The sequence below is a fragment of the Kosakonia sp. PSU_27 genome (assembly GCF_039409795.1).
Lineage (GTDB): Bacteria > Pseudomonadota > Gammaproteobacteria > Enterobacterales > Enterobacteriaceae > Kosakonia.
This window is the reverse complement of sequence record NZ_JBCIVK010000006.1, coordinates 113,989-229,331: the sequence shown is the minus strand read 5'-3', so window position 1 is coordinate 229,331 and position 115,343 is coordinate 113,989. Positions and strand designations below refer to the sequence as shown.

The following is a 115,343-nucleotide window of genomic DNA, read 5'->3' as shown; positions in this document are numbered from 1 at the left end:
AGTGGCGAGTCATCAGAGATGATGTGTCTGCATAACGCCTGATGAACGAAACTCCTCCTGTGCCAACGTGCGGTTTCGCCACGGCGATGTATAAGCCTGCTTAATGCAGTAATACCTGGCAGAATGCAAAGCGGCAAATTTGCCGAAATCTCCCTTATCCCCATTTCCCGCTGCCAGTTCACTATTTTGTGCGATATTCCATTGTATTTTTTTATATATGTTTGAATCTTTTTTCGCGTTGCTTATGGATAGAGGCAGCATTTTCACCTGTGCGTTTTAACGTTCGCGGCATTAATCGCTCAGATATTCAGCATTTCGCAAGAATTTTTTCATTATCTGCATGAATGTTAATCACTGATTACGGAGAATTAATAAGCGCATTATTCTGGCATCTTGCCGCTAGCACAAATTTCCCTGCTGAAAACAGGCGTCTGAAGTTTTTTTTAACTTTGTTTACCGATTCTCACCGTCGTTGTAAATCCCGGTTACCTGTATTGACGTTTTGACATTCTGTTGACAGATTGTAGGGCGTGAGGGGCATTTCAAGGAGAATCTGCACTGCAACTCAGTCAACCTTGTGAAAGGAATCCCCATCTCTCATAACGCCTTCGGGCACAACCGACCAGACCGGGTAAAAATCTAATAAAGGGCTGTCGGATATACCCACTGCATGGGTAACAACACATATCACATTGGAGCAGAATCAATGAGTATTTCCTTGAAGAAGTCAGGGATGCTGAAGCTCGGTCTTAGCCTGGTGGCAATGACCGTCGCGGCTAGCGTGCAGGCTAAAACCCTGGTTTATTGTTCTGAAGGCTCGCCTGAAGGCTTTAACCCACAGCTTTTCACCTCTGGTACCACTTACGATGCCAGCTCCGTGCCAATCTATAACCGCCTGGTAGAATTCAAAACTGGCACCACGGAAGTGATTCCGGGTCTGGCTGAGAAGTGGGATATCAGCGCCGATGGCAAAACCTACACTTTCCACCTGCGTAAAGGCGTGAAGTGGCAGGACAACAAAGATTTCAAACCGACGCGTGAATTCAACGCCGATGATGTCGTCTTCTCCTTCGATCGTCAGAAAAACGATCAGAACCCGTACCACAAAGTTTCTGGCGGCAGCTACGAATACTTTGAAGGCATGGGTCTGCCGGACCTGATTAGCGAAGTGAAGAAAGTTGACGACAACACCGTTCAGTTCGTGCTGACTCGCCCGGAATCACCGTTCCTGGCTGACCTGGCGATGGACTTCGCGTCCATTCTGTCCAAAGAGTATGCAGACAACATGCTGAAAGCGGGCACCCCGGAGAAAGTTGACCTGGATCCGATCGGTACTGGTCCGTTCCAGCTGCTGCAATACCAAAAAGACTCCCGCATTCTGTACAAAGCGTTTGAAGGTTTCTGGGGCACCAAGCCGAAAATCGATCGCCTGGTCTTCTCCATTACGCCTGACGCGTCAGTACGTTATGCCAAACTGCAGAAAAACGAGTGCCAGGTTATGCCGTACCCGAACCCGGCTGACATCGCGCGTATGAAGCAGGACAAAAACATTAACCTGATGGAACAGGCTGGCCTGAACGTCGGTTACATGTCCTTCAACACCGAGAAGAAACCGTTTGATGACGTGAAAGTGCGTCAGGCGCTGACTTACGCGGTGAACAAAGAAGCGATCATCAAAGCGGTTTACCAGGGCGCGGGTGTTGCGGCGAAAAACCTGATCCCGCCGACCATGTGGGGCTATAACGACGACGTTAAAGATTACACCTACGATCCTGAGAAGGCGAAACAGCTGCTGAAAGAAGCCGGCCAGGATAAAGGCTTTACCGTTGAGCTGTGGGCAATGCCGGTACAGCGTCCGTACAACCCGAACGCTCGCCGTATGGCCGAGATGATTCAGGCTGACTGGGCGAAAGTGGGCGTACAAGCCAAAATCGTTACCTATGAGTGGGGTGAATACCTGAAGCGCGCGAAAGCGGGCGAACACCAGGCGGTAATGATGGGCTGGACCGGCGACAACGGGGATCCGGATAACTTCTTCGCGACCCTGTTCAGCTGCGCAGCGGCTAAAGACGGTTCCAACTACTCTCGCTGGTGCTACAAGCCGTTTGAAGATCTGATTCAACCGGCGCGCGCCACCGACGACCACAACAAGCGTGTTGAACTGTACAAACAGGCTCAGGTTGTGATGCATGACCAGGCTCCGGCGCTGATCGTCGCTCACTCCACCGTTTACGAGCCAGTGCGTAAAGAAGTCAAAGGCTATGTGGTTGATCCGTTAGGTAAACACCACTTCGAAAACGTGTCTGTTGAATAATAAGCACGGTGCCTTTTCCCTCTCCCCTCTGGGGAGGGGGAATTTACATTTGTGAGCAATACAGACGCGCCGTCGCCAGGCGTAGCGTCACTACTGAGAATCCGGGTTATGTTGCAGTTCATTCTCCGACGTTTGGGGCTGGTTATCCCAACGTTTATCGGTATCACCCTTCTCACCTTTGCCTTTGTCCATATGATCCCCGGCGACCCGGTAATGATCATGGCGGGTGAGCGTGGTATCTCTCCTGAGCGTCACGCCCAGTTGCTGGCCGAGCTTGGTCTCGATAAGCCGCTGTGGGAGCAATACGTCAACTATGTGTGGGGCGTGCTGCATGGTGACTTAGGTATTTCGCTGAAAAGCCGTCTTCCGGTGTGGGACGAGTTCGTACCGCGTTTTAAAGCGACGCTGGAACTCGGCATCTGCGCCATGATTTTCGCGGTGGCCGTAGGCATTCCGGTGGGCGTAATGGCCGCTGTGAAGCGCGGCTCCATCTTCGATCACACCGCCGTGAGCCTCGCGCTGACCGGTTACTCCATGCCTATCTTCTGGTGGGGCATGATGCTGATTATGCTGGTTTCGGTACAGCTGAACCTGACCCCGGTTTCCGGGCGCGTCAGTGATATGGTGTTCCTCGACGACAGCAATCCATTGACCGGCTTTATGCTGATTGATACCGCCATCTGGGGCGAGGACGGAAACTTCATCGATGCCGTTGCGCACATGATTCTGCCCGCCATCGTGCTCGGTACTATTCCGCTGGCGGTGATAGTGCGTATGACGCGCTCGTCGATGCTGGAAGTGCTCGGTGAGGACTATATCCGCACCGCGCGCGCGAAGGGGCTGACCCGTATGCGCGTGATCATCGTTCATGCTCTACGCAACGCCATGCTGCCGGTGGTGACGGTGATCGGCTTGCAGGTCGGCACACTGCTGGCGGGCGCGATCCTGACGGAAACCATCTTCTCCTGGCCGGGTCTGGGGCGCTGGTTGATTGATGCACTGCAACGCCGTGACTATCCGGTGGTGCAGGGCGGGGTACTGCTGGTCGCGACGATGATTATCCTCGTCAACCTGCTGGTCGACCTGCTTTACGGCGTGGTGAACCCGCGTATTCGGCATAAGAAGTAAGGGGCCATCATGTCACAAGTCACTGAAAATAAAGTTGTCTCCGCACCGGTGCCGATGACCCCGCTGCAGGAGTTCTGGCACTATTTCAAACGCAACAAAGGCGCGGTCGTCGGGCTGGTTTATGTGGTGATCATGCTGATCATCGCCGTGTTCGCCAACGTCCTCGCCCCGCACAACCCGGCGGATCAGTTCCGCGATGCGCTGCTTGCGCCGCCGGTCTGGCAGGATGGCGGCACCTGGTCGCACATCCTCGGTACCGATGACGTTGGCCGCGATACGCTGTCGCGCCTGATGTTCGGCGCACGTTTGTCGCTGCTGGTCGGCTGTTTAGTGGTGGTGTTGTCGCTGATCGCCGGGATTATCCTCGGTCTGGTCGCTGGTTACTTCGGCGGCGTTATCGACAATATCATTATGCGTATCGTCGATATCATGCTGGCGCTGCCGAGTTTGCTGCTGGCGCTGGTGCTGGTGGCTATTTTTGGCCCGTCGATAGTTAACGCCTCGCTGGCGCTCACCTTCGTGGCCCTGCCGCACTATGTGCGTCTGACGCGCGCCGCGGTGCTGGTGGAAGTGAATCGCGATTACGTCACCGCTTCCCGCGTGGCTGGTGCAGGCGCGATGCGCCAGATGTTCGTCAATATTTTCCCTAACTGCCTTGCGCCGCTGATTGTTCAGGCGTCGCTTGGTTTTTCCAACGCCATTCTCGATATGGCCGCCCTTGGCTTCCTTGGCATGGGTGCGCAGCCGCCAACGCCGGAGTGGGGCACCATGCTCTCCGACGTGTTGCAGTTCGCACAAAGTGCCTGGTGGGTCGTGACCTTCCCGGGTCTTGCGATCCTGCTGACGGTGCTGGCATTTAACCTGATGGGTGACGGCCTGCGTGATGCGCTCGACCCCAAACTGAAGCAGTAAGAGGCTCGAGATGGCGTTATTAAATGTAGATAAGTTATCGGTGCATTTCGGCGACGTTGGCTCCGAATTCCGCGCCGTAGACCGCGTAAGCTATAGCGTAAGCCAGGGCGAAGTGGTCGGCATCGTGGGCGAGTCCGGCTCCGGTAAATCGGTCAGTTCGCTGGCGATTATGGGGCTGATTGATTTCCCGGGCCGCGTGATGGCGGAAAAACTGGAGTTTAACGGCCAGGATCTGAAACGCATTTCGGAAAAAGAGCGCCGCAGCCTGGTGGGCTCCGAAGTGGCGATGATTTTCCAGGATCCGATGACCAGTCTGAACCCGTGCTACACGGTCGGTTTCCAGATTATGGAAGCCATTAAGGTGCATCAGGGCGGGAATAAGAAAACCCGCCGGCAACGGGCGATTGACCTGCTTAACCAGGTGGGCATCCCCGATCCGGCTTCGCGTCTGGACGTTTACCCGCACCAGCTTTCCGGCGGTATGAGCCAGCGCGTGATGATTGCGATGGCGATTGCCTGCCAGCCGAAGCTGCTGATTGCCGACGAACCGACAACCGCGCTGGACGTGACCATCCAGGCGCAGATCATCGAGCTTTTGCTGGAATTGCAGCAAAAGGAAAACATGGCGCTGATCCTGATTACGCACGATCTGGCGCTGGTGGCGGAAGCGGCGCACAAAATCATTGTGATGTATGCAGGCCAGGTGGTGGAAACCGGCGAAGCGAAGGATATCTTCCGCGCGCCGCGTCATCCCTACACGCAGGCGCTGCTGCGTGCGTTGCCGGAGTTTGCGCAGGATAAAGCGCGTCTGGCCTCGTTGCCGGGCGTGGTGCCGGGCAAATATGACCGCCCGACAGGCTGCCTGCTGAACCCACGCTGCCCGTACGCCACGGACAAATGCCGCGAGCAGGAGCCGGAACTGAACACCGTCGATGGCGGCCGTCAGTCCAAATGTCACTACCCACTCGATGACGCCGGGAGGCCGACACTATGAGTACGCACGAGGCCACCTCGCAACAGCCGCTGTTGCAGGCTATCGACCTGAAAAAACACTACCCGGTGAAGAAGGGGCTGTTTGCCCCGGAACGTCTGGTAAAAGCGCTGGACGGCGTGTCGTTTACCCTTGAGCGCGGCAAAACGCTGGCGGTGGTGGGCGAATCCGGTTGTGGTAAATCCACGCTGGGCCGCCTGCTGACGATGATTGAAACCCCGACCGGCGGTGAACTTTACTACCAGGGGCAGGATTTGCTCAAGCACGATCCGCATGCGCAGAAGCTGCGTCGGCAGAAAATCCAGATCGTCTTTCAGAACCCGTACGGTTCGCTGAACCCGCGTAAAAAAGTCGGACAGATCCTCGAAGAGCCGCTGCTTATCAACACGTCGCTCAGTAAAGAGGCGCGTCGGGAAAAAGCGCTGGCGATGATGGCGAAAGTCGGCCTGAAAACCGAACATTACGACCGTTACCCGCATATGTTCTCCGGTGGTCAGCGCCAGCGTATCGCTATCGCCCGTGGTCTGATGTTGGATCCGGATGTGGTGATCGCCGATGAACCGGTTTCCGCGCTGGATGTTTCCGTGCGTGCGCAGGTGCTGAACCTGATGATGGATCTGCAACAGGATTTGGGGCTCTCTTACGTCTTTATTTCGCACGACTTATCGGTGGTTGAGCACATTGCCGATGAAGTGATGGTGATGTATCTCGGCCGCTGCGTGGAGAAAGGCACCAAAGAGCAGATTTTCTCGAACCCGCGACATCCGTACACCCAGGCGCTGCTTTCCGCGACGCCGCGCCTGAACCCGGACGAGCGCCGCGAACGTATCAAACTGACCGGCGAGCTGCCAAGCCCGCTTAATCCGCCGCCGGGCTGCGCGTTTAACGCCCGTTGCAGCCGTCGTTTCGGCCCTTGCACGCAGTTGCAACCGCAGTTGAAAGACTACCGCGGGCAACTGGTGGCTTGCTTCGCCGTCGACCAGGATGAAAACGGCGAAAAACCGCACGTTTAATCCCCACGTTATGCCTGGTGGCCCGGCGTTTACCGGATCTACGCAGTGTTGTAGGTCCGGTGATGGTGGTGCCATCAGGCATTATCGTTGCTGGCCTTTCCTTATAAACATTCCTGTTGTATTTAGAAATTTCCAAAAATAGCCGGCAATGTCGTGGTGAAATAATTTCAACGGGAATAATGAGTTGGGGAAATACTCCGTTTTAATACCACTCTAAATATTTCCAGATATTTCATATAGTAATATAAAATTAACAATAATTTAAAGGGTGATAGTGTATTTGTCTTTTTAACCATTTAAAAAAGATATTATAACTAAGTGATTTATCTTAAGTATGAATGTTGCCGGGTGATTTTTGTTTAATCGCGTCATTTACACTTTAATAGATTTCGCGTGAAAAAAAGATGGCGCATCTATAGCCAATGTTTATATATTTGCTGAAATTAAACAGCGTTTTAGCCCTACTAAACTTTGGCACGTAAAAACCAGGCTGAAAACCATCGCTGAAGTAAGACTTCGTACCCGCGTAAAACCGCACCGCCACAATTAAAACCCATCACTTGATGCTATCAGGACACCAATCCTGACGGTGATGGTCGCAATTTTATTTTGTAAATCATGAGAATAACTATGGGTCATTACGATGATTTGCAGAGGTTTAAGGATAAGACTCGCAATCAGCAGCACGATTTTAAAGATCTCTCTGCACAGAACCTCGCACAAGACCAGAGCAGTTGGGCAATCATTAACCAACTTTCTCCCGCCACGGATGAATCCATGCTGGCGATGGGCGGTCATGTGTCACTGCCTGTCCCGCAATCCGTCGATCCTGAGGTGTTTGCCGCGCAACAACTTGCTGCGACGGTGGATGAGGTTGTGCCTGCACCTGCGCCAACAACCTCTCTGCTAAAAGACGTCGCCAGCCAGCTCGATGCAGTGGCTCCGGCGTTCAACGCCGCCGCCTACGCGCCTGCGCCTGCAAGCGTAGCACCGGTTATGCAGCTGCCATCGCCTGCGAATCCTTCTTCGGCTCCCGTCAGCTATGCCCGGCTTTTCGCGGCGAAAGCGGCGGAGGAGAAGCCCCGCGTGGAAAAAAATCAGCCCTTACACTCGTTGTTAGAAAGGATCGCTTCATGCCGTTGATTTGTGTGTGTTCGCCGAAAGGCGGTGTCGGAAAAACGACCCTGACGGCAAATCTGGCCTACGCCCTTGCCCGCGCAGGCAGCAAAGTGCTGGCGCTTGATTTTGACGTACAAAACGCGCTGCGTTTGCATTTTGGCGTACCGCTGTCGGACGGGCGTGGGTATGTGGCGCGCGCGGCGGATTCCTCCGACTGGAGCCAGTTTGTGCTCACCGCGGGCGGCAATATTTTCGTGCTGCCGTATGGTGATGTCACGGAAGCGCAGCGCGTTGCCTTTGATGAGCGTTTAACCAATGACGAGCATTTTCTGACGCGCGGCCTGAATACGCTGCTCAACTATCCGGGCTTGATTATCGTTGCCGACTTTCCTCCGGGGCCGTCTGCGGCGCTGAAAGCGATGTCGCGACTTGCGGATGTGCATTTGGTCACGCTGCTGGCCGATACCGCCTCGCTCTCACTGCTGCCGTATATCGAAAATAACCGTCTTACCGGCGATGTGCTGAACCGCAAAGCGGGTCACTACTTTGTGGTGAACCAGAGCGACAACCGTCGGCAAATCAGCCGCGATGTTACTGCGTTCATGGAACAACGTCTGGGCAATCAACTGCTTGGCGTGTTGCATCGCGATGAAAGCGTCGCTGAAGCCAATGCTTCTCAGCAGTCGGTATTTGATTTCAGCCCGGCGTCCGCCGCGGCGTTCGATATCGAACTGATTGCTAAACGGGTCGCCGGAATTTTGGGCGTCAAAATCGGTGACGGCACGGTACACAACTCACCACGCATGTCAGGCTTCTAACGCTTCGGGCAACGTATGAAAAAGTTTCTCTCTATTTTGCTGGTTCTGGCAGTGCTGCCTGTTGCCCTGTTGGTGGTGATCACGCCCATGGACAGCCAAAAGCAGTACATTTTTGGCCTGATCAGCATCGGCATTCTCTGTTTAATGGGCTTGAGCAAAAAGCGCAGCATTTCGGTGATCATGGTGGTGATGTCGGTGCTGCTCTCAACGCGCTATATCTATTTTCGCCTGACACAAACCCTGCACTTTAATTCCGAAATTGAAACCATCCTCGGTATGGGGCTGTTTCTCGCGGAACTCTATGTCTGGGTAATGCTGCTGCTCAGCTACCTGCAAACGGTCTGGCCGCTGAAACGCGAACTCGTACAGTTGCCGGATGATATGGAGCTGTGGCCGACGGTCGATGTCTATATCCCGACCTATAACGAACCGCTGGATGTGGTACGCGATACGGTGCTGGCTGCGCAGTGTATGGATTACCCGCGCGATAAGATGAAAATCTATCTGCTCGACGATGGTAAACGCAGTGAATTCGCCGTGTTTGCCGCCGACGCTGGTGTCGGCTACATCACCCGCAACGATAACGCGCACGCCAAAGCCGGTAACCTCAACCATGCGATGAAGCTCACCAACGGCGAGCTGATCTGCGTTTTTGACTGCGACCACGTAGCGACGCGCATCTTCCTGCAGGCCACGGTCGGCGGTTTCCTGAAAGACCCGAAACTGGCGCTGGTGCAGACGCCACACTACTTCTATTCACCCGATCCGTTCGAGCGTAACCTCTCCGTCGGGCGCAATATTCCTAACGAAGGGGCGCTGTTTTACGGCCCGATTCAGCGCGGCAACGACAACTGGAACGCCACCTTCTTCTGCGGTTCGTGCGCGGTGATCCGCCGTAGCGCGCTGGAAGAGATTGGCGGTTTTGCCGTGGAAACGGTCACCGAAGATGCGCATACCGCCCTGAAAATGCAGCGTCTCGGCTGGGGTTCGGCGTTTATTGATATTCCGCTGGCCGCAGGCCTGGCGACCGAGCGTCTGGTGCTGCATGTGATCCAGCGAACCCGCTGGGCGCGCGGTATGACGCAGATTTTCCGTCTCGATAACCCGCTGTTTGGCCGTGGGCTGACCATCCAGCAGCGCCTGTGCTATCTGAGCGCGATGCTCTATTACCAGTTTGCATTGCCGCGCATTGCCTTTGTCACCGCGCCGCTGGCATACCTGCTGTTTAACCTGAATATTATTCACTCTTCGGCCAGTCTGGTATTTGCCTACGCGCTGCCACACCTGTTCCTGGCGGTGTACGTTAACTCACGGCTGAATGGCCGCTTCCGTTACAGCTTCTGGGGCGAGATTTATGACCTGGTGATGGCGTTTCACATTGCGCTGCCGACCGTGGTAACCATGCTGTTTCCCAAACGCGGCAAGTTTAACGTCACCGACAAAGGCGGGCTGCTGGATGTCGGCTATTTCGACTTCAGCGTGGTGCGCCCGCATTTGATCATTGCCTTGCTGCTGGCAGCGGGCGTGGTCGCCGGGATTGTCCGCGCCTGCGCGCATGACTACTTTGGTGTGGATCCGCGCGTTATTGTGCTGAACGTTGGCTGGGGCTTGTATTGCCTGATCTTCCTGCTGGCGGCGATTGCCGTTGCGCGCGAAACCCGCCAGACCCGCAAAACCATCCGTATTGATGTCGATATCCCGGTGCTTATCCACTACGCCAGCGGGATCACGTCGCGCAGCCAGACGGCGGATTTGTCGATGGGCGGCTGCCGTATCGTGGCCCCGGACGATCGCCATCTGAATGATGAAATCGAAGCGATTGAACTGCTGCTGCAATCCGGCGCGATCACGATTCCGGTGCAGACCGTCGCCAGCGACGAGCAGCATATCCGTCTGATGTTCGACGATATTCCGCTGTCGCGCCGCCGTGAACTGGTGCGCGTGGTGCTCTCCCGCGCCGATGCGTGGATCCACCCGCCAAAGCCGCAGGACAACCCGTTCCGCTCCCTGTTGACCATTGTGCGTTGCGTCTTTGACCTCTTCTGGCTGACGTGGAAATCACGCCGCGAAAACCGCCGTTTACGCGCGCAGCATGCGGCAAAAGTTGCGCAGGAGGAGAGCGTATGAAACGGCTAACCGCACTTGCTGCGCTGCTTGGCGCGCTGTTTATCGCGCCGTTACACAGTGAAGAAACGACGGTTGAATCGCTGCTGCCGCTGGATCTGCCGCCGCCAACGATAGCGCAATCCACGCCGACATTTGTGCCCTCGGTGATGAGTAGTGTCAGCATCGCGCAGATGGGCCAGCCGCAAGGGATCACCCTCAGCGGCGGGCAATTCCAGGGCGGCGTTGATTTTACCCTGCCGGTCGACCAGGTAATGACCAGCGCCCGGCTGGCGCTCAACCTGCGCATCTCCCCGGCGCTGGCGGCGCGTAATGCCACCATGCAGTTGATGCTCAACGGCCAACCGCTTGGCACTGTGCCGCTGACGGCGACCGACAGCGATCTGGCCCGTTACCAGCTTGATATTCCCGCTGCACTGATGGTCTCCAGTAACAGCCTCAGCTTTAAGATTAACGATGGCGATGCCATGCAGTGTCAGCGCGACCTGAGTGACAAATACCGTGTCACTATCCTGCCGGATTCGCGTTTTGAACTGGAAGGGCAGCAACTGGATATCGGCGCGGATCTGAGCCATTTTCCGCGCCCCTTCTTTGACAGCATGCAGATGTCACCGGCGGCGATTGCGGTAGCATTCGCGTCAAAGCTGAGCCCGGATACCATTAGCGCCGGGGCGCTGATCGCCTCGTGGCTGGGGATTCAGGCCGATTATCGCGGCGTTTCGTTCGCGGCCTACCATGACCGTCTGCCGGAAAAAAACGGCATTCTGATTGGCCACCCCGGTGAGCAAATTGGTGGTTTAACACTGCCGCAAACCAGCCAGCCGCTGTTGAAAATTATCGATAACCCGGCGAATCCGGTTTACAAACTGCTGCTGGTGGTGGGGAAAGATGAAAGCGAATTACGCGCGGCGGCATGGCGCTTAACGCGCGGCAACTTTGCGCAGCAAACCCCGGCGGTGGATGTCGATGCCCAGACGATCCCGTTGAGCAAACCGTACGATGCGCCGCGCTGGATCCCAACCGATCGTCCGGTGAAGTTATCGGAGCTGATCCGTAAAGATCAAAGCCTGACTGCCACCGGGATCTGGCACCCGCCGTTGCAGGTGGCGTTCCGCGCTGCACCCGATCTGTTCTTGTGGGACGGTGAAACCATCCCGCTGCATATCGGTTACCGATTCCCGACGGAAAACTGGATTGACGAACAACGTTCGTGGCTGAGCATGACTCTGAACGACACGTTCCTGCACAACCTGCCGGTCAATAAGCAGGGGGCGCTGGAGACGCTGTGGCACAAACTCGGTGGCGATGCGCGTCAGGAGCAGTTTGATATGCCGCTGGAGCCGTACATGATTTACGGCGACAACCAGCTTTCGCTCTATTTCAACATCGTGCCGAAAAAGGACGCGCCGTGCAGCACTTTGCTGAATAACAACATTAAAAGTCGCATTGATGACGATTCGTGGATCGATCTCAGCCACACCCGCCACTTTGCGCTGTTGCCGAATCTTTCCTATTTCGTCGGGGCTTCTTTCCCGTTTACCCGCCTGGCGGATTACTCAGAAACGGTACTGATGCTGCCGGTTAACCCCAGCGAAACGCAGATCGCCACGCTGTTTGATATGGCGGCACGCTCAGGCAACGCCACCGGAACCGCGCTCGGTCACAACCGCGTGGTGTTCGGTGTGCCGACTGGCGGCAGTTTTCTGGAACTGCTGCGGGATCGCGATGTGCTGGCGGTAAGCGGTATGGATCAGCATGACTTTAACCGTGCGCTGCTGGCGAATTCGCCGTTTGTCACCCACGACAGCACGCTGGGCGTGCGTGAGCCTTCCAGCTGGCAGAAAGTGCAGCGCTGGATAGCGGGCGACTGGGCGGCAGAAGGGCTGGAAGCCGATCGCTACTTCTCTTCCAATGAAGCGTGGCGCGGCTTTATCAGTTTCCGCTCGCCATGGAACGATGCCCGACTGGTGGTGCTGGCGCTTGGCAGCAACGACGAGCAGTTATCGCATCTGCATGACGATCTGGCGTCGGCAAAAATCAACGCCGGTATTCGCGGTGACGCCGCCATCATCACCAATGAAAATGGTGTGCGCAGCTTCCGCGTCGGCGAACAGTTCCCCAGCGGCGAAATGCCGCCCCATCTGAAAATTGTCTGGTACGCCAACCAGCACTCGGCGCTGCTGGCGATCCTGAGCCTGCTGGTCGGGTCGCTGGTGGGGGGAATGGTGTATCGCATGCTTAAAAAACGCGAGCGTAAACGTCTGGATGTGGGGAACAGCAAGTGAAAAGGGTGACAATAATGCCTAAAAAAACCGCCCGTCGGCTGACAACAATTTGCCTCTCCGGTGCGCTGACGCTGGCGACCTCTGGTATGGCGCAGGCCGCGCCAAATGACGCGGCGCTCAAGGCACTGTTTGATCAGGCGAACTACTGGCACGAAAAGTCCCACGACGACCTGGCGATGGAGTCGCTCAAAAAGGTGTTGATGGTCGATGCCAACAACACCCAGGCGATGTACATGATGGCGCTGTGGGCGCAGCAAAATGGTGATTTACAAACTGCCGCGCAGTGGCGCGCCAGGCTGGCGAAAACCGCGCCGGACGATAGCGGTTTGCAGGCGCTGGATAATGCAAAACAGCTGGCGCAGGTGCCGCAAGGGCAGTTAACGCTTGCCCGTCAGCAGGCGCGCAGCGGCAATGTTCCGGCGGCGCTGGAAACCTGGCGCAGCCTGTTCAATGGCGACACACCGCCGCCGAGCCTCGCGCCGGAATACTATTTAACGATGGCGGGCGATAAAGCGCTCTACCCGCAGGCGCTGGCAGAAATTCAGCGCTTCGTCGCCCAGCATCCGCAGGACAATGCCGCCCGCGTGGCGCTGGGCAAGATGTTGACCTGGCGTGAAGCAACGCGCCGCGACGGGATTTTGCTGCTGGAGCCGATGGCCAGCGGCAATAAAGAGGCGGATGAAGGGCTGCGTCAGGCGCTGCTGTGGCTTGCGCCGCAGGCTGGCGATGAACGCTTTTACGATACCTGGTTGCAGCGCCATCCGCAGGATAGCGAGATCCAGGCGTACTACCGTAAAAATGTCGGTGGCAGCGCGAAAGGCGCGGGCTTTAGCGCGCTGAATAGCGGCGACAGCAATGCCGCAAAACGCCAGTTTGAGCAGGTACTGCAAACCAACCCGGAAGACGCCGATGCGCTGGCGGGCATGGGTTATATTGCCCAGCGCAACGGTGATTACCAGGCGGCGGCACAGTATCTGAACCGGGCGGCGAGCCAGGGCGGCGAGGCTTCAGCAGAACGTAAAGCGCAGGCGGAAGACGCCGCGTTTTATGGTCAACTGGCGCAGGCGCAGCAAGCGTTAAAAACGGGCAATGTCAGCCAGGCGCTGGCACTTTCCGCGCCGCTGGCGCAGCAGAGCGGTGAGCGCGGCACCGCCGCCAAACTGTTCCGCGCCGATGTGCTGCGCCAGAACAAAGATTACCCGCAGGCGGAACAAGCGCTGCGCGAGATCCTCAACGAGCAGCCGCAGAATGCCCCGGCGCGGGAAAACCTCTACTACGTGCTGCGCGATCAAAACAAAGCGGCAGAAGCGCAAAGCCTGCTGCGCACGTTACCGGCGAGTTTGCAGGAAAAACTGCAACCGCGCGTGGTGACGGGGACGCCTGGCGACCCGCTGCGTCGGCAGGCGCAACAACTGGCAGCGAGCGGAAATACGTCGCAGGCCATTGCCGTGCTGCGCCAGGGCGTGGCGCGTCTGCCGGATGATCCGTGGTTGCGCCTTGATTTGGCGCGTTTGCTGCAACAAGCGGGTCAGGAAAATGAAGCCGCGAACGTGATGCTGCCCGCGCAAAATCCACGAGCCGGAGCCAGCTCACTGTATGCAGCCGCGCTGTTCGCCAGTGAAAATGGCGGCTGGCAACAGGCCAGTTCGCTGCTGTCACGTATTTCGCCGGCCAGCCAGAACGGCCAGATGCGCGACCTGGCGCAGCGGGTTAATTACAACCTGCAAATGGCGACCGCTGAGCGCTACCTCGCTCAGGGCAATATGACGGCGGCATCCAATACCCTGAAAGCGCTGGCGGCCACACCGCCGAAAAGCCCGGTCGATGCCGGGAAACTGGCGCGAATGCTGGCGCAGACGGGCGATACCACCACCGCCGTCGCGCTGGTGCGTGAAAGTATGAAACAGGGCGTGCAGGGCAACATCGGCGATTATGCCGATCAGGTTGCGGTGCTGAACCAGGCGGGGCTTAACCAGGAGGCGCAGGCCTTTGTTTCCCGCCCGGACGTGCAGGCGCGCAGCACGCCAGCCCAGCTTGCCGGGGTGCGGAATGGTTATGTAATCAACGAAGCGGATCAACTGCGTGAGCAGGGCAATTATGCCGCCGCGTATGACAAGCTGATCCGCGCGTTGCAAAACGACCCGCAGAACACGGATTTGATGTTCGCGATGGGGCGTTTGTATCAGTCCGGCAAGATGAACAAAGAAGCGGGCGTGCTGTATGACTACCTGATGACGCGCGACAGCGAAGATCAGGCGGCGCGCGTCGGGGCGATTGATGTCGCGCTGGCGGAAAATAACGTCGACAAGGCGCAAACCTTAGCCAGCGGCCTGCGCAGTAATAATTCACCGGATCGCTTGTTGCTGCTGGCGCGGCTGGAAGAGGCGAAAGGCAATCATCAGCAGGCGATGACCTATCTGCGCAGCGCGCGCGGTAAGCTGGTGGGGCTGGAGTCGAACAACAGCGCGGCAACACCGACAATCGGCGGTGTGTTGCTGGCGGATAACCCGTTTACCACCACCAGTAAAAGCGCGGCGCCGCAGTCGCTGTATGGCCAAACGCTGCCGTGGCAAGTTGCGCAGGTGGCACACGAACCGGGCAGTAATTTGCCGGGCACCACGCGTACCGATCTGCCGGTCGAAACGGCGCAAACGCGAACACTGCGCCAGGTCGACGACATGATGCAGCAGATGAACGAGAAAACCGGCATGTGGTTGCAGGGTGGCGTGGAAATTCGTGGCCGCGACGGGGAAAACGGCACCAGCAAGCTGACGGAAGCCAAAGCGCCGCTCACCTGGTCCAGTTCGCCGTTTGGCGATGCACGCTTTGAATTTACCGCGACGCCGGTTTCGCTCAGTTCCGGCAGCGCTTCTGGCGATTCATGGCGGCGTTATGGCGCGAACCCGCTGGCGAATGGCGTGAGTAACATTGCGGCCTCGATTAAAAACGCCAACCAATCCACGGCAACCGACGGCAGCGATAAATTTACCGATCTCGCCGGTTATGCCGATGCCAGCAAATTGTCGCCGTTTACCGAAACGGGTTACGACAATCTCACTTCGCTGCTGTCATCGAGCCGTTTGCAGAGTTTGAGCGCATCAAACTATAAGGCCAACTATAGCGATCCGATTAAGTCTTCCACCGATTCGCAAAACGCCAGCGGCGTGGAGCTGAATATGGCGCTGAGCGGCGACAGCTATAAGCTGGATATCGGCAGCACGCCGCTGGGGCAGGATTTAACCTCGCTGGTCGGCGGCGTGAAATGGTCGCCGAAACTGACCAATTACCTGACGCTTATCCTTACCGGCGAGCGTCGCGCGGTGACCGACAGTTTGCTGTCTTACGTTGGGCTGCGGGACGCTTATTCCGGCGAGCGCTGGGGGCAGGTCACCAAGAACGGCGGCAGCGTGCAACTGAGCTACGACGACGGCGACGCGGGGTTCTACATTGGCGGCGGCGGGTATAGCTATATCGGTAAAGATGTGGCGAGCAACACCAGCGTGAACGCCAATGCCGGGGTTTATCTGCGTCCGTGGCACGACGATTTCCGCCAGTTACAGACGGGGCTGAACGTTGGCTGGATGAACTACTCGAAAAACCTCAGTTACTTCACTTACGGCCAGGGCGGTTACTTCAGCCCGCAGAACTACGTGAGCGTGTCGCTGCCGGTTGATCTGTCGCAGAAAATTGATAACTGGAAACTCAGTATTGGCGGCGCGGTGGGCTACCAGTCCTATACGCAGGACAAGAGCAATTACTTCCCGACAGAACCGGAAGCGCAGAAGATGCTGCAACAGCTCGCCGATATGGGCTTTGTGAAAGAGGCGCAGTACCAGGGCGGTTCACAGAATGGCATTGGCTATAACTTCCATGCCGGGCTCGATTACAACGTGAATAAAAATATGTCGGTAGGTGGGAAAGTCGGTTATGACACCTTCGGCAGTTACAACGAAAGCACTGCCGGGATTTGGCTCCGGTACATGCTGGGGGATAAATAATGACAACCAACACTGCTAACACGCTGCTGCTTGGCTATTTCCAGCAACAGCAAACGCCGCCGGGCTGGTTTGATTTGCTGAGCGTGATGATTGACGGCATGGTGCGAAACGTCGGCGAAGCGGAAAGCCTGCCGTTCCTGCGCCAGATGGGCGAAGCATTAGCGGACCGTGTACCGCTTCCGGCCTCATCGACGGTCGGCGAGCTGGAAGCGAACATTAATGCGCAACTGGCGGTGTTCAACTGGGGGTTTATTGATATCGAAACCACTGAGCACGGCATGGCGTTTCGCCACCAGGCGCTGCCGGTGGCGCGTGAAGAGGCCTACCAGACCCGTTGGTGCTATGCGTTTTGCGCCATTCTTGAAGGGCTTTATTCGCGCTGGCTGCGAAGCCAGGGCGGTGAGGCGAGCCTCGTGTTTACCCGCGAAAGGCTCTATTCTGTGGCGGATGTTCTTTTCCGTTACGCTAACCCACAGTGAGTTTGCCCATGTTAAAGCGCGTTTTCACCGCAATGGTGGTGATGGTGAGTCTGCTATTTGCATCCGTTTCCCAGGCCGCTGGCGCCTGGGAGAGTTATAAAGCGCGGTTTTTGATGCCGGATGGTCGCATTGTCGATACCGGCAACAAAAACGTCTCCCACACCGAAGGCCAGGGGTTCGCCATGCTGATGGCGGTCGCCAACAATGATAAAGCGGCCTTTGACAGCATGTGGAACTGGACCAATAAGACGCTGAAGAACAAAGCCAATGGCCTGTTTTACTGGCGTTATAACCCGGTGGAAGCCGATCCCATCGCCGATAAAAACGACGCTACCGACGGCGATGTGCTGATCGCCTGGGCGCTGCTGAAAGCCGGGGAGCGCTGGAATAACGCCGCGTACCTTGCCGCGTCCGATGCGATAACCCAGGCGGTGCTCAAACATACGGTGGTGAGTTTTGCGGGTTACCGCGTGATGTTGCCGGGTGCTAACGGTTTTAACCTCAACACCTATGTGAACCTGAATCCGTCCTACTTTATTTTCCCGGCGTGGCAGGCTTTCGCTGAGCGCAGCCATCAGGTGGTGTGGCGCGATTTGATCAAAGACGGGCAAACGCTGCTTGGCAACATGACTTTTGGCAAAGCGCGCTTACCGACGGACTGGGTTTCACTTTCGGCGGACGGCAAACTGAATCCGGCGAAAGAGTGGCCGCCGCGCATGAGCTACGATGCGATCCGTATTCCGCTGTATGTGAGCTGGCAGGATCCGCACAGCGCGCTGTTAACACCGTGGCGCAACTGGTGGCAGGGTTTTAGCCGCAGCCAGACTCCCGCATGGGTGGATGTGGCGACCAACGATAACGCGCCGTACAACATGAATGACGGTTTACTGGCGGTGCGGGATTTAACGTTGGGTGTAACGCCTGCACAACCGCAGATCACCGCGCAGGATGATTACTACTCCGCCAGCCTGAAAATGCTGGTCTGGCTGGCGCAGCAGCGCTAAATCGATAACCTCTCCCCGCCAGGGGAGAGGTGTGCAGGATCACTGCGGGTAGGGCACCCAGTCACCGCCGTTCAGGCGAACATACGGCTTATTCTGGTACTGCAACACAATGGCGTTGGCGTTTTCGGACACCGGCGCGGTTTGCGGCAGATTACTGGTCAGTTGCTGCCAGTTGACGTTGTCCTCGGTAAAAATTTTGCCATCCAGCACGCGGGTAACAATCTCGGAGATAGCGAGGAAACTGCTCGGCTGCGTAATGGTTATCGGCGCGCCCTGATGCGGTGATTTCATACCAAAGAATTTAATCGCCGTCGGCACGTTGGTAATCGACGGGCTTGGGATATCGCGCAGGCCGGAAACCTGCATTTTATCGCCCTGTAGCGCCGCGCCGTGTTCCGGCACCAGCACCACCATCACTTTGCGCCCGGATTTATCCAGTTGCGTGAAGAACGCATCCAGCTCATCAAACAACTTTTGCGCGCGCAGTTTGTAATCGGCGGTTTTGCGATCGCCCGGATAGTGGTTGCCATCGTGCAGCGGCAGCAGGTTGTAGAAGGTCGCGGTGCGCTGGCCCTGTTTAAAACTGTCGGACTCCATCCAGCGGTTCAGCACCGCCGTGTCGTCATAAATCGGCGAGCCGTCAAATGAGAGCAGCACCGGCGGCAGACCCGCCTGGTTCATCAACGGCGCCTGCATGCCGCCGTTGTCGCGCACTTCTTTGAGGAAACCGCCGAACTCACCGTTGTGGTCCATCATCAACTGTTGGCTGAAGCCAAGTTTCGACAGGTTATCAAACAGATAGCACTGCGTGTTGGCCTGCTGGTAGAGGTTTTTATGCGACGGCTGGCCGCAGCTGGCGCGCAGCAGGCGAATCGCCGCCGGGCCGCTGTAGGCGGTCGCCGAGTTGAAGTTTTTGAACTCAATATCAAAGTGCGACCACAGCGGGTGCGAGGCCAGACCGGCCGCTTCAATATCAGCCCATGAGAGGGAACAGATGTTAATGAACAGCAGATCGAACGGTTGTGCGTCGGCCGGAAGCTGCGCCGGGAAGGTGCTCTGGCGCTTCTCCTCGGCGGCGTAGAAACTTGCCAGCCACGCATTCAGATTCTCTGAGGTCGGCGGCGCGGTTTGCGCGGGAATATCGCCGACCACCGGCGTATCGCCCGTTGCTGCGACCGTTGCCGCCGCCGAACCGCCAGTGGTGGTGACGGTCGTGGTCGGTTGTCCGGCGGGCCACAGAGTAAACGCCGGCCCGGTCAACGTCAGCACGTTTAACCAGATCATAATCGCGACGACAAACACGGTGACGCGGATCCATTGCGACAAGAACAGCCAGGCAATCAGCATCACGAAAATCGCGCCAATCATCTGCCAGTTGATAAAACGCGTCACCAGATCCCACAGGTAATCGGCGCTGAAGCCCGCGACCTGCGAGCCCTGGCTCATCATACTTTCAAGACCCGGCAGCCAGGTGTCGTGCCAGAACAGACCGAACCCGATGGGAATGGCAATCCAGTGACGTAAACGATGCAGGCGGACGCGCGGCAGCGGCATCAGCAGAAAAGCCATAAACACCAGATTCAGCAGCGGGTGAAAGTTAAGGTAGCCCGCCCACAACAGACCGAATTTCACCAGAAAATAGAAATTCCAGCCGGAAAGGCCGCGCCAGTATTGCCACAATGGCGAAGGCGTTGAAGTGGTCATAGTATGATTAGTCATGTTTTCGGTCTGCCTTGACGAACGATTCCCGGCGCAGCACGCCTGCCGGTTTTACATAGCGTGGTTTGGTAAACAGTATGCGCAACGCGCTGCGGATAGGGCGTATCCAGTGGCGTGTAAGGTAACCCAGCGGGAAAAAGATCAGGGCGCAAAGCACCACCAGCTGAATAATATCGCTGACTGACATCATGATGTGTGCTCCGTGGCTTTACTGAATAACCGCAACGGTTCCGGGATCCGACGCCAGCTTGTGCCGTCGTGCTCAGCGTTAATGATTTTCTTCTCTGTGGCGGTGACAGGCAGCGGTTTCGCCCATTTATCCGGTGACAGCGTGCGCATTTGCACCAGCTCTGCGGCAATCTGGTTATCTTCAAACCACACCACGCGATTAGAAAAAATATCTGCCGTTGGCAACGGGAAAATGTGGTTCAGCGCCGTGTCGAGATCGTTAACCCGGCAGAACGACAAAAACAGCACCAGACGATTATCGCTAAGGCTGACAATATCGCCCACGCGGTTTGGGCGGCACAGCGTTAACGCTTGTTCAACGCGGATGCCTGGCACCGGGCGCAGCGCGACCAGCACCCCTTTGCCATCGGCGGGCAACAGCGGGTTATTAACCATATTCCCGACGGCGTCGCAGAACACGTTCCACGGCTGAAAACCACGCAGTTTTAGTGGCTGAGTCATGGACAGTAATGTGGTGATATCTTCCGGCACCAGACGGTTAAATTGCTGGCCCTGCACGCTTTCAATCAGCGTCAGACAACGGGAAAGAGGGGCATTCCACGGGATCACCATATTGGCGCCACAGCCGAGCAATAAGCGTTCGTCGGTAGCACGCAGGCTGGCCTGGGTTTCACGGACAATAATTTTCAGCCCGCTGCCGCGCTGGCGGCGCAGCGTGTGCACCTGGCGTGCGATGTTGTCGATTTGATTGTTTCGCGCAAGGGTGAAAATCAACGTCGCCGCCTGGCTGGAGCGCGCTTCTTCAAATAACGCTTCGTTGGTATCAAATAAGGTCCAGTGTTCCGACAGCGGCGGTGCGCCTTCCAGCACGGCGACATTACTTAATATGCGTTTCTCATCGCTGCGGGGTTGCACCGACGTTTCTTCTTGCTGCGCGAGCTGCCAGCGACCTTGATGATGATTAAGCACTAATTGCTGGCGCGCGCTAATGCCCTTTTCATTGCACCACCAGGCAACATCATAAAGATACATATCGTTTCGGTAGCGTAAACTCGCCAGTCCAAACAACGAACGGTATTCACTCATTAAAATGGATGATTGTTTGTCGTTATTACTGCCAGGATTAATAACCAGTAAGGAGCATTTATGATATTTCGCCCAGGCATGAGTTCTTTCTAACCATTGTTGTAAATCAGGTGCCGATATATTCTGCCAGGCATTATTTTCCCCCAGCAGAATGAGTAAATAGTTTTCAGGTTCAAATGAACAAAGTAAATCGCGGGTGAAAAAGTATAGACTATTATTGTGATTCGGCATTGTGAAAATTCTGATTTTCTCAGGACCATACTCTTTATCTAATTTAATGATTTTCCGCAGGTCCTGACCCATACCGATTGCCGCCACCTGTGCGTCTTTGTTCTGGGCTGCAAGGGTTTGATTTATTAGACTTATTGCATCTTGTTGACGATCGGTATTTACCCACCAAACGCCGCCCGCGGGCATATGACGCAATTCGTCCCATAATGACTCAATGCCAATAGAAAATATGGGCTCCACGATGTCCCTCTTGATGCAAAATTGTCTGTATCTCAGTTTACTAGCGAAAGCCGAGAAATAAACCTAACATTGAAATTAAAGAACATCAGATTTAGCATGTAAACGAATTTTCTCGGGTGCGATGCCCTGCTACTTCTGTACATGTATTTCTTTTCAAAGGGATCGGGCCAGAATGCATAACAATGAACCTAAAACGCAGTCAGACCCTACTCTGGGCTATACATTCCAAAATGATTTTCTGGCGTTAAGTAAGGCATTTTCATTGCCTGAAATTGATTACGCCGATATTTCCCAGCGAGAACAGTTGGCAGCGGCATTTAAGCGCTGGCCGCTGCTGGCAGAATTAGCCCGTCAACAATAAGGGATAACCAGGATGGCCATCTTGGGATTACAGGGGATTCGCGGTGGTGTGGGTACAACATCGATCACCGCGGCTCTGGCCTGGTCATTACAAATTTTAGGCGAATCGGTGCTGGTGATTGATGCCTGCCCTGATAACCTTTTACGCCTGTCATTTAATGTCGACTTTGAACATCACCACGGCTGGGCGCGCGCGGTACTGGATGGGGAAGACTGGCGCGATGCCGGCATGCGCTATACTTCGCAGCTCGATCTCCTGCCTTTCGGCCATCTGGCGGCAAATGAGTGGGAAAACCTCCATTTATTACACGAACCCCTTAGCCAACTCACCACCATTTTGCAGGCGCTGAAAACTCAGCAAAGTTACCAGTGGGTATTAATCGATATCCCGCACGGCGTTTCACCGCTGACGCGCCAGTTCGTGGCGCAGTGCGACCATCTGTTTACGGTGGTAAAACCCGACACCAACTGCCATATCCGCTTGCACCAGCAGCTTTTACCTGCTGGCGCGCATATTTTGCTTAACGACCTGCGCATCGGCAGCCAGTTGCAGGACGATCTCTGGCAGGTATGGCTGCAAAGCCAGCGGCAGATCCTGCCGACCCTTATCCACCGCGATGAAGCGATGGCGGAATCTCAGGCGTCGAAACAGCCGTTGGGCGAATACCGGGCGGATTCGCTGGCGGCGGAAGAGATATTAACGCTGGCGAACTGGTGCCTGTTGCATTGCGCGCAGCCGCAAGAAGTAAGCGGTGAGCAGGAAGGGAGCCCGCAATGAGCCGCCTTTCCGCCTGGTTGCTGATCCCGCCGGTGAGCGCGCGTTTAAGCGAGCGCTACCAGCGTTACCGTGAACACGGCGCTTCCGGGTTTAGCGCAGCGTCTGGCTGCTTCTGGGCGATCCTCGCATGGGTGTTTATTCCGCTGGAGCACCCGCGCTGGCAGCAACTCCGTGCGCAGCAGCATTTGTGGTTCCCGCATATTGATCCGGATAAACCGCGACCGCTCGATCCGGCGCGTTACCTGTTGCAAACCTTGTGGTTGCTGGTCATGCTGCCCTGGGGTGACAGAAAATCGCCTCGTCGCCAGCGTTTCGCCCGGGCGCGCGTGCTGCGCGGGCGCTGGTATCACTGGCTGGATACGCTGCCGGAGCGCGTAACGCATCGCACCGGTCATCTGGATGATAAAAAAGAGCTGGCGCATATCAGCCCGCGTACGCGCCGCTTTATTCTCGGCGTCATTGTGGTGTTCTCGCTGATCCTCGCCATTCTGTGCATTACGCAGCCGTTTAATCCGCTTTCGCAGTTTGTTTTCCTGATGCTGCTATGGGGCGTGGCGCTGCTGGTACGCCGAATTCCGGGGCGTTTCTCCGCCCTGATGCTGATCGTGCTCTCGCTAACCGTTTCCTGCCGCTATATCTGGTGGCGCTACACTTCGACGCTGAACTGGGACGATCCGGTGAGCCTGGTATGCGGCCTGGTGCTGCTGTTCGCGGAAACCTACGCGTGGATTGTGCTGGTGCTTGGCTATTTCCAGGTGGTGTGGCCGCTTAATCGCCAGCCGGTGCCACTGCCGAAAGATATGTCGCTATGGCCTTCTGTCGATATCTTCGTACCGACCTATAACGAAGATTTGAATGTGGTGAAAAACACCATCTACGCCTCGTTGGGCATCGACTGGCCGAAAGACAAACTGAAGATTTGGATCCTCGATGATGGCGGACGCGAAGAGTTCCGCCAGTTCGCCAAAAGCGTCGGCGTCGAGTACATCGCGCGAACCACTCATGAGCACGCAAAAGCGGGCAACATCAATAACGCGCTGAAACACGCGAAAGGCGAGTTCGTGTCGATTTTCGACTGCGACCATGTGCCGACACGCTCGTTCCTGCAAATGACCATGGGGTGGTTCTTAAAAGAGAAAAAGCTGGCAATGATGCAGACGCCGCACCACTTTTTCTCGCCGGATCCGTTTGAACGTAACCTTGGCCGTTTTCGTAAAACCCCGAACGAAGGCACGCTGTTCTACGGGCTGGTGCAGGATGGCAACGATATGTGGGACGCCACCTTTTTCTGCGGTTCTTGTGCGGTGATCCGCCGTGAACCGCTGGATCAGATTGGCGGTATCGCCGTTGAAACCGTCACCGAAGATGCGCACACCTCGCTGCGGTTACACCGCCTTGGGCATACGTCGGCGTATATGCGCATCCCGCAGGCGGCGGGGCTGGCGACAGAGAGCCTGTCTGCGCATATTGGCCAGCGTATTCGCTGGGCGCGCGGCATGGTGCAGATTTTCCGTCTTGATAACCCACTGACGGGCAAAGGGCTCAAGCTGGCGCAGCGTTTGTGCTACGTCAACGCCATGTTCCATTTCTTATCGGGAGTACCACGGCTTATCTTCCTTACCGCGCCGCTGGCGTTCTTGCTGCTACATGCCTACATCATTTACGCGCCAGCGCTGATGATTGCGCTGTTCGTACTGCCGCACATGATTCACGCCAGCCTGACTAACTCGAAGATTCAGGGCAAATATCGTCACTCTTTCTGGAGCGAGATCTACGAAACCGTGCTGGCATGGTATATCGCGCCGCCCACGCTGGTGGCGCTGTTCAACCCGCACAAAGGGAAGTTTAACGTCACTGCCAAAGGCGGCCTGGTGGAAGAAGAGTATGTGGACTGGGTGATTTCACGTCCTTACATCTACCTTGTGCTGCTCAACCTGTTGGGCGTACTGGTGGGGATTTGGCGTTATTTCTACGGCCCGGAAAACGAAATACTCACCGTCTTCGTCAGTATCGCGTGGGTGTTCTACAACATGGTTATCCTCGGCGGCGCGGTCGCGGTTTCTGTAGAGAGTAAACAGGTTCGTCGCTCGCACCGCGTTGAAATGTCGATGCCTGCGGTGATTGCCCGCGAAGACGGGCATCTTTTCTCCTGTACCGTGCATGATTTCTCCGACGGCGGGCTTGGCGTCAAGATTAACGGCCAGGCGCAGGTGCTTGAAGGGCAAAAAGTGAATTTGCTGCTCAAACGCGGCCAGCAGGAGTATGCGTTCCCCACGACCGTGGCACGTGTTCACGGCAATCAAGTGGGCCTGCAACTGATGCCGTTGACGACCAAACAGCATATCGATTTTGTGCAGTGTACTTTTGCCCGCGCCGACACATGGGCGCTGTGGCAGGACAGCTTCCCGGAAGACAAGCCTCTGGAAAGTCTGATGGATATTTTGAAACTGGGTTTCCGCGGCTATCGCCACCTCGCGGAATTTGCTCCACCGTCTGTCAAAGTGATTTTCCGCTCATTCACCATGCTGGTGTCCTGGGTGGTGTCATTTATTCCGCGCCGTCCGGAGCGGAATGTGGCAGTGCAGCAACCGATGACGTGATTGGCTTAACAATGATGAAAACGCGATGAAAAGAAAACTTTCCTGGATTTGTGCAGTGGCTATGGGGACGAGTGTTTTATCTCCGGTGATGACGTATGCAGCGCCAGCCCCGACGGTTCCGGCTGTTGCGCCCGCCACTGAACCGGTGGCAACGCCTGCGCCGGGACAAACGGAATCATTGACGCCAACCACGCCAACCGATGGTCAGAACGTTGTCGGAAAGGTAATGCCGGGCGTACCGGGGGCGAATGCGCCGGTGGTCGCCGCCAACGCGCCGTCGCGCGATGTGAAACTGACGTTCGCCCAAATTGCGCCGCCGCCTGGCAGTATGGTGCTGCGCGGTATCAATCCGGACGGTGGCGTTGAGTTTGGTATGCGCAGCGATGAGCTGGTTTCGAAAGCGGTGCTCAATCTTGAGTACACGCCATCGCCCTCTCTGCTGCCGGTGCAATCGCAGTTGAAGGTTTATCTGAATGATGAACTGATGGGCGTCTTGCCGGTCACCAAAGAGCAACTCGGCAAGAAAACGCTGGCACAGGTGCCGATCAACCCGCTGTTTATCACCGACTTCAACCGCGTGCGGCTGGAATTTGTCGGCCACTATCGTGATGTGTGCGAAAACCCGGCCAGCAGCACGTTATGGCTGGATATTGGCCGCAGCAGTTCGCTGGATTTGACTTACCAGAAGCTGGCGGTGCAAAACGATCTCTCCCATTTCCCGATCCCCTTCTTCGACCCGCGTGACAACAGGGCGCTGACGCTGCCGATGGTTTTCGCTGGCACACCGGATATTGAACAGCAGCAAGCCGCTGCGGTTATCGCCTCCTGGTTTGGCTCCCGCACCGGCTGGCGCGGGCAGAGTTTCCCGGTCATTTACAACGCGTTGCCGGACCGCAACGCGATCGTCTTCGCCACCAACGACAAACGTCCTGATTTCCTGCGTGATGCGCCGGCGGTGAAAGGGCCGACCATTAGCATGATCAACCACCCGAATAACCCGTACGTGAAGCTGCTGGTAGTGTCTGGTCGGGATGACAAAGATCTGATGCAGGCGGCGAAAGGTATCGCTCAGGGTAACGTGCTGTTCCGTGGCGATAGCGTCACGGTGGATGAGGTGAAACCGCTGCTGGCGCGCCAGCCTTACGATGCGCCGAACTGGATACGTACTGACCGTCCGGTCACCTTTGGCGAGCTGAAAACCTATGAGGAGCAGTTACAGTCGACCGGGCTGGAACCCTCGGCGATTAACGTGTCGCTGAACCTGCCGCCGGATCTCTATTTGCTGCGCAGTACCGGTATCGATATGAACCTGAATTATCGCTATACCGCGCCGCCGACCAAAGACAGCTCGCGCATGGATATCAGCCTCAACAACCAGTTCCTGCAATATTTCAACCTGACCAGCAACCAGGATACGAACCGTCTGCTGCTGCATCTCCCGGTGCTGCAAGGGCTGCTGGACAGCAAAACGGATGTCTCTATTCCGGCGCTGAAACTGGGCGCGGTGAACCAGTTACGCTTTGATTTCCAGTATATGAACCCGATGCCGGGCGGCACTATTGAGAACTGCGTGACCTTCCAGCAGGTGCCAAACCGCGTGGTGATTGGCGACGACTCCACCATCGATTTCTCGAAGTATTACCACTTTATTGCGATGCCGGACTTACGCGCTTTCGCCAATGCGGGCTTCCCGTTTAGCCGCATGGCCGATTTGTCGCAAACAATAGTCGTCACGCCGCCGCAGCCGACACCTGCGCAGATGGGTACGCTGCTGGATTCGCTGGGTGCGGTGGGCGCACAAACTGGTTTCCCGGCAATTAATGTGCAACTCACTAACGATGGTAACCAAATCAAGGATAAAGACGCCGACATCATGATCATCGGCACCATTCCTCCGGCGTTAAAAGACGATAAGAAAATCGATCTGCTGGTGAATGCGGCGCAAAGCTGGGTGAAAACGCCGCTGCGCCAGACGCCGTTCCCGTCGATTGTGCCGGATGCCGCCGACCGTCAGGCCGATGCGCAAACCGGGATCACGTCCGATGGCCCGATGGCGGCGATTGTCGGCTTCCAGTCGCCGTATCACGATCAGCGCAGTGTGGTCGCGCTGCTGGCAGACAGCCCGCGCGGGTATGAATTGCTTAACGGCGCGATGAATGACAGCGGCAAGCGCGCGGCGATTTATGGCTCGGTGACCGTGATTCGTGAATCTGGCGTAAGTGGCCTGCGCGTCGGCGATATTTACTACGTCGGCCACTTGCCGTGGTTTGAGCGCATCTGGTACGCGCTGGCTAACCATCCGGTGCTGCTGGCGGTGCTGGCGGCAATCAGCGTGGTGTTGCTGGCGTGGGTGCTGTGGCGTCTGCTGCGGATCATTAGCCGTCGCCGTCTCGACCCGGATCACGAGTAACGAAAAATGAGAACGCTACGTTGGTGGGTAATAGTGGCGTTGATGCTGGCGGCGGTAAATGTGCGCGCCGCCTGCACCTGGCCTGCCTGGGAACACTTCAAACAAGCCTATATCAGCGATGGCGGCCGGGTGGTTGATCCCAGCGATCAACGCAAGATAACCACCTCGGAAGGGCAGAGTTACGCGCTGTTCTTCGCGCTGGCGGCTAACGATCGCGACACCTTCGCCAGGGTGCTGCAATGGACGCAAAACAACCTGGCGCAGGGCTCGCTCAGCACCCATCTTCCCGCCTGGCTGTGGGGCAAAAAAGAGGACAATAGCTGGACGGTTCTCGACACCAATTCGGCGTCCGACTCCGATCTGTGGATTGCCTGGTCGCTACTGGAAGCGGGGCGTTTATGGAAAAACGACGAGTATAGCCAGACGGGTAAGGCGTTGTTAGCCCTCATCGCCAAAGAAGAAGTGGTGACGGTCCCAGGGCTGGGATCGATGCTGCTGCCCGGTAAAATCGGCTTTGCCGAACCGACCACCTGGCGTTTTAACCCGAGCTATTTGCCGCCGCAACTGGCGAGTTATTTCAGCCGCTTTGGCGCACCGTGGTCGACGCTGCGCGAAACCAATCTTCGCCTGTTGCTGGAAACCGCGCCGAAAGGCTTTGCGCCCGATTGGGTACGTTTTCAGAAAGAGGGCGGCTGGCAGCTTAAACCCGAAAAGACGCTGGTGAGTGGTTACGATGCCATCCGCGTTTATTTGTGGGTCGGCATGATGCATGACCGAGACACGCAGAAAGCGCGCCTGGTGGAAAAATTCAAACCGATGGCCAGCGTGACCACCAAAAACGGCCGCGTGCCGGAAAAAGTGGATGTGGCGAGCGGAAAAATTCTTGGGGATGGGCCGGTGGGGTTTGCCGCCGCGCTGTTGCCCTTTTTACAGGATCGTGATGCGCAAGCCGTACAACGGCAACGGGTCGCCGATCATTTCCCCGGCGACGATGCCTACTATAGCTATGTTCTGACCCTGTTTGGCCAGGGGTGGGACCAGCACCGTTTTCGCTTCACCCCTCGCGGTGAGTTACAACCTGACTGGGGCCAGGAATGCGCAACTTCACAGTAAGTTTACTCTGTTTCTCACTCGCGCTTGCGCTGGCTCCCGCCGCGCTTGCGGCCGATACTGGCGCGCAGCAACAACTGCTGGCGCAGGTGCGTCTTGGTGAAAGCACCAAACGCGAGGATCTGGTGCGCCAGTCACTCTACCGCCTTGAGCTTATCGCGCCGGATGACCCGGAAGTCATCGCCGCGCGCTTACGCTATTTGCTGCGCCAGGGCGATAACGCGGGTGCGCAAAAGCAGCTTGATCGCATGAAACAACTGGCACCCGACTCCAGCACTTATAAATCGGCGGTGACCACCATGGCGCTCTCCACGCCGGAAGGCCGCCAGGCGCTGCAACAAGCGCGTTTGCAGGCCACCACCGGCCATACGCAGGAAGCGCTTGCGGCCTACGACGCCTTATTCAAAGGTAACCCGCCGCAGGGCGATCTGGCGGTGGAGTACTGGATGTTGGTGGCAAAAGTGCCCGCGCGTCATGCGGAAGCGGTTAAACGTTTGCAGGCGTTAAATGCCGCTAACCCTGGCAACGATCAGCTGCAGGGCGGGCTGGCGCAAATGTTGTTTGCCGACGGGCGCAGCGCGGAAGGTTATGCGGTGCTGGAACAGATGGCGAAAACCAGCAACGGCCGCGCAGCAGCAGCGAGCATCTGGTATCAACAAATTCAGGCGATGCCGACCAGCGACGCCAGCGTAAAAGCCCTTCAGCGTTTTCTGACGCTGTTCAGTTCAGGCGACACGGTAGACAGCGCCCGTACGCTGCTTGCCGCGCAGCAAAAACAGCTGGCCGACCCGGCGTTTCGCGCGAAAGCGACAGGGCTTGCGGCGGTGGATGCCGGGCAGGGCGCGAAAGCGGTGAGCGAGTTGCAGCAAGCGGTTAATGCTAACCGCGCGGACAGCGAAGCGGTCGGGGCACTGGGGCAAGCCTATTCACAAAGCGGCGATCGCGCCCGCGCGGTGGCGCAACTGGAAAAAGCCATCGCCATGGATCCGACCAGCGGCAATCGCAGCAAGTGGGACAGCTTGTTGAAAACTAACCGCTACTGGCTATTGATTCAGCAGGGTGATGCGGCGCTGAAAGCCAACAACGTGCAGCAGGCAGAGCGTTATTACCAGCAGGCGCGCAACACGGATAACACTGACAGCTACGCGGTGCTCGGGCTTGGTGATGCTGCTGCGGCGCGCAAAGATAATGCAGCGGCTGAAGGGTTCTATCGCCAGGCGCTGCGCATGGATAGCGGCAACAGCAACGCGGTGCGCGGTCTGGCGAATATTTACCGCGCGCAGTCGCCGGAAAAAGCGGAACAGTTTATTCAGTCGCTCTCTGCCAGCCAGCGGCGCAGCATTGATGATATTGAACGCGGGTTGACTAACGACCGGCTCGCGCAACAGGCAGAAGTGCTGGAAAACAGAGGTGAATGGGCGCAAGCGGCAGAGTTGCAACGTAAGCGGCTGGCGCTCGATCCTGGTAGCGTTTGGATAACCTACCGGCTGGCCAGCGATCTGCGTCAGGCGGGGCAGCGGGGCGAAGCCGATTCGCAGATGAACCGTCTGGTCACGCTCAAACCGCACGACCCGGAACAGGTCTACGCGTATGGCCTCTACCTTTCCGGCAATAACCAGCCACTGGCGGCGCTGAATCACTTAAATGCGCTGCCGAAAAGCCAGTGGAACAGCAATATTCAGGAGCTGGCCGACCGGCTGCAGGCCAACCAGTTGCTGGACAATGCCAACCGTCTGCGCGATGGCGGTCATGAAGATCAGGCGGTAGCGCTACTGGCGCAGCAACCGGCGTCTTCACGCATTGATTTAACCCTCGCCGACTGGGCGCAGCAGCGCGGCGACAACGGCGAAGCACAACGTTATTACCAACGTGTTCTGCAAAGAGAACCCGCCAATGAAGAGGCGTTGCTTGGCCTTGCGGAGCTGTATGCCGCAGACGGCAATCGCATGGCCGCGCGTGCGGCGCTGGCGAAACTGCCGGCAGCGACGCCCGCCCAGCCGCCGTCAATCAACACCCAGCGTCGGCTGGCGCTGGTGCAAACCCAGTTGGGCGATACCGCCAGCGCAAAACGGATCTTCACAGCCATCCTCCCGCAGGCAAAATCTCAGCCGCCATCAATGGAGAGCGCGCTGGTCTTGCGCGATGCGGCACGTTTTGAGGTACAAAATGGCGAGCCACAGCAGGCACTGGATAGTTATAAAGATGCGATGGTGGCGTCTGGCGTCACGACGACGCGCCCGGTGGATAACGACACCTTTACCCGCCTGACACGCAATGATGAAAAAGATGACTGGCTGAAACGCGGCGTGCGCAGCGATGCCGCCGATCTCTACCGTCAGCAGGATCTGAATGTCACATTGCAGCATGAGTTTTCGGATTCCAGCGGCACGGGCGGGTATTCGGATTTGAAAGCGCATAACACCATGTTGCAGGTGGATGCGCCGCTGTCGGACGGGCGGATGTTCTTCCGGACTGACATGATAAATATGGATGTCGGAACTTTCAGTAAACGCGATGATGGTACTTATAACCCCCGTTTTGGTACCTGTGTCGATGTGCCTTGCGTTGGCGGGAATCGCCACCAGTCTGATAGCGGTGCCAGCGTTGCGGTGGGGTGGCGAAACAATACCTGGTCGATGGATATTGGCACCACGCCGATGGGCTTTAACGTTGTGGATATGGTGGGCGGAGTCAGTTACAGCAGCGATCTCGGGCCGTTTGGCTATACCGTGGATTTACATCGCCGCCCCATTTCCAGCTCTTTGCTGGCCTTTGGCGGGCAACAAGATCCGAGCAGCAACACCGGTAAAACCTGGGGTGGTGTGCGGGCGAACGGCGGCACGTTGAGTCTCAGTTATGACAAGGGCGAAGCGAACGGCGTGTGGGCGAGCCTCGGGGCGGATACGCTGGAAGGCAAAAACGTAGACGACAACTGGCGCGTGCGCTGGATGACCGGCTACTACTACAAACTTATCAACGAAAATAACCGGCGCGTTACCGTGGGCCTGAACAATATGATCTGGCACTACGACAAAGATTTGAGTTATTACACCCTGGGCCATGGTGGTTACTACAGCCCGCAGGAATATCTCTCTTTCTCGGTTCCGGTGTTGTGGCGTGAGCGTACCGAGAACTGGTCCTGGGAACTTGGCGGTACGGTGTCGTGGTCGCACTCCCGCACTAAAACGATGCCGCGTTACCCCCTGCTTAGCTTGATTCCTGCGAATTTCCGCACCCTGGCAAGCGAGCAGACCGAATCCGGCGGCAGCAGTAATGGCTATGGTTATACCGCGCGTGCGCTGATTGAGCGCCGGGTGACTTCCCACTGGTTTGTCGGTGCGGGTGTCGATATTCAGCAGGCCAAAGACTACACCCCAAGCCACGCGCTGATTTATGTGCGTTATTCCGGTGCGGGCTGGCAGGGCGATATGGATATGCCGCTCCAGCCTCTGGTGCCGCACGCCGACTGGTAAAAAAGGAGTATTCCTGGCGGGAAATAACGGTATAAAGCGACAAGTCTATCGTTGTTAACCGCCAGCGATTCAATAAGTTATCACCTGCTTTCCCTGCAGTTTTCCGCTGAGTGAGATTCTGCTTAGCGGTTTATCTCAAGCGACGCGCGATAGAGTATACTCTGGCGGCTAAGTGCCCTTTTTTTCAGTTCTGCGCTCATTGTGTCTCTGGAGAGTGATTTTGCGTGTCAGCCGTTCTTTAACCATTAAACAAATGGCCATGGTTGCTGTTGTCTCTATGGTGTTTGTTTTTATTTTCTGCGTCATTTTGCTGTTTCATTTCTTACAGCAGAATCGCTATAACACGGCCACACAACTGGAAAGCATTGCCCGCTCCGTACGCGAACCGCTTTCAGCGGCGATTTTAAAAGCCGACATCCCCGAAGCAGAAGCGATTATCAAACAGATTAAACCGGCGGGCGTTGTCAGCCGCGCGGATGTGGTGCTGCCGAATCAATTTCAGGCCTTGCGCATGAGTTTTATCCCGGAACGTCCGGTTCCGGTGATGATCACACGGATGTTTGAACTGCCTGTGCAGATCTCCTTACCCATCTATTCGCTGGAGCGCCCGGCAAACCCGCAACCGCTGGCCTACCTGGTGCTGCAGGCGGATTCATATCGGGTTTACAAGTTCGTCATCAGCACCTTATCAACGTTAGTGACGGCTTACTTACTGTTGACGTTAATGCTCACGGTGGCGCTCACCTGGTGTATCAACCGGCTGGTGGTTCACCCGCTGCGAAAAATTTCCCGGGAGCTTAACGATCTTCCGGCGTCAGAACTGGCCGGGCATCAATTACCTGTGCCTCGTCTCCATCATGATGATGAAATCGGCATCATGGTGCGCAGTTACAACCGCAACCAGCAGTTGTTGCTGCGTCAGCAAGAAGAGCTGAACACCCAGGCGACGCATTTCCCGGTTTCTGAATTGCCGAATAAAGCCTTCCTGATGGCGCTGCTGGAGCAAACGGTGACCCGGCAAAACCCCACCGCGCTGCTAGTTATCGCCTGCGAAACACTGCGTGATACCGCCGGTGTGCTGCAGGAGTCTCAGCGCGAGATGTTGCTGCTGACGCTGGTGGAGAAACTGAAATCGATACTGACGCCGAACAGGGTGCTGGCGCAGGTGAGCGCTTATGACTTTGCGATTATCGCCCACGGTGTGAGTGAGCCGTGGCACGCCATGACGCTCGGTAAGCAAGTGCTCACTGTAATTAACGAGCGTGTGCCGCTGCACGGCATCCAACTGCGTCCCAATGCCAGTATTGGTGTGGCGATGTTTTACGGCAACCTTTCTGCCGGGCAGCTTTACCACCGGGCCGCTTCTGCTGTCGTCAGCGCGCAGCGCAAAGGGAAAAACCAGATCCAGTTCTTCGATCCAGAGCAGATGGAGCGGGCACAGCAATGGCTGGCGCAGGAGAGCGACATTCTTACCGCGCTCGATGAGGGACGTTTCGCGATCTGGTTGCAGCCGCAGGTGGATGCGGCGAGCGGCGAACTGGTGAGCGCGGAAGCGTTGCTCCGTTTGCGCCAACCAGATGGCAGCTGGGCATTACCGGAAGGGCTTATCGAACGTATTGAGTCCTGCGGATTGATGGTCAACGTCGGCTATTGGGTACTGGAAGAGTCCTGCCGCCTGCTGGCGGGCTGGCAAGCGCGCGGCATTATGCTGCCGCTCTCGGTGAATCTCTCGGCCTGCCAGCTGACGCATCCCACCATGCTGGCCGATATGCTGGATTTGTTGCAGCGTTACCGTATTGCGCCGCAGACGTTGATCCTCGAAGTGACCGAAAGCCGCCACATTGATGATCCCCAGGCCGCAGTGGCGATTTTGCGCCCGCTGCGTGATGCCGGAGTACGTATTGCGCTGGATGATTTCGGCATGGGTTATGCCGGACTGCGCCAGTTGCATCATATGAAGTCGCTGCCGGTCGATGTGCTGAAAATCGACAAAATGTTTGTTGAAGGTTTGCCGGATGAACACAGCATGGTGGCCGCCATTATCCATCTGGCGCGTAGTCTGGATCTGCGCATCGTCGCTGAGGGCGTGGAGAATGAAGCGCAACGGGCATGGCTGGCTGACGCGGGTGTGGATGTGGCGCAGGGCTTTTTATTTGGCCGCGCGGCGTCTGCCGAGGCGTTTGAACAGCAGTTCTTTGCTGGATCGGATAAGCCTGAAAACACGTAATTTGTTACGGGCTTGTGCGAGTCAGTTCAAAGTTTTTAACATTGTTGTTTCAGATTTGATGTAAGTTTATTTCTGTCATGTTTGACGGGTGTTATTTTTAAACCGCAGGCTAACTGAAAACCCTACAAAGCCTGAGGTTTAATCTCAAGGACACCTTATGAAAACCTCCCTGTTTAAAAGTCTCTACTTTCAGGTTCTGACCGCGATTGCCATCGGTATTCTGCTTGGTCATTACTACCCTGAACTCGGGGCACAGATGAAACCGCTTGGTGATGGCTTCGTGAAGCTCATCAAGATGATCATCGCCCCGGTGATTTTCTGTACTGTTGTCACCGGTATCGCCGGCATGGAAAGCATGAAGGCGGTAGGTCGTACCGGTGCGGTTGCACTGCTTTACTTCGAAATTGTCAGTACGCTGGCGCTTATTATCGGGCTGGTGATCGTTAACGTGGTGCAACCGGGCGCCGGAATGAACGTCGACCCTGCAACACTCGATGCCAAAGCCGTGGAGGTGTATGCCGAGCAGGCGCAACAGCAGGGGATTGTCGCCTTCCTGCTTGATGTCATACCGGCGAGCGTGATTGGCGCTTTCGCCAGCGGCAATATTCTGCAAGTGCTGCTGTTCGCGGTGCTGTTTGGCTTCGCGCTGCATCGCTTAGGCCATAAAGGCCAGCTGATTTTTAACGTTATCGAAAGTTTCTCGCAGGTGATCTTCGGCATCATCAATATGATCATGCGCCTTGCGCCGATTGGCGCATTCGGGGCAATGGCGTTTACCATCGGCAAATATGGTGTCGGTACGCTGGTGCAACTCGGCCAGTTGATTATCTGCTTCTATGTCACCTGTATTCTGTTTGTGGTGGTGGTGCTGGGAACGATTGCCCGTGCAACAGGCTTCAGCATCTTCAAATTTATCCGCTATATCCGCGAAGAGCTGTTGATCGTTCTGGGCACCTCTTCATCTGAATCCGCACTGCCGCGCATGCTGGAGAAGATGGAGCGCCTGGGCTGCCGTAAATCGGTGGTCGGGCTGGTTATCCCAACCGGCTACTCCTTCAACCTGGATGGCACCTCCATTTACCTGACGATGGCGGCGGTGTTTATCGCCCAGGCAACCAACAGCCATATGGATATTTTCCATCAGATCACGCTGCTGGTCGTGCTGCTACTGTCCTCAAAAGGTGCCGCCGGGGTGACGGGCAGCGGGTTTATTGTGCTGGCCGCCACGCTTTCCGCCGTCGGGCATTTGCCGGTGGCAGGGCTGGCGCTGATTCTGGGCATTGACCGCTTTATGTCCGAAGCGCGCGCGCTGACCAACCTGGTGGGCAACGGCGTCGCGACTATCGTGGTGGCGAAGTGGGTAAAAGAGCTGGATCAAAAACAGCTGGTCGACACGCTGGATAACCGTTCCAGCGCGGCGAAAACCCCCGGAATTTCTTCATAATTTCGTGACTTATGACCGCAGTCCCTTGTCGGGCTGCGGGTACCTGCGCATAATTACCTCCTGGATCCGTCACAATTTACGATGAAATTTCGTGATAATTCACATCGCGATGTGACGTTTTGCATTTCCCGCGGTCTAAAAGCGAAGTGTTTTAACACGCTTTTAGCCCCTTTGCGCGGGCATACTTTTTAACCAGGAATGTTGATTAGGGGTTCACATGCAGGGCACAAAAATTCGACTGTTAACGGGCGGTTTGCTGATGCTGGCAGCTGTCGGTTATGTGCAGGCAGATGCGCTCCAGCCTGACCCGGCCTGGCAACAAGGGACGCTGGCAAATGGTTTTCAGTGGCAGGTTCTGGCCACACCCCAGCGCCCCAGCGATCGCATTGAGATTCGCCTGTCTATTGATACCGGTTCGCTCACCGAAGGTAGCCAACAGAGCGGTTTCAGCCACTTTATTCCCCGCGTTGCGTTGACCCACAGTGGTCGGCTCGAACCTTCCCAGGTACGCTCGCTGTGGCAACAAGGTATTGACCCGAAGCGCCCGCTGCCGCCGGCGCTGGTCTCCTACGAATACACGCAATATAACCTCAGCATACCGAACAACCGCAGCGACCTGCTGAAAGAGGCGATGGTTTACCTGGCGGATGCCGCCGGAAATCTCACCATCACGCCGGAAACGGTGAATCACGCTCTCGCCAGCAACGATATGGTTGCTACCTGGCCGCCCGACACCAAAGACAGCTGGTGGCGCTACCGCCTGAAAGGTTCGCCGCTGCTGGGGCACGATCCCGCCGGAACGCTGAAAGAGCCGGTCGATGCGGCGCAACTGAAAGGTTTCTACGAAAAATGGTACACGCCGGACGCGATGACGTTGATTGTGGTCGGGAATGTGGATAGCCGCGCTATCGCCGAGCAGATTGGTAAAACCTTCGGCGAGCTGAAAGGGAAACGCCAGACGCCTGCGCCGGTTGCGACGCTGTCGCCGCTGCCGCGCCAGTCGGTTAGCCTGATGAGCGAGGGTGTCACCCAGGATCGTTTGTCGATCATGTGGGACTCCGCCTGGCAACCGATTCGCGAGTCCGCCGCCCTTGAGCGTTACTGGCGTGCGGATTTGGCGCGTGAAGCCCTGTTCTGGCATATCCAGCAGAACCTGAGCAAAAACAACGCCAAAGAGATTGGTCTCGGTTTTGACTGCCGGGTGCTGTTCCAGCGGGCGCAATGCGCCATTAACGTTGATTCACCCAATGACAAGCTCAATACCAATGTCGGCGTGATCGCGCGTGAGCTGGCGAAAGTGCGCGAGAAAGGGCTGCCGGAAGAGGAATTTAAAGCGCTTATCGCGCAGAAAAACCTTGAGCTGCAAAAGCTGTTCGCCACCTATGCGCGCGCCAGTACCGATATTCTGATCAGCCAGCGGATGCGTTCTTTGCAAAACCAGGTGGTGGATATTGCGCCGGAGCAGTATCAAAAGCTGCGCCAGAACTTCCTGAACAACCTGACGCCGCAGATGCTGAACCAGGATCTGCATCAGCAGCTTTCACAGGATATGGCGCTGGTGTTGCTGCAGCCGAAAGGCGAGCCGGAGTTCAACATGAAAGATTTGCAGGCAACGTGGGATGAAGTGATGGCACCGCCAGCGGATAACGCCGCAGCGCCTGCTGCCAGTAGTGACGAAAGCCATTCTGACGTCTCGGACATTCCCCCGCAGCAGTAATGCTTAATTGCCCCTCTCCGGTAAAGGAGAGGGGTGAACAGCGTTATTGCGGCATGGCATCGCGCGGAATAATCGCGCCGCGATACTGAATAACCGTACTGGCGGTTAAATGCCCGCGTTTTGCCGCTTCTGTCGCATCGCCACCGGTCAGACGTACCGACAGGTAACCCGCGCTGAAGGAATCCCCGGCCGCTGTGGTATCAATCACTTTCTCTTTTGGCAGTTTCACCGCCGGAACTTCCACCAGCGCTTCACCCGCAATCGCTACCAGGCAGGACTCTGCGCCGCGCTTGATAACCACTTCTTTTACGCCCGCGCGCTGCGTGCGTTCGATGACTTCTTCCACCGGTTTCTCGCCCCACAGCAGATCTTCGTCATCCAGCGTCAGGAACGCGATATCCGTGCAAGCCAGCATTTGCTGATAAACCTGACGCGTCTCTTCTTTGCTGGCCCACAGGCGTGGACGGTAGTTGTTATCAAAAATCACTTTGCCGCCATTCGCACGGCATGCCTGCAACAGCGACAACAGTTTGTTGCGGCTTGCCGGGCTAAGAATGGCAAGGCTGATGCCGCTCAGGTAGAGGTAATCGAAGGTCGCAAGTTGTTCGCAGATAGCCGCAGACTGCTCGCTCTCCAGCCAGAATTTGGCGGCTGCTTCGTTACGCCAGTAGTAGAAAGTACGCTCGCCGGTGCTGTCGGTTTCGATGTAATAGAGGCCAGGCAGGCGGTTTTCCATACGTTGCGTCAGGCTGGTATCGACGTCCTCGCTTTGCCAGGCATCCAGCATCTGCTGGCTGAAATTGTCGGTGCCAAGCGCGGTAACATAGTGCACGGAAAGCGCCGCAGGATTGACCTGGCGGGCGATATAAACAGACGTGTTAAGCGTATCGCCACCAAAGCCACGGTTCACTTCCGTGCCTTTTTGTGACAGTTCAATCATGCATTCGCCAATGACGGCAATTTTCCTGGACATAGTCATCAACCTGGATCAGATAAATTAACGGTAGTGTGCGTTGTGGGTGATTCGTGGTCAACTATATTAAAACAACGTTCCAGTATTTTTTTGAGCTAAAGCCTGTTCCTGGCAGATTTCCCGTCGGCGGTTTTTAAATTTGCCCGCAGACGGAGCGTAAAGTTATCGACACGCCCGCCGATAACTCATTGACGAATTCCTCCCGGTCATCGCCTTCGACAGGACAGCAGAAATGAAGTTAAAGCAGGTCATCCAGCAGCTAAACATTCCGGAAGCAAGCATTGAAAGCTTGCAGGAGCGTCGTTATTGGCTGCAATGTGAACGTGCTTATACTTATCAGCCCATCTATAAAACCGATGGTCGTCTGATGGCGGTTGAAGTATTAACCATTGTCACCCATCCGTCGCAGCCGGAAACGCGCATTGCGCCGGATCGCTATTTTTCCGAAGTGGCGGTGCGCCAGCGTGTTGATGTGGTGCATGAGCAAGTGGCGCTGCTGGCGGAACAAAAAGCCTTCTTCCTCAGCAATGATGTGCTGGCCTCGGTGAATGTTGACGGCCCAACCCTGCTGGCGATGCGCCAGGATACCGATCTGATGGCGTTGATTAATTCACTGCCGTGGATCCGCTTTGAACTGGTCGAACATATCCGGCTCCCGCAGGATTCGACGTTCGCCTCGATCAGCGAAATTGGCCCGCTGTGGCTGGACGACTTCGGCACCGGCATGGCGAATTTCTCTGCGTTAAGCGAAGTGCGTTACGACTACATCAAAGTGGCACGCGATCTGTTCATCATGTTGCGTAAAACGCCGGAAGGGCAAAACCTGTTCACCATGCTGTTGCAGTTGATGAACCGCTATTGCCAGGGCGTGATTGTCGAAGGTGTGGAAACGCTGGAGGAGTGGCGCGATGTGCAGGATTCACCGGCTTATGCGGCGCAGGGCTATTTTCTCTCCCGTCCGGTTCCTTTAGCCAAACTTGAACACGTGATACTCGAGCTGTAACCGCAGCCCTTTCTGCGAGCCTCTACTATCTTTATGACAGGTAAGGCTTTAAAGGAAAGGCAGAACGATGACAAAAACGAGTAAAGCGATTATCGCCGTCTTCGCGACGTTGCTGTTGCTGATTGTGGTCGCCATTATCATCATCGCCACATTCGACTGGAACCGCCTCAAACCCACCATTAACGAAAAAGTCTCCACGGAACTTAACCGTCCGTTCGCTATTCGCGGCGATTTGGGCGTGGTGTGGGAACGACAAAAAGAGGAAACCGGCTGGCGCAGCTGGGTTCCATGGCCGCATGTTCATGCCGACGATATTATGCTGGGCAACCCGCCGGGTATCGACGAAGTGACGATGGTGCATTTACCCCGCGTTGAAGCCACCCTCGCGCCGCTGGCGCTGTTCACCAAAACCGTTTACCTGCCGTGGATCAAACTGCAACAGCCCGATGCCAGGCTGATTCGTCGCTCGGAAAAGCTCAACAACTGGACCTTCACGCTGGCCAGCGACGCCAACAAAGACGCAAACGCGCAGCCTTCGAGTTGGTCATTCCGGCTGGATAACATTCTTTTTGATCGCGGGCGTATCGCCATTGATGATGCGCTCAACCGCGCTGATATCGAGATTCTGGTAAATCCCTTAGGCAAGCCGCTGCCGTTTAGCGAAGTGACCGGCAAAAGCGACAGCAAAGTCAACGCCGGGGATTACATCTTTGGTCTGACGGCGAAAGGGCGTTACAACGGCCAGCCGGTGTCCGGCAGCGGCAAAATTGGCGGCATGCTGGCGCTGCGCAGCGAAGGCACACCTTTCCCGGTGCAGGCGGATTTCCGCTCCGGTAACACGCGCGTGGCGTTTGTCGGCACCATCAACGACCCGATGAACATGGGCGGTGCTGACTTACAACTCAAGTTCGGCGGCAACTCCCTTGGCGAACTGTATGACTTAACCGGCGTGTTGCTACCGGACACGCCGCCATTTGAAACCGATGGCCATCTCATCGCGAAGCTCAACAACGAAAAAGGGTCGGTGTATGACTATCGCGACTTTAATGGTCATATCGGCGAAAGCGATATTCATGGCACGCTGCGCTACACCACCGCTAAACCGCGTCCAAAACTGGAAGGCGACGTTGAATCGCGCCAGTTACGGCTGGCAGACTTAGGGCCGCTGATTGGTGTCGATTCCGGCAAAGGCGCTGAGCAGTCGAAACGCACCGAGCAGCAAAAGGGCGAGAAAGCAGGGCAACCGGCAGACAAAGTGCTGCCGTATGACCGCTTTGAAACCGACAAATGGGACGTAATGGATGCCGATGTGCGCTTTAAAGGCCGGCGGATTGAGCATGGCTCAACGTTACCCATCAGCGACTTGTCGACCCACATTCTGCTGAAAGATGCCGACCTGCGCCTGCAACCGCTGAAATTTGGTCTGGCGGGCGGCACCATCTCATCGAATATCCATCTCGAAGGGGATAAAAAACCGATGCAAGGTCGGGCGGAGATTCAGGCGCGGCGGCTGAAGCTCAAAGAGTTAATGCCTGATGTCGAGCTGATGCAGAAAACCCTCGGTGAGATGAACGGTGACGCAGAGCTTCGCGGCGTGGGCAACTCCGTAGCGGCGCTGCTGGGCACCAGCAACGGCAACCTGAAATTGTTGATGAACGACGGGGTAGTCAGCCGTAACCTGATGGAAATTCTTGGTCTTAACGTCGGCAACTATATTGTCGGTCAGTTGTTTGGCGATGACGAAGTGCGGGTAAATTGTGCCGCAGCGAACCTCGATTTAGTCAATGGCGTCGCGCGTCCACAAATCTTCGCCTTTGATACGGAAAACGCGCTGATTAACATTACCGGCACCGCCAGCATGGCGTCGGAACAACTCGACTTAACCATCGATCCTGAAAGCAAAGGCGTGCGTATTGTCACGCTGCGTTCACCGCTCTACGTGCGTGGCAGCTTTAAAAACCCGCAGGCGGGGGTGAAACCCGGGCCGTTGATTGCGCGCGGTGCGGTGGCGGCAGCGCTGGCAACCCTGGTCACCCCAGCGGCGGCATTGCTGGCGTTGATCTCGCCATCGGAAGGCGAGCAGAATCAGTGTCGGGCGATTTTGTCACAGATGAAACACTAGGAAGCACAACGGGAAGTGGCCCTCTCTTCAGCGAAGAGAGGGCAAAAAGGTTACAGCGACTGGTGTTTAGTTTCGTGGGTCAGCAGCAGCGCGATAAGCGTTAACGTGGCCATCGCGGCCAGGTAGAACCCGACATACATCAGACCATAATTGGCCTGCAGCCAGGTGGCGATATAAGGTGCCACCGATGCGCCGAGGATCGACGACACGTTGTAAGAGAACGACGCGCCGGTATAACGCACTTCCGTCGGAAACAACTCCGGCAGCAGCGCGCCCATCGGACCGAAGGTCAGCCCCATCAGGCTCAGGCCGATCAGCAGGTAAGCCATCACCAGCACCGGGCTACCGGAACCGAGCAGCGGCGGGAAGACAAACAGCGCGAACAGGATGATAAGCGTGGTGATGATCACCATGCTTTTGCGGCGACCAAAGGCGTCCGCCAGCAGACCCGCCACCGGCACCATCACACCGAAGCCAATCACCGCCATCATCAGCATCCACAGCACTTCGTTACGCGGCAGGCCCAGGCCCTGCGGCGAGGTGCTGAAGGTCATGGAATAGACCGTCATGATGTAGAACAGCGTATAGGTCGCTAGCATGATAAAGGTGCCCAGCACGGTAACGCGCACATGTTTGGTCAACAGCGTGCCCAGCGGCACTTTCACCTGCTTCTTCGCGGCGGCGACTTTGGCAAATACCGGTGTTTCATGCAGCGAAACGCGAACGTACAGGCCAATCAGCACCAGCACGGCGGAGAAGATGAACGGCACGCGCCAGCCCCACGCCATAAACTGCTCATCGGTCAGTAACCAGGAGAGCAGCAGGAAGGTGCCGTTCGCAAAGAAGAAGCCAATCGGCGCGCCCAGTTGCGGGAAAGAGCCGTACAGCGCGCGTTTGCGCGGCGGGGCGTTTTCCGTGGCCAGCAGCGCCGCGCCGCCCCATTCGCCGCCCAGCCCCAGACCCTGGCCGAAACGCGCCAGTGCCAGCAGCAACGGTGCCATCACGCCAATGGTTTCGTACCCCGGCAGCAGACCGATCAGCACGGTTGAGATCCCCATCGTCAGCAGCGAGGCCACCAGTGTCACTTTACGGCCAACGCGGTCGCCGAAGTGACCAAACACGGCGGAACCAATCGGGCGCGCAATAAAAGCAATGGCGAAGGTCGCCAGCGACTGTAGCGTGGCGGCCGTCGGGTCGCCCTGCGGGAAGAAGATATGCGGGAATACAATCACCGCAGCGGTGGCGTAAATATAGAAATCGAAGAACTCGATGGCGGTGCCAATCAGAGACGCAACGACGACTTTATTACGTGAATTTACCGGGGGATTTTCCTGCTCGTTGTCGAAAGTTGTGGCTGTAGCTTGCATAGAATTTTCTTATTTTTGCGCGAACGAACGACCATATTAGCCACAGCAAAAGCGACATTTCAATCTGTAACAAACCGGGCTTTCGCGCAAAAAACCGGCAAAAAGCGAATAATTTTCAGACTCACGATTTACCTTCTATGAAATGCTTCACAGATTTTAATAATCAGAGAATAAAACTGGTTTTTGGTTAAATAAAAGTTACGGACTGGATTTTCATGCTGAAATCGCCAGGCGGGCTGAAATATTCCATTTCCTTCAGCCCGATAGCAGTGTTAGTGGTGGGTTTTGTCCGGCATGCGCGGGTCACCTTTGTACTGCGCAGTGGCGATCCACGCGGCGCAAAACAGCGTCAGGCGAGCAAAGAAGTAGAAGAACGCCATCAGCCCGAGCACCGAGCCAAACGCCGCGCCGGAAGGCGATTTGACCAGCGATGGCAGCGTCCAGGTCATGATGATTTTGATCACTTCAAACCCAATCGCGGCGAGAAATGTGCCGCGAATCAGCGCCTTTTTACGCGGGCGGTGGCGCGGCAAACGCCAGAAGATCCAGAAGAAGAGCAAATAGTTCGCGAAAATCGAAATAGCCAGGCCAATCAGCCGCCAGGCCGGTTTCAGCCATTCAATGTAATCCAGGTGCAGCGCGTTGATGATCAACTGCTGCGCGGAGCCCGCCACCGACGTTATGGAAAGCGTCACGATCAGCGCGACTAACAGACCAATCAGCGAAATGAAGTCGCGGAAATACTTTACCCAGATTTTTTCTTCATCCTGCGCGTTACGCTCCCAGACATCGCGCGACTGAGCGCGGATTGCCTCACGCAGGTTGCCGGTCCAGTTGACGCCGGAATAGAGGGCGATAGCCAGCCCGACAATCCCTACCGTCGTGCGCTGCTGCACGGCAATATTGAGGGTGTTTTGCAGTGTCGAAGCCATCGTCGGATCGTTCACGCTCATCAGGATCTTATTGAAGATGTCCTGCAACAGCGTCGGGTGCGAGGCGAGCACAAAACCGGCGGCGGCAAACGACACCATCATGATGGGGATCATCGACAGAAACGAGAAGTAGGTGATCGCCGCGCCAAACTGGTTGCCCATGCGGTCGTTAAAACGTTCCGTCGCGCGGATCAGGTGCGCCACCACAGGCCAGCGCTGGATCTTTTGCACCATGTCGGTGAGGGATGCCAGCGTGGTACTGGCGGCTGAAGGGGCAGAATGTTTCTTTTCGGTGGGCTGCTCAGCCATCTTCCTGACGGGTTCGTAGTCGAGGTCTTGCGTCGGGCGTTTTTCATGATTTTCCGGCGTCATCAGGTCTGTTTTCCTTCTCCTGAATGTGTTGTAACTGAAATTATAGCTGCTAGTGGTCGACGTAATCCTTCAGTACGGTCGCCAGCCACTCCATAAACAGATGCACGCGGCGCGATAAATTACGGCGGTGCGGGTAAATCAGCGAAACCGGCATCGGCTCCGCACGATATTGCGGCAGGATCTCCACCAGCTTCCCCGCCCGCAGCGCTTCGCGTACGCCAACGCGCGGCACCTGAATAATCCCTAATCCGGCCAGACAGGCAGCCTGGTATGTTTCGGTACTGTTCACCGTCAGTATGCCGCCGGTTTTCACCCAGTGCGTCTGTTTATCCTGCCAGACCTCAAAGCCTGGCGGGCGCGTACCAAGGTTAACGGCGTAATGCACCAGCGCGTGGGAGGATAAATCGTCGAGCGTTTCCGGGTAGCCAAAACGCGCCAGATAATCGGGGCTGGCGCAGTTAATGACCGACAGCCGCCCGAGCTGGCGGGCGATCAGACCGGAATCTTTGAGCGTGCCAACGCGCACGACGCAGTCGAACCCTTCGCGAATAATATCCACCAGCCTGTCGCTGCTGCTGAGCTCCAGTTCAATGCCGGGGTATTGTTGCAGGAAAGCGGGCAGGCGCGGGATCAGCAGATTTTTCGCCACCCCGACCGGCATATCGACGCGCAAACGCCCGCTGATGCTTGATGGATCATGCAGGAACATACCGTCGAGCTCATCCATATTCGCCAGCAGATCTTTCGCCCGCTCGTAGTAAACCATGCCGTCCTGCGTGAGCTGGACGCGGCGTGTGGTGCGGTGCAACAACTGGGTGCCGAGGTGCGTCTCCAGCGCCTGGATCTGGCGCGATACGCTACCCTTAGGAAGCCCCATCGAGTCCGCCGCGCGGGAAAAACTCTCCAGTTCCGCCACGCGGATAAACAGTTGCATTGCGTAAATTTTATCCATCATCACGCTCGATTGTTGCCTGTAATGAAACAGTGAAGCGTAATTTAGCACCTTTATTGTTTATTCGTCAGCTAATAAGCTCTTTTCACGGTCTCACATCAGCGAAAACGAGGTTTCTTATGACACAACATATTGCTTTAGTGACAGGTGGCAGCCGCGGTTTGGGTAAAAACGCGGCGCTGAAGCTGGCAGCGAAAGGAACGGGCATTATCCTGACCTACAACAATAACGCCGAAGAAGCGCAGAATGTGGTGCGTGAAATTGAGCAAAAAGGCGTGAAAGCGGTGGCATTGCAGCTTAACGTCGGTGATATCACCGGATTTGATGCTTTTGCGCGCAACGTGCAGGAACAGTTGAAATCGGTATGGCAGCGCGAAACGTTTGATTATTTATTGAACAATGCTGGCATCGGTATCAGCGCAACTTTCGCCGAAACCAGCGTTGAGCAATTTGATCAGCTGGTGAATATCCATTTCAAAGGCCCGTTCTTCCTGACGCAAAGCCTGCTGCCGCTGCTGAAAAATGGCGGGCGCATCCTGAATGTTTCCAGTGGCCTGGCGCGTTTTTGCCAGCCGGGCTATGCGGCGTATGCGTCAATGAAAGGGGCAATGGAAGTGCTGACCCGTTACCAGGCGAAGGAGCTTGGCGCGCGGGGCATTTCGGTGAATATCATTGCACCGGGGGCGATTGAAACCGATTTTGGCGGCGGGGTAGTGCGTGATAATGAGCAGGTTAATCAACACATTGCTGCGCAAACCGCGTTGGGTCGTGTCGGCCTGCCGGATGATATTGGCGATGCGATTGCCGCACTGCTGAGCGACGAGCTGGCATGGATGAATGCGCAACGCGTGGAAGTGTCGGGTGGGATGTTCCTGTAAGACCGTAAGACCGTAAGACCGTCACGCCCGGCAGGGTTCGCTGCCGGGCGTGCAGCTTTACTGTTTCTGAAAATGCGTTACCCGGATACGCACCGGTTGCTGTTTTTTATCCAGCGAGCCGCTGATGCCGACCAGTTCATCCGGCGACACGGATTTACCATCAAATATCGCCGCTGGAATATAGACCTGAACCTGATCGGTTTTGTCGCGGAACAGGTAAAGATCACCGCTCTCCTTCTCAACCAGGTTACCGCGCAGCGAGACGGACGCGCCATCATGCAGGGCTTTTGCCTGTTTGACGGTCATGGTGCGCGCATCTTCCATGCCGCGATAGCCGTCATCCATTTTATGCGGCGGTGGCGGCGCTTTGTCCGCTTTCAGACCGGGTGCATCTTCTGCGAATGCCGTCATGGAGAACAGCGCCACCAGGCTGGCGGCAAGCACAATTTTCTTCATAACCTCTCCTGAATATTGCCGGAACACGTCCTTAAGCCTGGCAGAGCATAGCGAACTATGCTGACGAATTATCGTTTTTCGTCATATTCGTGGCGCAGTAAGCCAAACAGCCAGTCGTTATGCCAGCGTCCTGCCAGCCAGTAGGACTCGCGCAATTCGCCTTCAAGAATAAAGCCGGTTTTTTCCAGCAAGTGTCGGGACGCGTGGTTTCCCGCCGTTACGGTAGCGGTGAGTTTACGAATGTCGCCTTCGCTGAAGGCGTAATCACACAGCGCTTTTAGCGACTCCTGGCCATAGCCTTTGCCTTGTGCGGCAGACGCGAACAGAAAGCCGACTTCGGCGCAGTCATCCTCGCGGTGAATATAACCGGTGACGCCCAGCGGTTTGTTTGTCGCCGTGTCGCGTACCAGCAGGCAGAGCCAGTGTCGGCTGCCGGGGGACCAGGGGGCCAGCCGGGCGTCGAATGCTTCACGGATCTCATGTTCACTGCGGGCATCGGCAACGTAGCGCATTACCTGCGGATCTTGTTGCAGTGAAAGAAAGAATGGCCATGCTGCTTCTGTTATTGGCGAACAGGTCAGTCTTGGGGTAAAAAGCATTAACACAGTGAATATCTCCTGCTGTTTTTTTTTCGGCTTGAAACCACTATCACTGATAATAATCGTCAACTGAGCTATCTTTTACTTATTCATAAATAAAGAAAAAATTAAGCGCTCAGGTTGGCCAGTTAATTGTTTCTTCAGTTGTACTTAAAGGAAAATAATGACTCTTTCTGCCCCATTGAATACGGGTGAACAGTTTGAAAAATGCATTGCTATTATTCGCGAGGCGTCTGTTGAAATCTTATTGCTGCTGAATGTGCATTTTGATGAAGGTAAAGACCCTCGCTGGTTTTTGGAACAACTGGATGTTGCGCGCCTGAGTTTGGGTGGCTGGGGCGCGGTGGCTAAACGACTAAAACTCAACGATGCGGAATTAACACAGTTCACTTTACAGCTTCGTCACTTGCAGCAGCTCGTTCCGCGTTATGAGAACGGGCAGAATGTGACGGAAAATCAGCTTATTGCGGCGCTGCGATTTATCAGCGCGCTGGAAAACCTGCGTAATAAGCAGAAGTTGCTGAGCTACAACACCGCCTTGCCGTCGGATGATGCGCAGCAGCGGCAAGGGCTACAGCAGCTACGCGCCATGGAAACGATGATTAAATCGCTGGTGATGCAGGTGTGGCCGGATAGCGAAAAGCTGCGTAATCACCTGAAAACACAGTTTGGTGCCGATCGTGTGCGGCGCTGGCTACGGCTTGGCGATCACAACGATGTCCTGAGCGGCATGCGGTTTAGCGAGCTGGCGCTGTTGCTGATAGATAAAAAAGAGTTTAGCCAGCGTTATGCCCGGCTGTTTAATGACGCCTCGGAACTGAACCTGCTAGTGGAACCGCGCAAAACGTTGCAAACCTTTCTGGATGACATTCGCCAGATGCGTGCAAGCGTGGTGTCAGGACAGCCGCTCACCTCTAATCAGCTGCTCTTATTGAACAGCTATTATCCGCAAATTACCGGACCGGTTCAGCGCGCGTTCGACGAGGGGCGCACGCAAACCAATCCCGCTGAAATACTGCGTGAGGCCGGCGGGGATTTAGACGCTTACTGGGAGCAGACGCGGAAAAAAGACCGCGCTGCCGGAGGTGATGCGATGCCGATGCGTGACAGTATTGATAAACCTGCAAAACGATCGGTGCGCAGCCGCGAAGAGCGCGACCAGATGCTCTCCGGCGTGCTGTGGAGCGCGGTCGGTGTGATGGTGTTGCTGATGGCGATTGGCGCCTTCTGGATGTTTACCAGCGGGATGTCTGGACCGGTGGCGCGTCAGACCCGGGTTACCGTGCCGATTGCCGAGGATCGCGAACGGCCCTCACCGAAAGAGGAACTCAGCCGCCTGGGACTGCCGCGCGACGAAAATAACTTCCGCGCGGCGATTGATCGCAACGATACGCGCGTGGTGTCGCTGTTTTTACGCACCGGGATGAACTGGAAACTCTCCTGGACGGAAAACGCGGTGATAGCGGATTACAACGATGTGCTGGATCTGCTGCTGCGATATCGCCTGCAAATGGATGAAAACCGCCCTTGTCGCCGTTTTATCGCGACGCTGACCCATGAAATGGCGGTGAACAATAAAAAGCTGACCTCGATTACGCGCGACTATCTACGCGCGTTTTGTACCGTCAAGCCGGTGGTAGATCGCCAGCGGTATGAGATGGAGCAAGCGCAGTTACGTTTCGAAGCCGATCCGTCGGATGAAAACCGCAAGTGGTCGGATATTCAGACCTCGATTTATGAGGTAATTGATTAATTTTCGCAGGTGCATACTTTCGTGTTACGCACAGCAACCTGGCACATCCTGGCGCTTACAAGCGTAAGCGACCAGGATGCACCAGCATAGCCAATGACGTGATAGCGCGCCGCTGAAGCGGCAGCTTACGGTTCGCCGTACAAACCGATAAGGCGGCGCACTACGCCGTTCGTCCAGCCGAAACCATCCTGCAACGGGTATTCACCCCCACCACCTTCACGCGGCGTACTGCTGGCGATATGGTACTTCTCAATCAGCTTGTGGTGCTGCTGATAGTAGTGATTCACCGTCTGCAACCAGCTATGGGCGATCTCATTGCCCAGCGAGTCGTTACCGTACATTTTGAAGCCCTGAATCGCCATCCATTGCAGCGGTGCCCAGCCGTTGGGTTTATCCCACTGTTCGCTGGTTTCGTACTCTGTTGCCAGAATACCGCCAGGCGTCAGCAGGCGTGCTTTTACGGCGTCCGCCAGCCGCTCTGCCTGCTCATGGGTTGCCATGCCAACATACAGCGGGACAATACTGGCCGCGGAAAACAGCGCCATCTGCTCACGACGCCAGTCGTAGTCGCGATAACAGCCATTCTCGTCATCCCACAGATAGCGGTTCACCGCCGCGCGGCGATCGCTCGCTTTCTGGCGGAACAGCGCTTCGCGTTCTCTGTCGCCTTTCAGCCCGGAAATATTGGCGATAGCGCTTTCCAGTTTGAACAGAAACGCGTTCAAATCAATCGGGATGAACTGCGTGGTGCGAATGCTCGCCAGCCGTTGCGCATCGCGCAGCCAGCGCGAGGAGTAGTCCCAGCCGGACGCCGCACCCGCGCGCAAATCGCGATAGACTTCACTTGCCGGTCGCCCGGAATGACGCGCCGTTTCAACGTCCTCAAGCCAGGATTCATCACGCGGCGTGTCGCGGTCGTCCCAGTAACGGTTGAGCAACGAACCGTCCGGCATACGCACCGCGTGGCGGTACGCCTGGTTCAGCGCCAGCGATTCCGCGCCATCCATCCAGAACGCGTACTCCATTAACAGATGATCAAGGTAGCGTCGCGCACCGCGTACGCCGTCCTCTTCAAACAGCTCAACCATCAGCGCGAAAACCGGTGGCTGCGAGCGGCTCAGGTAATAGGTGCGGTTGCCGTTCGGAATATGACCGTAACGCTCAATCATCCACGCGAAGTTATCCGCCATACAGCGCAGCAAATCATCGCGCCCGCTCTCTGCAAGGCCAAGCATGGTGAAGTAGGAATCCCAGTAGTAGGTCTCGCGGAATCGCCCGCCGGGCACAATGTACGCCTGCGGCAGCGGCAGCAGGGAAGACCACGGAATGTGATCCTGTGGCTCTCGGGTGAGGATCGGCCACAACTGGTCGATATGCTCTTTTAACGAGTTCTCCGGATTGGAGACGTACGTTTTGGAGTAGTCCTCCGGCATCCAGAAATGCGCTTTCACGAATTGGCGCAGATCGAACTCCGGTTTGCGTTTGATTTTGCGATAGCGAATCAGAATATCGAGCGGATCCATTTTCGGCGCGCAGTCGGGAAAGGTTTTGCTGTCGGCAAAAATACGCGACGACTGCACGTGTTCAAACAGTTCAAGATAACGATCGGCAGGGGTTAGCGCGTCGGACGCCGGTAACCCTTCGATCATTTCCGGCTCCGGCTCCGCCTCGATCATTTCATCCAGTTTTAACTCGCACGGATCGGTTTCGTAGACGATCTCTTCCTCAATCACGAACTCGACGGATTCTGCGCTTTGTAGTTTCTGGTTGAACATAAGGATTATGGCCTCCGGATGTCGTCGTAAAAAATTACGGGTGTTGCCCGGCTATCTATTAAGCGTAGACATTCGCTTCGATCCGTGAAGGACGAAGTGTGCGGTTGATCACATTTTAGCGTGGTAAGGAATAAACGCAAAAACCCACAACCTACTGATTAATAGTGTATAAAACGTACTGAAGCTCATTTAACGCCGCGGCGAAATTAGGAGCATTCGTTTTGCAACGATTTGTGAACAATCGCCCGCAGAACCTAATCATGGGGTGTAGCCGGTCCGTACCCCCGCAATGACTGAGGAAAAGCCTTTGCAGCTCGTCTCTATTACGTTAGAGCAATGTCTCGATATCCGCCATACGGTACTGTGGCCGCATCTTGCCCGCAATGCTTCACGCGTAGAAGGCGATGAAGACGCCTGGCATTTTGGTGTGGCTGAAGACGGGAAAATTGTCAGTTGCTTATCGGTTTTTATGCTTGATGAACGGCGGTGTCAAATCCGTAAATTCGCCACCTTACAAGCGCATCAGCAGCAAGGTTATGGCCGTTTTCTGTTGCAGAGCGTGCTGGAAAAGTTAGTCCGGGCGGGCGTTGATTTTGTGCAACTGGATGCCAGAACGTCGGCGGCGGCATTTTACGCGCGCTTTGGCTTTATGGCGCAAGGCGAGCCGTTTTATAAACAAGAAGTGCAGTACATTCGTATGTCACGCACATTGTAAAACCCGGCGACGAACGCCGCCGGGGTAATGATTAACGCGGGATTTGCTGCGTAATGCAGTGGATGTTGCCACCGCCGAGCAAAATCTCACGCGCCGGAACGCCGGTGATGACGAAATCCGGGAACATCTCTTCGAACAGCGCCTGCGCTGCGCCATCGGTGGCCGCGTCCAGCAGCGGGTAAATAATCTGCTGGTTACTGACCAGATAGTTAACGTAAGAACCCGCCAGGCGGTTGCCTTCGTGGCGCTCAATCGCCGTGCCTTTTTCGACATCACGGGTCTCTTCGGCGCTGGCGAACAGCGGCAGCGGAGACGGCACTTTCCACACTTTCAGCGTGCGCCCTTGCGCATCTTTGGTGTTTTCCAGCACCTCAAGTGCGGCAACGGAGCGCGCGTACTGCGGGTCGTTCTGGTCATCTGTCCAGTGCAGGGCCACTTCGCCAGGACGGACGAAACAGCACATGTTGTCGATATGACCGTCGGTTTCGTCATTGAATACGCCTTCCGGCAACCAGATAATCTGCGTCACGCCCAAATAATCGCGCAGTTGCTGTTCGATCTGCACTTTGCTCAGATGCGGGTTGCGGTTCGGGTTCAGCAAACACTCTGCGGTGGTCAACAATGTGCCTTCGCCATCGACATGAATGGAGCCGCCCTCCAGCACCAAATCGGTGTGATAGCACGGCATCTGGTGATAAGCCGCAACCTGCCCGGCCACCAACTGATCGCGATCCCAGCTTGCATACAAACCGCCATTCAGCCCGCCCCAGGCGTTAAATGTCCAGCTAATACCACGTTTTTCACCCGCGTTATTTATTACCACTGTCGGGCCGGTGTCGCGCATCCAGGCGTCATCGCTTTCCATCTCCACCAGCGTCACGTCCGCAGGCATGGTGGCGCGCGCTTTGGCCATTTCGGCGGCAGGCACGCCCATGATCACCGGCGTGTTGCGTGAAATCGCTTTGGCGACAGCGGCAAACGCCTGCTGCGCCGGCGCGGCGTCAGCACGCCAGTTATCGGTGCGGTAAGGCCAAATCATCCATACCGCCTGATGCGGCGCCCACTCCGCCGGCATGGCGAATCCATCTTTTGTCGGCGTGGTTAGCTGTGACATCGCTTAGCTCCTTACGCTGCCATCGGAGGTGGCAATCGCGCTGTACATATTCGGGCGGCGATCGCGGAACAGCCCCCATGCGGCGCGCTGCGCGGCAATGGCGTCGAGATCGAAGGTATGCACCAGCACCGCTTCGTCGGTTTTGTTTGCCTGTTCAACCAGCGCACCGGTTTGATCGGCGATAAAGGAAGAGCCGTAGAAGGTCATTTCCAGGCCTTCGATGTATTTGCTGGTTTCGGTGCCAATACGGTTAGACGCAATCACCGGAATGACGTTCGCGGCGGCGTGGCCCTGCTGCACGCGCGTCCAGTGCGGCTGGCTGTCGATATCCGGGTAAGCGGGTTCAGAGCCGATCGCGGTCGGATAGAAAATAATTTCCGCGCCCTGCAAGGCGAGAACGCGCGCGGTTTCCGGGAACCACTGATCCCAGCAGATGCCGACGCCGATTTTCGCATAGCGGGTGTTCCACACTTTGAAACCGGTATCGCCAGGGATAAAGAACTGTTTTTCCTGGTACGCCGGGCCATTCGGAATATGGGTTTTACGGTAGGTGTCGAGCACGCTGCCGTCGGCGTCAATCATCACCAGCGAGTTGTAATAGGCGTTGTTGCACTTTTCAAACAGGCTCAGCGGCAGCACCACTTCCAGCTCTTTAGCCAATGCGGAGAAGTGCTTGATCAGGGGGCTATTCGCTACTTCCTGCGCCAGCGCGTAGTGTTCCGGGCTTTGATCGATACAGAAGTAAGGCGCGGCGAACAGTTCCTGAATCAGGATCACCTGCGCGCCTTTGCTGTGCGCTTCACGCACCAGACGTTCAGCGTTTTGAATGTTCTTATCCAGATCCCAGCTACACGCCATTTGCGTTGCGGCGACGGTTACATTTCTCATAAAAAACTCTCCCGTTGTTCTCGGTTCAGGCAGTGCAAATCGACAGCACTTATTTTGCTGCAAACTATAGCAACGAAATACGTTATGCATAAAATGTATTGTTATCATGAAAACATGAACAGGATGCATAGTGGTGATCGACCTGAATTTGCTGCGGCTGGTACCGATTCTGGCGAAAGAGAAGAGCGTGACTCGCGCGGCGCTGAAAGCGAATCTGTCACAATCTGCCTTTAGCCATGCCCTGAATCGCCTGCGTGAACAGCTCAACGATGAGATGTTTATCCGCACGCGCAACGGCATGGAGCCAACGCCGTACGCCGCGATGATGATCCCGGTGATTGAGAGCGCGCTCAGCAAGCTGGATACCGCCACGCGCGGGCCAAGCCATTTCGACCCGCTGCGCGACGCACACACGTTTTATATTGGCGCGGTGGACTATTTCGAGTTCATGTTTATGCCGGTGCTGACCGCGCGCTTTAAAACCATTGCGCCGAATGTGCGGCTTTCGGTGGATATTCTTTCAGAAACCATCAAGGTTGAGCGGGTGGAGCAGGGGCAACTGGATGCGTTTATCGGCGTCGATAACGTACAACACATTCCCCATTATTTTAATAAACATAAACTTATATCCGACCACTTTGTCGCTATCGCCTCGGTCGAACGTACCGATTTGCCGGAACAGCTCACCATGAGACATCTGGTCAGTGAAGCGCAAATCCATTTACCGGCGGTCAGCTCCGGCGCGGATCATATTGACAGTTGGCTGCTCGAACAGCACCTCTACCGGCCGCTGGCGACGGTGGTGCAAAGTTACGCCGTTGGCGGGCGCGTGGCGGTGGCGACCGGCTATTTAATGTGTGTGCCGTTTCGCATTGCCAGGGAGCTGGCAACCATGTTGCCGCTGCGCATTATGCAGTTGCCGGAAGGCGCGCCATCGTATGATTTGCTGCTGCTGACACACCGGTTGTTCGACTACCAGCCCGCAGTGCAGTGGCTGATTAACGAACTGAAGGCGGCGAGGATTTAGATGAAAGTGATTTTAATACGCCATCCGCAAACCGAGTGGAACCTGGCGGGTATCATTCAAGGCCGGCTAGATAGCCCGCTAACACCGCGCGGTCGCGAAGAGGGCCACGCTTTGCTTCGCGGGCTGCGGGAGGCGGGGATTCACCCTGGCGCTGTTTTCTCATCGCCGCTCGGCAGGGCGCAGCAGATGGCTTTGCTGATTGCTGAGCAATATCACTGTGGTATCTGCCTCGACGAGGCGTTACAGGAGCAGGATTTCGGTGAGTTTGATGGTCGGCTGCTGAGCGATATTCGCCGGGAATATCCCCGTTTCGGTGATGATGAGGCTTTTCAACCGCCACAGGGTGAATCGCTGGGGCAGGCCGCTCAGCGGTTGCTCGACTTTTTACACCGCTTGCCGGATCTCTGCCCGCATGACACGGTAGCGCTGGTGTCGCACGGGCAAATTATGCAGGCGGCGATAGCGCAATTGCTGGAAAATTCCCTCGAAAATGTGGCGCGTTACCACCATCCCAATGCCAGTTATTCGTTGCTGGAGATCGACCACGACACCTGCCAGGTGGTGCGCTGGGGAGTGGCCAGCCATTTGCTGCGGCGAAAAAGTTTTTAACTTCAGCGCGCCATGCTCACTTCTTAAAAAAACGGATGATCTTTTGCCACAATGACGTTTTGGTTGCAGAGCGTGCCCACGAAGGGTTGAGCAAATCCCCCGGCAGCAGATAAGGGCGATCATCATCATCGCGCAGGTGCGCATTCAGGGCTGTGGCAATCTCCAGCATTTTCTCGTAGAGCGGCTGCGTGGGCGATTTGCTGTAGATTTCGCCATCACGCCACTCCAGCCAGCAGGTTTCTTGCCCTTTCCAGATGGCGTAAAATTCGCCATTTCGCCGATCAAAGGCGAGTTCGTTATCGCGGCTAATCAGCGCTACCCACTCTTCGCTGCCGATCGGCTGCGTTTCGCTTTCCGCCCAACATTCCGCCCGGGTGATATGCATTTCCCAGCCCATTGAAGGTTCCTTTTTTGCTGCTGAATAATGTTGCTATTTTTTCAGAAAATCGCGCCGGTAAGACGGTAAAAAAGAGAAGCCCGCCGGGGGCTTCTCTTCGTGCTTAACACACCGTAAAAACGTGCAGCCGCTGCTTAACGCATGGTGACGAATTCTTCTGCGGCTGTCGGGTGGATTGCCACCGTATTGTCGAAGTCTTTTTTGGTTGCGCCCATTTTCAGCGCCACCGCGAAGCCTTGCAGCATTTCGTCCATGCCGGATCCGATACCGTGAATGCCGACAATTTTCTCCTCCGGACCAACGCACACCAGCTTCATACGGCACGGCTGGCGGTGAGTGGTGACGGCGGTATACATCGCGGTGAAGGATGATTTGTAGATTTTCACCTGGTCATCGCCGTACTGCTCGCGCGCCTGCGGTTCGGTCAGGCCAACGGTGCCAATCGGCGGATGGCTGAACACCACGGTCGGAATGTTGCTGTAGTCCAGATGCTCATCCGGCTTGTTGTTAAACAGGCGTTCAGAGAGACGACGACCGGCAGCCACGGCAACCGGTGTCAGTTCCACCGCGCCGGTGTTATCGCCGACCGCGTAAATGCCAGGTACGCTGGTGTTCTGGAATTTATCGACTTCGATATACCCTTTGTCGTTGGTTTTCACGCCAGTGACCGCCAGGTTGAAATTATCGGTTGCCGGTTCGCGGCCAATCGCCCAAATCAGGCTGTCCACGGTTTGTGAACGACCATCTTCCAGTGTCAGCGTCAGGCTGCCGTCAGCGTTTTTCACCACCTCTTTCGGCACCGCGTGGGTGTGCAGCGTCGGGCCTTCTGCCGCCATCACTTCCACCAGCGTTTCGGTGATGAGCGGATCAAAGCTGCGCAGCGGCGCATGTTTACGCACAAACAGGTGCGTTTCGGCACCCAGGCCGTTGATCACACCCGCCAGTTCCACGGCGATATAACCTGCGCCAACGACCGCGACGCGTTTTGGCAGCGCGGGCAGGGCGAAGAAACCGTCAGAATCAATGCCATATTCCACGCCCGGAATGTTCGGGTGGCTTGGACGACCACCGGTGGCGATCAGGATATGATCGGCAGTGATCGTTTCGCCGTTCACTTCCACGGTTTTGGCATCGACAAAGCGCGCGAAACCGCGGATCACATCGACATTGTTTTTACCGAGCACGTTATCGTACGAAGTATGAATGCGGTCGATGTAGGCGCTACGGCTGGCGACCAGTTTGCTCCAGTCGAAATGATTCACGGTGGTGTCGAAACCGTAATCCGGGCCGTACAGATGAATCGCTTCAGAAATCTGCGCCGCGTGCCACATCACTTTTTTCGGCACACAACCGACGTTCACGCAGGTGCCGCCAAGTTCTTTTGCTTCGATCAGCGCGCATTTTTGACCGTACATAGCCGCACGGTTAATCGATGCGATACCGCCGCTGCCGCCGCCAATAGCGATGTAGTCGTAATGTTTGCTCATGGTTGTTTCCTTAATCCTGAACGAAGTCGAAAATATTCGCGATTGTAGCGCGCAGCCGAAAAGGTTCCACCAATGGCTGCGATTACTCCGGCACCACCTGGTGAATCAGCGTATGCCCGGTGCCGGCTGGCACCAGTTTGCTGTGCAGCCACGGCAGCACATTGTTCATCTGCGCTTCGAGTTTCCACGGCGGGTTAATCACAATCATACCGGAAGCGGTCATACCACGCTGGTCGCTGTCCGGGCGCACGGCCAGTTCGATTTGCAGAATGTTACGAATGCCGGTGGCTTCCAGATCGCGCAGCATGCGTTTGATTTGCTGGCGCATCACCACCGGATACCACAGCGCGTAAACACCGGTCGCAAAGCGTTTGTGACCTTCGCTGATGCCGCTGACTACCGCCTGGTAGTCGGTTTTCATTTCGTAGGGCGGGTCGATAAGGACCAGACCGCGACGCGAAACCGGCGGCAGTTTGGCTTTTAACTGCAGAAAACCGTCGGCGCGATCAACGCGGGTACGGCTATCTTTCTGGAACTCCTGGCGCAGCAGCGGGTAGTCGCTCGGGTGCAGTTCAGTCAGTTGCAGGCTGTCCTGCTCACGCAGCAGTTCACGGGCGATCAGCGGTGAACCGGGGTAATAACGTAACTGCCCGCTCCGGTTGAAATGGCGCACCACGTTCATATACGGCTCCAGCTCAGCCGGTAAATCATCCTGCTGCCAGATACGGGCAATGCCTTCCAGATATTCGCCAGTGCGTTCTGCATGTTCACCGGAAAGCTGATAGCGCCCGGCACCCGCGTGGGTGTCGAGATAGAGAAACGGTTTCTCTTTTTCTTTCAGCGCTTCGATGATCAGGCTCTGAACGGTGTGTTTAAGGACGTCGGCATGATTGCCTGCGTGAAAGCTGTGGCGATAACTGAGCATGGGTACTGAGATTCCGGAAAATAAACGAGATTTCGCACAGTTTACCGCAGATTAGCGCAGATTACCGTAACACCCGCCCGCTTGTTTCAACGCGGCGCAAAAGGTTTCAAAACATAACCACGTCATAAAACTGTCAAACAACGGCGCTAGCGTCATTTTCAGGCAAGGTAATTGTTTGAATAAAAGGATAAAACATGAAGACTCGTCTCACGCTTTTAACCGTCGCGCTGCTGTTGACTCACCAGGCGCTGGCAAAAGATGTGACTCTCATGCAGGCGCGCGATATCGCGAACACCACGACGCCCGCCTCGGAAAGCCCGGCCTATGTCGCGCTGGAAGCTCAGTCGCTGGCGGGGCTGCGCCAGGCGTTGCAGGGAAACGCTTCCTCGCTCACGCGCGACCAGCTTGAGCATTCTGCCCAGCATCAACAAGCGGACAGCGCATGGTTAAAAGCCCGAGGTTATGACTTCCAGGTGAAAGCCAATCAGCAAGCTGGCATCGCGCTGCTCTCCTCATTTATCGCGTTGCCGAAAACGACGCTGGATGCCAACCTGCAAACGGTCGAAGCGATTAACCTCGACGCAACCAAAGGCCTGCGTCGTCAGGCGCTGGCGGATGCCGAAGGGATCAGTTATCTCTACTTTGTAGCCGATGCACTGGGGCCAAAGCTTGGCAAGGCGTTTCTCACTGCTTATGACAAAGGCGAACTGGGGAAAGCGGCGGCGCTGATCAAAGCCACGGAAATCAGTACCGGCGCGGCGAAAAAGCACTTTGATTACAAACGCCCGTTCCTCATTCCCGGTAACACCATCCACTTGGTGCCGGACGATGTGGTGATAAAAGATAACAAAGCCTACACCGCAGACGGCGGTTCATTTCCCAGCGGGCATACCAATACCGGTTATACCGATTCGCTGTTGATGGCAGAAATGCTCCCGGAACGCTTTGAGGCGCTGATGACGCGCGGTGCGCGCTACGGCTATTCGCGCGTGGTGTTGGGCGTGCATTACCCGCTGGATGTGATGGGTTCACGTATGGTGGCGCAGCGCAATGTGGCGCATTTCCTGAACGACGCGGCTTACCGCGCAATGTTTAATGAAGCCCGCGACCAGTTACGGGCCGCGCTGGAAAAAGAGTGCGGCATGTCCCTTGCGCAATGTGCGCAAAGCGGCGGTAAAGATGACCCTTATCGTGACCCGGCAATGCGTGATTTCTACCGTTTTACGATGACCTACAATTTGCCGCAGCAGAAGGGAGCGGCGAAAGCACTGAAGGTACCGCAAGGCGCTGAGGTACTGCTGGAAGCGGCGCTGCCGAATCTCTCCGCCAGCCAACGGCGCGCCTTAATGGTGAAAACGGCGATCCCGGCGGGTTATCCATTATCTGGTGAGACTGACGAGCAGAATTTCTGGCAGCGTGTGGACCTGTCTGCCGCCTTTCAAATGGGGCATAAAACGCGCTGAATTTCACCCTACTCACGCCCGGTGAGCGCAATGCCGCCGGGCTTTTTCTTCGTTGCTGCTTATTGCAGCGATACCCACGCTAAGCGCATCGCGCGGGATTGAAATCTCCTACACTTAACCCCATGCTAGAAAACATTGCCAAGCGCCTAAGCGCTTTATTCACCTCATTCCAAGGACTGCGCATATGACCAACCCTTTATTGACGCCTTTCGTGCTACCGCCGTTTTCTCAAATCCTTCCTGAGCATGTTGTTCCCGCCGTGACCAAAGCGCTGGAAGATTGCCGGAACGCGGTGGAAAGCGTTGTCGCGCAGGGCGGCCCGTATACCTGGGCGAATCTTTGCCAGCCGCTGGCGGAAGTGGATGACCGTCTTGGTCGCCTGTTTTCGCCGGTCAGCCATCTCAACTCGGTGAAAAACAGCCCGGAACTTCGCGAGGCTTACGAACAAACGCTGCCGCTGCTCTCTGAATACAGCACCTGGGTAGGGCAGAACGAAGGGTTATACAACGCCTACCGCGATCTGCGCGATGGGGAGCATTACGCTTCGCTGAGTGTGGCTGAGAAGAAATCGGTAGATAACGCACTGCGTGATTTCAAATTGTCGGGCATCGGCTTGCCGAAAGAGAAACAGAAACGTTACGGCGAAATCGCCGCGCGTCTCTCTGAGCTCGGCAACATCTACAGCAACAACGTGCTGGACGCCACCATGGGCTGGAGCAAGCTCATCACCGATGAAGCGGAGCTGACCGGTATGCCGGAAAGCGCGCTGGCGGCGGCGAAAGCACAGGCGGAAGCCAAAGAGCAAGAAGGCTGGCTGCTGACGCTGGATATCCCGAGCTATCTGCCGGTGATGACTTACTGCGATAACCAGGCGCTGCGTGAAGAGATGTATCGCGCTTACAGCACCCGCGCCTCCGATCAGGGGCCGAACGCCGGGAAATGGGACAACAGTCCGGTGATGGCGGAAATCCTCGCGCTGCGTCACGAGCTGGCGCAACTGCTGGGCTTTGAAAGCTACGCCTTTAAATCACTGGCTACCAAAATGGCGGAAAACCCGTCGCAGGTGCTGGAGTTTTTAACCGATCTCGCCAAACGTGCGCGTCCGCAGGGCGAAAAAGAGCTGGCGCAGCTGCGCGTTTTCGCCAAAGCCGAGTTCGGCGTGGATGAGCTGCAACCGTGGGATATTGGCTACTACAGCGAAAAACAGAAACAGCATCTTTACAGCATCAGTGATGAACAGCTGCGCCCGTACTTCCCGGAAGAGCGCGCGGTAAACGGCCTGTTTGAAGTGGTAAAACGCATTTATGGCATCACCGCGAAAGAGCGTAAAGATATCGACGTCTGGCATCCGGATGTGCGCTTCTTCGAGCTGTATGACGAGAGCAACGAGCTGCGCGGCAGCTTCTACCTTGATCTCTATGCGCGTGTGAACAAACGCGGCGGCGCCTGGATGGACGACTGCGTGGGGCAGTTGCGCAGAGCCGATGGTTCGCTGCAAAAACCGGTGGCTTATCTCACCTGTAACTTTAACCGCCCGGTCAACGGCAAACCGGCGCTGTTTACCCATGATGAAGTGATTACCCTGTTCCATGAATTTGGGCATGGCTTGCACCATATGCTGACGCGTATTGAAACCGCCGGCGTGGCGGGTATCAGCGGTGTGCCGTGGGATGCGGTCGAGCTGCCGAGCCAGTTTATGGAAAACTGGTGCTGGGAGCCGGAAGCGCTGGCGTTTATCTCCGGTCATTATGAAACCGGCGAACCGCTGCCGCAGGAGCTGCTGGATAAAATGCTGGCAGCGAAGAACTACCAGGCGGCGATGTTTATTCTGCGTCAGCTGGAATTCGGCCTGTTCGACTTCCGCCTGCATGCCGAGTTCAGTCCGGAGCAAGGGGCGAAAATCCTCGAAACGCTGGCAGAAATCAAACGCCAGGTTGCGGTAGTGCCGGGACCGTCGTGGGGGCGCTTCCCGCATGCGTTCAGCCATATTTTCGCTGGCGGTTACGCGGCAGGTTACTACAGCTACCTGTGGGCCGATGTGCTGGCGGCGGATGCGTTCTCCCGCTTCGAAGAAGAGGGGATTTTCAACCGCGAGACCGGGCAGTCGTTCCTCGATAACATCCTCACCCGTGGCGGTTCGGAAGAACCGATGGAGCTGTTCAAACGCTTCCGTGGCCGCGAGCCGCAGATTGACGCGATGCTTGAGCATTACGGTATCGAAGGCTAACGCATTGAAAATTTGTTTGCTGGATGAAACAGGCGCCGGAGACGGCGCCTTATCTGTTCTTGCGGCCCGCTTTGGGCTGGAGCAGGACAATGACAACCTGATGGCGCTGGTGCTCACGCCGACGCATCTGGAGCTACGTAAGCGCGACGAACCGAAGCTCGGCGGGATTTTTGTCGACTTCGTGGCAGGCGGCATGGCGCACCGACGCAAGTTTGGCGGCGGGCGCGGTGAAGCGGTGGCGAAAGCGGTCGGCATCAAAGGCAGCTATCTGCCGGAAGTAGTGGATGCGACCGCCGGGCTGGGGCGCGATGCGTTTGTGCTGGCGTCGGTGGGCTGTCGGGTGCGGATGCTGGAGCGCAATCCGGTTGTCGCCGCGTTGCTGGAGGATGGTCTCAATCGCGGCTATGCCGATGCGGAGATTGGCCCGTGGTTGCGTGAACGGTTGCAGTTGATTCACGCCTCCAGTCTGACGGGGTTGGCGGATATTACGCCGCGCCCGCAAGTGGTTTACCTCGACCCGATGTTCCCGCATAAGCAAAAAAGCGCGCTGGTGAAAAAGGAGATGCGGGTGTTTCAGTCGTTGGTTGGCCCGGATCTGGATGCCGATGGTTTACTGGAGCCCGCGCGCCAGCTCGCCATCAAACGCGTGGTGGTTAAACGTCCGGATTACGCGCCGCCGCTGGCGGGGATCGCGACCCAATCGGCGGTTGTCACGAAGAGCCATCGCTTCGATATCTACCCCGGTTTGGGAGAGTAAGCAGACGGCGGCATGGATTGCGCTCTGTAAGGGTGTACCAAAAACCTGCCATATCTGTGGGCTTAACCCGACAACGCGGCGCCAACGCTTGTTGATAGGCACGTGGAGTTTGCCGTGAGCAATAAAAAGCCCGGCCGCATTGCGCGGGCCGGGCGGTATTTAGCCTAACGTTAAGCCGTTAGTGAAATATCAGTCTTCTTCTTCATCCCGCAGCGGGACAATCAGCATATCAACGTGCACGGTGTTAATAAGCTGGCGTGCGGAAGACATCAGTTTGCTCCAGAAGTCCTGATGGTGGCCGCATACCACCAGATCCATATCGTATTTTTTAATCGCATCCACCAGCACTTGCCCCAGATCGCCGCTGCCGCTCAGGGTTTCAGTGATCGGGTAACCCGCGTTGGTGGAAAGCTCTGTCAGCGCCTGATGCGTTTCGTCGGAGATACGTTTTTGCATATCGCCGAGGTTAACGTCGATAAGGCCTGTATAAAGATCGGAGTAGTTTACATCGACATGAATCAGGGAAATTTTCGCGTTGTACGGTCGCGCCATGGATACCGCTTTCTCAACCAGCAATTTGCTTTCGGGGGAGAGATCGACTGCGATAAGGATATGTTTGTAAGCCATAGTGTTACTCCTTCCATAAGTTGTCGATGACCATCGGGGTTAAACCCCCTGATGCTGTTGCACTGCGCCCGCATCCTGCGTTTCACGTGAGCGTAGCGCCCGGCCTTAAAGATCTCATTGTGAAGATATTTCTACCTTATAACGCTCTTTTAGCACCGTCAATCAACCTGGATCACGATTCACTTAAGCCAGATTTACAGCCAGATGCATTGATGATGGTGATGCTGGTGGCAAAAAAATAAACTGATCTCCTACACTATAAATAAACCGTACGGAAAACAGACGGTGTCCCTCAGTTGTCTGGCGCATGGAAGCGAAGTCAATTGCGGGACACCGCCTGTGTTGTCATCCCGTACGGCGATTAATACTCTTCGTTGTTTGGCTTGGTTGGGTATCCGGGAGCGAGGGTCCAGGAGCGAATCTCTGTGGGCGGTCGCCGGGGAGGGGATATGGTAATCAGCACTGTTGCGCTGTTTTGGGCTTTGTGTGTCGTATGTGTGATTAACATGGCGCGTTATTACTCATCGCTGCGCGCGCTGTTAGTAGTACTTCGCGGATGCGACCCTCTACTTTATCAATACGTGGACGGTGGCGGTTTTTTCACTTCCCACGGTCAACCGAGCAAACAGATGCGGCTGGTGTGGTACATCTACGCCCAGCGCTATCGCGATCATCATGACGATGAATTTATTCGCCGCTGCGAACGTGTGCGCCGTCTGTTCATTTTAACCAGTTCACTCTGCGGTCTGGTGGTGGTGAGCCTGATTGCGTTGCTGATTTGGCACTAAATTGAAACCATAAAAAAACGGGCCAGCAAGCGGGCCCGTTTTTGTCGTGCGTGAAGCGCGTTAAATCAGATGCAGCGCCAGCCAGTACAGTACGCCGGACAGAATAATCGAGGCTGGCAGGGTGAAGACCCACGCCATCAGAATATTGGTCACGGTTTTACGCTGCAGGCCACCGCCGTCAACGATCATCGTCCCGGCAACGGAAGACGACAGCACGTGCGTAGTGGAAACCGGCATCCCGGTGTAACTCGCCAGACCGATAGAAACAGCGGCTGTCATCTGCGCGGACATGCCCTGCGCATACGTCATGCCTTTCTTACCGATCTTCTCACCGATGGTTGTCGCCACGCGACGCCAGCCGATCATCGTACCCAGGCCTAACGCCAGCGCGACGGCCATGATTATCCAGATTGGCGCGTACTCGATGGTGCTCAGCATATCGCCTTTCAGCTTTTTCAGCAGACGCTGGTCGTCAGCGCTAACTTCCGGCTGCTTCGCCACCTGGTCGGTGATATCAGACAGGCAGAGCATAATGCGACGCAGCTGGCTGCGTTGTTCCACCGGCAGTTTGTCGTAGCTTTCAACATTGGTCAGCATCGTTTTCGCGCGATCCAGCGCCATAATGGCGCGGCCCGGATGGCAGTGGAACTCACCCGGTTGGGTGGCCACTTCTTCCGGCGTTGGGATAAGCGGATCGACACCGGTCACTTTTTGCAGCAGCGCCGGATGTTGCTGGAAGTACGTTTCCACGTTGTTGACGGCATCACGCGTACGGGTGATGTCGTAACCAGAGGCATTCATATTGACCACGAAGCCCGCAGGCGCAACGCCAATCAGCACCAGCATAATCAAGCCGATACCTTTCTGACCGTCGTTCGCACCATGCGAGAAACTCACGCCAATCGCGGAGAGGATCAGCGCGATACGCGTCCAGAACGGCGGCTTTTTCTTGCCGTCGATTTTCTCGCGTTCAGCAGGGGTCATATGGATGCGCGCACGTTTTTTCGTGTTGCTCCAGTAACGACGCAGGATAAACACCAAACCGCCAGCGAAGACCAGGCCCACGATCGGTGAAACGATCAGCGAAGCGAAGATATTCAGCACTTTCGGGATGTTTAACGCGTCCACCACCGAGGTGCCGGTCATCAACGCATTAGTTAAACCAATACCGATAATCGCGCCAATCAGGGTGTGGGAGCTGGAAGCAGGCAGGCCCAGATACCAGGTGCCAAGGTTCCAGATAATAGCGGCCAGCAGCATGGAAAAGACCATCGCCAGACCATGCGCAGAGCTGACATTCAGCAGCAGATCGGTGGGCAACATATGCACGATCGCATACGCGACGCTCAACCCACCCAGCAAGACGCCGAAGAAGTTAAACACCGCTGCCATCACGACCGCCAGCTGAGAACGCATAGCGCGTGTATAAATGACGGTTGCTACGGCGTTGGCTGTGTCATGGAAGCCGTTGATGGCTTCATAGAACAGAACAAAAACCAGAGCAAGCAAGAGTAACAGCCCGGTATGAAGATCCAGGCCGGCAAACAAATGTACCATAGGTCGTTAAGCCATTTTGAGGACATGAACGCGGCGCATTATCAGGGACATTGGCAGCCTCGGCAAAGTGAATTATGTATTTTTTTTGACATTATTTCTTAAATTAAACTGACATTTTAAAATTAATTTATATTTTTCAATGCCCTGTTACCATTCGCGCGTATTCACGCTGGTGCGACCAGCGTGAACTCTTTACAATCCGCCACGATTTATCAATGAGGGTGAAGTTGTGGAAAAGTTTGATGCTATTATTATCGGCGCCGGTGCGGCGGGCATGTTCTGCGCGGCGCTGGCCGGGCAGGCGGGTCGTCGGGTGTTATTGCTGGATAATGGCAAAAAACCCGGCCGCAAAATTTTGATGTCCGGCGGCGGACGCTGCAACTTTACTAACCTTTATGTCGAGCCTGCGGCATATTTGAGCCAAAACCCGCATTTTTGCAAATCTGCGCTGGCGCGCTACACCCAGTGGGACTTTATCGATCTGGTTGGTAAATACGGTATCGCCTGGCATGAAAAGACGCTGGGGCAGCTTTTTTGCGATGATTCAGCGCAACAAATTGTCGATCTGCTGGTGGCCGAGTGCGAAAAAGGGAACGTCATCCTGCGTCTGCGCACGGAAGTGCTGAGCGTTGAGCGTAACGACGATGGCTACACCTTGCAACTCAACGGCGAAAGCGTGCAGGCGAAAAATCTGGTCATTGCGTCCGGCGGTTTGTCGATGCCGGGGCTGGGCGCTTCGCCGTTTGGTTATAAAATCGCCGAGCAGTTCGGTTTAAAGGTGCTGCCAACGCGTGCCGGATTAGTGCCGTTTACCCTGCATAAACCGCTACTGGAGCAGATGCAGACGCTTTCCGGCGTCTCGGTGCCATCGGTAGTTACCGCCGAGGATGGCACGGTTTTTCGCGAAAACTTGCTGTTTACCCATCGGGGATTATCCGGCCCGGCTATTTTGCAAATTTCCAGCTACTGGCAGCCGGGTGAATTTGTCAGCATCAATTTGCTCCCCGATGTCGATCTGGACGGCTTCCTCACTCAGCAGCGCGATGCGCACCCGAATCAGAGCCTGAAAAATACGCTGGCGATGCAGTTGCCAAAACGGCTGGTGGAGTGTCTGCAACAGCTTGAGCAGATCCCGGATGTCACATTGAAGCAGCTCAATAGCCGCGAGCAGGAGAATCTGGTTGCGCTGCTGACGAACTGGCGTGTGCAGCCGAATGGCACCGAAGGTTATCGCACCGCAGAAGTGACGCTCGGCGGCGTCGATACCCATGAATTGTCGTCGCGCACCATGGAAGCCCGCAATGTGCCGGGTCTGTATTTTATTGGTGAAGTGATGGATGTCACCGGCTGGCTTGGCGGTTACAACTTCCAGTGGGCGTGGTCGAGCGCCTGGGCCTGCGCACAGGCCTTAGCGGCGGAACCCTCGGCCTGAGCCCGCGTAACGCAGAAGAAAAAAGCCCAGCCCGGGCTTTTTTATCGCCGGTGAATCGCTAACGTTTCTTTTGTTACAGCGGCACGCCTGAGCCGGTGGAGACAAGTGCGCTGTCGGGGAGCGTGTGGCGCTGACTGAGATTGTATTGGTCCACTATCCCGAACATTTCGGCGAAAAGCGCATCGTCTTTTTTCGCCCAGAATGTATCTAAATCATCCCCGCTCCATATCTCATGGGTATGGCATACAAATTCAAGCAAACCGCTTTCATGCGGCGTGAAGTCGATACGTTTGGCGCTATTTGCCGCAATAATGTGTTGATAGAAAAGCACGATCTTACAGTCGCAACCTTGCGCGTTATACAACGACAGGAATTCATTGAGATGTTCCCGTAAAAGGCAGAGATCGGAATGCTCGGTGATACGGTGATGATAAAGAAACACAAAATCTTTTTTGCCCCGGTATTGTAGCTGGCGGGAAATACGGCGTTGAAAGGCGCGGCTGTCTTCTTTAATTCTTAGCGGGTCATGATGGGTGAATTCAAAACCCAGCATATGCCTTTCGCTGTATTGCCCTGTACATTTTTCGTAAAACGTTGAACGCACAACGGCATGCTCGCCATCCGGGAAATGTTGTAAATGCTCTTTTTCCAGCAAATGGCGATAGTCGTCTTTTTCCATTTGCAGAATATATTCAATATTCGAGCGCCCCGATGAAAAAACGGAACTGAAGGATTTTCGGTTATGTCGGCGAAGAATATCATCGGGAAGACAATTCTCACCCAATGAAACCCAAAGTACTTGCGAAGTGAAATTATTGCGATATTTCCATTTCTTATGCAGGTTACGCATCGTTCTTTTCAGCGATTTGAGGTTATCTCTTACGCGTTGTTTAATGGCTTCGCCTTTCATCAGGGGCACCTCATGTTGTTATTACACCATTCCAGATAAAGCGATGAGTGACCTTATCGCTGCTGATTTTATCTATTGTGCTGCCTCTGAATGTTTGTGCAGCGTTAAGGTAAGTTATTGTTATATTTATTTTTGTCTGACGCAGGGTTGCTATTCTGCGTAGGCGTTGTGAAATAAAGAAATTCGCTTTACTGACCGTGGTCAGTAAATAGCGGGCGAATGCGTGACATCCGCTATTACTTCTCTTTGCGGATTTTAAAATAGGAAATTTTTGTTGATGGCCTGGTGGTGATTATTTCTTTGGCAGAAGAAATAAATTATGCCAGCCATAATAATAAAGTTAGGTCATATACATGATATATCCTGAGTTATGCGCTTCATTAAGAAATTCCTCACGGCACGTTTCATTAGCACCATGAACAGGAGATAAATTTGATATAAAGACTCACACGCCGTTACATATTTTACACTTTGTCTTGTCTTTACCCCTCATCAGGAAAATCTCAAAATAGTCCGCCGGGCTTGATGCAGGTCGCGGAATGAAAATAAAGCCGCGTCAATTTTTTGTGGAGCCGATTGTTTTTACGCCTTTAATGTTTGCCGCCATCTGCCGATAACGTCAGTACGCCCTCCGTTGCGCAATTAGTGAAAATACCTCTGACAAGGAATGAAAATGAAAACCGGCACGTTACTCCTGCCTGCACTGCTGGCTGTCGCTATTAGCGCACAAGCCACTGATTACCCTGAAATCCAGGGCAAAAAAATCGTCAGCAACACCGTAAACCCCTTACTGATGATGCGCGTGAATGACCGTATTTCCGCCCTGAACCAGCTGGTTTTCAGCGACGGGCAGCACATTAACCGCTGGGATGGTTTTGATTGCACCACCAACAAAGCGGTGAAGCTGTACTGGGAAATGCTTGACGATCAAGAGGCGGTGATTCGTCGCTTCTACGGCGACAGCTACGAGCGTTACGCGGAACCAAAACCCCAGAGCGCGCTGGATGATATTGCTAAAAATCTTTGCCAGGCTTCCCGGCTGAAAAACCCAAGCTGGGTTTATATCGAGAAAATGTCGAAATATGAGACGCCAATTCTGCTGGATACGGCTTCAGTGTTGCGGGTTAATGAGTTGGTGATCGCTAAAATTGGCTTTGAATACAGCGAGATCACTTTCGATCCGCCGTATGACGCGCCCTACGATTTGAAACTTGAAATCCATGGCTATAACTGTGAAACCCAGCATGACAATGTGATTGCCGGGCTGGATATCACGCCCGAAGGTTATGTCTCGGACAGCCTGACCGGTAAAGCGGCACAGCGTCGCGCGGACACGTTTGTCAACACACCGGCCACCACCGCTGCGTTCAAACAGCTTTGCGCCATGAGCACGCCTGCTGCGTTTAAAGGGGAAGGGGTGTATGTTCCGTCAACGAAGAAAAAAAGCGTCTCCACCCTCCTTGGCCCAAGTCTGCCAGACTTCACCAACAATTCACCGCAATGGATGACCCAGTTCCCGCTGCGCGCAGATATCGAAAAGCAGGCTCTGCAAATCGTTAATCCGTGGGCCACACCGCGCTTTAAAAAGCTGACATGGAACATGCAGTGGAGCGATAACGATGTCGTACCGATGCAACTCGATGTGCAACCCAACGGGCTCATGCTGCTGCTGGAAAACTACAAAATGTTCAAGGCGCAGCGCCTGACGATGGGCAACCTTGGACAGTTAAAAGGCGCCATCAGTCTGAGTTATTCACCAACGGTAACCAGTGAACTTCACACCAATCTGCGTTTTCCGCTGTACCAGGGGCAGAAATTTACCTTTGATACGGTTGCACCGAAAATGGGTAAAGGTGAGAAGAACACGGTGATTAATCGCCGGTGCGAAGTGAACGGCAGTGATGATGCGCGTCAGATCAACAGTGCGTTCAGCGGGCGTTACTGGAAAGTGGTCTGCGAGATTGAAAGCGATGGCGAAACGCATAAAGAGACGCTGGCCTGGCTGTCTGATTTGAATGTCTTTATGCCGTTAACCCAGTGGGAAAAAGGCAAAGAGACACCGGTGAAAGTGACCGATGTTGAGGTAACACGCTAGTTAAACGTAGACCTGAGCCGACCGGCTCAGGTTCCACCGTTAACCAGGCCACCTGGGCAGGTTTCACCTGCCGGTGCAGGCAATGCAGAGCGTGTAAACGCGTTATTCGCAAGTGCCATGCGTTGAGGTATGAATCAACGCATGGCGCTATCAGTAGCGGCGGAATGAAGAGAGTTTATGCAACTGGCGACCACGACCGTCAAAGTTATCCTCGTTCAGCCAGCCATTCATCATTGAGGAGAGACCCGACCATTCGCGCACGGTAATTGAAAACACCGTAATATCGCTCAGCCGTCCTTTACGGATTTTCTTTTCGCGCAAAATCCCTTCTTTCACAAAACCAATGCGTTCCGCCGAATGAATCGCATCCGCGTTATAACTGCCGGTGCGCCATTCACATCTGCGATACTTCAATTGATCGAAAAAGTAAGACAAAACAAGATAAAGACTTTCAGTACTCATACGGGTTCTTTTCATTAACGGCGTCCAGTTAACGTCGCCAATATCGAAAGAACCATTTTCCTGATCGAATTTCCCGGTATAGAAAATGCCTTTTATTTGCTTATCGGCTTTATCTTGTACCGCGAAATAGATTCTGTCAGGACGTGACGCGAGATTTCTGAGATAGGCATAACATGCGGTCATATCTTTCGGCCGGGGATCTTCAAGATAAGTCCAGTCCCGGTCATCATCAATGCTTTGCCATTCCGGGAAGAGATCTTCCGCGTGATCCACGACAAGCGGTACAACGTCGCAGTAACGGCCTTTAAGCGAAATTTTTTCTGGCAGCGGGCGTTTTGTCCAGTCCTGGATTTCCTGACCAATGCGCTGTCCATACTGATTAAAAAATTCCATTATCCCCTCCTGATTATTACGAATTTAATCCTGCTTAACTTTTATTTAATGGGTGTTAAATGGTAATGATGTATAGAGCTATATTTTATCGGCATATAATTATGAGACTTTATATAATCACGGAAATAATATAACGGCGGGTGTTTTAAAAACTTATACTGCTTTTCATCTGGCGTGTCTGCGCTTTCGCGTGAAAGTGGGATAATAATCGCGAAACAGGTATTGCATAATTTAACTTAGCATTTTTGAATAACACGGCTGCAACAGCGCAATAGCAATTTAGCGGCATGAGATTTGGCCTAAGCGTCATTTTTTAGCGATTATTCAGCGCCTGCTTGTAAAAAAATGACTCTTTTTTTTAGTAGGTTAATCGCGGATTAGGATAATTCCTGGCATTTCTTGCCGCGAAAAACCAGACAATATTGATCTTTTTGTTTACAGCAATCGTGCGGTAGCTTTTTCTCAAACCCGTAACGTTAAACTTCTGGACAGCACCCGGAATCGTGCATGTCCCTATGTCAGGATCCGATTTATGAGCAATCGAATTACTGTTCAGTTACCCGTCGATGGACTGCTTTTCTGGAAAATCTCCGGACGGGAAGCGCTGTCCGAAGCCTTCACCTTTAACCTGCAGTTGCTGGGCACCGACGCGCGAATGGACCGCAGCACGCTGCTGGGTAAATCGGTGACTGTCGCAATACCAACACAAACGCTGACCGGCGCGCCGCGCTACCTTAACGGCAAAATCACCCGCGTGGGGGTGAGCGCCGTTGAGCTTTCCGGCACCCGTTATGCGGTGTATCAACTCACCGTCGAGCCGGATTTGTGGCCGATGAAACGCGACCGCAACCTGCGTATCTTCCAGGGCCAGACAGTACCGCAAATCGTCAAAACCCTGCTCGGCGAATACCAGGTCAACATTGAAGACAAACTGACCGGCAGCTATCGCACCTGGGACTACTGCGTGCAGTACCAGGAGAGCAGCTTTGATTTCATCAGCCGCCTGATGGAGCTGGAAGGCATCGCCTACCACTTCCGCCACGAAGCGGACAAACACACGCTGGTGCTGACGGATGCGGCGACTCAGCATGATCCCTTCAGCGGTTACGAAACCATCCCTTATCACCAGACCCCTTCCGGTGGCAGCACCGATGAAGAAGGCATCAGCCAGTGGGCGCTGGAAGATAGCGTAACGCCGGGGCTTTACAGCCTTGATGACTACGATTTCCGCAAACCCAACGCGTGGTTGTTTCAGGCGCGGCAAAACCCGAGTTCACCCACGCCGGGCACCATCGATGTTTATGACTGGCCAGGGCGCTTTGTCGAACACGGTCACGGCGAGTTTTATGCCCGCATCCGCCAGGAACGCTGGCAGGTGGAGCATCAGCAAATTGAAGGCACGGCGACAGCGATTGGTATTGTGCCGGGCAGTACGTTCCAGTTGACCAATGCGGCGTTCTTTAACGATAACGGCGAGTATCTGGTGACGGCGGCGAACTACTTTTTTGAAGAGAACCGCTACGCCAGCGGCGCTGACAGCGAAACCATTCACCGCATTGATTTCAGCGTTATCCCCTCATCGGTGGTGTTCCGCCCGGCGCAGCAAACCGCGTGGCCGCGCACGTACGGCCCGCAAACTGCGCGTGTTGTTGGCCCGCAGGGGGAAAGCATCTGGACGGATAAATATGGCCGCGTGAAGGTGAAATTCCACTGGGATCGGCTGGCGAAAGGCGATGACACCAGTTCCTGCTGGGTGCGTGTCTCCAGCGCATGGGCCGGGCAGGGCTTCGGCGGCGTACAGATCCCGCGCGTGGGCGACGAAGTGGTGATCGACTTTATTAACGGCGACCCGGACCGACCGATTATCACCGGACGTGTCTATAACGAAGCGAGTATGCCGCCGTGGGCGCTGCCCGCTGCCGCCACGCAAATGGGCTTCCTTAGCCGCTCAAAAGACGGTTCGGTAGACAACGCCAACGCCCTGCGCTTTGAAGATAAAGCAGGCGAAGAACAGGTGTGGATCCAGGCGGAACGTAACATGGATACGCACGTCAAAAACGACGAGACGCATACCGTCGGCGGTTCACAAAGCGTGAGCGTCACGCGGGATTACACCGGTTCGGTAGCGGGCAAACACACCCAGGCAACGCAGCTTTCGCACGAACAACTGGTTGGCGGCGGCTTTACACAGATGGTGCAAGGGCCGCTGGTGCAGGCTTCTGACAACAGCATTCAGCTGGTGGCGGGGCAATCGGTGCTGACGCTGGGCGCGAACGGCACCGTCACGCTGAAATGCGTGGATTTTCAGATCGATGCTATCGGTTCGGGGGCTATCAACACCGCAGGCCTGCTGGATTTAAACCTGACAAAACCGACAAAAGGTGAAGATGCGCAGCCCACCATTGCGCAGATCCAGGCGGCGGTAAAAGCGGCATTTAATCAAGGGACGGATAAATAATGGCGACGGCGCAATTTGTACTTTCCGAAGGCGAACTCACGCTGCCGGATGCTTACCAGGATCGCAGCATTAACGTGCTGAAATTCAAAGAGAACAATGCCACGCTGGTGATCACCCGTGCCTGGGATATCAAACCCGGCGACGAAGAGAGTTTCCTGAACCAGCAACTGGCGAAAGTGAAACGCAGCATGCGCAAAGTGGTGACGGGTGAAACGCAGGACAGCACGGTTGCCGGGCAGCCGGCCCGCGAAGTGTCGCTGCGTTTCGAAAACCAGGGCGCGGTGATATATGAAAAACTCGCCGTGACCCGCATTGACGATCACCTGCTGGTGCTGACGCTCAGCCGTACCATGCCCTTTGATACGGACGCAGATGCGTTCTGGACATCAATCCGTAAAGGTTTACAGCTGAGGGCGTAAGGATGACGGATTACATCGCGGCCCGCATTGAAGATCCGCTGGTTCATAGCTCTGCGCTGGCGGATATGGTCAGTGGGCTGGTAGAAGGGGCGATTGTCCTGGGGATCATGTTCGTCGCCGGAACGGGCATTGGCGCCGTGGTGGGCGCGGTGGCGATTGGCGCACTGATGGTCAGCGGCACGCTGGGCAAAATTGGAGATGCGGCCGGGAAAATGGTGGATGCGCTCATCGACCCCGGACCGCCGGATGCGCATATCGTATCCGGCTCGGACGATGTCTTTATCATGAAGAAAAATGCCGCGCGCGCCGCCGCGACGGTAGACAGGGACTATTTACAAAACCTTGCCGCCGCGCCTGCCGATGAGAGCATCGACTGGGCAGCCATCGGCATGTTAGCCCTCGCTGGCGCCGCGGCGGTGATGAAAACCGCCCTGAACCCGAGTGCGGCGCTGCTGGCGGTTGCCGAACGCGCCAGCCACCTTACGCTCGACGACATGAAAAAGTGGGGCTCCAACCTGTGGGAAGATTTGACGCAGCCGATGGTGGAGAGCGCCGATCCGCATGCCACCCCGATGCCGAAAGATAATGTCGACTGCAAAAAAGGGCACATGGTTACCAGCAGTAACTTTGTCGCCCAGGGCTCCAGAACCGTTTTAATCAATAACCAGCCTGCCGCGCGCAACGGCGAGAAAAGTACCTGCGAAGCCGAAATCAAAGTCAAAGAAGATCCGCGCGTGCGCATCGGCGGTGAAACCATTACCGTGCGCGATATCCGCAGCGGCAAAAACCAGCTGGCTTACCTGATTGGTAACCTGCTGGGGAGCCTGGGTATTGGCGCGCTGTCGCGCCTGATCAAAATGGCCTGTGAGCGCCAGCTTATTCGCGGCCTGCTCAAAGAGATCATCTGCCCGCTCGGCGGAATGGCCATTTCACAGGTTCTTACCGCCGCAGCCATCAGCGCGGTGAATACTGCCTTCCCGGTGAACATTCCTACCGGCGCAAAAGTCCTCGCCAAAGAAGAGGATCTCGATTTTGTGCTGCCAGACCGTATGCCGCTTTACTGGCAGCGTATCTATCACAGCCGCAACCGCGCCACCGGCATGCTCGGCACCGGCTGGATGCTGCCGTTTGAAACACGATTGCTGCGCCTGGCCGATAACCAGTTGATCTTCCGCGATATGAGCGGGCGCGAGCTGGGGCTGGGCGAAGTGCTCAGCGGCGATATGATCTCCTACCCGGAAGACGGCCTGAAGCTGTTTTGCAGCCCGAACGGCGCAATGGTTATTCAAACCGGCGACGGCGAGCAGCAGATTTATGAGCCGGATCCAACACGGCCCGGCGAGTGGCGTATGCACCGTCTGTATGACCGCCACGAAAACGCCCACTATTTTAGCTGGAACGAACAAGGCCAACTGGTGCGTATCTCCAGCGATAACGAAGCGCTGGACGTGGAGCTGGAGTACGAAGCAACGTTCGGACGACTGCGTGCGGTTTACCAGGTTTATGGCGGCGCGCGCCATCTGCTGGTGTCCTATCGCTATAACGAACAAGGACAACTGATTGCCGTTACCGACGCTGATGATATCGTTACCCGCCAGTTTGGCTGGGATCGCGCCAGCGATATGCTGGCCTGGCACGGCTTTTCGACCGGCTTAACCGTCCATTACCAGTGGCGACCCGCAGCCGATTCCAGCCACTGGCGCGTGAGCGCCTATCAGGTGCATGACGAGCAAGGCGCGGTGCTGGAAAACTGGCGTATCGACGCCGATGAAACCAAACGCTATGCCCGCGTCAGCAACGATGAAGGCGTGGTGAGTGAGCACCACTGGGATGCGCTGTACCGCATCACGGAGTACACCGATGTGCACGGCGGCAACTGGCAATTTAGCTGGTCGGGGAAATCCGAGCAGCCGCTTGCGGTGATTCAGCCGGACGGCGGTCGCTGGGAATATGCGTGGGACGATCGCGGCAACATGACGCTGGAGCGCGATCCGCTCGATCGCGCGACGCTGAAAACCTGGCACCCGCTGTACGACTTCCCGCTGACCGAGGTGTTACCGGACGGCGCAAGCTGGCGCTATGAGTACAACCTGGCGGGCGATGTGGTGTCGTTGACCGACCCGGAAGGCGGCGTGACCCGCTTTGAGTGGAACGACCAGGGCGATTTGCTCCGCCGTATCGATGCGCTGGAAAACAGCCACCGCTTCTGGTGGGATGCGCTGGGGCAGTTGATCCGCGAAGAGGATTGCTCCGGCAACCTGAGCCGCCGCCAGTATGACGATGCTGGTCGGCTTGTGCTGACCACCGATCCGATGGGCAACACCGAACGCTATATCTGGAGCCCGGCAGGTCGCCTCAAAACGTTCATCCGCGCCGATGGCCGCGAAACCCTGTTCAGGTACAACAAAGCCGGTCTGTTATGCGGCCAGAGCGTAGATGGCGTCAGCGAGCGGAAAGTGACGCTTAATGCGCGCGGGCAAGTGACAGAAGCTGTCGATCCCGCCGGGCATGTTACCCGTTTCCGCTTTAACCGCGCGGGTCGCCTGGTGACGCTAACCAACGCCAACAACCAGCAATGGCGCTTTGATTACACCGCCACCGGTTTGCTGACGCGCCAGTATGATTACGCCGGGCGGCAAACCGAGTATCAGTACAACGCTCTGCAACAAGTGGCCACGCTGGTGCGCCACCCGGTTAGCGGCAGCAACCTGCCGCCGCAGGTGATGAACTACGAATATGACGCGCTTGGGCGCATGATTGCGCGGGAAACCGAGCAGCACCGCACCGAGTACCGCTATAGCGAACTGGCAACGGAAGTGCGCCGCTATGTTTACAGCGAGTGGCGTCAGGCGGCGATTGATATGCGCGAACCGGAAAATGCAGAAGTGATTGTTTTCCGGCGCAATAAACTTGGCGACCTGGTGAGCGAGGAGAACCACGCTGGCAAATTCGAACACCAGTACGACGCATTAAGTAACCTCAGCGCCACCACGTTCCCGGACGGGCGGCAGATGCAGTACCTGCGCTACGGCACCGGGCATCTGCTGGAGATGCAGCTCGTCTTTGGCGGCAAAACGCTGCCCATCACCGGCTACCAGCGCGACAAACTGCACCGCGAAACCCATCGCACGCTGGGCGCGCTGGAACTGGAGACGCAGTACGATATCGCCGGGCGCATCACGCAGCGCCGCTGCATGGACAATGTGCGCGACCGGCTGGTCTTCGAACGCCGCTACCAGTGGGATCGCGCCGACCAGATTATCCGCCAGATGTATACCGACGGCACGCCGCCAACCCCTGCGGAGAAATACCGTCAGTCGCTGTGGGGCTACGACGCGGCTGGTCGCATGACGCAGAGTATTCAGCCAACCGGCGAGGAGCGTTTCTGGTATGACGCGGCGGACAACCGCACCACGCCGGATTTACCGCCGGTGTGGGACAACCTGCTGAAACGGCTGGAGGGCGTGCGTTGGGAATATGACGGTTTCGGACGCATGACTGAACGCCACGACAGCCATCGCGGCACGGTGCAGCGCTTCAGCTATGACGATGAACATCGCATCAGCCAGGTGATAATTGAGGGCGACGCGGAGTTCACCCGGGCCGAATACCGCTATGACGCGCTCGGTCGCCGCACGGAAAAACAGGTGTGGCGACGCCACACCCGCAACGCGGAACGCACGCAGTACGCATGGTCGGGCTTGCAGATGGTTGGCGAGTGCAGCGACAGCTATCCGGACGCGGCCGTGCAGTATATCTACACGGAAAACAGCTACGAACCGCTGGCCCGCGTCGACAGCCGCGGCGAGCATGCGGATGTTTACTGGTATCACACGGAGCTGAACGGTCTGCCGGAAAAAGTGACCGACAGCAGCGGCGACGTTGTCTGGCAGGGCGTTTCCACCACCTGGGGACGCAGCGAGCGGGAAAACAGCAACGTGGACTGGGATGTGCCGCAGAACCTGCGCTTCCAGGGGCAGTACCTCGACCGCGAAACCGGACTGCACTACAACACCTTCCGCTACTACGACCCCTGCGGCGGACGTTACACCCAGATGGACCCGATAGGGCTACTGGGTGGGCTGAATACTTATGACTATGTGCCGAACACATTAAGGTTTATCGATCCGCTTGGGTTGGCAGCATGTGGTGTGGGTTCCGGTGGTAAAGGGTTAGGAGGTCACCAGGCAGTCGATCGTGCCGCTGCTGAATTAGATGCAGCTGCGCAACGTGCGTCACGATTACTCGACCGAGGGGGCCATATGAATACAGCATGGGGAAAAATTTATCAGCGATGGGCTAATAATCAATATGTACCTCAATGGCTTAAAAATGTTTCCCGAGGCAATGCTATTCAACAAATTACTGACAGACTGACATTAAACAATAGATATTTAACTGATATAGACATAAAGCGGAATGTAACGGGTTCATGGTGGGGTAATCTCCGTCCTGACTATCATGCAACTTTACCTAATGGAAAAGTTGCTGTGTTTGATATAACAACGCCTGGTCAGGCTCCCAAAATTATGAAATATAATGTTGACGGCGTAACAGATTTTTTGATCAACATTCTTTATTGAGGCGTTTTATGAGTAAGAAATTAAAAAAAGAATTAGTTGAAAGATGGAACCATGAATTGGATTTTGGTATCAATCATAGTCTTAAAAAAGAAAACTGGAAGGATAAGAATACGCCTAATTCTCGCTGGGTTGAGCATCCTTTTGGCATAACCGAAGAAGGTAAACTCGATTTTAGAGGTTTTCCATTTAGAGAGCCTCTAAAATTTCATTATCTAAAAAATATAGATTTTTCTTACTCATTAACACTTAATGAGATGACTAAAGGGTATGGTATGTCTCGCGGTGGGAGCATTATTTCATCTATAGTTGAATATTGCTCTTTTGTTGAGTCTTTAATGCCTGCGAATTTATCTGAAAAATTCGTTGGATGTAATTTTGATAAGGCTGTTTTTGACTCGACAAGAATAAATGCATTATTTGAATCATGTACTTTCATTAAATGCAAAATAAAAAATGTTCTTGGCGAGATGAGGTTCATTAATTGTAACTTTGTGGGGGCTAATCTGACAAAATCTAATTTTTACTCCTGTTATTTTGAAAATTGTCAGTTTGATAAAGCGAATTTCTCTGGATGCAATATTTCAGGATCAACGTTCGTTGGTACAAAACCATCAGAGTCTCAGATAGCAAGCTGTGCCGTGGCAGATAAATTGAAATTTATGTGAATATAAATTCCTCAGGAGATATTTTTGGGCTGATTTAATCATTTGAGTTCGATCACGCCCAAACTTTTTGTTTGGAATTATCGGGGGCTAAATATTGGCGTTTATGCGGTGTGCGGATTTTTTTATAGCTAAATAAATTCAATTGAAAGCTATTGCGAAAGGGGGCGCTGCTTCTTTTTCAGAATCAGGTTATGTTACCACTGCTGGTAAAGTATCTTTCTTAAATTATATGATCTGGCGATAGTATGTATATTCGTAATCACTGATACGTCAGAAATTCTCTTTAGATTCTTTTGGAATAAAATGAATAATGATTTCTCGATTTCAGATGAATTAATTATGGATGTGGTCGTAAAATCAGACTTGCAGATACGCCTGGCGAGGGAGAGATAAATGCTTTGTATCGGGTGTTAGACGTTTTTTGTGATACGTATAAAGATAAACATCTTGTTCCCAAAAAAATAATTCATGCGCTTTTTATCCTTCACGATAACCTGGAAGGTATGCTTCAATATTCATCAAAGGGAAACTCTACTTATTTTTTCGAATTTAATTCCATGGTCAATGAATATATTGAGAGGTTATTTTTAGGTTAAGGATAATTTCCATATGGTTAAAGCTGTTCTGGTGATAAATAATGACATAAAAAAGACTATTATGAACATCCCGATAATACATCCAGCCTTAATGGCTGATTGTATTGTTTCGAATGTTACACCATATTTCAATATATCCCACTTTAATTAAATATCATAAACCCGCTCTTCCGGTAACAACGCAAGTGCTTCATTAATGCGCTCACTCTCTACCAATTCATGAATTTTCGCGGCAAGTTCTGTAACATCGGTAATGTTCACAATCCATTTCTGGCAGTAATCGGCGACCGCCTGATTGCGTAATCCTATCTGTATTGTGCGGTGATCCAGTTTGTTCAAACGGATATCACGCTCCGGATCCCACTGGATCACCACATCTGACGCCTTTATTTGGCTTTGCCACTCAGCTTCTTCTGCGCCTGAGTGCCGGTGATGGCTCAAAATTCCCTGATTAAGGATTTGCTTAAACCCGTCATGGGTAAGATCAATCGCCAGAATCCGGTGCTGATTTGGATCTTTCTTTCCCCAGCCGGAGCGGTACATCATCCACAGAAAAGAGGGCTTAATCCACGTCATGCGGGTCGTACTGAAAGGCGGCGAGACGAAGGTGCCATGCGCAAGCGCGCTGTCTGCAATGGTGTCGGAATAAGCCTGGTAAACGCGGATAAAATCGTTGTTGTAGAATGCTCTTAATTGCTTTTCGGCAGTTAATTCATCTGCCTGGTTTTTTTTCATTATTCGTGTACTCATCCTAAGTGAACATATTGCCTGGTCATTCTAGCACAGCGCTTAACGTCGAGGATAAGCACCATACCGAAGCATAAGAATTATTAGTGTTCGAATAATCTCAGTCATAAGCCAGCCGCATTTCCAATCTACTGATGTAACAAATTACATTCACCATAAAAAATATTAATCGACAATCTCTGGCAACGGAAAATGTTGTCGCTCTTAATTATGCCGCTAACTGTTTTTCATTCGATGTGATTGATAGCATAAGCAATGCATACGCCTTTCGGAAATTCCTTATCAGACTTGAAACGCATACCAGTGATAAAATGTGTTCGAAACGTGACGGGTAGACCTACCAATAACCGTAGTTTTTATAATGAAAATATAACGTATACGATTTGTCGTACATTATTTTATGGACATAACAGCCGTTATTCGATGAAAAAATATTTATAAAAGAAAAGCTAATGCATGCGCTACACTGCATAGAAAAGCGCATCCTTTCAAGGAAATGATAAAAGAAATTACTCGCATCTAGTATTGGTTTATCTTGGGTTTACTTAATTTTATATATCGTGCATCAGAGATGGTTTAATGGTTACGGAAGGATGTTTATGGTTGACTTTAACGCAGATATTGTGAGCTTTATATCATTAGGTAATGTTCTTCTTGGCGATTCCATTGACCTTTACCTGGAAGACATTTTTAATAATTATACTGTGGAAATTAAAGAGTATTCTCTGCCTGCACCGTCCAGTGAAATCCGGTATGCTTATTCGGTACAAAATGGCACGCTAATAATAGTAACCACCACGGATGATATTATTGTTTCAGTCGGCTGCAACGAAAAATATGCCGGAAAATATAAAAATAGATTGTATGCCGGTATAACCATGCAAGAACTTTCTCAGCGTAGTAAAGACCTGCGAATCCTGAATGGTGCGCTGATTGTTGACCAGGACTACGGTCTCTCATTTACGTTGCCGCCACCATATGATGAGATTGCCGATTCCCTTGGGCAAATCCCACAGGATTTATCGCTTAATGAAATTTATGTATGCGATCATTCTGGCTGGATAAACAAATAATAAGTCTCCTTTTGAAAACTCTGTTGATAATGATGTCTGAGGCAATATTTTTGTGCTAAAGGCAAACTCAACAGAGTTTTTATATCGATATTAACAACGCCATCGTACCCAGCTAATACACAATACTATCGACCATTAATCGCAGCTGCTTGACCAGGCGACAATCCCCTGCAGGCGCATGGAGGCAGCAGGCGTTAACGCCAGTGCTGTGAGCCGACATGCTTTTTTCAGCTAAAACCTCAAAGCTGGCGTCAGGCACGCTGACGGCGGTGATACCTTCCCCTATACTGCGGAAAACAAAAGAAAATAACCGCTCGCTACATTTACAGGGTAAAGAATGGATACGGCTGAATTCTTCGCGCAGCTCGCGCAACAACTGCTGCTCTCTGCACCGCTTTTTTTATTGATTGCGCTGGGATATTGCCTCGGGCGCTTCGCCGGTTGGCCTGAATCGGTTAACGAAGGGCTCAACCGCTTCTGTTTTAACGTAGCCATTCCATGCATGCTGTTCAAAGTGATGAGCAAGTTCTTCGAAAGCCCGCCGGTGGATATGCGGCTGCTGATTGCCTACTTCGGCACCTGTTTTGTCATCTATGTGATTGGGCGCATCGCTGCGAAAAGCCTGTTCCGTATGGACGCGGTATCGGCCTCGGTGTTCGGTCTGGCGGGCATTTTTTCCAATAACGTGATGCTGGGCATTCCCGTTGCCATTATTTTACTTGGCGCATCGAGCCTCTCGTCGGTGGCGCTGGTGCTGGTGTTTAACAGCCTGATTTTATGGACCCTGGTGACCGTGTCGGTGGAGTGGGCGCAAAACGGCAGCTTCTCGGTGCGGGGGATTGGCAAAACGCTGGTGAGCGTGCTGCGCAACCCGATTATCATCGGTATCTTCAGCGGGTTCGCCTGGAGTTTTTTGATTCATCGCCCGCTGCCGCCGTTCCTCGATAGCCCGGTGAGCATGGTGGCGCAGGTCGCCGCGCCATTAACGCTCATCACCCTCGGCATGAGCTTGTCGCGCTACCAGATCCGCAAAGGGTTAGCGGAAAGTTTGACCATCTGCTTGCTGAAACTGATGTTGATGCCTGCTTTGATTTGGTTGATTGCCTGGTTGCTGCATTTGCCGCGCGAAGAGAGCCAGGTGGTGGTGTTGCTGGGGTCGATGGCGGTGGGGATTAACGTCTATCTGATGGCGCAAAAATTCCAGGTACTACAGGGCGCGACGGCGACCAGCATGCTGCTTTCCACTCTGCTGTCGACCGTGACCACGCCGCTGTTTATGATCCTGATGACGCATTTCTATCCGAACTGGCCCTGAGGCCAGCCGGAAAGCCGTCAAACAATATCATCCACCACGCCGCCGTCCACGCGCAGCGCTGCGCCGGAGGTGGCGGAAGCCTGTTTCGAACAGACATAGACCACCATATTCGCCACCTCTTCCACGGTGGCGGCGCGCTGGATAACTGAACTCGGGCGATTGGCCATCACAAACTCTTTCGCCAGCGTTTCCAGCGATTTCCCGGTCTTTTCCATCTCTTCTTTCATCATGCCGGCAAAACCGTCTGACATGGTTGGTCCGGGCAGTACGCTGTTAACGGTGACGCCGCTGCCGGCGACAAATTTCGCCAGCCCGCGTGCCAGCGAAAGCTGCGCGGTTTTCGTCACGCCGTAATGGATCATATCCGCCGGGATATTCAGCGCCGATTCAGAAGAGATAAACACCACGCGCCCCCAGCCTTTTTTCACCATTGCGGGCAGCAGCGCACGCGAGAGGCGCACGCCAGACATCACATTGGTTTGCCAGTAATTTTCCCAGGTCGCATCGTCGGTGGCGTAAAAATCCTGCGGGCCGTAAATCCCGGCGTTATTCACCAGAATATCGACCTCGCCGCTCGCTTTCAGCAGCGTTTCCACGCCCTGCGCTGTGCCGAGATCGGCAACGGCGGTACGCAGCTTCGCACCCGGCACCTGTTTTTCCAGCGCCGCTTTTGCCTCATTCACCGAACCTTCGCTGCGCCCGTTAAGGATCACTTCCGCGCCGCTTTCTGCCAGCCCTTTAGCAATCGCAAAACCAATACCGCCCGTTGAAGCGCTGACCAGCGCGACTTTACCGTCGAGTGAGATTTTCATTGTCTGCCCCTTATCCAGTGGATTTCACAAATGTATTAAGGCTAGCAGTTGGGGCACAGCGCGCGTTGCCAATTGTTGCTCATAAAATGTGTGCGTCGGGTTAATACCCGCCACGGTATGACGGCGGCAACGTTACTCTTCGGCGGCGAGACACTGTAAATGGCCATGACGCACGCCGCGCTGGGCGATAACGTCATCGGCGAAGTGCTGCACATCGCCCATTTTGCCTTTCAGCACGGCGATTTCGAGGCAGTCGTCGTGGCTGATATGCACGTGCAGCGTGGCGACAGATAAGTCGTGATGATGGTGTTGCGTGGCGACAATGCGGCTCGCCAGGTCGCGCTTCTCATGTTCATACACATACGACAGCACCGCGTAACCCTGCTGTTCATTGTTTTGCTCGGACTCCTGTGCCAGCGCGCCGCGCAAAATATCCCGCAGCGCTTCCGAACGGTTGTTGTAACCGCGTCGTGCGCTAAGGTTGTCCAGCGTATCGAGCAGGTCATCATCCAGTGTTATGGTCACGCGTTGCATGGTTGTGTCCTTTGTAATGAGAGGGGGAAGGCGGGCAGCACCGCCTGTTGCAGCGCCTGGCCTGCCGGTGAACGCAAGCGCAGCGGTGAAGTGACGTCGAGCGTTTCCACCAGCGCGCCGCTCTCCATCACCAACACGCGCTGGCAAAAACGCTCCACCAGCCGCAAATCATGGGTGATGAACAGACAAGCTACGCCGGAACGCTGTTGTAACCGCTGTAAGAGTCGGATAACGCCCGCTTGCAGCACTAAATCCAGGCTGGAAACCGCTTCATCCAGAATCAATAGCGTGGGTTCCACCGCCAGCGCGCGCGCCAGGCAAACGCGCTGCAACTGCCCACCGCTCAATTGCGGAGGGCGTTTATCGAGCAGAGAAGTATCCAGCTCGACATCTTCCAGCAATTGTTGGATACGTGCCTGCTGCTCGCTGTTGGACAGTGATAACAGATGGCGCAGCGGTTCACGCAGTATATCGCGCACGGTTTTACGCGGGTTCACCGCGCTGACCGGATCCTGAAACACCATCTGGATATCGCGGCGAAACGCCTGGCGGGCGCGGGCGTTAAGCTGCTTCAACGGCGTACCCTGCCAGCGCACTTCGCCTTCGTCTGGCGATTCCAGCCCTACCAGCAGCCGCGCCAGCGTGCTTTTCCCGCAGCCGCTGCGCCCGAGCAGCGCCACGGTTTCCCCGCTTTTTAACTGAAAAGAGATATTGTCCAGCACCGGTCGCTGGTGGTAGGTGTGCGACACACCGCTCACATCAAGAAGGTTCATTGCGCCAGCTCCAGTCCATACAGCGCCAGGTGGGCCGCGACTAATTCGCGGGTCACTGCCTGTTGTGGGGCACTGAACAGGGTTTCCACCGCGCCCTGTTCAATAATGCGCCCGTTGTCCATTACCGCGACATCATCCGCCAGCCGCGCTACCACGCCCATATCGTGCGTAACCAGCAGCATGCCGGGCTGACGTTCGCGCATAATCTGCGCCAGCAAATCGAGAATGCGCGCCTGCGCCACCACGTCGAGATCGGTCGTCGGTTCATCGGCGACGATAAACGGCGCATCGCTCAGCAGCGCCATGGCGATCATCATGCGTTGCAACATGCCGCCGCTCATCTCGAACGGGTAAAGCGTGAGCACACGTTCGGCGTCCTCCAGCCCGACATCCTGCAATGCCGCGATCAGTGTGGCGTTATCGGCGGGTTTACCGAGAGCCAGGCAGGTTTCGCGTGCATGAGCGGCCATGGTGCGCAGCGGGTTAAACGCGCTGCGCGGGTTTTGCATAATGGTGGCAACCGTCGAACCACGCAGTGCTTGTGGTGTGACGGGCTGATTATCGGCCAGCAGCCGACCGGCCGTTTGCCGTACGCCAGCAGGCAGCACGCCGAGCGCCGCCGCACAGGTTAATGATTTGCCACTGCCGCTACCGCCTACCAGCGCCAGCACGCGCCCGCGTTGCAGGGTTAACGACACTTCCTGCACCAGCGGGCGTTCCGCGTGCAGGGTGATATTTTGCAGGCTCAGTTGTGCAGGCATCAGTGGGCGTGCTCCGTTTCAAGGTGGGGATCGAGATGGTCGCGCAGCGCGTCGCCCACCAGATTAAACGCCATCACGCTAATGAACAGCGCCAGCCCCGGCCAGACCATCTGCAGCGGCTGCGTCCAGATATATTGCCGGGCGTCGTTAATCATCACGCCCCATTCCGGTGTTGGCGCGGTGACGCCAAGCCCGAGGAACGACATCCCGGCGACGTGCAGCATCATATGGCCGATATCCAGCGTCGCCAGCACCAGAAGCGAAGGCACTACCGCTCCCGCCAGATGATCGCGAAACACATGCAGATAACTCGCGCCACTTAAACGCGCTGCCAGCACGTACTCGCGGTTACGCAAGGAGATCACCAGGCTGCGCACCATGCGCGCATACCAGGCCCAGTGTGAAAGCGCGATGGCGATAATCACGTTGGTCAGCCCTGTCCCAAGCACGCCGACCATAAAAAACGACAGGATCGAGGTGGGAAAGGTCATAAAGATATCCGCCACGCGCATGATGGCCTGATCGACGCGCCCGCCGAGCAGCCCGGCGCAGCCGCCTGCGCTTAAACCAAGCGCCAGCACCAACAGCAGACACATCATCACCGACCCCAGCGATACCCGTGTGGCGGCCATTAAACGTGAGAAAATATCCCGTCCCAGGTGATCGGTGCCGAGCCAGTGCTGGCTGCCCGGCGGCAACAGGCGCGCGGGTAAATCGATGGCTTGCGGATCGTACGGCGTCCACCACTGGCAGGTCAGGGCAATCACCAGCAGTAACAGCAGGATCAGCAGCGCGAAACGCACCGGCCAGCGGGCCGTTTTTATAAAGTGCATCAGTGCGCTCCTTCATGGTGGCGAATGCGCGGATCGAGCGCTGCGCTCAGCAGATCGACTGCCAGATTGCACAGCACAAAAACCAGCACCATCACCAGCGTAAAGCACTGGATCACCGGGTAGTCGCGATTGAAGATTGCCGATACGGCATAGCGGCCAATTCCGGGCCAGGCGAAGATGCTTTCGATGATCATCGTACCGCCAATCAGTTCGCCGATATGCATCCCCAGCGCGGTGATCACCGGCAGGGACGCGTTACGCAGAATATGCCGCCGCTCGGTCTGCTTGTCGCTTAACCCGCGTAGCCGCGCCCACGTCACGTGGCGTTGCCCGGTGGCTTCCAGCATGCTGGCGCGCAGCAGACGGGCGTTGATGGCCAGCGACATAAAGGCAATCGACACCGCAGGCAGGATCAGGTGCTGCCAGCCGCCGTAGCCCATTGCGGGCAGCCACTGCAAATGCACAGAAAAAAACATCACCAGCAGGAAAGCCAGCCAGAAGTTCGGCATTGACACGCCAAGAAACGCCACCGCGCGTACCAGAAAATCCGGCAGACCATCGCGGTGACGCGCCGCCCAGATACCAAGCGGTACGGAAGTGAGCAGGATCAGCGCCAGCGCCGCGCCTGCGAGTTGCAATGTCGCGGGCAGAAAATGCAACACATCGTCGAGCACCGGGCGCTGCGTGGCATACGAAATGCCGAAATCAAGATGCAGTGCGCGCCACAGCCAGTGCAGATATTGGCTGGCGAGCGGCTGATCCAGCCCCAGTTGAATGCGGGTGGCGGCAATCATTTCCGGTGTTGGCGGCAGGTTCGACAGGCGCAGATAATCCATCGCCGGATCCCCGGCGCCAAGGCGCAGCAGCAGGAAAATCACCACCGAGGCGGCTACGATCATCGGGATCAACAGCAGCAGACGGTGCAGTAAAAAGCGGCTCATGGCGCGGTGTCCGGGGTTATCTGATCAAACGGGATCTCCGAGGCGATCGGGGCAAACGGAATCGTGCCGAGCTGCGGTTTTGCCACCACCATCATCGAGATGTAACTGATGGGCAGATAAACCGCGTCGTTGTGCAAACGGGTGAGAATATCCCGGTACAGCGCCTGACGCGCGCTGTCATCGCTGGTAGTGAGCACCTCGCCAATCTCTTTGTCGATAATCGCTTTGTCCGGCAGGCCTAACTGTGCCTGGTAATCGGCATGCGACGGCACGCGCATTGAACTCATAAACGCATGCGGATCGTACGGTGCGCCCCAGGTGCGGTTGAAAATCATGCCGAAACGGCCATCGCGCTGACGGGCATAAATACTGCTCTCTTCCTCGCCGATCAGGGCGACATCTACGCCAATCTGGCGCAAGTTGGCCTGAATGATTTCGGCCATCGACTTACTCAGCGCATCGGTGCCGATATAGGCCAGCTCAATATGCAGTGGCTGGCCTGCTTTTTCGCGGATGGTTTTTCCGGCGGGCAGCAGCCAGCCCGCTTTATCCAGCAGCGCGTGCGCCTGCGCCGGATCGTACTGGCGCGGTTTCAGGCCGATATTGGCATACGGCACGGAAGGGGCGAACAGCGTGTCGGCAACCTGCTGCGTGCCATACAGCGCGCCATCGACCAGCGTTTTCTTATCTACCGCGTAGTTCAGCGCTTCGCGAACGGCTAACTCATTGGTGGGCGCATGCGTGGAGTTCAGCGCCAGCATCACTGTCTCCATTGGTGCAGAGAGCTGGGTGCGCCAGGCGGGGTTCTGGCTGAAACGGGCAAACGTATCCAGCGGCAGTAAACCTTCGTTGCCGTAAAGCAGATCGATATCGCCGGTTTCAAATGCCACCGCGCGGCTGGTCGGGTCTGGGATCACTTTGACGATAATTTTGCCAGCTGCCGGTTTCGCACCCCAGTAGTGTTCATTCCGTACCAGCACGTCGTACTGGTTCAGCTTTGATTCCTGTAACACCCACGGGCCGGTGCCGATGGGCACTTTAATCCCGTTCAGTGTTTCATGGTCTTTAAACTGCGACGGGGCGATAAAGCGGAACGGGCGGGGCAGGGCGAGTTCTTGCAGGAAAGGGTAGTAGGCGCTTTTCAGAGTGATTTGTAACTGCTTGGGGCTTAGGGCTTTGACGTCGGTGATTTGGTTGGCAAGCTCAAGCCAGGCGTGGCGTTGACGGTTATCCAGCACGGCGCGGAAGTTCTCTGCGGCGGCGGCGGCGTCAAACGGTTCGCCGTTGGAGAACGTCACCCCGTCGCGCAGGGTGAAGATCCAGGTTTTGCCATCCTCCGAGTGCGTCCAGCTTGTCGCCAGCCAGGGTTTCACGCTGCCGTCGGCCTGGTATTTCACCAGCGGTTCATACACCATGCTTTGCGCGAACATCTGGTTTGGCGTGTAAAGATGCGGGTTGAGTGGGCCAACATTCACCGGCCAGGCGGTGGTTAGGGTGTTTTGTGCCGCGAAAACGGCAAAGGATGCGCAGAGCAGAAGCAGAGCGCCAGCCTGACGATAGAAAGACACGTTCGGTTTCCTGATGAAAAGTCGGTGGCGAGAAAAGTATGACGATTTTAGTAATTCATCATACGAATAGTATGTTCTGGATCAAAAGCCCTGTTTTTAACAGGGATTTATCGCATTTAGCGTGAGATGTATTGCTTACTGGCGAGCCGAACACCCGGAATGCGCAAGGTGACTTATTCGTCGGGGTTATCGCTTTGGCTGGCGTAAGCATTGAGCGAGACGCATAAAGTGACGTTGATAAGCCGCTTGCAGACATTCAGGATGAGAGCGCTATCCCTTAAACAGTTGCAGCAGCATTTCTACCTGCTCATCGAGCGGCGCGAGGTCTTTTTTCACAATCAGGTGCAGTGGTGTGGCGCGGCGCGTACCGTGGCTGAGCGGCAGCGTTTTGAGTACGCCGCTATCGAGCAGTGGCTGGATGCGCTCCTCCGGCAGCCAGCCGTAACCCACCTGATACAGCACAGCTTCTACCGCCGCATCGATGGTCGAAAATGTCCACGACTCCTGCGCCACCGGGCTTTGGCGATGGTCGCTTTCGGCAATGCGGATCAGCGGCCAGCTGGCGAGCATCTCTTCGCTTACCTGTTCCGCCGCGCACAGCGGGTGATCGCGGTGCGCCACGGCGACAAAATCAATGTTCATCAGCCATTCGCCGCGCCCGGTCATATCCTGGCGGCGAGTCAGTATCATCACATCCGCTTGCGCATGCACCGGCAACTCGCTGGAGGCGGTCTCCAGCACTTCAGTCAGCCGCACCTGCGTTTGCGGATAACGCTGCTGAAACTGGCGCAAAATGGCAAACAGCCGCGCGCGGGGGAAAATGCTGTCGACCACTAAATCAAGCCGCGTGCGCATGCCATTGCGCAGCGTGGCGGCGCGGGTTTCTACCCAATCGAATGCCTTGAGCAACGGTTTTACCTGGTTGAGCAGCAACTCACCCGCCGGGGTAAGCACCGCGCGCCGCCCTTCCTGTACCAGCAGGGCAACGCCGAGCCGCTCCTGCAACAGCGCCAGGTTGTAACTGACCGATGACTGGCTGCGATGGGTTTCTTCCGCCGCTTTCGCAAAGCTCCCCAGCTCCACCACCTTTTGCAGCAGCGTCCATTGTTCCAGCGTCGTCTTGTGCATAACTCATCTAAAAAATGAATGAATTTGATGCAAATATAGCGTTATTCATTCGTTTTTTGCAGGCGTAGGATCATTTCAAACACCAGAGGAGAGTAAAAATGAGCACCTTTGATAAACATGATCTGAGCGGTTTCGTCGGCAAACATCTGGTTTATACCTACGATAATGGCTGGAACTACGAGATTTATGTGAAAAACGCCACGACGCTCGATTACCGGATTCACAGCGGTATCGTGGCGAACCGTTGGGTGAAAAATCAGCAGGCCTACATTGTTCGCGTTGGCGAAAGTATCTATAAAATTTCCTGGACCGAACCGACCGGCACCGATGTCAGCCTGATTGTGAACCTTGGGGATCGCTTGTTCCACGGCACCATTTTCTTCCCGCGCTGGATTATCAATAATCCGGAAAAAACCGTCTGCTTCCAGAACGACCACATTTCGTTGATGGAGTCTTATCGTGCGGCTGGTCCGGCTTACCCTACTGAAGTGATCGATGAGTTCGCGACCATTACGTTTGTGCGTGATTGCGGCGCAAATAATGACAGCGTGATTAACTGCGCTGCCAGTGAATTACCGGCCAACTTCCCGCAGAATTTGTCATAAAAATTTCACGCTATTTAATATATTTTGCTGATAACGAATGAAATAATTCATTGCATAATGATATTAATTTTCGTGCATTCGTTGATGCGCCGTTTAAATAACTACGCTAACGCCCTTGTATGCATTACAAGGGCGTTAAATATTTCAGTTTTTTGACATTCATCACGTTAGGATTTTGCTGTTTTCATTTGTAACCTGTTGTTTTAGAAAAATTATTTTATATTTGTTAAGTTTATCATTTCCCCCTTTTCTTAATCTTGTCCTAATATTCAATTGGTAGCATTCTCCGACTAACCGTAACGAATAATAAATGCAGGAAACGCGCATTCATTATATTTTGGTTTAACTTTCATCCGCCATTTTACTCACTAGCCGCAACGTGTCTTTGTGGCGGTTCGTTAACGCGTCAGTGACGCCAAGGAAAAACGATGAGTGATTTTTTACCGTTCTCACGCCCGTCAATGGGGGATGAAGAGTTCGCAGCCATTCAGCAAGTGCTGGCATCCGGCTGGATCACGACCGGCCCCAAAAATCAGGCGCTTGAAGAGGCTTTTTGTACACTGACGGGCAACCGTCACGCCATTGCCGTTAGCTCGGCGACGGGTGGCATGCACGTCACCCTGATGGCACTCGGTATTGGCGCCGGGGATGAAGTGATTACCCCGTCGCTGACCTGGGTTTCCACCCTCAATATGATTGTGCTGCTCGGTGCGACGCCGGTGATGATCGATGTCGATAAAGAGACATTGATGGTCACGCCGGAAGCTATCGAAGCGGCTATCACGCCGCGTACCAGAGCGATTATCCCGGTGCATTACGCCGGTGCACCGGTGGATATCGACGCCATTCGCGCGCTTGGCGAGAAGCACGGCATTCCGGTGATTGAAGATGCTGCTCACGCCGCCGGAACGTACTACAAAGGCCAGCATGTTGGCTCACGCGGCACCGCAATTTTCTCATTCCACGCCATTAAAAATATGACCTGCGCGGAAGGTGGGCTGGTGGTGACGGATGACGAACAACTGGCGAACCGCATTCGCAGCCTGAAGTTCCACGGACTGGGCGTTGATGCTTACGACCGTCAGACTCACGGCCGCGCCCCGCAGGCCGAAGTGATCTCCCCAGGGTTTAAATACAATCTTGCGGATATCAACGCGGCGATTGCGCTGGTGCAACTAGGCAAACTGCCCGCCGCTAATGCCCGCCGCCAGGAGATCGCCCAGCGTTATTTGCAGGAACTGGCGGATACGCCGTTTCAGCCGCTGGCCTTGCCGTCATGGCCGCACCAGCACGCCTGGCACCTGTTTATTATTCGCGTCGATGAGCAACGTTGCGGTATCTCCCGCGACGCATTGATGGAAACCCTGAAAGCGCAAGGCATTGGCACCGGCTTGCATTTTCGCGCGGCCCATACGCAGAAGTACTACCGCGAACGCTTCCCCCTCTCTTTACCCAATACGGAGTGGAACAGTGCGCGTATCTGTTCGCTACCGCTTTTCCCGGATATGACCCATGACGACACAACCCGCGTCATTCACGCGCTCCGCAACATTGCAGGGCGCTGATATGTTTAATTTACCGCCTGTAGAAAAAGTTTCTGTGGTGATCCCGGTCTACAACGAGCAAGAGAGCTTGCCGGAGTTGATTCGCCGCACCACGGAAAGCTGCGATGTACTGGGCATCGATTACGAAATTTTGCTGGTGGATGACGGCAGTAGCGATAACTCTGCGCTGATGTTAAGTGAAGCGGCAGAACAACCCGGCAGCCACGTTGTCGCGGTGCTGCTGAACCGCAACTACGGTCAGCACTCGGCGATTATGGCCGGATTCAGCCATGTCACCGGTGATTTGATCATCACGCTGGATGCCGATTTGCAAAACCCGCCGGAGGAGATCCCGCGTCTGGTGGCGAAAGCCAATGAGGGGTATGACGTGGTGGGCACGGTGCGGCAAAACCGCCAGGACAGCCTGTTTCGTAAAATGGCCTCGCGCACCATTAACCGCCTGATCCAGCGCACCACCGGTAAAGCGATGGGCGATTACGGCTGCATGTTGCGTGCGTACCGCCGCCATATTGTTGATGCCATGCTGCACTGCCATGAGCGCAGCACTTTCATCCCGATCCTCGCCAATACCTTTGCCCGTCGCGCGGTGGAGATCCCCGTGCAACACGCGGAACGCGAATTTGGCGATTCCAAATACAGCTTTATGCGCCTGATTAACCTGATGTACGACCTGGTGACCTGCCTGACCACCACGCCGCTGCGCTTGCTGAGCGTGTTTGGCAGCGTGATCGCCGTGTTGGGCTTTTCGCTCGCCGTGCTGCTGGTGGTGCTGCGTCTGGCGTTTGGCCCGCAGTGGGCGGGAGAAGGGGTGTTTATGCTCTTCGCCATTCTCTTCACCTTTATCGGCGCGCAGTTTATCGGCATGGGGCTACTTGGGGAGTATATCGGGCGCATCTATAACGATGTTCGCGCGCGTCCCCGCTACTTTATTCAACGTGTTGTTCGTCAGGAAAATGACGTTTCGCAAGAGGAAAAAAATCAATGAAAGCCGTTGTCTTTGCTTACCACGATATGGGATGTGTCGGTACACAAGCGTTACTGGATGCAGGTTTCGAGATTGCGGCGATTTTTACCCATCCCGACAGTGCCAATGAAAACCACTTTTTCGGTTCGGTGGCGCGTATTGCCGCTGAACGTGGCATCCCGGTTTATGCCCCGGACGATGTCAACCACCCGCTGTGGGTCGATCGTATTCGCGATCTGAACCCGGATGTGATTTTCTCTTTCTATTACCGCAATTTACTGTGCGACAACATTCTCAATACCGCGCGGATCGGCGCATTTAACCTCCACGGCTCACTGCTGCCTGCGTACCGTGGTCGCGCACCGCTGAACTGGGTGCTGGTCAATGGCGAAAGCGAAACCGGCGTCACGCTGCACCGCATGGTTTCCCGCGCGGATGCGGGCTCGATTATCGCGCAACAGCGCGTAGCCATTGCCGAGAACGATGAAGCGCTGTCGCTGCACCGCAAATTAGCGGAAGCCGCAAAAGGTATGCTGGCCAGCGTGCTGCCGACGATTAAAACGCAAACCTTCAGCGAAACGGCGCAGGACGACAGCAAAGCCAGCTACTATGGCCGCCGTACGCCGGAAGATGGCCGTCTGGACTGGGAAAAACCCGCCCAAACGCTGCAAAACCTGGTGCGCGCGGTTTCTGACCCGTGGCCGGGCGCGTACAGCTATGCCGGTACGCATAAATTTATCGTCTGGAAATCCCGCGTACGCACCGACGTAGCTCCGGCTCGCGCGGGCACTGTGCTCTCTGTTTCGCCGCTGCTGGTCGCCTGTGGCGATGGCGCGCTGGAGATCCTCACCGGCCAGATGGACAACGGCGTGTATATGCAGGGCGCCCAGCTGGCGCAGTCGCTCGGCCTGGTGGCTGGCGCGCTGCTGACCAGCAAACCGGTTGTGGCGGTAAAACGCCGCACCCGCGTGTTGATCCTGGGCGTGAACGGTTTTATCGGTAACCATTTGACCGAACGTCTGTTGCGTGACGATAACTACGAGATTTTCGGTCTTGATATTGGATCGGATGCGATCAGCCGTTTCCTCGACAATCCGCGTTTCCACTTTGTGGAAGGCGATATCAGCATTCACTCCGAATGGATCGAATACCACATTAAAAAATGCGACGTGGTGCTGCCGCTGGTGGCTATCGCGACGCCTATCGAATACACCCGTAACCCGCTGCGCGTGTTCGAGCTGGATTTCGAAGAGAACCTGAAAATCATTCGTGACTGCGTGAAGTACAACAAACGCATCATTTTCCCGTCGACGTCGGAAGTGTACGGCATGTGCACCGACAATAACTTCGATGAAGACAACTCGAATCTGGTTGTTGGGCCTATCAACAAACAGCGCTGGATTTACTCGGTGTCGAAACAGTTGCTCGACCGCGTGATCTGGGCATATGGCGACAAGCACGGTCTGAAATTCACCCTGTTCCGTCCGTTTAACTGGATGGGGCCGCGCCTGGATAACCTGAACGCTGCACGTATCGGTAGCTCGCGTGCCATCACCCAGTTGATCCTCAACCTGGTAGAGGGTTCGCCGATCAAGCTGATCGAAGGTGGTAAACAGAAACGCTGCTTTACCGATATCAGCGATGGTATCGAAGCCCTGTTCCGCATTATCGAAAACAAAGATGGGCGCTGCGACGGGCAGATCATCAACATTGGTAACCCGGACAACGAAGCGAGCATTAAAGAGCTGGCCGAGATGCTGCTGGCAAGTTTTGAAAAACACCCGCTGCGCGACCGCTTCCCGCCGTTCGCCGGTTTCCGCGAAGTGGAGAGCAGCAGCTACTACGGCAAAGGCTACCAGGATGTGGAACACCGCAAACCGAGTATCCGTAACGCCAAACGTTGCCTGCACTGGGAACCGACTGTGGATATGCGCCAGACCATTGACGAAACGCTGGATTTCTTCCTGCGTACCGTTGAACTGACGGATGAGAAATAAGCATGAAATACGTCGGCTTACGTATTGATGTCGATACCTTTCGCGGCACGCGTGACGGCGTTCCGCGCCTGCTGGAGCTACTGAAAAAGCACAACATCCAGGCGAGCTTTTTCTTTAGCGTCGGGCCGGACAACATGGGGCGCCACATCTGGCGCCTGCTTAAGCCGAAATTTCTGTGGAAGATGCTGCGCTCGCGCGCGGCATCGCTCTACGGCTGGGATATTTTACTGGCGGGCACCGCGTGGCCCGGCAGACTTATCGGTGAAGGCAACGCGGACGTTATCCGCAAAACCGCGCAGGCGCACGAAGTGGGGCTGCATGCGTGGGATCACCATGGCTGGCAGCGCTGGAGCGGTGTGTGGGATCAGGCCCATCTCGAAGCGGAAATTGAGCGCGGATTACTGGCGCTGGAGCTGATAATTGGCCGGTCTGTGAGCTGTTCCGCCGTGGCGGGTTGGCGCGCCGATCAGCGAGTGGTGAAAGCCAAATCGAATTTTAATTTCCGCTATAACAGCGACTGTCGTGGCACGCAGCCGTTTCGCCCGCTCATCGCCGAGAATACCTATGCAGCTCCGCAAATCCCGGTCACGCTACCCACCTGGGATGAGGCCGTTGGCATTTCGGTGGCGGCGGAGCACTACAACCGCTTCATTCTCGACGCGATGAAGCAGGATAACGGCACGCCGGTTTATACCATCCACGCCGAGGTGGAAGGCATTATCGGCGCGGAAGGTTTCGATGAACTGCTGAGCATGGCGGCGCGCGAAGGCATCGCTTTTTGCCCGTTAAGCCAGCTGTTGCCGGAATCGTTAGAAACGCTACCAGCAGGCAAAGTGGTACGCGGAGAAGTGGCTGGCCGGGAAGGCTGGCTGGGTTGCCAACAACTGTTGAGTCCTGGGTTATGAAATCCATTCACTATGGTCTGGCGCTGGTTGCGCTGATCGCTCTCTACTATGTTGTTCCCCTGGAATATCGTCTGCTCTGGCAGCCGGATGAGACCCGCTATGCGGAGATCAGCCGTGAAATGCTCACCAGCGGCGACTGGATTGTGCCGCATTTCCTTGGCCTGCGTTATTTTGAAAAACCCATCGCCGGTTACTGGATCAATAGCATTGCGCAGTGGCTGTTTGGTCATAATAACGTCTCCGTGCGCCTTGGCTCCGTTTTCTCCATCATCGTATCGGCGCTGCTCGTGGGCGCGCTGGCGTGGAAAATGTGGCGCGACAAACGCACTGCCGTGCTCTCGGCAGTGATCTTCCTGACCGCGTTTCTGGTGTATGGCATTGGCACTTATGCGGTGCTCGACCCGATGATCACGCTGTGGATGACGCTGGCGATGCTCAGCTTCTGGCTGGCTGCGCAGGCGAACACGTTACGCGGTAAGTTTGGCGGCTATGTTCTGCTTGGCGTGGCGTGCGGCATGGGCGTGATGACCAAAGGTTTTCTTGCGCTGGCAGTGCCGGTGATTGGCGTGCTGCCATGGGTGATTGTGCACAAACGCTGGAAAGAGGTGCTGCTCTGGGGCTGGCTGGCCGTGATCTGCTGCGTGCTGACGGTGCTGCCATGGGGGCTGGCGATTGCCTCGCGCGAGCCTGATTTCTGGCGCTACTTCTTCTGGGTGGAACATATCCAACGTTTTGCGCAGCAGGACGCACAACACAAAGCGCCGTTCTGGTATTACATACCGTTCCTGATTTTAGGTTCGTTGCCGTGGCTGGCGCTGCTGCCCGGTGCGCTGAAAACGGGCTGGCTGGCGCGTAAAGAGGGCGTGCGGGAAGCGTTTTATCTGCTGGGCTGGGTGGTGATGCCGCTGCTGTTTTTCAGCATCGCTAAAGGGAAGCTGCCGACTTATATTCTGCCCTGTTTCGCGCCGCTGGCAATACTGATGGCGCGTTATGCCATGCAGATGGCGCAAACCAACGGGCGCGCGCTGCGCGTCAATGCGTGGATTAATATCGGTTTTGGCCTGGTTGGCGTGATTGCCGCGCTGGTGGTGTCGCCTTTGGGCTTCCTGAAACATCCGGTATGGACGCAAATTGAGGTCTACAAAGCGGCGCTGGCGGCGTTTGCTTTCCTGGCGTGGGCGCTGGTTGGGCTGTTTACCTTGCGAGCCAGCGCAGAGCGTTGGTCATACGCGGCGCTGTGCCCGCTGGCGATTGCGCTGTTGGTGGGGATCGTTATCCCGGATAAGGTGATGGATTCCAAGCAGCCGCAATTTTTGATCAACTTTGTTAACGAGCCGCTGACGCCGAGCCGCTATGTGCTGGCCGATAACGTCGGGGTTGCCGCAGGTCTGGCCTGGGAGCTGAAACGCTCAGACATCATGCTGTTTGGCACGCGCGGTGAGTTAACGTACGGTATGTCGTACCCTGATGGCGAAGGGCGGTTTGTACGCGAAGACGATTTCACCGACTGGCTGTCACAACATCGTCAGGAAGGGGTTATTTCACTGGTGCTGCACCAGTCGAAAAAGGATGACTTTACCCGCATGCCGATACCGAAACCGGACAACGTTTATGTACAGGGGCGTATGGTCTTTATTCAGTACTTTCCGCAATGATGAGTAAGCCGCAATGACCAGTTGGCTCTGGCTCGCGCTGGCAAGCCTGCTCAGTTGCGCAGGCCAACTGTGCCAGAAGCAGGCGACACGCCCGGTGCCGATGGATAAGCGTAATAAGCATCTTGGCCTGTGGCTGGGGCTCGCACTGATGGCACTTGGCGCGGGCATGGCGCTGTGGCTGCTGGTTTTGCAGCGCATTCCTGTTGGCGTGGCATACCCGATGTTGAGCCTTAATTTTGTCTGGGTGACGCTGGCGGCGCGTTTTCTCTGGCGTGAGCCGGTAAGCGTTCGCCATGCGTTCGGCGTGGCGCTGATTATCACTGGCATTGTGTTGCTGGGGAGCTCGCTATGAAGGGGCTGCATTGGGCGTTACTCAGTGTGTTGCTGGTAAGCGGCGCACAACTGATGTTGCGCTATGCCATGGTGTCGCTGCCACCGGTGACATTTTCCTGGTCTTTTGTCTCGGCGCTGCTGCAACCGCAAAAAGGGACGCTGGCGCTGATGTTTGGGCTGTTTGGGTATCTGGCATCAATGGGCTGCTGGTACTTTGCTCTGCACCGTTTGCCGCTCAGTAAGGCTTATGCTTTGCTGAGCCTGAGCTACATCCTGGTGTGGGCGGCGGCCATCTGGCTTCCCGGATGGCACGAACCGTTTTCCCTGCGCGGCGCGTTGGGTGTGCTGGTGATTGTGGCGGGCGTACTGGTTATCTTTTTGCCCGACCGCCCCAAAAAATAACGATTACCCGGGCAGGCGGCTTTTCGGTCTGCCTGGACCCAGTAAAATCGCCAGCTTGCTGCCGCCGGTGGTGGTTTCCATCCAGATTTTACACACGCTGGTTAGCGGTACTGACAACAGCATTCCCACCGGGCCAAGCAGCCATCCCCAAATCAATAACGATAAAAACACCACCAGCGTCGACATCCCGAGGCGGTGGCCCATCATGCGGGGTTCCAGGATGTTGCCAAGCAACATATGCACCACAAGGAACAAGCCGCCCACCAGCAAACATTCGTACGTGCCGTTAAACAGCAGCGCCTGGATCATTGGCGGGATAGCGGAGATCACCGAGCCGATATTGGGTACGTAATTGAGCAGGAACGCCAGCACCCCCCACATCAGCGCAAATTGCACATCCAGAAACACCAGCCCGACCCAGACAATCAGGCCTGTCCACACGCTCAGCAGCGTTTTCAGTGCCAGATAGTGGGAAACGCCTTTCAACGCGCGGTGCAGTCCGGCGATATGAATTTGCGGGTTATGCAGCGCAAAGCGCAGCTTATAAGGTACGTGGCGCACTTCAAACAGCATAAACACCACGGTCATCACCAGCAGGACAATGCTGGCCATCGCGTTCGAGAGCTGAGTCGCCATGGTGGTGGCAAAGCCCATCACTCGCTCCGAGTCCATCCGTTGCAGCATACGTTCTGGTGACATGTGCAAGCGAAGAAACGGCATCGCATCCTGCAACTGCATAAATTTCTTAGTGAATTCGCGGTTGTACTTTGGCAGCAGCGTCATGAAGTCGTTGACCGACGCGGCAAGCACGCCGAACAGCGCGGTGAGAAAAACCAGCATCACCAGCACCACAATACCGATCGCCACCGGGCGCGAAATGCCGCGCCGGAGAAACCAGGTAACCAGCGGATTGAGAACAATCGCGAAAAACAGCGCCAGAAGAAGCTGTACAATAATGTCGGCCGCAGCATGAATGCCGGCCAAAATGATCACCAGCGAAGCCAGCTTTAACAGAATATGTAAACCCGCCCGATCGGGTTGAGGATGTGTCATGGTTAATTCCTTTTGTCATCGGCCCGTTAAGTGTAGTGCCCCGCCACACCTTCGCCCGCCAGAGATATTCTTAAAGTGAATGCTGCTTTCTGTTTCATCACGTGGTAATAGTGAAACACTGTTGTGAAAAGCTGAGTAAAACTCCATGCCTGAAAACGCCGCCGAACCGGCGCTAAGCGGATTGCGCCTCAATCTGCGGATTTTGTCCGTCGTTATGTTTAACTTCGCCAGTTACCTCACTATTGGCCTGCCGCTGGCGGTGCTCCCAGGCTATGTTCATGATGCGATGGGCTATAGCGCGTTTTGGGCCGGTCTGGTGATCAGCCTGCAATACTTCGCAACGCTACTGAGCCGACCGCATGCCGGGCGCTATGCCGACCTGCTGGGGCCGAAAAAAGTGGTGATCTTTGGTTTATGCGGCGCGTTTCTGAGCGGCCTGAGCTATTTGCTGGCGGGCGTTGGCGGCAGTGTTGGCGTGTTAGGCCTGATATTGCTTTGTCTGGGGCGCGTCATTTTAGGCATTGGCCAGAGTTTCGCCGGAACCGGCGCGACGCTCTGGGGCGTGGGTGTGGTCGGGTCGATACATATCGGGCGGGTGATTTCGTGGAACGGTATTGCCACCTATGGCGCGATGGCCATCGGCGCACCGCTCGGAGTGGTCTGTTATCAGTACGGCGGGCTGCATGGACTCTCGCTGACCATTATGGGCGTGGCGCTGCTGGCAATATTACTGGCGCTACCGCGTGCGGCGGTGAAAGCCAGCAAAGGCAAGCCGCTGCCGTTTCGCGCCGTGCTGGGACGCGTCTGGCTGTACGGGATGGCGCTGGCGCTGGGTACAACCGGTTTTGGCGTCATCGCCACCTTTATTACCCTCTATTACGATGCGAAAGGCTGGGAAGATGCGGCGTTTGCCCTCACTCTTTTTAGCTGTGCCTTTGTTGGCGCGCGTCTGCTGTTTCCGAATGGGATTAATCGCTTCGGCGGTTTAAATGTGGCGATGCTCTGTTTTGTGGTCGAAACTCTTGGGCTGGTGCTGGTTGGCCTGGCGGTGGATCCGTGGATGGCGAAACTCGGTGTGTTCCTTGCCGGGGCCGGTTTCTCGCTGGTTTTCCCGGCGCTGGGCGTCGTGGCAGTCAACGCGGTTCCGCAGCATAACCAGGGCTCAGCACTGGCGACATATACCGTGTTTATGGATTTATCGTTGGGGATAACCGGGCCGCTGGCGGGGTTGCTGATGGCGCAGGCGGGTGTCTCGGCTATCTATTTCGCCGCCGCAGGACTGGTGGCAATAGCCTTACTGCTGGCCTGGCGGCTGCGGCATAAGCCGGTGGCGGTTGCCGGGTAGAAAAAAGGGAACCGTCAGGTTCCCTTTTTCATGTTCAGAGCGGCTTATTTCACTACGATGGTGTTAATAATGTTTTCCGCCGTGGTTTGCGCCTGCTGCTGGTTATCCGCCGGCAGCGTCACCTGGATGGTCAGCAGTTTGTCATCAACTTTACCCAGCACCACTGAAGACCATGCCGTCTGGCCTTTCGCGGAGATAATGCTGTCGAGCTGTTGCAGTTTCTGGCCTTTCAGTTCGATAGATTTGTTGGTGACCACCTGCAACTGCGGGTCGCGGCTACGCTGCTGCTCTTCCAGACGTTTTGTCAGCGCGCTTAACTCTTCTGTCGTGTTGTCGCCAACAATTACAATTACCGCTTTCTGACCGGTGGCATCGGAATATACATGCATATTATTGGACTGCGTGCCCAGTTTACCGCTCTGATCGGTCATATCCGCAGGCAGCGAGAAGCTGAGTTTGCCGTCGAGCAGAGTTACCGGTTGACCGTTGGCGTTGCTTTCGGCGGCAGCACCCTGAACAGGTTTTTTGCTGTCGCTGTTATCACAGGCAGCCAGCCCAACAACCAGCAGGCCGATACCGATATATTTCACCAGATTGCGCATTGACTTCTTCCTTTCAATAAACAGCCATAACGGCTCATCGGCGCATCTTATCACATCTGATAAGCCGTACCTTTAACTCGCCTGCAACGCGCTAATTTCAGATTTGTCTGCCAGTCTTTTCAGCAACATATTCAACAACACACCATACATCGGCAGGAAGAACGCGATGCTGATAAGCACTTTGAAGCTGTAATCCACCAGCGCGATTTCCGTCCAGTGCTGCGCCATAAACGCATCCGGGCTGCGCCAGAAAGCGATAAAGAAAAAGGCGATGGTGTCGCTGGCGTTACCAAAAACCGTCGACGCGGTTGGCGCAAGCCACCAATGGCGGCTCTGGCGCAGGCGGTTAAAGACATGCACATCGAGAATTTGCCCCAGCGCGTAAGCCATAAAGCTGGCGGTGGCGATACGGGCGACAAACAAATTGAAATGCGCCAGCGCGCCGAAACCCTGCCAGCTGCCCATGTAGAACAGCGAGGAGATAACGTAAGAGGCAAGCAGCGCGGGCACCATCACCGCGAAGATAATTCGCCGGGCTAACGGCGCGCCGAAAATGCGCACGGTTAAATCTGTCGCCAGGAAGATAAACGGGAAGCTAAATGCGCCCCAGGTGGTATGGAAACCAAAGATAGAAACCGGCAACTGCACCAGGTAGTTACTGGAGATGATCACCAGCAGGTGAAAAAGCGAAAGCCAGACCAGCGCCTTCATGCGCTGTGCGTTTGAAAAGTGCGTCATATTGTGACCTTTTTGGTAAATGGGGTGAGGGAACCCAGTACTTTTTATGCTCTGACGAGCAGAGCCGCCGCATGATACTGCAAACGCAGTGGGATGCAATGGTTAATTTTAGCGCAATCGTTAACCTCGCTTGCGTCACAAAAAAGGCGGCGTAAACTAATGCGGTTTTTTCCCTTGCGAGATGAAGATGACCGATCCGTTTTCCACCGCCGACCATACGCTGGATGCTCAGGGCTTACGCTGCCCGGAGCCGGTGATGATGGTGCGCAAAACCGTGCGCAATATGCAAATCGGCGAAACGTTGCTGATTATCGCCGACGATCCGGCAACCACCCGCGATATTCCCGGCTTTTGCCGTTTTATGGAACACGAGCTGGTCGCCGGGCAAACCGAGTCTTTGCCGTACCGCTATGTAGTGCGTAAAAACCACTAATCTTTAGTGCGCAACAGGCGCAGCGCGTTGGCGGTTACCAGCACCGTGGCGCCTGTATCGGCCAGCACCGCCAGCCACAGACCGGTCACGCCGAGCAACGTTGTCACCAGAAAAATCGCTTTTAAGCCGAGCGCCATGGCGATGTTCTGACGAATGTTGCTGTGCGTGGCGCGCGCCAGGCGGATCATCTGCCCCAGGCCAGTCAGCCGGTTATGCGTGAGCGCGGCGTCGGCGGTTTCCAGCGCGACATCCGTTCCGCTTCCCATCGCGATACCGATGGTTGCAGCTTTCATCGCGGGCGCATCGTTAATGCCATCGCCAACCATCGCCAGCGGCGCTTGCTGGTTGAGCTTGTGTACCGCATCGACTTTATCTTCCGGCAGCAAGCCAGCGCTGAAATCCAGCCCCAACTGACCAGCAATGGCCGCAGCGGCGCGCGGGTTGTCGCCGGTGAGGATCACGCCCTGTACACCGAGCGCATGCAGGGCGGCAATGGCTTCTCTGGCGTCATCGCGCAGCGTATCTTGCAAGCCGATCGTACCGATAACCTCGCCGCCGCGCTGTACCACCACCACGGTTTGCCCATGGCTTTCCTGCTGCGCAATCTGCGCCAGTACGGTGTCATGAAGCGCGCCTTGCGGCAGTTTGTCCGGCGCGCTGATCAGCACCTGCTGCCCGTTAATCGTCGCCTCGATGCCTTTGCCCGCCAGCGCGCGCTGCGCCAGAGCCTCCGGAATCGCCAGCGCACGTCGCTGCGCTTCCTGCACAATGGCCAGCGCCAGCGGGTGGGTGGAACCCTGTTCAACCGCGGCGCTCAGCGCCAGTAATTCGGCCTCTTCAGTACCGGAAAACGGCGTGATACTGGCGACTTGTGGTTTGCCGATGGTCAGCGTGCCGGTTTTATCAAACGCCACCTGACGAATGCTGCCGAGCTGTTCCAGTGCCGCACCGCCTTTAATCAGCGCACCGCGACGTGCCGCCGCCGCAAGGCCCGAGGTGATCGCCGCTGGTGTGGAGATCACCAGCGCGCACGGACAGCCAATCAGCAGCAAAGCCAGCCCTTTGTAGATCCACGCAAGCCAGGGCTGCGCAAACAAAAGCGGTGGAACGATGGCGACCAGTAGCGCCACGGCCATGATAGCCGGGGTGTAAATGCGGCTGAAACGGTCGATAAAACGCTCAATCGGCGCGCGGCGCTCTTCTGCTTCTTCAATCAGTTTCAGAATGCGGTCAATCGCGCTTTCACCCGGTTTAGAAACCACTTCAAGCTGTACCAGACGGTCAACGCTGGTGGCACCTGCCGGAACGCTTTCACCTTCTGCGCGCTCGACCGGCACCGATTCGCCCGTTAACGCACTTTCGTCAAAGCTGGCAAACGGCGAGACCAGCCGACCATCCGCAGGCAAACGCCCGCCCGCCGGGACTTCAATCACATCGCCCGGTTGCAGATCGCTTGCCGCGACACGCTGGCGCTCACCGTTGCGCAGACGTGTTGCGGTATCCGGTTTTAACGCCATTAACGCGCTGACACCGCGCCGCGCACGGCTGGCGGCCCAGCCTTCAAGCCGCTCGCCAATCAAAAACAGCAGCAACACCATCGCCGCTTCCGCCGTCGCGCCAATAAACAGCGCGCCGATGGCCGCCACGCTCATTAACGTTTCGATGGCGAACCAACTGCCGCTTTTCATTAAGCGCAGCGCCTGGCGGGCAATCGGCCACAGCCCGACCAGTGTGGTGGCGATAAACGCCATCTGGCCGAAAGGATGGTTGACCTGTTCCAGCCCCCAACTGAGCGCCATCATCACAATTAAAAGGAGAAGCGGCAGGTTTTCGCGCAGCCGTGAAGTTTCTGGCGCCGGTGCGTTTTCGCTGCGCAGTTGATATCCGGCCTGTTGTACGGCGAGTTCTACGCGTTCACGCACATCATCTTGCGCAACGACGATAAGTTTTTCGGTGGCAAAGGCGACCTGAACCTGGCCGACGCCTTCGATCTGGCGCACCGCGTTTTCCACTTTGCGGGCGCAGGCGGCGCAATCCATACCGTCAACCTGCCAGCTATAACGTTCGCCTTCGGCGGTCATTTCTGGCGTTTCGCGTTCTTCGCAGTGGCCGTCGGTGCAGCAGGATGTCGTTTTTTCTTCTATCGGCCGCAGCTTAACCGCCGCGAATTGCGGCGCTTTTTTCAATTCAGGCGATGAGGTGGGGGCAGGCATGGCATCCTCCGGTGAATGATAATTTTCTCATTAACCGGAGTATGCACTCTGGAGTCGACTCCAGAGTCAAGCCTTTTAAATATACAGCGAGCGAACAATCAAAAAGTGCCCGGCAAAATAGCAGGCGGAAGCGATGGCGTTATCGGCGCTAAAGCGTTTGCGATAGTGGCTGCCAAGCCAGACCACGTTGCTGATCAGCAGTAGCGATGCGCCAACGAAAGCCGACAGTGCCGGGCTGGTCGGGCGGAAAAACCACAGCTCGCCTGCCAGCCACACCATCACCAGCGTCATGGCGATAAAGGTACAGACCGCCATGCGCAGTTCTTCGAGGCGCGACCAGATCACCGCTACCAGCAGCGCGCCGATAATTAGCAGCACCACCGGCAGCGGCCAGAAGAACGAAAGCGTCATCTGGCTGGCGAAATAGATGGTATAGAGCAAATGCGCGAGGAAAAACGCGCCGATGGCATAGAGCAGTTTTTGCCGCGGCAACAGCGTGAGCGCATCACCGATCAGCGAGGCACACAGACCCGCCAGCACCAGGTAGCTAATGGCATCGAACATGGGCGCTTGCCAGGCCAGTAACAGCAGGAGTAAGAGCGTAACGGGTTTGAAAACCCAGCGCTGCCAGACCGGGCCACGATACGAAGCGTCGACATATAGCCAGGCGGAAAGGCAGACAGCAATAAATGACCACAGCATAATTAAGTCCCTGTATCTGTTATTGTTGCGTAAATCTCTCTTACTCAGTGTAGTGGCGGGAAAAGGAGGATGACAACGCTATTTCCGCCGCGATAAGCTCAATTCCGCTTTTTCCGACAGGTATTCGCCATGAGTAAACCACCGCTTTTTTTCATTATCGCCATTGGATTGATTGTGGTTTTTGCCTCTTTCCGCTTTGTACAGCAACGGCGCGAAAAAGCCGAAAACGATAGTGCGCCGCAGCAGCAAAAAAGTGTGGTGGTGAGCAACAAACGGGAAAAACCGCTTAACCCGCGCCGTTCTCGCCAGCAACAGGTTACGCCCGCGGGAACCGCCATACGTTATGAAGTGAGTTTTAAACCGCAAGCCGGCGGGCCGGAGATGCGTTTTCGTCTGGATGAGCAGCAATATAATGCGCTGACGGTGGGCGACAGAGGCGTGCTGCGGTACCAGGGCTCGCGCTTTGTGGACTTTACGCCGGAAGCAGCCCGGTAAGCAGAATGCCACCGGGCGATGGGACTACTTCTTCTCTTTTAATTTCTTCTGCCAGATAAGCAGCTCAAACACGCCGAAGAGAAAAACACGAATTTGCTCCGCTTTGCTCATTTGCGGACCGTCTTTTGGCAGCGCCGTTTTCAGCATGGTGGCTTGCAGCGCATGCATAAAGACGGTGAAGACAAGCGCGACGTTGACGAAAATGTTCAGCGGACGCGGAAAGGGCTTAATCAGGTTCAGAATCAGAAATGCCCAGATGCAGAGCATCAACAGACGCCCGAGGTTAATCAACAGCGGCATGCTTCTCTCCTTGTGCTTCGCGGTGGTACAAACGATACGCTACCTGCCCGGCGACTTTTTCCCGATGCAGTTGCCAGTGAGCGGGTACGGGCGGTATTCCATTTTCGACTTCGCTTTCGATATAAATCAGCGCGTCGTCGGCGAGCCAGCCGTTGTTTTCCAGCAGGCGCACGGTCTCTTCCAGCATCCCTTTACGAAACGGTGGATCGATAAACGCAATATTGTGCGGCGTGCCGGGATTGGCTAAAAACGTCAGCGTGTTGGTGTTGACCACTTTCGCATTGGCGGCTTTTAACGTGGCCAGGTTTTGCTGCAACTGCTGGGCGACACTGCGCTCCATTTCCAGCAAGGTTGCGCTGGCGGCGTAGCGAGAGAGCGCCTCAATTCCCAGCGCGCCGCTGCCGGCGAAGCAATCGAGACAGTGGGCGTCTACCATTGACGGCGCCAGCCAGTTGAATAAAGTTTCACGCACGCGATCGGTGGTCGGGCGCAGGCCGGGGCTATCCGGAACCGGTAATTTACGGCCCCGCCACTGGCCGCCAATAATGCGGATCTGGCCGGTGGCGGCGCGGGTAGGTTTCTTCATGGTTATCGCTTTGCTCATCATTTCGACCTGCTATTCTAGCGGTCTGTCGAATGACGTTAAACCCTAATCCTCAGGCCGTGATGCAAGTTGAGGAAAGTGGTAGACTATCCGACTAATTAACAAATGTTTTCAGTCCCGGCCGTGCAGACGGGCTGCGCCATGAAACAATAGCGAGGAGTGTGGTCGCCAATGGCAAATGAGAAGAAACGTGGCTTTTTTTCCTGGCTTGGCCTTGGGCAGAAAGAGAAGGCTGAAGAGGCGCAAACCGAACAGCAACCGGTAGCTGAGCAGCCGGTTGAAGAAACCCCGGTTGCCGGGCCTGCTGCCGACAGCGAAAAATTCGCCGAAGAGGTTGTTGAGGTTAGCGAGCAACTGGTGCACGAAGAGGCGCCGGCGGAAGCTGAGAGAGACGAAAGCCCGGCGGTTATCGAACATGAAGAACTGCCGCTGCCGGAAGAGGTGGCTGAGCAGGAGATCGGTGCTGAAGAGTGGCAGGCGGAAGCTGAACCGCTGGAAGAAGACGATGTTCCGCTAAGCGATGAAGAGCTGGACGCGCAAGCGCTGGCCGCTGAAGCGGCGGAAGAAGCGGTGGTTGTCGTGCCGGTTGAAGAATCCGTGCAGGAGCAGGAAAAACCGACCAAAGAAGGGTTCTTCGCGCGCCTGAAACGCAGCCTGCTTAAAACCAAAGAAAACCTCGGTTCCGGATTTATCAGTCTGTTCCGCGGGAAAAAGATCGACGATGATCTGTTCGAAGAGCTGGAAGAGCAGTTGCTGATTGCCGATGTCGGGGTGGAAACCACGCGCAAAATCATCACCAATTTGACGGAAGGCGCGAGCCGCAAGCAGTTGCGCGATGCGGAAGCACTTTACGGGTTGCTGAAAGATGAGATGAGCGAGATCCTCGCCAAAGTGGATGAGCCGCTTAACATTGAAGGCAAAACCCCGTTTGTGATTTTGATGGTTGGTGTCAACGGTGTAGGTAAAACGACCACCATCGGTAAGCTGGCGCGCCAGTTTGAGCAGCAGGGTAAATCGGTGATGCTGGCGGCGGGGGATACTTTCCGTGCCGCCGCAGTTGAGCAGCTTCAGGTGTGGGGCCAGCGTAACGATATCCCGGTGATTGCCCAGCATACCGGAGCGGATTCCGCTTCGGTGATTTTCGATGCTATCCAGGCGGCGAAAGCGCGCCATATCGATGTGCTGATTGCCGATACTGCAGGCCGCTTGCAGAACAAAGCGCACCTGATGGAAGAGTTGAAGAAAATTGTCCGCGTGATGAAGAAGCTGGACGAAGACGCGCCGCATGAAGTGATGCTGACGATTGATGCCAGCACCGGGCAAAATGCTATTAGCCAGGCCAAACTGTTCCACGAGGCTGTCGGTTTAACCGGTATTACGCTTACCAAACTTGATGGCACCGCCAAGGGCGGCGTTATTTTCTCGGTGGCGGATCAGTTTGGCATTCCTATCCGCTACATCGGCGTCGGCGAACGTATTGAAGATTTACGTCCGTTTAATGCGGGCGATTTTATAGAGGCACTTTTTGCCCGAGAGGATTAACAATGATTCGCTTTGAACACGTCAGCAAAGCCTATCTCGGTGGGAGACAAGCGCTGCAGGGGGTGACATTTCACCTGCAGCAGGGCGAGATGGCCTTTCTGACCGGGCATTCCGGTGCAGGGAAAAGTACCCTGCTGAAGCTGATTTGTGGGATTGAGCGGCCAAGCGCCGGGAAAATCCTCTTTGGCGGCCACGATATTACCCGTTTGAAAAACCGGGAAGTGCCGTTTTTGCGTCGTCAAATCGGGATGATTTTCCAGGATCACCACCTGCTGATGGACAGAACCGTGTTCGATAACGTGGCGATCCCGCTGATTATCGCGGGTGCCAGCGGCGATGATATTCGCCGTCGCGTCTCGGCGGCGCTGGATAAAGTCGGGCTGCTCGACAAAGCGAAAAGCTTCCCGATCCAGCTCTCCGGCGGTGAACAACAGCGCGTGGGTATTGCCCGCGCGGTGGTGAATAAACCCGCCGTGCTGCTGGCGGATGAACCGACCGGTAACCTGGATGAAGCGCTGTCTGAAGGGATTTTACGTCTGTTTGAAGAATTTAACCGCGTAGGGGTAACAGTGCTGATGGCAACGCACGATATTGGGCTGATTTCCCGTCGTTCGTACCGCATGCTGAGCCTGAGCGACGGTCATTTGCATGGAGGCCTGGCGGGTGAATAAGCGCGATGCACTAAACCACATTCGGCAGTTTGGCAGCAAATTAGACCGTTTTCGTAAATCGTCCACGTCCTCCAGCGAGGGCAACCGTAATGCGCCGCGTCGCGGCAAAGCGCCAGTTAAAGCGCCTTCGCGTAAGAGTAACGTCTTTAACGAGCAGGTACGCTACGCCTGGCACGGTGCGTTGCAGGATCTGAAAAGCAAACCGCTGGCGACGTTCCTGACGGTGATGGTCATTGCCATCTCTCTGACACTGCCCAGCGTCTGTTACATGGTCTACAAAAACGTTAATCAGGCCGCATCGCAGTACTATCCGTCGCCGCAGATCACCGTCTATTTCGATAAAGCGCTGGATGACAACGCGGCGCAGCAGGTGGTGGGGCAACTCCAGTCCGAACAGGGCGTGGAAAAGGTCAATTACCTGTCACGCGAAGATGCGCTGGGCGAGTTCCGTAACTGGTCCGGGTTTGGCGGCGCGCTGGATATGCTCGAAGAGAACCCGCTGCCCGCCGTGGCGGTAGTGGTACCGAAACTGGATTTTCAGAGTACGGATTCGCTGAACACGTTGCGTGACCGCATTTCCCGCATTCAGGGTATTGATGAAGTGCGCATGGACGACAGCTGGTTTGCACGGCTGGCGTCGCTGACTGGCCTGGTCGGGCGCGTGGCAGCCATGATTGGTGTACTGATGGTTGCGGCCGTGTTCCTGGTGATCGGCAATAGCGTGCGGCTGAGCATTTTCGCCCGCCGCGATACCATCAACGTGCAGAAACTGATTGGTGCGACAGACGGTTTTATCCTGCGCCCGTTCCTGTATGGCGGCGCGTTGCTCGGTTTCTCCGGCGCGTTTTTATCGCTGATCCTGTCGGAAATCCTGGTGATGCGCTTGTCGTCGGCGGTCACGGAAGTGGCGAAAGTGTTCGGCACGCAGTTTGAGCTGAGTGGGCTGTCGTTTGACGAGTGCTTGCTGCTGTTGCTGGTGTGTTCAATGATTGGCTGGATTGCCGCCTGGCTGGCAACGGTGCAACATTTACGTCACTTTACTCCGGACTAAAGAATCTCTGGTATACTCCTTCCCTGCACGTGAAGTATTCCCGTAGCAGGGAAGCGTAATATCCCTTCTGAGGTTCCTTGCTCCGGTTTATCATCCTGATGTCACATTTTGTGCGTAATTTATTCACAGACCTACAAGGAACTTGTGGATAAAATCACTGTCTGATAAAAATGTGAATGCTATTCTCGTTGCTCAAAAGCGCTGGCATGTTTGTTGCCTGATGGGGACAGACCGCCGCCAGCTGATAAGTGAATTGAGAGGATTTGAATGACCAAAGAAATGCAAACTTTAGCTTTAGCCCCTGTTGGTAACCTGGAATCTTATGTCCGGGCTGCGAACGCATGGCCGATGTTGACGGCTGATGAAGAGCGGGCACTGGCTGAAAAGCTGCATTACCAGGGCGATCTGGAAGCAGCGAAAAAGCTGATTCTGTCTCACCTGCGCTTTGTTGTTCATATTGCTCGTAACTATTCGGGCTATGGTCTGCCGCAGGCGGATCTCATCCAGGAAGGTAACATTGGCCTGATGAAAGCCGTGCGTCGCTTTAACCCGGAAGTGGGTGTGCGCCTGGTCTCTTTCGCCGTGCACTGGATCAAAGCTGAGATCCACGAGTATGTGCTGCGCAACTGGCGTATCGTGAAAGTCGCGACCACCAAAGCTCAGCGTAAGCTGTTCTTTAATCTGCGCAAAGCCAAACAGCGTCTTGGCTGGTTTAACCAGGATGAAGTGGACATGGTAGCCCGTGAACTGGGCGTGACCAGCAAAGACGTGCGTGAAATGGAGTCGCGTATGGCGGCGCAGGATATGACGTTTGATATGTCCTCCGATGACGATGCGCACGATAGCCAGCCGATGGCACCGGTGCTCTATCTGCAGGATAAATCATCTAACTTTGCCGACGGCATTGAAGATGACAACTGGGAAGAGCAGGCGGCCAACAAGCTGACCGATGCGATGCAGGGGCTCGATGAACGTAGCCAGCAGATCATCCGTGCCCGTTGGCTGGACGAAGATAACAAGACCACTTTGCAGGAGCTGGCCGATCGCTACGGCGTATCCGCTGAGCGTGTGCGTCAGCTTGAAAAGAACGCAATGAAAAAACTGCGCGCCGCGATCGAAGCGTAAGCGTATTGCAGTGAATAAGCCGGGTCGGCGCAAGCCTCACCCGGCTTTTTATTATCTGAATTATCCCGCCACCACTATCTTCACATCATCACGCGTTCATTCGTCTTCTGTCACAACGCGGCAGGAAAGCTGTCCTGTCGGTGTCCCTGCGCTTGCGCGAGACTGAGTAAAACATCGCTTTATCAAAGGCGCTATATACTTGGTAAGCGGGCATACACAGACAGGGGGCAATCAAGGTGAATAACAATGAATTGAATCAGCGCCGTTTACAGGCGACGCCGCGTGGCATCGGGGTCATGTGCGGTTTTTACGCCGCAAAAGCGGAAAACGCGACGCTGTGGGATGTGGAAGGGAACGAAGTGATCGACTTTGCCGCCGGGATTGCGGTGCTTAACACCGGGCATCGCCATCCAAAAGTGATGGCGGCGGTGGAAAAACAGTTACAGGCATTTACGCATACCGCTTACCAGATTGTTCCTTACGAAAGCTATGTCTCGCTGGCGGAACGTATTAACGAACGCGTGCCGGTTGCTGGCCCGGCGAAAACGGCGTTTTTCTCGACTGGCGCCGAAGCGGTGGAAAACGCGGTTAAAATTGCCCGCGCCTATACCAAACGCCCCGGTATTATTACCTTTGGCGGTGGTTTCCACGGTCGCACTTTCATGACCATGGCGCTCACCGGCAAAGTCGCGCCGTATAAAATTGGCTTCGGCCCATTCCCCGGTTCGATTTACCACGCCCAGTATCCCAACGCGCTGCACGGTGTGAGCACTGACGAGGCGCTGAAAAGCCTGGAACGTATTTTTAAAGCGGATATCGCGCCGGATCAGGTGGCCGCCATTCTGCTGGAACCCGTACAAGGCGAGGGCGGTTTTAACGTCGCACCGAACGATTTTATGCAGGCGCTGCGCAAGTTGTGCGATAGCCACGGTATTCTGCTGATCGTTGACGAAGTGCAGAGCGGTTTTGCCCGCACTGGCAAGCTCTTTGCCAGCGAGTATTACGATGTGAAACCCGATTTAATCACCATGGCGAAAAGTCTGGCCGGTGGTTTGCCGCTTTCGGCGGTGGCCGGGCGTGCTGAGGTGATGGATGCACCTGCGCCGGGTGGTTTGGGCGGCACTTATGCGGGCAATCCGCTCGCTATCGCGGCGGCACATGCGGTGCTGGACGTGATTGAAGAAGAAAATCTTTGCGAACGGGCGAACCATCTGGGCCAGCATCTGGTGGAAGTACTGAACCGCGCAAAAGCTCAATGCCCCTATATCGCTGATATCCGTGCACAGGGCTCCATGGTCGCGGTGGAATTTAACGATCCGCAAACCAGCGCGCCATCGGCTGAATTTACTAAACAGGTGCAGGAAAAAGCGCTGGCGGACGGGCTGTTGCTACTGAGCTGCGGGGTTTACGGTAACGTTATTCGCTTCCTCTACCCGTTAACCATTCCGGAAGTTCAGTTCCGCAAGGCGCTGGATATTCTCTCCCAGTCGCTGACGGATTAATTATTCAGCCGCCTGATGGGCGGCTTTCTCATTTTCTGTCATCAGTCTGTCGTACAACCTTCAAAATTGTTATTCCATATTCCGAAAAATGGGGTATGTTTTAGCAGAGTATGCTGCTCAGGCACGGGCAGAACGGCTAAAAACTACTATCATATTCTTTGCTTATGATAATAAGCGAAATAATGTGCCACACAACAACATCACAACAAATGCAATAACCATAACAATGGGGAAACTCAGGATGAAAATGAAGGGTAAAGCGTTACTGGCAGGATGTATTGCGTTAGCAATGAGCAACGTGGCATTCGCCAAAGATATCAAAGTTGCCGTTGTCGGGGCGATGTCCGGTCCGGTTGCGCAGTACGGTGACCAGGAATTTACCGGCGCTGAACAAGCGATCGCCGACATTAATGCCAAAGGTGGGATCAAAGGCGACAAACTGGTTGCAGTAAAATATGACGATGCCTGTGACCCGAAACAAGCGGTGGCGGTCGCCAACAAAGTGGTCAATGACGGCATTAAATACGTTATCGGCCACCTCTGCTCCTCTTCTACCCAGCCGGCGTCTGATATCTACGAGGACGAAGGCATTCTGATGATCACGCCTGCGGCGACAGCGCCTGAGCTGACCGCGCGTGGTTACAAACTGACGCTGCGCACCACCGGCCTGGATTCTGACCAGGGCCCGACCGCGGCGAAATACATTCTGGAGAAAGTGAAGCCGCAGCGCATCGCCGTTATCCATGACAAACAGCAGTATGGTGAAGGTCTGGCGCGTGCAGTTCAGGACGGGCTGAAAAAAGGCGGCGCTAATGTGGTGTTCTTCGACGGTATCACTGCCGGTGAGAAAGACTTCTCTACGCTGGTTGCGCGCCTGAAAAAAGAGAACATCGACTTTGTTTACTACGGCGGTTACCACCCGGAAATGGGGCAGATCCTGCGTCAGTCTCGTGCCGCTGGCCTGAAAACCCAGTTTATGGGACCGGAAGGCGTGGCGAACGTTTCCCTGTCTAACATCGCCGGTGAATCCGCAGAAGGTATGCTGGTCACCAAACCGAAAAACTATGATCAGGTTCCGGCGAACAAACCGATTGTGGATGCGATCAAAGCGAAGAAACAGGATCCAAGTGGTGCGTTTGTATGGACCACTTACGCTGCGCTGCAATCACTGGCTGCAGGCTTGGGGCAGTCTGCCGATCCGGCGGCTATCGCAACCTGGCTGAAAGGCCATTCAGTGGATACCGTCATGGGGCCGCTCTCCTGGGATGAGAAGGGCGATCTGAAAGGCTTTGAATTCGGGGTCTTCACCTGGCATGCGAACGGTACAGCAACTGACGCTAAGTGATTTCCTGGGCTGACCGTCGCCTTTCGCGCCGCACTGGCGTTGGCTGCACGCACTCACCCCGGTCACTGACTTCAGTAAACTTCCGGGGATGAGCGAACTTGCTGTCTTCCTGCGATGAGAAAGTCCAGGTCAGAACTAATTGAAAAAGCCGGGAAAATCCCGGCTTTTTTTCTTTTTTTGAAGGCAGGTCTGTTAAGCATCGCGCCACCAGGCACATCCACAGCGCGGGCTTTATCGTTTTTCCCAGCCATTTTCCTGTGCGGTAAATCCCAGTCTCTGGGTGAAAGCAGCCATTACGGCCCGGTCTTCGACGCCGATATCGGCTATCCACCAACTGGTGATCGACGGGTTATCACGCATCACTTCTTCCACCAGATATTGTCCCACGCCGCGACGACGAGTGATATCGCGCACGCGCAGGGAATCCAGCGCCCCCTCGACGCCGAGTAGCGTCACGCGAACGGCAGCCAGCAGACGGTCATTAAAACGCGCCGCGTAGATACGGTGAGTGTCATCTACTTCAAGAGATGCAGAGGAGTATTCCGGCCAGACTTTCGCTAAATCAATATGATCCTGTTCGGTGAAGGTCACCAGTCGGACGATAGTCAATTTCATGTACAACTTGTCCAAAACGCAAAACATTGTGTGAGTGTAATCAATTTCGCATGGCAGGGTTTGATCGTTTTTTATTTTTCATTCGACAGGCGAATAATTTTACCGCAGCGGTTGGCGTAGTGTTAAACATTGGAGATCGAAAAACAGGCAGGATTTTAACCTAATTGGTAGCGTTTTATTCCGCTTTATGTGCCGTTATTTTATGCTGATGTCGGGGCTTTTTTTGTTTATCTCGGAAGAAATACAGAATATTATCTCTGCTTAATAGCCTGAAAAATAGAGGATTTAGTCTGGTTTTTGCTAAAAAACTGCGCTAAACCATTAAAGGCACTGGTAAAAATAGCGTTGTGCATTAAAAGTACAGAATGCTTTTTAACCATAATAAAACAAAATTATTACACGAATAATTCAGGCAACAGCAAGCCAACGTTCCGGCTGCCTGAGGCAGGAAGTGTAAACACGACATCACGAATGGGGATTTACAACAATGAAAAGGAACGCGAAGACATTAATCGCGGGGATAGTAGCACTTGCGATGTCTCACGCGGCCT

General features: G+C 55.3%; 95 protein-coding genes and 1 other RNA gene (2 of these 96 only partly in view). 60 read left to right on the top strand and 36 right to left on the bottom strand.

The window, feature by feature from the left end:
- The 13 genes from AAIG26_RS16775 to AAIG26_RS16715 form a co-directional block, all read left to right on the top strand.
- A non-coding RNA gene (locus AAIG26_RS16775) (RtT sRNA) lies at positions 1-14 on the top strand (it extends 84 nt beyond the left edge of the window).
- A 692-nt stretch (positions 15-706) separates the two neighbouring features.
- The gene (gene dppA, locus AAIG26_RS16770; RefSeq protein WP_044489521.1) at positions 707-2,314 is read left to right on the top strand and encodes a dipeptide ABC transporter periplasmic-binding protein DppA; all 1,608 of its coding nucleotides are present in this window, start codon (positions 707-709) and stop codon (positions 2,312-2,314) included.
- A 108-nt stretch (positions 2,315-2,422) separates the two neighbouring features.
- Complete coding sequence (dppB, locus tag AAIG26_RS16765; protein WP_045507596.1) at positions 2,423-3,442, top strand: dipeptide ABC transporter permease DppB; 1,020 nt, start codon at positions 2,423-2,425, stop codon at positions 3,440-3,442.
- Between the two features lie 9 nt (positions 3,443-3,451).
- Entirely contained in the window at positions 3,452-4,354 is a 903-nt protein-coding gene (gene dppC / locus AAIG26_RS16760) for a dipeptide ABC transporter permease DppC (RefSeq protein ID WP_020455682.1), read from the top strand.
- Between the two features lie 10 nt (positions 4,355-4,364).
- Complete coding sequence (gene dppD / locus AAIG26_RS16755) at positions 4,365-5,348, top strand: dipeptide ABC transporter ATP-binding protein (protein ID WP_020455681.1); 984 nt, start codon at positions 4,365-4,367, stop codon at positions 5,346-5,348.
- On the top strand, positions 5,345-6,358 hold the full coding sequence (dppF, locus tag AAIG26_RS16750) for a dipeptide ABC transporter ATP-binding subunit DppF (protein WP_020455680.1): 1,014 nt from the start codon (positions 5,345-5,347) through the stop codon (positions 6,356-6,358). The genes dppD and dppF overlap by 4 nt, the downstream gene beginning before the upstream one ends.
- 630 nt (positions 6,359-6,988) lie before the next feature.
- Positions 6,989-7,501: a cellulose biosynthesis protein BcsO gene (gene bcsO, locus AAIG26_RS16745; RefSeq protein ID WP_343181024.1), complete on the top strand. Its 513-nt coding sequence runs from the start codon at positions 6,989-6,991 to the stop codon at positions 7,499-7,501.
- The gene (gene bcsQ / locus AAIG26_RS16740; protein ID WP_020455678.1) at positions 7,492-8,295 is read left to right on the top strand and encodes a cellulose biosynthesis protein BcsQ; all 804 of its coding nucleotides are present in this window, start codon (positions 7,492-7,494) and stop codon (positions 8,293-8,295) included. Before bcsO ends, bcsQ (AAIG26_RS16740) begins: the two co-directional genes overlap by 10 nt.
- Before the next feature lie 15 nt (positions 8,296-8,310).
- Positions 8,311-10,422, top strand: coding sequence for a UDP-forming cellulose synthase catalytic subunit (gene bcsA / locus AAIG26_RS16735; RefSeq protein ID WP_020455677.1), 2,112 nt, complete (start codon positions 8,311-8,313; stop codon positions 10,420-10,422).
- On the top strand, positions 10,419-12,704 hold the full coding sequence (gene bcsB, locus AAIG26_RS16730) for a cellulose biosynthesis cyclic di-GMP-binding regulatory protein BcsB (protein ID WP_343181023.1): 2,286 nt from the start codon (positions 10,419-10,421) through the stop codon (positions 12,702-12,704). The genes bcsA (AAIG26_RS16735) and bcsB (AAIG26_RS16730) overlap by 4 nt, the downstream gene beginning before the upstream one ends.
- 14 nt (positions 12,705-12,718) lie before the next feature.
- On the top strand, positions 12,719-16,702 hold the full coding sequence (locus AAIG26_RS16725) for a cellulose synthase subunit BcsC-related outer membrane protein (RefSeq protein WP_343181022.1): 3,984 nt from the start codon (positions 12,719-12,721) through the stop codon (positions 16,700-16,702).
- Positions 16,702-17,181, top strand: a complete 480-nt coding sequence (gene bcsD / locus AAIG26_RS16720) for a cellulose biosynthesis protein BcsD (protein ID WP_045507607.1) — start codon at positions 16,702-16,704, stop codon at positions 17,179-17,181. The genes AAIG26_RS16725 and bcsD overlap by 1 nt, the downstream gene beginning before the upstream one ends.
- A gap of 8 nt (positions 17,182-17,189) precedes the next feature.
- Entirely contained in the window at positions 17,190-18,185 is a 996-nt protein-coding gene (locus tag AAIG26_RS16715; protein WP_269232095.1) for a glycosyl hydrolase family 8, read from the top strand.
- Between the two features lie 39 nt (positions 18,186-18,224).
- Here the strand turns inward: AAIG26_RS16715 and bcsG are convergent, their stop codons facing one another.
- From bcsG to bcsE, 3 genes are read right to left on the bottom strand one after another with little or no spacing between them, the layout of a single operon-like run.
- Positions 18,225-19,904 (bottom strand): cellulose biosynthesis protein BcsG, encoded by a 1,680-nt coding sequence (gene bcsG / locus AAIG26_RS16710; RefSeq protein ID WP_044489520.1) that lies wholly within the window; start codon positions 19,902-19,904, stop codon positions 18,225-18,227.
- The gene (gene bcsF, locus AAIG26_RS16705; RefSeq protein WP_017458256.1) at positions 19,897-20,094 is read right to left on the bottom strand and encodes a cellulose biosynthesis protein BcsF; all 198 of its coding nucleotides are present in this window, start codon (positions 20,092-20,094) and stop codon (positions 19,897-19,899) included. The genes bcsG and bcsF overlap by 8 nt, the downstream gene beginning before the upstream one ends.
- The gene (gene bcsE / locus AAIG26_RS16700) at positions 20,091-21,650 is read right to left on the bottom strand and encodes a cellulose biosynthesis c-di-GMP-binding protein BcsE (protein ID WP_343181021.1); all 1,560 of its coding nucleotides are present in this window, start codon (positions 21,648-21,650) and stop codon (positions 20,091-20,093) included. Before bcsE ends, bcsF begins: the two co-directional genes overlap by 4 nt.
- A 172-nt stretch (positions 21,651-21,822) precedes the next feature.
- On the opposite strand from bcsE, the gene bcsR reads away from it, so the two are divergent.
- The 9 genes from bcsR (at position 21,823) to AAIG26_RS16655 (ending at position 37,769) form a co-directional block, all read left to right on the top strand.
- Positions 21,823-22,011, top strand: a complete 189-nt coding sequence (gene bcsR / locus AAIG26_RS16695) for a cellulose biosynthesis protein BcsR (protein WP_017458258.1) — start codon at positions 21,823-21,825, stop codon at positions 22,009-22,011.
- Positions 22,012-22,023: 12 nt separating this feature from the next.
- Complete coding sequence (gene bcsQ / locus AAIG26_RS16690; RefSeq protein ID WP_020455670.1) at positions 22,024-22,788, top strand: cellulose biosynthesis protein BcsQ; 765 nt, start codon at positions 22,024-22,026, stop codon at positions 22,786-22,788.
- A complete protein-coding gene (gene bcsA, locus AAIG26_RS16685; protein WP_343181020.1) occupies positions 22,785-25,388 on the top strand; it encodes a UDP-forming cellulose synthase catalytic subunit in 2,604 nt (867 codons plus the stop codon). The genes bcsQ (AAIG26_RS16690) and bcsA (AAIG26_RS16685) overlap by 4 nt, the downstream gene beginning before the upstream one ends.
- Before the next feature lie 25 nt (positions 25,389-25,413).
- Entirely contained in the window at positions 25,414-27,798 is a 2,385-nt protein-coding gene (gene bcsB, locus AAIG26_RS16680; RefSeq protein ID WP_343181019.1) for a cellulose biosynthesis cyclic di-GMP-binding regulatory protein BcsB, read from the top strand.
- A 6-nt stretch (positions 27,799-27,804) separates the two neighbouring features.
- Positions 27,805-28,911, top strand: a complete 1,107-nt coding sequence (gene bcsZ / locus AAIG26_RS16675) for a cellulose synthase complex periplasmic endoglucanase BcsZ (protein ID WP_343181018.1) — start codon at positions 27,805-27,807, stop codon at positions 28,909-28,911.
- Positions 28,893-32,381 (top strand): cellulose synthase complex outer membrane protein BcsC, encoded by a 3,489-nt coding sequence (gene bcsC / locus AAIG26_RS16670; RefSeq protein ID WP_343181017.1) that lies wholly within the window; start codon positions 28,893-28,895, stop codon positions 32,379-32,381. The genes bcsZ and bcsC overlap by 19 nt, the downstream gene beginning before the upstream one ends.
- Positions 32,382-32,601: 220 nt before the next feature.
- Complete coding sequence (gene hmsP, locus AAIG26_RS16665) at positions 32,602-34,608, top strand: biofilm formation regulator HmsP (RefSeq protein WP_343181015.1); 2,007 nt, start codon at positions 32,602-32,604, stop codon at positions 34,606-34,608.
- Between the two features lie 157 nt (positions 34,609-34,765).
- A complete protein-coding gene (locus AAIG26_RS16660; protein WP_020455664.1) occupies positions 34,766-36,052 on the top strand; it encodes a dicarboxylate/amino acid:cation symporter in 1,287 nt (428 codons plus the stop codon).
- A gap of 217 nt (positions 36,053-36,269) precedes the next feature.
- Positions 36,270-37,769 carry a pitrilysin family protein gene (locus AAIG26_RS16655; RefSeq protein WP_160268412.1) on the top strand — a complete coding sequence of 500 codons (1,500 nt, stop codon included), beginning with the start codon at positions 36,270-36,272 and terminating at the stop codon, positions 37,767-37,769.
- 43 nt (positions 37,770-37,812) lie between these two features.
- Here the strand turns inward: AAIG26_RS16655 and AAIG26_RS16650 are convergent, their stop codons facing one another.
- The gene (locus tag AAIG26_RS16650) at positions 37,813-38,742 is read right to left on the bottom strand and encodes a sugar kinase (protein WP_097406438.1); all 930 of its coding nucleotides are present in this window, start codon (positions 38,740-38,742) and stop codon (positions 37,813-37,815) included.
- Between the two features lie 232 nt (positions 38,743-38,974).
- Here AAIG26_RS16650 and pdeH point away from each other — a divergent pair, with 232 nt between their 5' ends.
- Both pdeH and AAIG26_RS16640 read left to right on the top strand, forming a co-directional pair.
- Positions 38,975-39,745, top strand: a complete 771-nt coding sequence (pdeH, locus tag AAIG26_RS16645) for a cyclic-guanylate-specific phosphodiesterase (protein ID WP_020455661.1) — start codon at positions 38,975-38,977, stop codon at positions 39,743-39,745.
- A 67-nt stretch (positions 39,746-39,812) separates the two neighbouring features.
- The gene (locus AAIG26_RS16640; RefSeq protein WP_160268413.1) at positions 39,813-41,867 is read left to right on the top strand and encodes an AsmA family protein; all 2,055 of its coding nucleotides are present in this window, start codon (positions 39,813-39,815) and stop codon (positions 41,865-41,867) included.
- 50 nt (positions 41,868-41,917) lie between these two features.
- On the opposite strand, the gene AAIG26_RS16635 is transcribed toward AAIG26_RS16640, so the two are convergent.
- From AAIG26_RS16635 to AAIG26_RS16625, 3 genes are all read right to left on the bottom strand, one after another.
- Positions 41,918-43,234, bottom strand: coding sequence for an MFS transporter (locus tag AAIG26_RS16635; RefSeq protein ID WP_020455659.1), 1,317 nt, complete (start codon positions 43,232-43,234; stop codon positions 41,918-41,920).
- A gap of 272 nt (positions 43,235-43,506) precedes the next feature.
- Positions 43,507-44,538, bottom strand: a complete 1,032-nt coding sequence (yhjD, locus tag AAIG26_RS16630; protein ID WP_343181013.1) for an inner membrane protein YhjD — start codon at positions 44,536-44,538, stop codon at positions 43,507-43,509.
- 49 nt (positions 44,539-44,587) lie between these two features.
- Complete coding sequence (locus tag AAIG26_RS16625) at positions 44,588-45,490, bottom strand: LysR family transcriptional regulator (RefSeq protein WP_044489752.1); 903 nt, start codon at positions 45,488-45,490, stop codon at positions 44,588-44,590.
- 119 nt (positions 45,491-45,609) lie between these two features.
- On the opposite strand from AAIG26_RS16625, the gene AAIG26_RS16620 reads away from it, so the two are divergent.
- Complete coding sequence (locus tag AAIG26_RS16620) at positions 45,610-46,368, top strand: SDR family oxidoreductase (protein WP_045507652.1); 759 nt, start codon at positions 45,610-45,612, stop codon at positions 46,366-46,368.
- A 57-nt stretch (positions 46,369-46,425) separates the two neighbouring features.
- Here AAIG26_RS16620 and AAIG26_RS16615 read toward each other — a convergent pair whose 3' ends face one another.
- The gene (locus AAIG26_RS16615; protein ID WP_020455655.1) at positions 46,426-46,824 is read right to left on the bottom strand and encodes a YdeI family stress tolerance OB fold protein; all 399 of its coding nucleotides are present in this window, start codon (positions 46,822-46,824) and stop codon (positions 46,426-46,428) included.
- A gap of 68 nt (positions 46,825-46,892) precedes the next feature.
- Positions 46,893-47,429 (bottom strand): GNAT family protein, encoded by a 537-nt coding sequence (locus AAIG26_RS16610; RefSeq protein WP_343181011.1) that lies wholly within the window; start codon positions 47,427-47,429, stop codon positions 46,893-46,895.
- 157 nt (positions 47,430-47,586) lie between these two features.
- Between AAIG26_RS16610 and AAIG26_RS16605 the strand changes: the two genes are divergently transcribed.
- A complete protein-coding gene (locus tag AAIG26_RS16605) occupies positions 47,587-49,176 on the top strand; it encodes an STY4199 family HEPN domain-containing protein (protein WP_313626894.1) in 1,590 nt (529 codons plus the stop codon).
- 125 nt (positions 49,177-49,301) lie between these two features.
- Here AAIG26_RS16605 and AAIG26_RS16600 read toward each other — a convergent pair whose 3' ends face one another.
- Positions 49,302-50,951, bottom strand: coding sequence for an alpha,alpha-trehalase (locus AAIG26_RS16600; RefSeq protein WP_343181010.1), 1,650 nt, complete (start codon positions 50,949-50,951; stop codon positions 49,302-49,304).
- A 307-nt stretch (positions 50,952-51,258) separates the two neighbouring features.
- On the opposite strand from AAIG26_RS16600, the gene AAIG26_RS16595 reads away from it, so the two are divergent.
- On the top strand, positions 51,259-51,666 hold the full coding sequence (locus AAIG26_RS16595) for a GNAT family N-acetyltransferase (protein WP_343181008.1): 408 nt from the start codon (positions 51,259-51,261) through the stop codon (positions 51,664-51,666).
- Between the two features lie 31 nt (positions 51,667-51,697).
- On the opposite strand, the gene aguA is transcribed toward AAIG26_RS16595, so the two are convergent.
- Both aguA and aguB read right to left on the bottom strand, forming a co-directional pair.
- Positions 51,698-52,780 (bottom strand): agmatine deiminase, encoded by a 1,083-nt coding sequence (gene aguA / locus AAIG26_RS16590; protein WP_343181007.1) that lies wholly within the window; start codon positions 52,778-52,780, stop codon positions 51,698-51,700.
- Between the two features lie 3 nt (positions 52,781-52,783).
- A complete protein-coding gene (gene aguB / locus AAIG26_RS16585) occupies positions 52,784-53,668 on the bottom strand; it encodes an N-carbamoylputrescine amidase (protein WP_020455649.1) in 885 nt (294 codons plus the stop codon).
- Positions 53,669-53,801: 133 nt separating this feature from the next.
- Here aguB and AAIG26_RS16580 point away from each other — a divergent pair, with 133 nt between their 5' ends.
- Both AAIG26_RS16580 and AAIG26_RS16575 read left to right on the top strand, forming a co-directional pair.
- Positions 53,802-54,695: a LysR family transcriptional regulator gene (locus tag AAIG26_RS16580; protein ID WP_110093685.1), complete on the top strand. Its 894-nt coding sequence runs from the start codon at positions 53,802-53,804 to the stop codon at positions 54,693-54,695.
- Positions 54,696-55,304, top strand: a complete 609-nt coding sequence (locus tag AAIG26_RS16575) for a histidine phosphatase family protein (RefSeq protein WP_343181005.1) — start codon at positions 54,696-54,698, stop codon at positions 55,302-55,304. It abuts the gene before it with no gap.
- A gap of 16 nt (positions 55,305-55,320) precedes the next feature.
- Here the strand turns inward: AAIG26_RS16575 and AAIG26_RS16570 are convergent, their stop codons facing one another.
- The 3 genes from AAIG26_RS16570 to AAIG26_RS16560 all read right to left on the bottom strand — a co-directional run bounded on the left by AAIG26_RS16570 (position 55,321) and on the right by AAIG26_RS16560 (position 58,113).
- On the bottom strand, positions 55,321-55,701 hold the full coding sequence (locus AAIG26_RS16570; protein WP_343181003.1) for a hypothetical protein: 381 nt from the start codon (positions 55,699-55,701) through the stop codon (positions 55,321-55,323).
- A 134-nt stretch (positions 55,702-55,835) separates the two neighbouring features.
- Complete coding sequence (gene gorA / locus AAIG26_RS16565) at positions 55,836-57,188, bottom strand: glutathione-disulfide reductase (protein ID WP_020455643.1); 1,353 nt, start codon at positions 57,186-57,188, stop codon at positions 55,836-55,838.
- Between the two features lie 82 nt (positions 57,189-57,270).
- Positions 57,271-58,113 (bottom strand): 23S rRNA (adenine(2030)-N(6))-methyltransferase RlmJ, encoded by an 843-nt coding sequence (locus tag AAIG26_RS16560; protein ID WP_343181001.1) that lies wholly within the window; start codon positions 58,111-58,113, stop codon positions 57,271-57,273.
- A gap of 194 nt (positions 58,114-58,307) precedes the next feature.
- On the opposite strand from AAIG26_RS16560, the gene AAIG26_RS16555 reads away from it, so the two are divergent.
- From AAIG26_RS16555 to rsmJ, 3 genes are all read left to right on the top strand, one after another.
- Positions 58,308-59,576 carry a phosphatase PAP2 family protein gene (locus AAIG26_RS16555; protein WP_343180999.1) on the top strand — a complete coding sequence of 423 codons (1,269 nt, stop codon included), beginning with the start codon at positions 58,308-58,310 and terminating at the stop codon, positions 59,574-59,576.
- A 184-nt stretch (positions 59,577-59,760) separates the two neighbouring features.
- Positions 59,761-61,803, top strand: coding sequence for an oligopeptidase A (gene prlC / locus AAIG26_RS16550; protein ID WP_343180997.1), 2,043 nt, complete (start codon positions 59,761-59,763; stop codon positions 61,801-61,803).
- Between the two features lie 4 nt (positions 61,804-61,807).
- The gene (rsmJ, locus tag AAIG26_RS16545) at positions 61,808-62,560 is read left to right on the top strand and encodes a 16S rRNA (guanine(1516)-N(2))-methyltransferase RsmJ (protein ID WP_343180996.1); all 753 of its coding nucleotides are present in this window, start codon (positions 61,808-61,810) and stop codon (positions 62,558-62,560) included.
- A 189-nt stretch (positions 62,561-62,749) separates the two neighbouring features.
- Here the strand turns inward: rsmJ and uspA are convergent, their stop codons facing one another.
- Positions 62,750-63,187, bottom strand: a complete 438-nt coding sequence (gene uspA, locus AAIG26_RS16540) for a universal stress protein UspA (protein ID WP_007369617.1) — start codon at positions 63,185-63,187, stop codon at positions 62,750-62,752.
- Between the two features lie 26 nt (positions 63,188-63,213).
- Between uspA and AAIG26_RS16535 the strand changes: the two genes are divergently transcribed.
- Positions 63,214-63,429 carry a hypothetical protein gene (locus AAIG26_RS16535; RefSeq protein WP_097406451.1) on the top strand — a complete coding sequence of 72 codons (216 nt, stop codon included), beginning with the start codon at positions 63,214-63,216 and terminating at the stop codon, positions 63,427-63,429.
- Between the two features lie 207 nt (positions 63,430-63,636).
- Positions 63,637-63,975 carry a universal stress protein UspB gene (gene uspB, locus AAIG26_RS16530; RefSeq protein ID WP_020455637.1) on the top strand — a complete coding sequence of 113 codons (339 nt, stop codon included), beginning with the start codon at positions 63,637-63,639 and terminating at the stop codon, positions 63,973-63,975.
- Between the two features lie 60 nt (positions 63,976-64,035).
- Here the strand turns inward: uspB and pitA are convergent, their stop codons facing one another.
- A complete protein-coding gene (gene pitA, locus AAIG26_RS16525; protein ID WP_045507687.1) occupies positions 64,036-65,532 on the bottom strand; it encodes an inorganic phosphate transporter PitA in 1,497 nt (498 codons plus the stop codon).
- Positions 65,533-65,761: 229 nt separating this feature from the next.
- Here pitA and AAIG26_RS16520 point away from each other — a divergent pair, with 229 nt between their 5' ends.
- Complete coding sequence (locus AAIG26_RS16520) at positions 65,762-66,964, top strand: NAD(P)/FAD-dependent oxidoreductase (protein WP_269232115.1); 1,203 nt, start codon at positions 65,762-65,764, stop codon at positions 66,962-66,964.
- A gap of 73 nt (positions 66,965-67,037) precedes the next feature.
- Here the strand turns inward: AAIG26_RS16520 and AAIG26_RS16515 are convergent, their stop codons facing one another.
- On the bottom strand, positions 67,038-67,874 hold the full coding sequence (locus tag AAIG26_RS16515) for a DUF1796 family putative cysteine peptidase (protein ID WP_343180995.1): 837 nt from the start codon (positions 67,872-67,874) through the stop codon (positions 67,038-67,040).
- Positions 67,875-68,547: 673 nt separating this feature from the next.
- Between AAIG26_RS16515 and AAIG26_RS16510 the strand changes: the two genes are divergently transcribed.
- Positions 68,548-69,969 (top strand): hypothetical protein, encoded by a 1,422-nt coding sequence (locus AAIG26_RS16510; RefSeq protein ID WP_343180994.1) that lies wholly within the window; start codon positions 68,548-68,550, stop codon positions 69,967-69,969.
- A gap of 150 nt (positions 69,970-70,119) precedes the next feature.
- On the opposite strand, the gene AAIG26_RS16505 is transcribed toward AAIG26_RS16510, so the two are convergent.
- Positions 70,120-70,824, bottom strand: a complete 705-nt coding sequence (locus AAIG26_RS16505; protein WP_020455632.1) for a GNAT family protein — start codon at positions 70,822-70,824, stop codon at positions 70,120-70,122.
- 532 nt (positions 70,825-71,356) lie between these two features.
- Between AAIG26_RS16505 and tssI the strand changes: the two genes are divergently transcribed.
- Genes tssI through AAIG26_RS16485 form a run of 4 tightly spaced genes read left to right on the top strand, consistent with a single transcriptional unit; the run spans position 71,357 to position 78,949 of the window.
- The gene (tssI, locus tag AAIG26_RS16500; RefSeq protein WP_343180993.1) at positions 71,357-73,282 is read left to right on the top strand and encodes a type VI secretion system tip protein TssI/VgrG; all 1,926 of its coding nucleotides are present in this window, start codon (positions 71,357-71,359) and stop codon (positions 73,280-73,282) included.
- On the top strand, positions 73,282-73,701 hold the full coding sequence (locus tag AAIG26_RS16495) for a DcrB-related protein (RefSeq protein WP_343180992.1): 420 nt from the start codon (positions 73,282-73,284) through the stop codon (positions 73,699-73,701). The genes tssI and AAIG26_RS16495 overlap by 1 nt, the downstream gene beginning before the upstream one ends.
- A 2-nt stretch (positions 73,702-73,703) precedes the next feature.
- Positions 73,704-78,284 carry an RHS repeat-associated core domain-containing protein gene (locus AAIG26_RS16490; protein WP_343180991.1) on the top strand — a complete coding sequence of 1,527 codons (4,581 nt, stop codon included), beginning with the start codon at positions 73,704-73,706 and terminating at the stop codon, positions 78,282-78,284.
- Between the two features lie 8 nt (positions 78,285-78,292).
- Positions 78,293-78,949: a pentapeptide repeat-containing protein gene (locus tag AAIG26_RS16485; protein ID WP_343180990.1), complete on the top strand. Its 657-nt coding sequence runs from the start codon at positions 78,293-78,295 to the stop codon at positions 78,947-78,949.
- A gap of 743 nt (positions 78,950-79,692) precedes the next feature.
- On the opposite strand, the gene AAIG26_RS16480 is transcribed toward AAIG26_RS16485, so the two are convergent.
- Positions 79,693-80,280, bottom strand: a complete 588-nt coding sequence (locus AAIG26_RS16480) for a DUF4291 domain-containing protein (protein ID WP_343180989.1) — start codon at positions 80,278-80,280, stop codon at positions 79,693-79,695.
- 611 nt (positions 80,281-80,891) lie between these two features.
- Here AAIG26_RS16480 and AAIG26_RS16475 point away from each other — a divergent pair.
- The gene (locus AAIG26_RS16475) at positions 80,892-81,365 is read left to right on the top strand and encodes a hypothetical protein (protein ID WP_343180988.1); all 474 of its coding nucleotides are present in this window, start codon (positions 80,892-80,894) and stop codon (positions 81,363-81,365) included.
- A 337-nt stretch (positions 81,366-81,702) separates the two neighbouring features.
- Positions 81,703-82,680: an AEC family transporter gene (locus AAIG26_RS16470; protein WP_020455622.1), complete on the top strand. Its 978-nt coding sequence runs from the start codon at positions 81,703-81,705 to the stop codon at positions 82,678-82,680.
- Between the two features lie 17 nt (positions 82,681-82,697).
- Here AAIG26_RS16470 and AAIG26_RS16465 read toward each other — a convergent pair whose 3' ends face one another.
- The 8 genes from AAIG26_RS16465 to AAIG26_RS16430 form a co-directional block, all read right to left on the bottom strand.
- Positions 82,698-83,492 carry an SDR family oxidoreductase gene (locus AAIG26_RS16465; protein ID WP_045507701.1) on the bottom strand — a complete coding sequence of 265 codons (795 nt, stop codon included), beginning with the start codon at positions 83,490-83,492 and terminating at the stop codon, positions 82,698-82,700.
- Between the two features lie 132 nt (positions 83,493-83,624).
- A complete protein-coding gene (gene nikR, locus AAIG26_RS16460; RefSeq protein ID WP_020455620.1) occupies positions 83,625-84,026 on the bottom strand; it encodes a nickel-responsive transcriptional regulator NikR in 402 nt (133 codons plus the stop codon).
- On the bottom strand, positions 84,014-84,799 hold the full coding sequence (gene nikE / locus AAIG26_RS16455; protein ID WP_343180987.1) for a nickel import ATP-binding protein NikE: 786 nt from the start codon (positions 84,797-84,799) through the stop codon (positions 84,014-84,016). The genes nikR and nikE overlap by 13 nt, the downstream gene beginning before the upstream one ends.
- Positions 84,796-85,560 (bottom strand): nickel import ATP-binding protein NikD, encoded by a 765-nt coding sequence (nikD, locus tag AAIG26_RS16450; protein ID WP_343180986.1) that lies wholly within the window; start codon positions 85,558-85,560, stop codon positions 84,796-84,798. The genes nikE and nikD overlap by 4 nt, the downstream gene beginning before the upstream one ends.
- Positions 85,560-86,393, bottom strand: a complete 834-nt coding sequence (nikC, locus tag AAIG26_RS16445; RefSeq protein ID WP_343180985.1) for a nickel ABC transporter permease subunit NikC — start codon at positions 86,391-86,393, stop codon at positions 85,560-85,562. Before nikC ends, nikD begins: the two co-directional genes overlap by 1 nt.
- The gene (gene nikB, locus AAIG26_RS16440) at positions 86,393-87,334 is read right to left on the bottom strand and encodes a nickel ABC transporter permease subunit NikB (protein ID WP_343180984.1); all 942 of its coding nucleotides are present in this window, start codon (positions 87,332-87,334) and stop codon (positions 86,393-86,395) included. The genes nikC and nikB overlap by 1 nt, the downstream gene beginning before the upstream one ends.
- Positions 87,331-88,902, bottom strand: coding sequence for a nickel ABC transporter substrate-binding protein (nikA, locus tag AAIG26_RS16435; protein ID WP_343180983.1), 1,572 nt, complete (start codon positions 88,900-88,902; stop codon positions 87,331-87,333). The genes nikB and nikA overlap by 4 nt, the downstream gene beginning before the upstream one ends.
- Before the next feature lie 270 nt (positions 88,903-89,172).
- Positions 89,173-90,030, bottom strand: coding sequence for a LysR family transcriptional regulator (locus tag AAIG26_RS16430; RefSeq protein WP_020455614.1), 858 nt, complete (start codon positions 90,028-90,030; stop codon positions 89,173-89,175).
- A gap of 98 nt (positions 90,031-90,128) precedes the next feature.
- Here AAIG26_RS16430 and AAIG26_RS16425 point away from each other — a divergent pair, with 98 nt between their 5' ends.
- The 8 genes from AAIG26_RS16425 to arnF all read left to right on the top strand — a co-directional run bounded on the left by AAIG26_RS16425 (position 90,129) and on the right by arnF (position 98,456).
- The gene (locus tag AAIG26_RS16425; RefSeq protein ID WP_343180982.1) at positions 90,129-90,635 is read left to right on the top strand and encodes a phenolic acid decarboxylase; all 507 of its coding nucleotides are present in this window, start codon (positions 90,129-90,131) and stop codon (positions 90,633-90,635) included.
- A 428-nt stretch (positions 90,636-91,063) separates the two neighbouring features.
- The gene (arnB, locus tag AAIG26_RS16420; RefSeq protein ID WP_343180981.1) at positions 91,064-92,200 is read left to right on the top strand and encodes a UDP-4-amino-4-deoxy-L-arabinose aminotransferase; all 1,137 of its coding nucleotides are present in this window, start codon (positions 91,064-91,066) and stop codon (positions 92,198-92,200) included.
- Between the two features lies 1 nt (position 92,201).
- Positions 92,202-93,185: an undecaprenyl-phosphate 4-deoxy-4-formamido-L-arabinose transferase gene (gene arnC / locus AAIG26_RS16415; RefSeq protein ID WP_020455611.1), complete on the top strand. Its 984-nt coding sequence runs from the start codon at positions 92,202-92,204 to the stop codon at positions 93,183-93,185.
- Positions 93,182-95,161 carry a bifunctional UDP-4-amino-4-deoxy-L-arabinose formyltransferase/UDP-glucuronic acid oxidase ArnA gene (gene arnA / locus AAIG26_RS16410; RefSeq protein WP_343180980.1) on the top strand — a complete coding sequence of 660 codons (1,980 nt, stop codon included), beginning with the start codon at positions 93,182-93,184 and terminating at the stop codon, positions 95,159-95,161. The genes arnC and arnA overlap by 4 nt, the downstream gene beginning before the upstream one ends.
- Before the next feature lie 2 nt (positions 95,162-95,163).
- Complete coding sequence (gene arnD / locus AAIG26_RS16405; RefSeq protein ID WP_249880134.1) at positions 95,164-96,066, top strand: 4-deoxy-4-formamido-L-arabinose-phosphoundecaprenol deformylase; 903 nt, start codon at positions 95,164-95,166, stop codon at positions 96,064-96,066.
- On the top strand, positions 96,063-97,721 hold the full coding sequence (arnT, locus tag AAIG26_RS16400; protein ID WP_045507728.1) for a lipid IV(A) 4-amino-4-deoxy-L-arabinosyltransferase: 1,659 nt from the start codon (positions 96,063-96,065) through the stop codon (positions 97,719-97,721). Before arnD ends, arnT begins: the two co-directional genes overlap by 4 nt.
- Positions 97,722-97,734: 13 nt before the next feature.
- Entirely contained in the window at positions 97,735-98,073 is a 339-nt protein-coding gene (gene arnE / locus AAIG26_RS16395) for a 4-amino-4-deoxy-L-arabinose-phosphoundecaprenol flippase subunit ArnE (protein WP_020455607.1), read from the top strand.
- Positions 98,070-98,456 (top strand): 4-amino-4-deoxy-L-arabinose-phosphoundecaprenol flippase subunit ArnF, encoded by a 387-nt coding sequence (gene arnF / locus AAIG26_RS16390; RefSeq protein ID WP_020455606.1) that lies wholly within the window; start codon positions 98,070-98,072, stop codon positions 98,454-98,456. Before arnE ends, arnF begins: the two co-directional genes overlap by 4 nt.
- A 3-nt stretch (positions 98,457-98,459) precedes the next feature.
- On the opposite strand, the gene AAIG26_RS16385 is transcribed toward arnF, so the two are convergent.
- Positions 98,460-99,509 carry an AI-2E family transporter gene (locus AAIG26_RS16385; protein WP_020455605.1) on the bottom strand — a complete coding sequence of 350 codons (1,050 nt, stop codon included), beginning with the start codon at positions 99,507-99,509 and terminating at the stop codon, positions 98,460-98,462.
- A gap of 145 nt (positions 99,510-99,654) precedes the next feature.
- Here AAIG26_RS16385 and AAIG26_RS16380 point away from each other — a divergent pair, with 145 nt between their 5' ends.
- Entirely contained in the window at positions 99,655-100,854 is a 1,200-nt protein-coding gene (locus AAIG26_RS16380) for an MFS transporter (protein WP_343180979.1), read from the top strand.
- A 44-nt stretch (positions 100,855-100,898) separates the two neighbouring features.
- On the opposite strand, the gene AAIG26_RS16375 is transcribed toward AAIG26_RS16380, so the two are convergent.
- Positions 100,899-101,456, bottom strand: coding sequence for a DcrB family lipoprotein (locus tag AAIG26_RS16375; RefSeq protein ID WP_343180978.1), 558 nt, complete (start codon positions 101,454-101,456; stop codon positions 100,899-100,901).
- 72 nt (positions 101,457-101,528) lie between these two features.
- Positions 101,529-102,194, bottom strand: a complete 666-nt coding sequence (locus AAIG26_RS16370; protein WP_020455602.1) for a 7-cyano-7-deazaguanine/7-aminomethyl-7-deazaguanine transporter — start codon at positions 102,192-102,194, stop codon at positions 101,529-101,531.
- Between the two features lie 187 nt (positions 102,195-102,381).
- Here AAIG26_RS16370 and tusA point away from each other — a divergent pair, with 187 nt between their 5' ends.
- Entirely contained in the window at positions 102,382-102,627 is a 246-nt protein-coding gene (tusA, locus tag AAIG26_RS16365) for a sulfurtransferase TusA (RefSeq protein WP_025263810.1), read from the top strand.
- Here the strand turns inward: tusA and zntA are convergent.
- Together zntA and AAIG26_RS16355 are read right to left on the bottom strand one after the other, a co-directional pair.
- Positions 102,624-104,840: a Zn(II)/Cd(II)/Pb(II) translocating P-type ATPase ZntA gene (gene zntA, locus AAIG26_RS16360; protein ID WP_343180977.1), complete on the bottom strand. Its 2,217-nt coding sequence runs from the start codon at positions 104,838-104,840 to the stop codon at positions 102,624-102,626. The two genes, tusA and zntA, sit on opposite strands and share 4 nt — an antisense overlap.
- A gap of 75 nt (positions 104,841-104,915) precedes the next feature.
- Positions 104,916-105,542 (bottom strand): lysoplasmalogenase, encoded by a 627-nt coding sequence (locus AAIG26_RS16355; protein ID WP_343180976.1) that lies wholly within the window; start codon positions 105,540-105,542, stop codon positions 104,916-104,918.
- A 129-nt stretch (positions 105,543-105,671) separates the two neighbouring features.
- Here AAIG26_RS16355 and AAIG26_RS16350 point away from each other — a divergent pair, with 129 nt between their 5' ends.
- Positions 105,672-106,037 (top strand): DUF2500 domain-containing protein, encoded by a 366-nt coding sequence (locus AAIG26_RS16350; protein WP_045507749.1) that lies wholly within the window; start codon positions 105,672-105,674, stop codon positions 106,035-106,037.
- A 24-nt stretch (positions 106,038-106,061) separates the two neighbouring features.
- Here AAIG26_RS16350 and AAIG26_RS16345 read toward each other — a convergent pair whose 3' ends face one another.
- Complete coding sequence (locus AAIG26_RS16345; RefSeq protein WP_025263811.1) at positions 106,062-106,331, bottom strand: DUF1145 family protein; 270 nt, start codon at positions 106,329-106,331, stop codon at positions 106,062-106,064.
- Entirely contained in the window at positions 106,321-106,923 is a 603-nt protein-coding gene (gene rsmD, locus AAIG26_RS16340; protein WP_343180975.1) for a 16S rRNA (guanine(966)-N(2))-methyltransferase, read from the bottom strand. The genes AAIG26_RS16345 and rsmD overlap by 11 nt, the downstream gene beginning before the upstream one ends.
- Before the next feature lie 189 nt (positions 106,924-107,112).
- Here rsmD and ftsY point away from each other — a divergent pair, with 189 nt between their 5' ends.
- The 6 genes from ftsY to AAIG26_RS16310 all read left to right on the top strand — a co-directional run bounded on the left by ftsY (position 107,113) and on the right by AAIG26_RS16310 (position 114,177).
- Positions 107,113-108,483 (top strand): signal recognition particle-docking protein FtsY, encoded by a 1,371-nt coding sequence (gene ftsY, locus AAIG26_RS16335; RefSeq protein ID WP_020455597.1) that lies wholly within the window; start codon positions 107,113-107,115, stop codon positions 108,481-108,483.
- Between the two features lie 2 nt (positions 108,484-108,485).
- Positions 108,486-109,154, top strand: a complete 669-nt coding sequence (gene ftsE / locus AAIG26_RS16330) for a cell division ATP-binding protein FtsE (protein WP_017459577.1) — start codon at positions 108,486-108,488, stop codon at positions 109,152-109,154.
- Positions 109,147-110,205 (top strand): permease-like cell division protein FtsX, encoded by a 1,059-nt coding sequence (gene ftsX / locus AAIG26_RS16325; protein WP_343180974.1) that lies wholly within the window; start codon positions 109,147-109,149, stop codon positions 110,203-110,205. The genes ftsE and ftsX overlap by 8 nt, the downstream gene beginning before the upstream one ends.
- Positions 110,206-110,472: 267 nt before the next feature.
- On the top strand, positions 110,473-111,330 hold the full coding sequence (gene rpoH / locus AAIG26_RS16320; RefSeq protein ID WP_045507756.1) for an RNA polymerase sigma factor RpoH: 858 nt from the start codon (positions 110,473-110,475) through the stop codon (positions 111,328-111,330).
- 236 nt (positions 111,331-111,566) lie between these two features.
- A complete protein-coding gene (locus AAIG26_RS16315; RefSeq protein WP_343180973.1) occupies positions 111,567-112,832 on the top strand; it encodes a 4-aminobutyrate--2-oxoglutarate transaminase in 1,266 nt (421 codons plus the stop codon).
- A gap of 241 nt (positions 112,833-113,073) precedes the next feature.
- Positions 113,074-114,177 (top strand): branched-chain amino acid ABC transporter substrate-binding protein, encoded by a 1,104-nt coding sequence (locus tag AAIG26_RS16310; RefSeq protein WP_141402823.1) that lies wholly within the window; start codon positions 113,074-113,076, stop codon positions 114,175-114,177.
- 231 nt (positions 114,178-114,408) lie between these two features.
- On the opposite strand, the gene panM is transcribed toward AAIG26_RS16310, so the two are convergent.
- Positions 114,409-114,792 (bottom strand): aspartate 1-decarboxylase autocleavage activator PanM, encoded by a 384-nt coding sequence (gene panM, locus AAIG26_RS16305; protein WP_044489748.1) that lies wholly within the window; start codon positions 114,790-114,792, stop codon positions 114,409-114,411.
- Positions 114,793-115,279: 487 nt separating this feature from the next.
- Between panM and livK the strand changes: the two genes are divergently transcribed.
- Positions 115,280-115,343: the 5' end (the start) of a high-affinity branched-chain amino acid ABC transporter substrate-binding protein LivK gene (gene livK, locus AAIG26_RS16300; RefSeq protein WP_343180971.1), read on the top strand. It continues 1,046 nt past the right edge of the window; the window shows 64 of its 1,110 coding nt (coding positions 1-64); its start codon is at positions 115,280-115,282; the stop codon falls past the right edge of the window.

Bases quoted from the DNA above. Each gene is read 5' to 3' on its own strand.
- AAIG26_RS16625 (WP_044489752.1), bottom strand. From the start codon at position 45,490: ATGGATAAAATTTACGCAATGCAACTGTTTATCCGCGTGGCGGAACTG.
- AAIG26_RS16485 (WP_343180990.1), top strand. From the start codon at position 78,293: ATGAGTAAGAAATTAAAAAAAGAATTAGTTGAAAGATGGAACCATGAA.
- dppD (WP_020455681.1), top strand. From the start codon at position 4,365: ATGGCGTTATTAAATGTAGATAAGTTATCGGTGCATTTCGGCGACGTT.
- AAIG26_RS16385 (WP_020455605.1), bottom strand. From the start codon at position 99,509: ATGACACATCCTCAACCCGATCGGGCGGGTTTACATATTCTGTTAAAG.
- AAIG26_RS16495 (WP_343180992.1), top strand. From the start codon at position 73,282: ATGGCGACGGCGCAATTTGTACTTTCCGAAGGCGAACTCACGCTGCCG.
- AAIG26_RS16635 (WP_020455659.1), bottom strand. From the start codon at position 43,234: ATGCAAGCTACAGCCACAACTTTCGACAACGAGCAGGAAAATCCCCCG.
- arnC (WP_020455611.1), top strand. From the start codon at position 92,202: ATGTTTAATTTACCGCCTGTAGAAAAAGTTTCTGTGGTGATCCCGGTC.
- AAIG26_RS16655 (WP_160268412.1), top strand. From the start codon at position 36,270: ATGCAGGGCACAAAAATTCGACTGTTAACGGGCGGTTTGCTGATGCTG.
- AAIG26_RS16425 (WP_343180982.1), top strand. From the start codon at position 90,129: ATGAGCACCTTTGATAAACATGATCTGAGCGGTTTCGTCGGCAAACAT.
- ftsE (WP_017459577.1), top strand. From the start codon at position 108,486: ATGATTCGCTTTGAACACGTCAGCAAAGCCTATCTCGGTGGGAGACAA.
- AAIG26_RS16510 (WP_343180994.1), top strand. From the start codon at position 68,548: ATGAAAACCGGCACGTTACTCCTGCCTGCACTGCTGGCTGTCGCTATT.
- bcsQ (WP_020455670.1), top strand. From the start codon at position 22,024: ATGGCCATCTTGGGATTACAGGGGATTCGCGGTGGTGTGGGTACAACA.
- AAIG26_RS16600 (WP_343181010.1), bottom strand. From the start codon at position 50,951: ATGTTCAACCAGAAACTACAAAGCGCAGAATCCGTCGAGTTCGTGATT.
- gorA (WP_020455643.1), bottom strand. From the start codon at position 57,188: ATGAGCAAACATTACGACTACATCGCTATTGGCGGCGGCAGCGGCGGT.
- uspB (WP_020455637.1), top strand. From the start codon at position 63,637: ATGGTAATCAGCACTGTTGCGCTGTTTTGGGCTTTGTGTGTCGTATGT.
- arnD (WP_249880134.1), top strand. From the start codon at position 95,164: ATGAAATACGTCGGCTTACGTATTGATGTCGATACCTTTCGCGGCACG.
- AAIG26_RS16535 (WP_097406451.1), top strand. From the start codon at position 63,214: ATGACCATCGGGGTTAAACCCCCTGATGCTGTTGCACTGCGCCCGCAT.
- tssI (WP_343180993.1), top strand. From the start codon at position 71,357: ATGAGCAATCGAATTACTGTTCAGTTACCCGTCGATGGACTGCTTTTC.
- arnA (WP_343180980.1), top strand. From the start codon at position 93,182: ATGAAAGCCGTTGTCTTTGCTTACCACGATATGGGATGTGTCGGTACA.
- pitA (WP_045507687.1), bottom strand. From the start codon at position 65,532: ATGGTACATTTGTTTGCCGGCCTGGATCTTCATACCGGGCTGTTACTC.
- AAIG26_RS16490 (WP_343180991.1), top strand. From the start codon at position 73,704: ATGACGGATTACATCGCGGCCCGCATTGAAGATCCGCTGGTTCATAGC.
- dppF (WP_020455680.1), top strand. From the start codon at position 5,345: ATGAGTACGCACGAGGCCACCTCGCAACAGCCGCTGTTGCAGGCTATC.
- AAIG26_RS16430 (WP_020455614.1), bottom strand. From the start codon at position 90,030: ATGCACAAGACGACGCTGGAACAATGGACGCTGCTGCAAAAGGTGGTG.
- nikB (WP_343180984.1), bottom strand. From the start codon at position 87,334: ATGAGCCGCTTTTTACTGCACCGTCTGCTGCTGTTGATCCCGATGATC.
- ftsY (WP_020455597.1), top strand. From the start codon at position 107,113: ATGGCAAATGAGAAGAAACGTGGCTTTTTTTCCTGGCTTGGCCTTGGG.
- AAIG26_RS16370 (WP_020455602.1), bottom strand. From the start codon at position 102,194: ATGACGCACTTTTCAAACGCACAGCGCATGAAGGCGCTGGTCTGGCTT.
- nikE (WP_343180987.1), bottom strand. From the start codon at position 84,799: ATGAACCTTCTTGATGTGAGCGGTGTGTCGCACACCTACCACCAGCGA.
- yhjD (WP_343181013.1), bottom strand. From the start codon at position 44,538: ATGACGCCGGAAAATCATGAAAAACGCCCGACGCAAGACCTCGACTAC.
- bcsC (WP_343181017.1), top strand. From the start codon at position 28,893: ATGCGCAACTTCACAGTAAGTTTACTCTGTTTCTCACTCGCGCTTGCG.
- AAIG26_RS16640 (WP_160268413.1), top strand. From the start codon at position 39,813: ATGACAAAAACGAGTAAAGCGATTATCGCCGTCTTCGCGACGTTGCTG.
- bcsR (WP_017458258.1), top strand. From the start codon at position 21,823: ATGCATAACAATGAACCTAAAACGCAGTCAGACCCTACTCTGGGCTAT.
- AAIG26_RS16715 (WP_269232095.1), top strand. From the start codon at position 17,190: ATGTTAAAGCGCGTTTTCACCGCAATGGTGGTGATGGTGAGTCTGCTA.
- AAIG26_RS16515 (WP_343180995.1), bottom strand. From the start codon at position 67,874: ATGAAAGGCGAAGCCATTAAACAACGCGTAAGAGATAACCTCAAATCG.
- aguB (WP_020455649.1), bottom strand. From the start codon at position 53,668: ATGAGAAATGTAACCGTCGCCGCAACGCAAATGGCGTGTAGCTGGGAT.
- AAIG26_RS16310 (WP_141402823.1), top strand. From the start codon at position 113,074: ATGAAAATGAAGGGTAAAGCGTTACTGGCAGGATGTATTGCGTTAGCA.
- AAIG26_RS16375 (WP_343180978.1), bottom strand. From the start codon at position 101,456: ATGCGCAATCTGGTGAAATATATCGGTATCGGCCTGCTGGTTGTTGGG.
- rsmD (WP_343180975.1), bottom strand. From the start codon at position 106,923: ATGAAGAAACCTACCCGCGCCGCCACCGGCCAGATCCGCATTATTGGC.
- AAIG26_RS16465 (WP_045507701.1), bottom strand. From the start codon at position 83,492: ATGAAAATCTCACTCGACGGTAAAGTCGCGCTGGTCAGCGCTTCAACG.
- AAIG26_RS16615 (WP_020455655.1), bottom strand. From the start codon at position 46,824: ATGAAGAAAATTGTGCTTGCCGCCAGCCTGGTGGCGCTGTTCTCCATG.
- AAIG26_RS16480 (WP_343180989.1), bottom strand. From the start codon at position 80,280: ATGAAAAAAAACCAGGCAGATGAATTAACTGCCGAAAAGCAATTAAGA.
- AAIG26_RS16620 (WP_045507652.1), top strand. From the start codon at position 45,610: ATGACACAACATATTGCTTTAGTGACAGGTGGCAGCCGCGGTTTGGGT.
- bcsO (WP_343181024.1), top strand. From the start codon at position 6,989: ATGGGTCATTACGATGATTTGCAGAGGTTTAAGGATAAGACTCGCAAT.
- AAIG26_RS16355 (WP_343180976.1), bottom strand. From the start codon at position 105,542: ATGCTGTGGTCATTTATTGCTGTCTGCCTTTCCGCCTGGCTATATGTC.
- tusA (WP_025263810.1), top strand. From the start codon at position 102,382: ATGACCGATCCGTTTTCCACCGCCGACCATACGCTGGATGCTCAGGGC.
- AAIG26_RS16650 (WP_097406438.1), bottom strand. From the start codon at position 38,742: ATGTCCAGGAAAATTGCCGTCATTGGCGAATGCATGATTGAACTGTCA.
- bcsA (WP_343181020.1), top strand. From the start codon at position 22,785: ATGAGCCGCCTTTCCGCCTGGTTGCTGATCCCGCCGGTGAGCGCGCGT.
- panM (WP_044489748.1), bottom strand. From the start codon at position 114,792: ATGAAATTGACTATCGTCCGACTGGTGACCTTCACCGAACAGGATCAT.
- arnB (WP_343180981.1), top strand. From the start codon at position 91,064: ATGAGTGATTTTTTACCGTTCTCACGCCCGTCAATGGGGGATGAAGAG.
- bcsB (WP_343181023.1), top strand. From the start codon at position 10,419: ATGAAACGGCTAACCGCACTTGCTGCGCTGCTTGGCGCGCTGTTTATC.
- arnE (WP_020455607.1), top strand. From the start codon at position 97,735: ATGACCAGTTGGCTCTGGCTCGCGCTGGCAAGCCTGCTCAGTTGCGCA.
- AAIG26_RS16470 (WP_020455622.1), top strand. From the start codon at position 81,703: ATGGATACGGCTGAATTCTTCGCGCAGCTCGCGCAACAACTGCTGCTC.
- AAIG26_RS16475 (WP_343180988.1), top strand. From the start codon at position 80,892: ATGGTTGACTTTAACGCAGATATTGTGAGCTTTATATCATTAGGTAAT.
- aguA (WP_343181007.1), bottom strand. From the start codon at position 52,780: ATGTCACAGCTAACCACGCCGACAAAAGATGGATTCGCCATGCCGGCG.
- bcsA (WP_020455677.1), top strand. From the start codon at position 8,311: ATGAAAAAGTTTCTCTCTATTTTGCTGGTTCTGGCAGTGCTGCCTGTT.
- rpoH (WP_045507756.1), top strand. From the start codon at position 110,473: ATGACCAAAGAAATGCAAACTTTAGCTTTAGCCCCTGTTGGTAACCTG.
- zntA (WP_343180977.1), bottom strand. From the start codon at position 104,840: ATGCCTGCCCCCACCTCATCGCCTGAATTGAAAAAAGCGCCGCAATTC.
- AAIG26_RS16555 (WP_343180999.1), top strand. From the start codon at position 58,308: ATGAAGACTCGTCTCACGCTTTTAACCGTCGCGCTGCTGTTGACTCAC.
- arnF (WP_020455606.1), top strand. From the start codon at position 98,070: ATGAAGGGGCTGCATTGGGCGTTACTCAGTGTGTTGCTGGTAAGCGGC.
- dppA (WP_044489521.1), top strand. From the start codon at position 707: ATGAGTATTTCCTTGAAGAAGTCAGGGATGCTGAAGCTCGGTCTTAGC.
- uspA (WP_007369617.1), bottom strand. From the start codon at position 63,187: ATGGCTTACAAACATATCCTTATCGCAGTCGATCTCTCCCCCGAAAGC.
- AAIG26_RS16575 (WP_343181005.1), top strand. From the start codon at position 54,696: ATGAAAGTGATTTTAATACGCCATCCGCAAACCGAGTGGAACCTGGCG.
- nikR (WP_020455620.1), bottom strand. From the start codon at position 84,026: ATGCAACGCGTGACCATAACACTGGATGATGACCTGCTCGATACGCTG.
- bcsB (WP_343181019.1), top strand. From the start codon at position 25,414: ATGAAAAGAAAACTTTCCTGGATTTGTGCAGTGGCTATGGGGACGAGT.
- pdeH (WP_020455661.1), top strand. From the start codon at position 38,975: ATGAAGTTAAAGCAGGTCATCCAGCAGCTAAACATTCCGGAAGCAAGC.
- AAIG26_RS16560 (WP_343181001.1), bottom strand. From the start codon at position 58,113: ATGCTCAGTTATCGCCACAGCTTTCACGCAGGCAATCATGCCGACGTC.
- AAIG26_RS16380 (WP_343180979.1), top strand. From the start codon at position 99,655: ATGCCTGAAAACGCCGCCGAACCGGCGCTAAGCGGATTGCGCCTCAAT.
- bcsG (WP_044489520.1), bottom strand. From the start codon at position 19,904: ATGACTAATCATACTATGACCACTTCAACGCCTTCGCCATTGTGGCAA.
- AAIG26_RS16350 (WP_045507749.1), top strand. From the start codon at position 105,672: ATGAGTAAACCACCGCTTTTTTTCATTATCGCCATTGGATTGATTGTG.
- bcsF (WP_017458256.1), bottom strand. From the start codon at position 20,094: ATGATGTCAGTCAGCGATATTATTCAGCTGGTGGTGCTTTGCGCCCTG.
- bcsQ (WP_020455678.1), top strand. From the start codon at position 7,492: ATGCCGTTGATTTGTGTGTGTTCGCCGAAAGGCGGTGTCGGAAAAACG.
- AAIG26_RS16570 (WP_343181003.1), bottom strand. From the start codon at position 55,701: ATGGGCTGGGAAATGCATATCACCCGGGCGGAATGTTGGGCGGAAAGC.
- AAIG26_RS16505 (WP_020455632.1), bottom strand. From the start codon at position 70,824: ATGGAATTTTTTAATCAGTATGGACAGCGCATTGGTCAGGAAATCCAG.
- dppB (WP_045507596.1), top strand. From the start codon at position 2,423: ATGTTGCAGTTCATTCTCCGACGTTTGGGGCTGGTTATCCCAACGTTT.
- nikC (WP_343180985.1), bottom strand. From the start codon at position 86,393: ATGCACTTTATAAAAACGGCCCGCTGGCCGGTGCGTTTCGCGCTGCTG.
- AAIG26_RS16660 (WP_020455664.1), top strand. From the start codon at position 34,766: ATGAAAACCTCCCTGTTTAAAAGTCTCTACTTTCAGGTTCTGACCGCG.
- bcsZ (WP_343181018.1), top strand. From the start codon at position 27,805: ATGAGAACGCTACGTTGGTGGGTAATAGTGGCGTTGATGCTGGCGGCG.
- prlC (WP_343180997.1), top strand. From the start codon at position 59,761: ATGACCAACCCTTTATTGACGCCTTTCGTGCTACCGCCGTTTTCTCAA.
- dppC (WP_020455682.1), top strand. From the start codon at position 3,452: ATGTCACAAGTCACTGAAAATAAAGTTGTCTCCGCACCGGTGCCGATG.
- AAIG26_RS16605 (WP_313626894.1), top strand. From the start codon at position 47,587: ATGACTCTTTCTGCCCCATTGAATACGGGTGAACAGTTTGAAAAATGC.
- nikD (WP_343180986.1), bottom strand. From the start codon at position 85,560: ATGCCTGCACAACTGAGCCTGCAAAATATCACCCTGCACGCGGAACGC.
- AAIG26_RS16725 (WP_343181022.1), top strand. From the start codon at position 12,719: ATGCCTAAAAAAACCGCCCGTCGGCTGACAACAATTTGCCTCTCCGGT.
- arnT (WP_045507728.1), top strand. From the start codon at position 96,063: ATGAAATCCATTCACTATGGTCTGGCGCTGGTTGCGCTGATCGCTCTC.
- bcsD (WP_045507607.1), top strand. From the start codon at position 16,702: ATGACAACCAACACTGCTAACACGCTGCTGCTTGGCTATTTCCAGCAA.